Origin of the sequence: Flagellimonas pacifica (assembly GCF_900215465.1) — a bacterium.
Lineage (GTDB): Bacteria > Bacteroidota > Bacteroidia > Flavobacteriales > Flavobacteriaceae > Flagellimonas > Flagellimonas pacifica.
The window spans coordinates 1-106,619 of sequence record NZ_OBEH01000007.1 but is presented as its reverse complement, the minus strand read 5'-3'; the positions used below and the strand labels follow the sequence as shown (position 1 = coordinate 106,619).

The 106,619-nt window shown below is 38.6% G+C and carries 82 protein-coding genes; 51 read left to right on the top strand and 31 right to left on the bottom strand.

Annotation, left to right across the window (positions count from 1 at the left end; all coding sequences use genetic code 11):
* The 8 genes from CRO15_RS19820 to CRO15_RS17900 form a co-directional block, all read left to right on the top strand.
* The coding region (locus CRO15_RS19820; RefSeq protein WP_165770001.1) for a carbohydrate binding domain-containing protein at positions 1-626 on the top strand (626 nt) is incomplete at its 5' end.
* Between the two features lie 168 nt (positions 627-794).
* On the top strand, positions 795-2,309 hold the full coding sequence (locus CRO15_RS17930; protein WP_165770000.1) for a sugar porter family MFS transporter: 1,515 nt from the start codon (positions 795-797) through the stop codon (positions 2,307-2,309).
* A gap of 20 nt (positions 2,310-2,329) precedes the next feature.
* Complete coding sequence (locus CRO15_RS17925) at positions 2,330-5,788, top strand: hypothetical protein (protein WP_097047235.1); 3,459 nt, start codon at positions 2,330-2,332, stop codon at positions 5,786-5,788.
* Positions 5,789-5,806: 18 nt separating this feature from the next.
* On the top strand, positions 5,807-7,099 hold the full coding sequence (locus CRO15_RS17920) for a glycosyl hydrolase family 17 protein (RefSeq protein ID WP_097047234.1): 1,293 nt from the start codon (positions 5,807-5,809) through the stop codon (positions 7,097-7,099).
* A 74-nt stretch (positions 7,100-7,173) separates the two neighbouring features.
* Entirely contained in the window at positions 7,174-8,643 is a 1,470-nt protein-coding gene (locus CRO15_RS17915) for a glycoside hydrolase family 30 protein (RefSeq protein WP_243397021.1), read from the top strand.
* Between the two features lie 10 nt (positions 8,644-8,653).
* Positions 8,654-10,219 carry an MFS transporter gene (locus tag CRO15_RS17910; RefSeq protein WP_097047327.1) on the top strand — a complete coding sequence of 522 codons (1,566 nt, stop codon included), beginning with the start codon at positions 8,654-8,656 and terminating at the stop codon, positions 10,217-10,219.
* 40 nt (positions 10,220-10,259) lie between these two features.
* Positions 10,260-11,147 carry a glycoside hydrolase family 17 protein gene (locus CRO15_RS17905; protein WP_097047232.1) on the top strand — a complete coding sequence of 296 codons (888 nt, stop codon included), beginning with the start codon at positions 10,260-10,262 and terminating at the stop codon, positions 11,145-11,147.
* Between the two features lie 234 nt (positions 11,148-11,381).
* Positions 11,382-11,996 carry a hypothetical protein gene (locus CRO15_RS17900; RefSeq protein WP_097047231.1) on the top strand — a complete coding sequence of 205 codons (615 nt, stop codon included), beginning with the start codon at positions 11,382-11,384 and terminating at the stop codon, positions 11,994-11,996.
* 228 nt (positions 11,997-12,224) lie between these two features.
* Here the strand turns inward: CRO15_RS17900 and CRO15_RS17895 are convergent, their stop codons facing one another.
* The 4 genes from CRO15_RS17895 to CRO15_RS17880 all read right to left on the bottom strand — a co-directional run bounded on the left by CRO15_RS17895 (position 12,225) and on the right by CRO15_RS17880 (position 19,273).
* Positions 12,225-13,376 (bottom strand): cellulase family glycosylhydrolase, encoded by a 1,152-nt coding sequence (locus CRO15_RS17895; RefSeq protein ID WP_097047230.1) that lies wholly within the window; start codon positions 13,374-13,376, stop codon positions 12,225-12,227.
* 15 nt (positions 13,377-13,391) lie between these two features.
* Positions 13,392-14,258 carry a glycoside hydrolase family 16 protein gene (locus CRO15_RS17890; RefSeq protein ID WP_097047229.1) on the bottom strand — a complete coding sequence of 289 codons (867 nt, stop codon included), beginning with the start codon at positions 14,256-14,258 and terminating at the stop codon, positions 13,392-13,394.
* A complete protein-coding gene (locus CRO15_RS17885; RefSeq protein ID WP_097047326.1) occupies positions 14,227-16,323 on the bottom strand; it encodes a glycoside hydrolase family 20 zincin-like fold domain-containing protein in 2,097 nt (698 codons plus the stop codon). Before CRO15_RS17885 ends, CRO15_RS17890 begins: the two co-directional genes overlap by 32 nt.
* Positions 16,324-16,450: 127 nt before the next feature.
* Positions 16,451-19,273: a hypothetical protein gene (locus tag CRO15_RS17880; RefSeq protein ID WP_097047228.1), complete on the bottom strand. Its 2,823-nt coding sequence runs from the start codon at positions 19,271-19,273 to the stop codon at positions 16,451-16,453.
* Positions 19,274-19,915: 642 nt separating this feature from the next.
* Between CRO15_RS17880 and CRO15_RS17875 the strand changes: the two genes are divergently transcribed.
* The 6 genes from CRO15_RS17875 to CRO15_RS17850 all read left to right on the top strand — a co-directional run bounded on the left by CRO15_RS17875 (position 19,916) and on the right by CRO15_RS17850 (position 24,914).
* Positions 19,916-20,395, top strand: coding sequence for a hypothetical protein (locus tag CRO15_RS17875; protein WP_097047227.1), 480 nt, complete (start codon positions 19,916-19,918; stop codon positions 20,393-20,395).
* Positions 20,396-20,788, top strand: coding sequence for a hypothetical protein (locus CRO15_RS17870; protein ID WP_097047226.1), 393 nt, complete (start codon positions 20,396-20,398; stop codon positions 20,786-20,788). It abuts the gene before it with no gap.
* 333 nt (positions 20,789-21,121) lie between these two features.
* Positions 21,122-22,003 (top strand): helix-turn-helix domain-containing protein, encoded by an 882-nt coding sequence (locus tag CRO15_RS17865; protein WP_207763959.1) that lies wholly within the window; start codon positions 21,122-21,124, stop codon positions 22,001-22,003.
* A gap of 77 nt (positions 22,004-22,080) precedes the next feature.
* Positions 22,081-22,506: a hypothetical protein gene (locus CRO15_RS17860; protein ID WP_097047224.1), complete on the top strand. Its 426-nt coding sequence runs from the start codon at positions 22,081-22,083 to the stop codon at positions 22,504-22,506.
* 26 nt (positions 22,507-22,532) lie between these two features.
* Complete coding sequence (locus tag CRO15_RS17855; protein WP_097047223.1) at positions 22,533-24,068, top strand: serine hydrolase; 1,536 nt, start codon at positions 22,533-22,535, stop codon at positions 24,066-24,068.
* Between the two features lie 60 nt (positions 24,069-24,128).
* The gene (locus CRO15_RS17850) at positions 24,129-24,914 is read left to right on the top strand and encodes a glycerophosphodiester phosphodiesterase family protein (RefSeq protein ID WP_097047222.1); all 786 of its coding nucleotides are present in this window, start codon (positions 24,129-24,131) and stop codon (positions 24,912-24,914) included.
* A gap of 425 nt (positions 24,915-25,339) precedes the next feature.
* Here CRO15_RS17850 and CRO15_RS17845 read toward each other — a convergent pair whose 3' ends face one another.
* Entirely contained in the window at positions 25,340-26,002 is a 663-nt protein-coding gene (locus CRO15_RS17845) for a pyridoxamine 5'-phosphate oxidase family protein (RefSeq protein WP_097047221.1), read from the bottom strand.
* 2 nt (positions 26,003-26,004) lie between these two features.
* Complete coding sequence (locus CRO15_RS17840) at positions 26,005-26,295, bottom strand: DUF1272 domain-containing protein (RefSeq protein WP_097047220.1); 291 nt, start codon at positions 26,293-26,295, stop codon at positions 26,005-26,007.
* Positions 26,296-26,578: 283 nt separating this feature from the next.
* Between CRO15_RS17840 and pdxR the strand changes: the two genes are divergently transcribed.
* The 3 genes from pdxR to CRO15_RS20060 all read left to right on the top strand — a co-directional run bounded on the left by pdxR (position 26,579) and on the right by CRO15_RS20060 (position 28,471).
* Positions 26,579-28,054 (top strand): MocR-like pyridoxine biosynthesis transcription factor PdxR, encoded by a 1,476-nt coding sequence (gene pdxR / locus CRO15_RS17835; RefSeq protein WP_097047219.1) that lies wholly within the window; start codon positions 26,579-26,581, stop codon positions 28,052-28,054.
* Between the two features lie 129 nt (positions 28,055-28,183).
* Complete coding sequence (locus CRO15_RS20030; RefSeq protein WP_280950985.1) at positions 28,184-28,315, top strand: recombinase family protein; 132 nt, start codon at positions 28,184-28,186, stop codon at positions 28,313-28,315.
* Between the two features lie 15 nt (positions 28,316-28,330).
* Positions 28,331-28,471, top strand: coding sequence for a recombinase family protein (locus CRO15_RS20060; protein ID WP_097047218.1), 141 nt, complete (start codon positions 28,331-28,333; stop codon positions 28,469-28,471).
* On the opposite strand, the gene CRO15_RS17825 is transcribed toward CRO15_RS20060, so the two are convergent.
* The 3 genes from CRO15_RS17825 to CRO15_RS17815 form a co-directional block, all read right to left on the bottom strand.
* The gene (locus tag CRO15_RS17825) at positions 28,446-29,282 is read right to left on the bottom strand and encodes a LytTR family DNA-binding domain-containing protein (protein WP_097047217.1); all 837 of its coding nucleotides are present in this window, start codon (positions 29,280-29,282) and stop codon (positions 28,446-28,448) included. The two genes, CRO15_RS20060 and CRO15_RS17825, sit on opposite strands and share 26 nt — an antisense overlap.
* A 6-nt stretch (positions 29,283-29,288) precedes the next feature.
* Positions 29,289-31,031, bottom strand: a complete 1,743-nt coding sequence (locus CRO15_RS17820; protein WP_097047216.1) for a serine hydrolase domain-containing protein — start codon at positions 31,029-31,031, stop codon at positions 29,289-29,291.
* Between the two features lie 225 nt (positions 31,032-31,256).
* The gene (locus CRO15_RS17815) at positions 31,257-31,547 is read right to left on the bottom strand and encodes a hypothetical protein (protein WP_165769994.1); all 291 of its coding nucleotides are present in this window, start codon (positions 31,545-31,547) and stop codon (positions 31,257-31,259) included.
* Between CRO15_RS17815 and CRO15_RS20055 the strand changes: the two genes are divergently transcribed.
* The gene (locus CRO15_RS20055) at positions 31,483-31,860 is read left to right on the top strand and encodes a LytR/AlgR family response regulator transcription factor (RefSeq protein ID WP_097047214.1); all 378 of its coding nucleotides are present in this window, start codon (positions 31,483-31,485) and stop codon (positions 31,858-31,860) included. The two genes, CRO15_RS17815 and CRO15_RS20055, sit on opposite strands and share 65 nt — an antisense overlap.
* A gap of 1,026 nt (positions 31,861-32,886) precedes the next feature.
* On the top strand, positions 32,887-34,008 hold the full coding sequence (locus tag CRO15_RS17805) for a hypothetical protein (protein WP_133067287.1): 1,122 nt from the start codon (positions 32,887-32,889) through the stop codon (positions 34,006-34,008).
* A gap of 8 nt (positions 34,009-34,016) precedes the next feature.
* Here the strand turns inward: CRO15_RS17805 and CRO15_RS17800 are convergent, their stop codons facing one another.
* Positions 34,017-34,214, bottom strand: coding sequence for a hypothetical protein (locus CRO15_RS17800; protein ID WP_133067286.1), 198 nt, complete (start codon positions 34,212-34,214; stop codon positions 34,017-34,019).
* A 522-nt stretch (positions 34,215-34,736) separates the two neighbouring features.
* Between CRO15_RS17800 and CRO15_RS17795 the strand changes: the two genes are divergently transcribed.
* Entirely contained in the window at positions 34,737-37,901 is a 3,165-nt protein-coding gene (locus tag CRO15_RS17795; protein ID WP_133067285.1) for a histidine kinase, read from the top strand.
* Positions 37,902-37,927: 26 nt separating this feature from the next.
* Here CRO15_RS17795 and CRO15_RS17790 read toward each other — a convergent pair whose 3' ends face one another.
* The 5 genes from CRO15_RS17790 to CRO15_RS17770 form a co-directional block, all read right to left on the bottom strand.
* A complete protein-coding gene (locus CRO15_RS17790; protein WP_097047210.1) occupies positions 37,928-38,656 on the bottom strand; it encodes a LytR/AlgR family response regulator transcription factor in 729 nt (242 codons plus the stop codon).
* 63 nt (positions 38,657-38,719) lie between these two features.
* On the bottom strand, positions 38,720-39,091 hold the full coding sequence (locus CRO15_RS17785; protein ID WP_097047209.1) for a hypothetical protein: 372 nt from the start codon (positions 39,089-39,091) through the stop codon (positions 38,720-38,722).
* 218 nt (positions 39,092-39,309) lie between these two features.
* Positions 39,310-41,295 (bottom strand): OmpA family protein, encoded by a 1,986-nt coding sequence (locus CRO15_RS17780; RefSeq protein ID WP_097047208.1) that lies wholly within the window; start codon positions 41,293-41,295, stop codon positions 39,310-39,312.
* 11 nt (positions 41,296-41,306) lie between these two features.
* Positions 41,307-42,215 carry a PorP/SprF family type IX secretion system membrane protein gene (locus CRO15_RS17775; protein ID WP_097047325.1) on the bottom strand — a complete coding sequence of 303 codons (909 nt, stop codon included), beginning with the start codon at positions 42,213-42,215 and terminating at the stop codon, positions 41,307-41,309.
* Positions 42,216-42,299: 84 nt separating this feature from the next.
* Positions 42,300-46,124, bottom strand: coding sequence for a gliding motility-associated C-terminal domain-containing protein (locus tag CRO15_RS17770; RefSeq protein WP_097047207.1), 3,825 nt, complete (start codon positions 46,122-46,124; stop codon positions 42,300-42,302).
* A 483-nt stretch (positions 46,125-46,607) separates the two neighbouring features.
* Between CRO15_RS17770 and CRO15_RS17765 the strand changes: the two genes are divergently transcribed.
* The 4 genes from CRO15_RS17765 to CRO15_RS17750 all read left to right on the top strand — a co-directional run bounded on the left by CRO15_RS17765 (position 46,608) and on the right by CRO15_RS17750 (position 50,153).
* On the top strand, positions 46,608-48,752 hold the full coding sequence (locus CRO15_RS17765) for a T9SS type B sorting domain-containing protein (RefSeq protein WP_097047206.1): 2,145 nt from the start codon (positions 46,608-46,610) through the stop codon (positions 48,750-48,752).
* Between the two features lie 50 nt (positions 48,753-48,802).
* A complete protein-coding gene (locus CRO15_RS20050) occupies positions 48,803-49,129 on the top strand; it encodes a zinc-ribbon domain-containing protein (RefSeq protein WP_097047205.1) in 327 nt (108 codons plus the stop codon).
* A 461-nt stretch (positions 49,130-49,590) separates the two neighbouring features.
* Positions 49,591-49,788 (top strand): BfmA/BtgA family mobilization protein, encoded by a 198-nt coding sequence (locus tag CRO15_RS17755; RefSeq protein WP_097047204.1) that lies wholly within the window; start codon positions 49,591-49,593, stop codon positions 49,786-49,788.
* On the top strand, positions 49,785-50,153 hold the full coding sequence (locus CRO15_RS17750; protein WP_097047203.1) for a hypothetical protein: 369 nt from the start codon (positions 49,785-49,787) through the stop codon (positions 50,151-50,153). Before CRO15_RS17755 ends, CRO15_RS17750 begins: the two co-directional genes overlap by 4 nt.
* Positions 50,154-50,389: 236 nt before the next feature.
* Here the strand turns inward: CRO15_RS17750 and CRO15_RS19980 are convergent, their stop codons facing one another.
* From CRO15_RS19980 to CRO15_RS17735, 3 genes are all read right to left on the bottom strand, one after another.
* Positions 50,390-50,599, bottom strand: a complete 210-nt coding sequence (locus tag CRO15_RS19980; RefSeq protein WP_243397016.1) for a site-specific integrase — start codon at positions 50,597-50,599, stop codon at positions 50,390-50,392.
* Positions 50,600-50,656: 57 nt separating this feature from the next.
* The gene (locus CRO15_RS19975; RefSeq protein ID WP_243397020.1) at positions 50,657-51,427 is read right to left on the bottom strand and encodes a site-specific integrase; all 771 of its coding nucleotides are present in this window, start codon (positions 51,425-51,427) and stop codon (positions 50,657-50,659) included.
* A 1,930-nt stretch (positions 51,428-53,357) separates the two neighbouring features.
* Positions 53,358-54,887 carry a sulfatase gene (locus CRO15_RS17735; protein WP_097047324.1) on the bottom strand — a complete coding sequence of 510 codons (1,530 nt, stop codon included), beginning with the start codon at positions 54,885-54,887 and terminating at the stop codon, positions 53,358-53,360.
* Positions 54,888-55,530: 643 nt separating this feature from the next.
* Between CRO15_RS17735 and CRO15_RS17730 the strand changes: the two genes are divergently transcribed.
* The 11 genes from CRO15_RS17730 to CRO15_RS17675 all read left to right on the top strand — a co-directional run bounded on the left by CRO15_RS17730 (position 55,531) and on the right by CRO15_RS17675 (position 73,771).
* Entirely contained in the window at positions 55,531-57,849 is a 2,319-nt protein-coding gene (locus CRO15_RS17730) for a beta-galactosidase (protein ID WP_097047201.1), read from the top strand.
* A 75-nt stretch (positions 57,850-57,924) separates the two neighbouring features.
* Positions 57,925-59,196, top strand: coding sequence for a glycoside hydrolase family 27 protein (locus tag CRO15_RS17725; RefSeq protein ID WP_097047200.1), 1,272 nt, complete (start codon positions 57,925-57,927; stop codon positions 59,194-59,196).
* 14 nt (positions 59,197-59,210) lie between these two features.
* Complete coding sequence (locus tag CRO15_RS17720) at positions 59,211-60,914, top strand: sulfatase-like hydrolase/transferase (RefSeq protein ID WP_207763957.1); 1,704 nt, start codon at positions 59,211-59,213, stop codon at positions 60,912-60,914.
* A 6-nt stretch (positions 60,915-60,920) separates the two neighbouring features.
* Entirely contained in the window at positions 60,921-61,706 is a 786-nt protein-coding gene (locus CRO15_RS17715; protein ID WP_097047322.1) for an SDR family NAD(P)-dependent oxidoreductase, read from the top strand.
* A 12-nt stretch (positions 61,707-61,718) separates the two neighbouring features.
* Positions 61,719-62,573: a fumarylacetoacetate hydrolase family protein gene (locus tag CRO15_RS17710; RefSeq protein ID WP_097047199.1), complete on the top strand. Its 855-nt coding sequence runs from the start codon at positions 61,719-61,721 to the stop codon at positions 62,571-62,573.
* Complete coding sequence (locus CRO15_RS17705) at positions 62,574-63,992, top strand: sugar porter family MFS transporter (protein ID WP_097047198.1); 1,419 nt, start codon at positions 62,574-62,576, stop codon at positions 63,990-63,992.
* A gap of 1,119 nt (positions 63,993-65,111) precedes the next feature.
* Complete coding sequence (locus tag CRO15_RS17695) at positions 65,112-67,808, top strand: hypothetical protein (protein ID WP_097047196.1); 2,697 nt, start codon at positions 65,112-65,114, stop codon at positions 67,806-67,808.
* 195 nt (positions 67,809-68,003) lie between these two features.
* Positions 68,004-69,239, top strand: coding sequence for an MFS transporter (locus CRO15_RS17690; protein ID WP_097047195.1), 1,236 nt, complete (start codon positions 68,004-68,006; stop codon positions 69,237-69,239).
* A 16-nt stretch (positions 69,240-69,255) separates the two neighbouring features.
* The gene (locus tag CRO15_RS17685) at positions 69,256-70,419 is read left to right on the top strand and encodes a mandelate racemase/muconate lactonizing enzyme family protein (RefSeq protein WP_097047194.1); all 1,164 of its coding nucleotides are present in this window, start codon (positions 69,256-69,258) and stop codon (positions 70,417-70,419) included.
* 94 nt (positions 70,420-70,513) lie between these two features.
* A complete protein-coding gene (locus tag CRO15_RS17680; protein ID WP_097047193.1) occupies positions 70,514-71,263 on the top strand; it encodes an SDR family NAD(P)-dependent oxidoreductase in 750 nt (249 codons plus the stop codon).
* A gap of 147 nt (positions 71,264-71,410) precedes the next feature.
* Positions 71,411-73,771, top strand: coding sequence for a glycoside hydrolase (locus CRO15_RS17675; protein ID WP_097047192.1), 2,361 nt, complete (start codon positions 71,411-71,413; stop codon positions 73,769-73,771).
* A gap of 167 nt (positions 73,772-73,938) precedes the next feature.
* On the opposite strand, the gene CRO15_RS17670 is transcribed toward CRO15_RS17675, so the two are convergent.
* The 5 genes from CRO15_RS17670 to CRO15_RS17650 all read right to left on the bottom strand — a co-directional run bounded on the left by CRO15_RS17670 (position 73,939) and on the right by CRO15_RS17650 (position 84,806).
* Positions 73,939-77,259 (bottom strand): VCBS repeat-containing protein, encoded by a 3,321-nt coding sequence (locus CRO15_RS17670; RefSeq protein ID WP_097047191.1) that lies wholly within the window; start codon positions 77,257-77,259, stop codon positions 73,939-73,941.
* An 86-nt stretch (positions 77,260-77,345) separates the two neighbouring features.
* Positions 77,346-78,893: a RagB/SusD family nutrient uptake outer membrane protein gene (locus CRO15_RS17665; protein ID WP_097047190.1), complete on the bottom strand. Its 1,548-nt coding sequence runs from the start codon at positions 78,891-78,893 to the stop codon at positions 77,346-77,348.
* A 14-nt stretch (positions 78,894-78,907) separates the two neighbouring features.
* Positions 78,908-82,024, bottom strand: coding sequence for a SusC/RagA family TonB-linked outer membrane protein (locus CRO15_RS17660; protein ID WP_097047189.1), 3,117 nt, complete (start codon positions 82,022-82,024; stop codon positions 78,908-78,910).
* Between the two features lie 692 nt (positions 82,025-82,716).
* A complete protein-coding gene (locus CRO15_RS17655; protein ID WP_097047188.1) occupies positions 82,717-83,775 on the bottom strand; it encodes an aldose epimerase family protein in 1,059 nt (352 codons plus the stop codon).
* 164 nt (positions 83,776-83,939) lie between these two features.
* Complete coding sequence (locus CRO15_RS17650) at positions 83,940-84,806, bottom strand: AraC family transcriptional regulator (protein ID WP_097047187.1); 867 nt, start codon at positions 84,804-84,806, stop codon at positions 83,940-83,942.
* Positions 84,807-84,926: 120 nt separating this feature from the next.
* On the opposite strand from CRO15_RS17650, the gene CRO15_RS17645 reads away from it, so the two are divergent.
* The 13 genes from CRO15_RS17645 (at position 84,927) to CRO15_RS17585 (ending at position 97,623) form a co-directional block, all read left to right on the top strand.
* Positions 84,927-85,694, top strand: coding sequence for an SDR family NAD(P)-dependent oxidoreductase (locus CRO15_RS17645; protein WP_097047186.1), 768 nt, complete (start codon positions 84,927-84,929; stop codon positions 85,692-85,694).
* A gap of 5 nt (positions 85,695-85,699) precedes the next feature.
* Positions 85,700-86,590, top strand: coding sequence for an SMP-30/gluconolactonase/LRE family protein (locus CRO15_RS17640; protein ID WP_097047185.1), 891 nt, complete (start codon positions 85,700-85,702; stop codon positions 86,588-86,590).
* 16 nt (positions 86,591-86,606) lie between these two features.
* Positions 86,607-87,791 (top strand): mandelate racemase/muconate lactonizing enzyme family protein, encoded by a 1,185-nt coding sequence (locus CRO15_RS17635; RefSeq protein ID WP_097047184.1) that lies wholly within the window; start codon positions 86,607-86,609, stop codon positions 87,789-87,791.
* Positions 87,792-88,107: 316 nt separating this feature from the next.
* On the top strand, positions 88,108-89,256 hold the full coding sequence (gene galK, locus CRO15_RS17630) for a galactokinase (RefSeq protein ID WP_097047183.1): 1,149 nt from the start codon (positions 88,108-88,110) through the stop codon (positions 89,254-89,256).
* Positions 89,253-90,323, top strand: a complete 1,071-nt coding sequence (locus CRO15_RS17625; protein WP_097047182.1) for a UDP-glucose--hexose-1-phosphate uridylyltransferase — start codon at positions 89,253-89,255, stop codon at positions 90,321-90,323. The genes galK and CRO15_RS17625 overlap by 4 nt, the downstream gene beginning before the upstream one ends.
* A gap of 899 nt (positions 90,324-91,222) precedes the next feature.
* Positions 91,223-91,561: a single-stranded DNA-binding protein gene (locus tag CRO15_RS17615; protein ID WP_097047180.1), complete on the top strand. Its 339-nt coding sequence runs from the start codon at positions 91,223-91,225 to the stop codon at positions 91,559-91,561.
* Between the two features lie 68 nt (positions 91,562-91,629).
* On the top strand, positions 91,630-92,079 hold the full coding sequence (locus tag CRO15_RS17610) for a JAB domain-containing protein (RefSeq protein WP_097047179.1): 450 nt from the start codon (positions 91,630-91,632) through the stop codon (positions 92,077-92,079).
* A 57-nt stretch (positions 92,080-92,136) separates the two neighbouring features.
* Positions 92,137-92,304 carry a hypothetical protein gene (locus CRO15_RS19815; RefSeq protein ID WP_165769996.1) on the top strand — a complete coding sequence of 56 codons (168 nt, stop codon included), beginning with the start codon at positions 92,137-92,139 and terminating at the stop codon, positions 92,302-92,304.
* Positions 92,305-92,795: 491 nt separating this feature from the next.
* A complete protein-coding gene (locus CRO15_RS17605) occupies positions 92,796-93,380 on the top strand; it encodes a BfmA/BtgA family mobilization protein (RefSeq protein WP_097047178.1) in 585 nt (194 codons plus the stop codon).
* Positions 93,381-93,382: 2 nt separating this feature from the next.
* Positions 93,383-94,402, top strand: a complete 1,020-nt coding sequence (gene mobB / locus CRO15_RS17600) for a MobB family relaxase (RefSeq protein ID WP_097047177.1) — start codon at positions 93,383-93,385, stop codon at positions 94,400-94,402.
* Positions 94,403-94,408: 6 nt separating this feature from the next.
* Positions 94,409-96,013, top strand: a complete 1,605-nt coding sequence (locus tag CRO15_RS17595; RefSeq protein ID WP_097047176.1) for a type IV secretory system conjugative DNA transfer family protein — start codon at positions 94,409-94,411, stop codon at positions 96,011-96,013.
* 57 nt (positions 96,014-96,070) lie between these two features.
* On the top strand, positions 96,071-96,358 hold the full coding sequence (locus tag CRO15_RS17590) for a helix-turn-helix domain-containing protein (protein WP_097047175.1): 288 nt from the start codon (positions 96,071-96,073) through the stop codon (positions 96,356-96,358).
* A 5-nt stretch (positions 96,359-96,363) separates the two neighbouring features.
* Positions 96,364-97,623: a type II toxin-antitoxin system HipA family toxin gene (locus CRO15_RS17585; protein WP_097047174.1), complete on the top strand. Its 1,260-nt coding sequence runs from the start codon at positions 96,364-96,366 to the stop codon at positions 97,621-97,623.
* Positions 97,624-97,659: 36 nt separating this feature from the next.
* Here the strand turns inward: CRO15_RS17585 and CRO15_RS19810 are convergent, their stop codons facing one another.
* Positions 97,660-97,809, bottom strand: a complete 150-nt coding sequence (locus CRO15_RS19810) for a hypothetical protein (RefSeq protein WP_165769995.1) — start codon at positions 97,807-97,809, stop codon at positions 97,660-97,662.
* An 87-nt stretch (positions 97,810-97,896) separates the two neighbouring features.
* Between CRO15_RS19810 and CRO15_RS17580 the strand changes: the two genes are divergently transcribed.
* Positions 97,897-98,805 (top strand): hypothetical protein, encoded by a 909-nt coding sequence (locus CRO15_RS17580; protein WP_097047173.1) that lies wholly within the window; start codon positions 97,897-97,899, stop codon positions 98,803-98,805.
* A gap of 67 nt (positions 98,806-98,872) precedes the next feature.
* Here the strand turns inward: CRO15_RS17580 and CRO15_RS17575 are convergent, their stop codons facing one another.
* The 7 genes from CRO15_RS17575 to CRO15_RS17545 all read right to left on the bottom strand — a co-directional run bounded on the left by CRO15_RS17575 (position 98,873) and on the right by CRO15_RS17545 (position 102,543).
* Positions 98,873-99,331: a hypothetical protein gene (locus CRO15_RS17575; protein WP_097047172.1), complete on the bottom strand. Its 459-nt coding sequence runs from the start codon at positions 99,329-99,331 to the stop codon at positions 98,873-98,875.
* A gap of 115 nt (positions 99,332-99,446) precedes the next feature.
* Positions 99,447-99,905 (bottom strand): hypothetical protein, encoded by a 459-nt coding sequence (locus CRO15_RS17570; protein ID WP_097047171.1) that lies wholly within the window; start codon positions 99,903-99,905, stop codon positions 99,447-99,449.
* Between the two features lies 1 nt (position 99,906).
* Positions 99,907-100,212, bottom strand: a complete 306-nt coding sequence (locus tag CRO15_RS17565; RefSeq protein ID WP_097047170.1) for a hypothetical protein — start codon at positions 100,210-100,212, stop codon at positions 99,907-99,909.
* Positions 100,213-100,244: 32 nt separating this feature from the next.
* On the bottom strand, positions 100,245-100,643 hold the full coding sequence (locus CRO15_RS17560) for a hypothetical protein (protein WP_097047169.1): 399 nt from the start codon (positions 100,641-100,643) through the stop codon (positions 100,245-100,247).
* Positions 100,644-100,657: 14 nt separating this feature from the next.
* Positions 100,658-101,428 (bottom strand): hypothetical protein, encoded by a 771-nt coding sequence (locus CRO15_RS17555; protein ID WP_097047168.1) that lies wholly within the window; start codon positions 101,426-101,428, stop codon positions 100,658-100,660.
* A gap of 189 nt (positions 101,429-101,617) precedes the next feature.
* On the bottom strand, positions 101,618-101,857 hold the full coding sequence (locus CRO15_RS17550; RefSeq protein ID WP_207763955.1) for a helix-turn-helix domain-containing protein: 240 nt from the start codon (positions 101,855-101,857) through the stop codon (positions 101,618-101,620).
* Positions 101,858-102,300: 443 nt separating this feature from the next.
* Positions 102,301-102,543 (bottom strand): hypothetical protein, encoded by a 243-nt coding sequence (locus CRO15_RS17545; RefSeq protein ID WP_097047167.1) that lies wholly within the window; start codon positions 102,541-102,543, stop codon positions 102,301-102,303.
* Between the two features lie 106 nt (positions 102,544-102,649).
* On the opposite strand from CRO15_RS17545, the gene CRO15_RS17540 reads away from it, so the two are divergent.
* Both CRO15_RS17540 and CRO15_RS17535 read left to right on the top strand, forming a co-directional pair.
* Positions 102,650-105,706 carry a SusC/RagA family TonB-linked outer membrane protein gene (locus CRO15_RS17540; RefSeq protein ID WP_243397014.1) on the top strand — a complete coding sequence of 1,019 codons (3,057 nt, stop codon included), beginning with the start codon at positions 102,650-102,652 and terminating at the stop codon, positions 105,704-105,706.
* A gap of 16 nt (positions 105,707-105,722) precedes the next feature.
* Positions 105,723-106,619 (top strand): RagB/SusD family nutrient uptake outer membrane protein (locus tag CRO15_RS17535; protein WP_207763953.1); only part of this gene is annotated, 897 nt, incomplete at its 3' end.

Genomic DNA, 106,619 nt, shown 5'->3' with positions numbered 1-106,619 from the left:
TCGTACAGTTGAAGTTCGACGGTCAGTTCAATGGTGACGGCAGTGCGAACACCGACCCATATGACATCTATTTGGACAATATCTATTTCTATAAAACAGCCGGTGGAGGCGGAGGCGGTTGCCCAGCACCTCCAAGTGGCGAGTTAATGTCAAACGGCGGTTTTGAAGCAAATTCTGGAGATGGAGCATGCTGGCAATTTAACAACGGTGGTGGAACGGTAACAGTTATCGATACCGATGCCAATACTGGTACCTATTCGGCTAGGTTGACATCAGGTCCAGCTCAGGTACCAAACTTGAAGCAAGAACGGTTTGCCATGAGTATATCTGGTAACCAAGGTGTTGAAGTAACATTTAGATATAAAATAACTACCGCCTTTGTGGATGGTGCAATACTTCAGGTATTGGCATTCTCAGAATTTACTACTAACCCTGCAGTTGCACATGATTTGGGTAACGCTACCGACGTAAGTACGGTTGGTGTTTGGCAGACATATACAGGTACGTTTACAACCGATGCTAGTATTGAAGAAGGTATATCCCTTCTTATTCAAGCCACTTGTGGTGGAGCGGGTACTTGTGCAGGTGAGGTGATTATAGATGATGTTGTTGTAACAGAAATCTAAGACGGATTACATTGTTCTTGAATAATTAGGATAATGATGAATTAGAAAATTGGTTGTTGAAAAGGCTGGAAAACCGATTTCCAGCCTGCTCAACCACAAATTGGAAATTACAAACACCTATAACCCTTTAACAAATATATTTTGCAATCCAAACAGCAAACGGCTAAAATGAACAAGTCCTATACGGTGCTCATAAGTTTAATTGTGGCGCTTGGTGGTTTTTTGCTGGGTTTTGACAGTGCTGTAATATCAGGAGCGGTCAAAGGCATTACGGCGTATTTCAATATGACCGATGCTATGCTTGGTTTTTCTGTAGGCTGTGTCATTTTTGGTGCAATGGCAGGAAACCTCTTAGCAGGGCCTATGGCAGATAAGTTTGGAAGAAAGAATGTATTGATTGTGGTGGCTGCTCTTTTTGCTATTTCAGCATCTTGGTCAGCCTTGGCTACCAGTTATGTGGAATTTATAATTGCCCGTATCATTGGTGGTATTGGTATTGGAGGAGCTATTTTAATTGCTCCTATTTACATTGCTGAGATAGCACCCCCAAAACTAAGAGGGAGTCTAGTTTCATTTAACCAGTTAAACATAGTTATCGGTATTTCGGTGGCATACTTTTCAAATTACTTTTTGGTGAATTATGGTGATGAAAGTTGGAGATGGATGTTGGGCGTGGAAGCAATTCCAGCCATAGTTTATTTTGCCTCACTATTTACGGTACCACGAAGTCCAAGATGGTTGATTCTAAAATTGAACAAAGTAAAACTTGCACGAAAAATTCTTCAAAAAATAGGTGGGGAAGAATATGCCGAGTTGACCGTGGCAGAAATTCAAAGAGGACTCGAAAAGAAGGAGAAAAAAGGAAAATTATCCGATTTATTCAAAAGTAAATATGCCACTATAATGATTATAGCACTGGGCATTGCATTCTTTCAGCAAATAACAGGAATCAATGCGATTTTTTATTATGCGCCTACAATTTTTGAACAAGCGGGAGGTAGTACAGACTCCTCATTTTTACAGGCCATTGTAGTGGGTCTTACCAATTTGGTGTTTACATTGGTTGCCATTTGGTTAATAGACAGATTAGGACGTAAGCCTTTATTGCTTTTAGGCACTAGTTTTATGACCATAGCTTTGCTAATGGCAGCTTTGGCTTTCAACAATGCTACCTATAACTTCAATGGGGATGCTCTTAAACGAGTTGGCGACCCACAAATATACAAGGCTTTGCAGCCCATGGAAGGTGAATCCTTTGAAAGTCAATCTAGACTATTTGAAGCAGTAAACGAAAGACTTGCTGAGGAACAGTTTTTGAATTTCAAAAGAAATGAAATAACCAATTTCATCAATATAAATGCAAGCCTGGTTTTAATGGCAATTCTGCTTTATGTAGCGGCATTTGCAATTTCATTGGGACCAGTAATGTGGACTCTGATTTCAGAAATATTTCCAAGTAAAATAAAAGGAATAGCAATATCTGTAGTGGGCTTTTTCAATTCCCTTGTAAGTTTTTCCGTTACGCAGGTTTTTCCCTGGGAACTGTCAAATTTAGGTCCCACCTTGACTTTTGCACTCTATGCATTGTTATCGTTGCTTGCTTTCTTTTTTGTTTCCAGATATGTAATTGAAACTAAAGGGAAAACACTTGAAGAAGTTGAACAGTCTTTGATAAGGACTTAAAATTTGAACTACAACCAAAAATGACTGAAGAATTTATAATGCAGGATATTCAAATAAACAAGAATAAGAATATGGAATATGTGGAGATAGGAGATGAGCACTACTTCAAAATTTCCAACAGCGATACATTGCGTCCGTTTTTTATGAGCATTGTAAGTGATTCTGATCATTGGATGTTTATTTCCAGTAACGGAGGACTAACAGCAGGCAGAAAAAATGCTGATTACTCCCTTTTTCCTTATTACACTGATGATAAGATTACAGAATCTACGGAGATTACCGGTAGTAAAACCATATTTAGAGTTCAAAAAGGAGATGACGTTAAGTTGTGGGAGCCATTTTCTGATAGGATGGAGGGCATGTATAGGGTGACCAGAAATCTATTCAAGAATGTTTACGGCAACAAGATAATATTTGAAGAAATCAATCATGATCTAGAACTCACTTTTAAATACCAATGGTCTTCCAGCGATACCTATGGATTTGTTAGACAATGCTTTTTAAAAAATAATGGATATGGCAATGTGGTAATGTCCATGTTGGATGGTGTTCAAAATGTTTTGCCTTATGGAGTAGGGAGCGACCTTCAGAACAGACAGAGTAATCTGGTAGATGCCTATAAAAGAAGCGAACTAATCAAAGACTCTGGTCTTGGAATTTATGCTTTGAGTGCTATAATTGTGGACAAAGCGGAACCAAGCGAGGCCCTTAAGGCTAACATTGTATGGTCGCATGGGTTACAAAACCCAGAACACTTGGTATCATCACTTCAATTATCCAATTTCAGAAAAGGGAGTGAAGTTCTGCCCGAATATGATATAAAGGCTGAAAAGGGAGCATATTTCACCCAAGTTGTATTGGCCTTGGAACCAAAGGAAGAAAAAGAATGGATGCTGGTGGCCAATGTCAATAAAAACCACTCTGCCATAGCAAAAATCTCAGAAGAAATTCAAAATGACAAGAAACTACATGAGAAAGTAAAATTAGATATAGAAAAAGGAACCCAGCATCTGATTGAATTGGGGGCAGCGTCAGACGGGTTACAAATGTCACAAGATAAGCTTCGTGATACCAGACATTTTTCCAATACCCTCTTCAATATTATGCGGGGAGGAATCTTCGACAACAATTACAAAATTGAAAAATGGGACTTTTCCAATTACATCGCTAAAGCCAATAATGAGGTTTTCCGAGCGGAACAAGAAAAGATTCAAGAACTTCCAGATAGTTTTTCACTTTCCACCTTAAAAGATGTTGTGAATAAAAGTGGGGATATGAACTTTAAGAGGCTTTGTTTGGAATATATGCCACTTATGTTCAGCAGAAGGCATGGGGACCCCAGTAGACCGTGGAACCGATTTTCTATAAACACAAGAAATGAGAATGACGGTTCCAAGATTTTGGACTATGAAGGAAACTGGAGGGATATTTTTCAAAACTGGGAAGCTTTGGCTCATTCATATCCAGAGTTCATTGATAATATGATTCTTAAGTTTCTGAACACTAGCACTTTTGATGGATATAATCCTTATAGAGTTACCAAAGATGGCTTTGATTGGGAAATTATTGAACCTGATGACCCTTGGTCCTATATTGGTTATTGGGGAGATCACCAGATTATCTATTTATTGAAGTTTTTGGAGTTTCTTCAAAATCATGAACTAGGTAAACTTGAAAGTTATTTTGGACAAGATTTGTTTGTCTATGCCAATGTTCCCTATATCATAAAAAGTTATGATGCTATTCTAACAAATCCTAAGGATACCATTGAGTTCAATCATGAATTGGACACCGTAATCCGAAATAGGAGGGATGAACTTGGCGCTGACGGAGCGCTTCTGTTAGATAGAAATCAAAACATTTATAAGGTCAATTTTATAGAGAAGATTTTGGCGACCGTATTGGCAAAATTGTCAAATTTAATTCCAGAGGGAGGTATTTGGATGAATACCCAACGCCCAGAATGGAATGATGCCAATAACGCCTTGGTGGGCAACGGCGTCTCTATGGTTACACTATGCTACTTAAGACGATTCTTGAATTTTTTCCAGGAAGTATTGGAAGAAGCTACAACGAAAAGTGTTGAAGTTTCTATTGAGTTGGTTACATTTTTTGAAGAAATATTCAATACGTTCAGCGAGCATCAGTCATTGTTGTCAAATACAATTGATGACAAAAGTCGTAAACAAATCATGGATGGTTTGGGCCGATCAGGAAGCGATTATCGATCAAACATTTATGAAAATTCGTTTTCCGGCGCAAAAAAATCTATTTCGATCAGTGAGTTGAAACAATTGGTGGATATAAGCCTTCAGTATCTGGAACACTCTATCAAAGCCAACAAAAGGGATGATGGATTGTACCATGCATACAATTTAATGACACTAGAAAGCAAAGAAGAGGTTTCCATTTCCTATTTGAGCGAAATGCTAGAGGGGCAAGTCGCAGTGCTAAGTTCAGGGCATTTATCATCCAAAGAAGCACTTAATGTTTTGGATGGGTTAAAGAACAGCAGTCTTTTTAGAGCAGACCAATACAGTTATTTGCTTTACCCCAATAAATCATTGCCATTGTTTGTTGAAAAGAACAGCATTCCAGAAGAAGTCGTGTTTAAAAACAAGTTGCTTCAAAAACTGGTTAATGATCAGAACTCGCTAATTGTCGAAAAGGACATTAACGGAAACTATCATTTTAATGGAAATTTCAAAAATGCCAGTGATCTTAAAGAGGCATTAAATGGACTTGCCCATACCAAATATGCAGAGCAAGCCAATACAGATGGCGATGCCGTACTACAAATTTTTGAGGAAGTCTTTGATCATAAATCCTTCACTGGTAGATCAGGGACCTTTTATGGTTATGAAGGGTTGGGGTCAATTTATTGGCATATGGTGTCCAAATTATTGCTCGCCGTTGAAGAATGCTGCATAAAAGCAGTTGCTGAGAATGAAGATAACGAGGTTATTGGACGACTTCTAGAGCACTTCTATGAGATTAATGAAGGTATTGGTGTACACAAACCGCCTTCGCTATATGGAGCATTTCCTACAGATCCTTACTCACATACACCTGCAGGCAAAGGAGCCCAACAACCAGGTATGACAGGTCAGGTAAAGGAAGATATTCTAACCCGATTTGGAGAACTTGGAATTTCTGTTATAAAGGGAAAATTATGTTTTGGGCCATGCCTATTGCGAAGGGATGAGTTTTTAACTGAATCCCGAATTTTTGACTATGTGGATGTTGAATCCAATCGGCTACAACTTCAATTGGATAAGGATTCGCTTTGCTTTACCTATTGCCAAATACCGATAATTTATAAGCTATCGGACAAAGAAAGCTTAGAAGTAATCCATAACAACACCAATACCTTTTTTGAAGCATTGGAGTTGGATGAGATTACCAGTAAGAAAATTTTTGAGAGAACAGGGGAAATAAATCTGATCAGGGTCAATGTTAGCACTAAAAAACTAAGATGAAGTTAAAAGAAGAATACTATGAAATTAGTAGTAAGATTTACAATGGTTGCAGTGGTTTTCATTCTTTGCAGCTCGTGTAAACAAGAAAAGAAAAAACAAAAAGAGAACCAATCCCAAATACAACAAGAAGTGACAGCTAAGGACATTTTAGGTAATCCGGATTATTTGGCCATTTCCTATGGAGGTTATAGAGAGGTTACCCGTGAAATTCAGCCAACAATAGATGAACTCAAGGAAGATATGAAGATTCTATCGGCTATGGGCATCAAAATAGTTAGAACCTACAATGTACAGTTAAAACAGGCTTCCAATTTGCTCAAAGCAATTCGTGAACTCAAAAAGGAAGACCCCAATTTTGAAATGTACGTGATGTTGGGAGCATGGATTGATTGCAAAAATGCATGGACCGGAATGGAACCAGACCACAATTTTGAAAGTGAAAAAAATGAAGCAGAAATTGAAAGAGCCGCTGCTTTGGCTAACCAGTATCCGGAAATTGTAAAGATTCTGGCTGTTGGAAATGAAGCCATGGTAAGATGGGCAACGAGCTACTATGTACAACCATGGGTCATCCTTAAATGGGTGAATCACCTGCAAGATCTCAAGAGAAATGGAAAATTACCTAAAGACCTTTGGATTACCAGCTCTGATGACTTTTCCTCATGGGGAGGCGGGGACTCCAGTTACCATACAGAGGATTTAGAGAAATTGGTAAAGGCAGTGGACTATATCTCCATGCATACCTACGCTTATCACAATTCGCATTACAATCCTGAGTTTTGGGGAGTTCCTGATGATGAGGAAGAACTCTCCGGTCTTTCTAAGATAGAAGCAGCCATGTTCAGGGCAAAGGCATTTGCCATGTCGCAGTACGATTCGGTATCTAACTACATGAAAAGCCTAGGGGTCAATAAACCTATTCATATTGGAGAAACGGGCTGGGCTACAGTTTCTAATGGGCATTATGGACCAAAGGGTTCTAAGGCTACAGATGAGTACAAAGAAGCTTTATACCATGAACATATACGTGACTGGACAAATAAAGCCGGAATATCCTGTTTCTATTTTGAAGCTTTCAACGAAAAATGGAAAGATGCTCAAAATAAGAGTGGGTCTGAAAACCATTTTGGATTATTTACGTTGGACGGGCAGGCAAAATATGCTTTATGGGATTTGGTGGATCAGGGAATTTTCAAGGGTTTAACCCGAAACGGAAACCCGATAACCAAAACCTACAATGGAGATAAAGAAGCATTGATGAAAGATGTTTTGGTTCCACCGTTGAAGAGGGAGCAAGCCGTTCCACATTAGGATAACAATTGCAATGAAAAGGAAATAGTAAGATGTTCAATAAATATAATTTCATATTGGTATTGACTGTAATCATGGGTTCTTGTAATCAAAACAGACTAAACGTTGAAGTCTATGAAACTTCAGCTGGAGGAAACAAATTGACCCCTATTATGGAATTTGATGACTTTAAAACCTCCATACATATTAGATTACTTCCAGAAGAAAAATTTCAGACAATTACTGGATTTGGAGGGTCATTTACCGAAGCTTCGGCCTATTTATTGAGCAAATTGGGGAAGGAAAATCGTAAAAAGGTTATCGATGCCTACTTTGGTAATGATGGTGCACGATATTCGTTGACGAGGACACACATGAATTCCTGTGATTTTTCACTTGGCAATTATTCTTATGCTCCCGTTGAAGGAGATATAGAGCTCGAACATTTTTCTATTGAAGAAGATAAAGATGATATTATTCCATTTATTAAAGAGGCCATGGCAACTTCCCAAGAAGGATTCAAAATCTTGGCTTCACCGTGGACTGCTCCTCCTTGGATGAAGGATAACAAAGATTGGAGAGGGGGAAAGTTACTACCCGAGTATTATGATTCATGGGCCTTGTTCTTTTCAAAATATGTTGATGCCTACAAAGCTGAAGGGATAGATATTTGGGGTTTTACGGTTGAAAATGAACCGTTGGGCAATGACAACAACTGGGAAAGTATGCATTTTTCACCAAAAGAAATGACCCAGTTCGTTCAAAATCATTTAGGCCCTAAACTTGAAACAAGTGGCAAGGGTGACATCAAGATTTTGGGCTACGATCAAAACCGAGAGCACTTGAAAGATTGGGTTGATGAAATGTTCAAAGATGAGGCTACCTCAAAATATTTTGATGGAACAGCTATTCATTGGTATGCCAGTACTTATGAAGTTTTTCCTGATGAATTGCAATACGCCCATCAAAAAACACCAAATAAACACTTGATCCAATCAGAAGCCTGCGTTGATGCCCAAGTGCCCAAATGGAAAGATGATCAATGGTATTGGTCTAAAGAAGCCACGGATTGGGGATGGGATTGGGCTCCGGAGAATCAAAAGCATTTGCACCCCAAGTATGTACCAGTCTACCGATACGCTAGGGATATTATCGGCTGTTTAAACAATTGGGTAGATGGTTGGATTGATTGGAACATGGTATTGGATACACAGGGAGGGCCCAATTGGTTCAAAAATTGGTGCGTTGCCCCAGTTATTGTAGACCCAGATAAAGATGAAGTGTACGTTACTCCAATTTATTACACTCTGGCACATTTTAGTAAGTATGTTAGGCCAGGCGCGGTTAGGATTGGTTTTGAAAATACAGATGATTCCTTACAAGTAACCGCTGCCAGAAACCCTGATGGGTCTATTGTAGCTATTGTGTTGAACCAAGAGAATGAAACAAAATATATGACCCTTGCCATAGGTGAGCAATCAATGGGGATAACAATTGGTCCTCAGGCCATTCAAACCATTGTGGTACCTGGAAAGGAACAAAACAAACAAATACCAACTAACTAAAACAAGTATTATGTCAAATGTAAAAACCGCCCAAAAAGATAGAGTGCCCGTTGGGCAAAAAGCGGCCTTTGGTGCAGGTCATTTCATACTGAATATATTGCCGGGCACACTAGGTGTTTTTATTCAATTCTTTTTGTTGACCGCTTGGGGAGTTGATCCTTTATGGGCAGGTCTTTTGGGAGGTTTACCAAGAATATTTGACTCAATAACGGATCCCATAATGGGATTCATTTCCGATAATACAAAATCACGATGGGGGAGAAGAAGGCCTTATATTTTTGTGGGAGCCATCATAAGTGGAATACTTTTCTTTTTAATGTGGCAAATTGATGACAATGCATCCCAATCATACATCATTTGGCATGTTATGATTCTTCAACTGCTATTCCTTATTGGGAATACCATGTTTGCAACGCCCTTGGTAGGTCTCGGTTACGAAATGACTTCTGACTATAACGAACGAACACGTTTGATGGCATTTTCCAACACCATGGGTCAAATTGCTTGGATGATCGTCCCTTGGTTATATGTAATCATCCCAGATTCAAATACCTTCAATACGCAGACAGAAGGTGTCAGGACCATGGCGCTTATTGTTGGTGCAATGTGCATCGTTTTTGGAATTCTACCCGCAATGTTTTGTAAAGGTATTGATGCATCAAATATGGCGAATCGTAAAGAAATTAATTTTAGAACACTTGCGGCCAATATGAAGGAATTGTTGGCCGGTATTGTACAAGTTTCTAAAAACAAGCCTTTCATGAAATTATGTGGAGCTACATTTTTAGTCTTTAACGGGTTCCAGCTTGTTGCTGCTTTCGGTGTTTTCATAATTGTGTTTTATATGTATAATGGTAGTTACGAAATGGCCGGTACATGGCCGGCATGGTTCAATACCATTAATGCCATGATTACAGCATTTCTGGTAATTCCCATTATTTCTAGAATGGCCAATAAATGGGGAAAAAGAAAGGCTTTTCTAATTTCTACCTTCCTATCAGTTGTTGGGTATATATTAAAATGGTGGGGATTTGATAAGGAATTAAATAGTCAGTTTAGCCAAACCGGTTTGGGAAAAGGACTTAATTCTGCTGTGGGTTCACTTTTTGAATCTTTAAATCCTGTATTGGAAAATATAGGAATGTCTTGGTTCAGTATTGATCCAAATAGTGAAGTGCCATGGTTAATATTTTTACCAATACCTTTATTTGCCTTCGGAATGGGCGGATTGTTCACCCTTATGATGAGCATGACAGCTGATGTCTGTGATTTGGATGAGCTTGAAAACGGTATGCCAAGAAAAGAGGGTACTTTTGGAGCTATCTATTGGTTGATGGTTAAAATAGGCCAGTCCATTGCACTTGTTCTTGGAGGGTTGATATTAAGTATCGTAGGGTTTGATCCAAATGTTACGGAACAATCCGTGGAAACTATGAATAACCTTAGAATCGCTGATATAATAGTTCCATCACTTACAGCAGCATTAGCTATGTGGGTTATGTGGAAGTATAGCCTTAGTGAAAAAAGAGCAAAAGAAATTAAAGCTGAACTTGTAAAACGCAGAGGAGAGCTTTAATCCAATATTTTTTAGTACAAACAAACAATAGCATATTTCAATGTCTTCAGGAAGAAAAGAGAAATTTTTAGCATTGGCTGCCCTTGATTATAGTGGTAAGTCCGTAGGTGAACTAAAGAAATTATGCAGACAGGTTCTTGAGGATGGTATGCATGGATTGTGCTTTAGCCCTTATGTGGAAGGGCAAAAACCAGGTGACCAAATTAGCGAAGAGCAGATTAGGCAAAGAATGGAGATAATTAAACCCTACACCAAATGGGTGCGTTCGTTTTCTTGCACAGATGGAAACGAAATTATTCCTAGAATAGCCAAGGAATATGGAATTAAGACCATGGTAGGTGCATGGTTGGGAGATGATTCGGAAATAAACGAACGGGAAATAGCTGGACTGATTAAGTTAGCCAATGAAGGTTATGTAGATATTGCCGCAGTTGGTAATGAGGTAATGTACCGTGGAGACCTAACAGAGGATGAACTGTTGGACTTTATATATCTGGTCAAAGATGCTATTCCAAACACTACTGTGGGATACGTAGACGCTTATTATGAATTTGGTGAACGTCCGAGAATAACAGAAGCTTGCGATGTGGTTTTGGCCAATTGTTATCCTTTTTGGGAGGGATGTGATTTGGATTACTCTTTACTTTATATGAAAGATATGTATCAAAAAGCACTTAGGGCAGGCAATGGAAAGAAAGTCATTATTACAGAAACGGGATGGCCAAGTAAGGGAACTAATCTAGAAGGAGCATTTCCATCATATGAAAATGCGTTAAAGTATTTTATGAATACCCAAAAATGGTCTAAAGAAGAAGATATAGATATTTTCTATTTTTCTTCATTTGATGAATCGTGGAAAGTAGGTGATGAGGGAGATGTAGGAGCCTATTGGGGGCTTTGGGATAAAAATGAGGAAATCAAATTCTGACAGGGAGTATTCCAAAAAGTAAAAAAAGATTTTTAGGAATATTCAAAAACAACTAGATAACGTGCAAAAAGAATCCTTTGCGTTTTCATATCAACAAAATACAAGGAAGTGGAATCTCTTTTTCCAATAACTTAAAAATTCTTTTATCCAACAACTGTCGTTTCATACCTCATTTAAAGTAACTTTGTAAAGAAAGACCAATAAACCAAAACTTTATTTTTTCTTACCTGAGAAATGGGCGAATTTTTTAAAGCCGAATTAAAGGATCGTTTTTTACAATATGCATTGGAGCGCAAGGATTATTTTGAGATTCAAGTGCTGTATGATGAATTTCTGCGACCAAATTACAGTTTACATTTTGTGGAGAAATTAATTCGGGAGATTCGGGAATATGATTCTACCCTTTTAGATGTCATGGGGGGCAATGGTGCCGAAATTTTTATGTTGGCGTCTACACCTAAAACCTATCCTTTTATAGAACAGGGAGGGTTTAAGGACATGCATGTTAAGGAAGAAGAAAAATGGGATGTTTTTTTGAATCAACTTTCTGGGAACCGTAAGTTGTCAAAAGACGAAAAAGTACTTCTGAAAAAGAACTCAACTTCACACCAAAAGGAGAAAACACTGCTTGTCTTTCTTGTCTCTGCTATTGCAATAAGCTTTTTATTTACTCTTTTTAGCATTTTAAAGAATGCATTTTTAGAGCCTGAATATGTCCCTTTGGACGAGTTCGAACGAAAACTGGAACAAGTACGCTTGCAACATCTTCAGGAAAATGAGCGATTAAGTAAAGAACTGAAAGAGGCAAAAGTCATTATTGATTCTTTAAGAAGTGGAATCCAGCAATAATTAATCTTTATTTAACTAAATATTTTCAAATATTTTAATTAGGGCAAAAAAAGTATCAAAAATGGTATAATTATAACTTGAGATTAAGTTTAGGAGTATTTACTTTTGATAGAGATTAGTCTTAATAAGTTTAGTTTCAGTTTGAGTTAGTATAAAAAGGTTAGCTGTTTCAGCTAACCTTTTTGTTTATCCAGAACATTTTATTTGAAGTCCCCGAGAAATAACCTATTAATTGAGATTTTTTTGTCCGATGGAATTTTTTATGAACTGCACTTCCTCCTTGGAAAAAGGAGTTCCATCTTCCCTTAAAATATCATGGAACCATATTTCAGGTTCGTTGGGAAAAGGATGTTCCCAACTGTGCCAAGGATAAATGGTGTTGCTCTTGCCATTGACCAGTCCCCAATTGTAAGCGGCCACTTTATGTTCTTTAAAAATAGGGAGTATTGTTTCAAAAGTTGAACCAGCGGTACGCGCCATATATTCTGTGCACATTAACGGACGGCCCGAAGCTGATAGCAGCTCTACCATTTTTTCTGTGGTTTCAGGACCATAGTATGAATGGAAATTAATCACATCAGAATTCTCATAACAGAACTTATCAATGATATCTATTTTATCAAGATTCAAACTTCCTGCCCTCCATACATCTGAACATATGGGTTGACTCGGATTGATTTCCCGCGCCCATGCAAATGCCATTTTTAGCAGTTTTAATGAAAACTGTTCTTTGTTTTCGAGCTCAATGTCCCCATAACTAGCCTGGTTTGGATTTGCAGGTTCATTGTACAAATCCCAAATGAGTACCCTAGAATCTTGTGCATATCGTTCCATCGTTTGCTGTATATAGGCCTTCAAACTGGTTTCATGTGATTCTAAATCCTTCAATATAGCAGTACCCGGACTTTGAACCCAACCAGAGTTGTGTACACCTTTGGTAGGTTCAGGTTGTTTACCAGATACAGGATTGGGGTGCCAAACATCATCAAAAAAGATAAGCATGACCCTTATGTTATGCTTCTTACATATCTCTAAAAATTGGTCTACTCTTTCATAAAAACCTGCTTTGTCCTCTTTCCATGGCAGATAATGTAGAAATACACGAAGTGTATTAAAGCCCAAATCTTCGGCCCAACCCAATTCTTTGTCTATAAGTTCAGGTGAAAACGTGTCTTCTTGCCACATTTCGAGCTGATTGATGGCATTGGAGGGTACAAAATTACAGCCAACTAGCCAATCAAGCTCATTATACCACTTATTTGCACGCTCTACAGTCCATTGACCTTTCGGCAGTGAATTTTTTAGTGATTTTTTTTTCTGTTTTTCGTTACAGGAGAAAATCAAAAAAGAGATTATTATAACCCAGAAGTATCTGTACATATATTTAAGTTTGTTTTATTGACTTACTTTAACCCAATCGATGATCATATTGACGGGAAGTTGTTCAAGATCGACATCGCCAACCCATGAACCTCCAAGTTGTTGATCTATTAAAATATAAAAAGGTTGATCAAAAGGCCATTGAGATGAATCTACCCCATCAACTTTTGGGTAGGTAAATGTAGGTTTACCGTTTAAAGTGTAGACAAGTTTGTCAGGATACCATTCCAATCCAAAGGTGTTGAATTGATCAGTATTTATAGCCGTTGTGCCATAATATTGAGGATTATCCTTTTGTTTTAATTCTAAAGTATAATAAGAGTGAGTAGTTTGATAGATAATATTATCAAAGTTAAGGTGCTCCATAATATCAATTTCACCATTTCTGGGATAAGCACCATATCTGTTTTCTTCGGAAAGCATCCAAATGGCCGGCCAAGCTCCTTTTGCGGATTCAATTTTGGCCCGTATTTCAATTTTACCATATTGAAACGCAAATTTCCCTTTGGTGTAAATTCCTCCTGTAAGATAGGGCCTGGAATCTACCAATGTATCCGTGTTTTTAATCCCAATTAAATGGAGCTTTCCATCCTGCCAATCAAAACAGCGTTCGTCTTTATCAGTCATTTGGTTGTTCCAGTCCGCTTTTCCTTGGGGAATCTTTGTCCATTTGCTGGGGTCGAGCACAGAGGTGTTAAAATGGTCTTCCCATACTATTTTCCATGTCTTGTTGTAGTGCTCGGAAATGTCCTTGTTTGAGCTTGTTCGTTTATTGGGGCCGCAAGCAAGGTTTAATAGAAAAAGAGAAAACAGCACAATAAGAAACCCTCTTCTTGTTGGTAGCTCTGGTTTAATCTTTAAAATCGATAGAAATAGTTTCATGGTTAATGGTTTCTTCCAGTTTTTTCAAGAATAGGATTTCAGCATAAAACTGCCAGTCAAAAGATAGCGATTGGTTGGCCAAATGCACATGATGATCTTGATCTAGGATATAATTGTCAGGCTTGTTCAGGATTCTGGTCTTACCATAAACAGATTCAAATTCACTTCTAAGTTTTGAGAATTGTTCGTTCAGTTTTGTCAACTCTCCAAGTGCTTGTTTTCTTTCAATGTTATTGGAGGCAAGATCAAAATGATTTAATTGCAGAATGGCCTTATTGCTGAAGCTCACCAATTTATTTACTTGTTCGTAGACCTCTAGATTGTATGTATTCCGTTTGGCCAAGTTTTTCATTTGAGCAATTTTTGCTGCTATAGTATCTGATTTGGCAACCGTTTCTTTAGCAATTTTAACTCTATCTGCATATTTTTTAGACCATTTTCCTGGATTTTTTGAATCAGGTAATTCAATGACTGACTTTTCCTTTGCATTTGGATTACCCATCAAATAATTTCTGCTGTTTCCTTCCAATAAAAGATTTTTCCATTGTGCAACAGGGGCTTCCAACCCATCAATAAATGCATATTGGTCGTCAGACAATGAACTTGAATATTCCCTATGGCGATAAGCGGATTTCACTTCTTCTTTGCTTAGTTTATCTCCAGCCCAAGTATATTCGGCAAACGCCAATATACCTCGCATATAAAGTTCAAAATGAGGAGAATCGTCATCCCAAAGCGTTAATAAAAGCCCATTTAGGCCACTCTCAATGGATGATAAAGCAAAAGATTTGATATTATCGATATTACTTTCTCTTTGCGGCATTAGTACCCATCTAGTTTGCCCAGCAGTGGCACCCATTACTTCAAAACCATGACTTCTAAACCAATTCATGGCCTTACTGTTGCCATACGTTTCTGGAGAATGATAATTCCATCTCATGTAAATACAATTTTTGGGAAACTGATCTAAAAAATCGACCAATTTGTGTTCATTCTCTTCCCAAATTTTGTCTACCTCTTGTTTGCTGATTTCTGTATTGAACATAGGATCATAAACATCTGCCTGCTTCAAGGGCATGTCATCCCAAAATATAGGGATTCGGTCATGCTCTTCTGCAAATTTGCATACTTTGCTAAGCCATTGTAATTGGAGTTCAAGAGCAGATTGCCCACTACCACGACCAGTTGTGTGTACTTCATCTCCTCCAATATGCAGGTACTTTCCATTAGGTGTGGCCTCGATGGCTTCCTCGTAAAGGTCAAACTGTAATTTATAGGTTTCGGGATCTAAAGGATTGTAAGCCCAATCACTTCCCGGATCATCACGAAGATGCTTGTATTCTTCATGTTTGAGCACGAATGAAGAATGGCCCAAACCTTGCATGAGAGGACTGATCTCTATGTTTCGTTCTTTCGCATAATTAGAAAGTTTTTTCCATTCCTCCTTACTCAGAGCGTCAGAGGAGGCAATTTTTGGGTGGCGCTCAAACTGGATTTTATCCTCTACTTCAGCAATAATTGCGTTGACTTTATAGCTGGCCAGTTTGTCTATGAGTTTATAATAATAATCAGTTTTTTCTAAATGATGTTTTATATCTAAATGAACAGAACGGTATGAAAGCAAAGGAAAATCTTCAATTTTACATCTTGGAAGATAAACATCTTGTTCTTGAGCATCAATTGACAGTTGTTCCAGAGTTTTGAAGGCATAAAACAATCCAGCTTGATCTTTGCCAATAAGAGTTATCTGATTGTTTTGAATTTCTAAAAGGTAACCTTCAGCTGGCAGATCCAAATTTTCATCAATCTTGTAGATTATTTGCGCCTCAGATTCGGAATCTGTTTTTTGAAGATGTTTTAAAATGGCACCTAAGGGTGGGAAATCTTGTTCTTTGGCAGAGAAACCAAATTTTAGCTGAGATAATTTTAAATTACTTATCCCAGAGATTTCAAAAGTTTGCGGTGAGGGGAGGAGTTGATAATCTCCCATAATTTTTTCCTCTGAGGCACATGAGTTTAAAATAACAACCAAAAGAAGGGATAATGTTGTTTTTAGTGTTTTCATATAATTTGGTTTTTGTAATCGCATAGCATTTTTGACAAGATATAAAAAAGCAAGATATTTATGTGTACGATAACACATATTGTTTTGCCGCACACATTTTTTACTCAGTTTGTTTATCAAATAGATATTACTTAATAACCACCCAGGTATAACTGTTAGACTGTACTGTTACTTCTATTTTTATGGAGTAATCTCTGTTTAAGGTATAGTTTTTAATAGAACCATCCTCTATTTGAACCTTGGCTCCATCAGTAAGTCCTGTATAATATAGGGGTACTTTAATGTTCTTGGTTATTGTTTTATTGGTTGGGTTGTAAACCATCAACATTCCTTTCTCTTCACCTTTGGGGTTAACACTCAACCAGTAATCAATATCCCTTCCGTCAGCTCTACGTAGATGGATAATATCACCCTCCAATACTTCACGGTGTTTTTTATACCAATTGACCACTCTGGTGACCATGGATTTGGTTTTATTGGAATCAAAAAGTCGTGGGCCGCGGTAACAAGCTTGAACACCCCCGCCAAGATTACTGACCATCATCATCTCGTAATGGTGAAGATGATCTTTAAGGGGTTCAATAGTGGCAGCTTCACCACCTCCATGATATTCGGTAAGCGGAACAAACATCCACCCCATGGAAGGTGTTTTTTGCCATGCACCATCGTAAATATTCTGTCTTGTATGTATAAGTTGTTGTTTACGGGGTAGACTCCAGTTGACTTCTCTATATCCCATACCACATTTATTGCCTCCTGCCATATAATAATAATCTGGTATATTGAGGTAAATTCCATTTGCACGACACCATTGGTAGAATTGTGAAATGGTCTCATATTGTTCCCATTGCGAATCTTCTAGGCCTTTATGCCCAGGATGATTTTGTGACGTGCATACATCTCCGGGATAGGAGCCATCATGTTCAAGCAAGGTAAAGCCCGTTTTTTCATAGAAATTATACAATTTTTTAAAATAATTCTGTCCCCACTGGCTTTCAATACATGGTGAGTTTCCAAAAGTTGGACGTTGTCCAGGGGGCATAACTACATCATGTCCATCACCAATTCTACGAGAGGCCAATAGAGAGTACCCGCCTATTTCTATACCTTTACTTTTAGCGTAATCGGCATATTTTTTCATTTTAGCCAAATATTGTTTGCTATCATCTTCAATATTGAATCCACTTCCAAAGGTCAGTATCACCATTTCAAACCCTGCTTCTGCTGCTTGGTCAATAGCGCTTTTCACCCTTTCCCAATCTGCAAATCGAGCATGCATCATAAGGGGATTCTCAGTGGTCCATGGAGCAAGGGTACGGTACATTTTCCGTAAGGCCATTCCTTGTCGTTCCCTATCATAACTATCATAAGGCATTACAAAAGTGCGAAAGGTTTTAAAAGTTTTGCCTGGTCCTATGGTTTTGTTTGGACCAATTTCTGGACCTACATTAAGTAGGCATGGCGTAATTCTGAGATAGTTGACCTGTGTATGGTAGTCTGGGTCAGGTAGCCAATGCACTGTATGATGGTTGGCATCTTCTACATTGAAACTTGAAAAAGCATAATCGGTTTCTACATGAATGTTAGGTGGAGCAACATTGAATTCACGTGTTTCCACGGCCGAACCGTATTCAACAGCAGCAATAATTTCACTGGTAAATTTATTGACTGTTATGTTTCTTCCACTGTTGTTCATTAAAGTAATCCACTTGGCCATTACAGGAATGCCGTCATACAGTTCATAATGAACTGATAACGTAATATCTTCCTTAGTGAATCCCATTCCGACGTTTTTGTGGAGATTACCATAGGTAGTATAGTTCATAACCTGCATTCTAACCAGTTCGCCAAATTTTGTTTCACTGTCATTACCTTCTCCTTTACCATTGGTTTTACCAATACGTACATGGGAGGGCATGGTATCGAAAGGTTTTAGCTCTTCAATGGTACGCCAATCACCATCTTGTGGCTTGGCTTCGCAAAAAACACCTAGATCTGTAATACGATAACGAAGCGTCCAGGGTTTGGTCATATCCAATACTTGACGCCCACCTGCAGCTTTATTTTCCTTATGCCCATCCCAAAGACCGAACATGGGTACGCCATCATCATATGTATTTCCACCAGGTCGAAGATAGAATTTGATTGTTTTTTTAGGCCAGACCAAAGTAATTCCTGGCCCATAATTCTTGCTCTTGTCTGTTCCTATATTGAAAGTTGCTTCAATAATTTTGGCATTTGTATCCAACTTTTTCTCAATGTAAACAGCAGTGTTTATAGGGGTGTAGATTTCTCCTACCTTGCCTTCATTTTGAAATGATGAGCGCTCATGCACCTTGGAATATATAGTTTTCCAGGAATCATCAAGGGTGTTGAAATCTGTCTTGTAAAGAATCTTTCTACCATACGAACTTGGGAGCAAAGCCTTTCCACCCAATAAGTCTTGAGGTTCTGGCATAATATAATCCATGCGTAGATGAACCCCTTTGGGAGGCCATTGGGAGTCTTTGGCGTAATCCCTTACCCGCTTCCATTGAAAGGGAGCTTCTGGCTCACTAATTTCATGCCCAATATATTGCATGGAAGAAGCATCTCCCTTTAAAGAATTCAACCATTCTGGTTTAAGAAATGCATAGTTGGGCTGTCCTTTTAATCCACCTATTTCGTAATTGATACCATCTATTTTGATGATTGCCTCTGGTTTAATGCCACGAAGGAGGGATTCACCAGTAACTAAATTGTCTAAACTTACTGTGGCGGCATTAGGAGTTATGCGAAAAACACGTTTAATAATCCCATTGGTCATTTCAAGCTCATTGCCAACATGTTTTACTTCGGCGTTGTATGATGAATTGTTAATTAGCCAATCTGTTTGAGCTGATACAACCGGCATATTGCAATGAAGTAAAATAATAATAAGTGGAATGGAAAGGTGTTTGATGATGGTCATAAAAGTTTGGCGTAAAAAAATTGAACTAAACTAGAATTAAAAAGTTCTGAGTCTAAAATGAAATTTTAGATTAAACCAACCTAGTTTTGCTATTACGTTTGTACATAAGTATGAAGAGTCTTTCTGTCCGTACAATTTATATCTGAAAATGGATTTAAAGATCACTTCATGTTGTTGTTAACAAAAATGAAGTGATCTTATGGTCTAAAATCCACCTTTTGATTGGTTGGTTTGGTTGTTATTGGTTTTAAGTCCCTTAATCCTATTTTTAGAAAGAAGGGTTGGTTATTTAGAGGAAACTAATATACTTTAGTATATAATGGCTTTCTACAAGAAGTTAAACATATTCTGATACTTTTTTTGCATAATATGTTAAAATACACGTCTAATACCAAATTTTGAGGTGTTTACCTTAAACATTGTAGATGTTTTTCTTTTTTCGAATGACCGGGATATAGCCTAAAAATTATATTCATTTGAGATATTTAGTCCGCTTTTGAGCTTTTTTGTCTAATTATGGATATTGAAACAACAGTATTGATCTTACTCAGGTGATAGACATGTCTTTGTTTCAGAATATAGAATCTTTCTGCCACTGCATTGACCGGTTAAATGAGTAGAATAATAGTTAATAAAAAATAGATGAATATTAGTACGGATTGGAATGCTATCAGGCAGCATTTCAATAAAAGTTTTAAATCGAATTTTCATGTATCAATTGCATCGGTAGATGCAAATAATAATCCAACGGTAACACCAATAGGGTCCCTGTTTTTAAATGATGACCAGACTGGATTTTATTTTGAAAAATTCCCTTCAAAGCTTCCGATTCATGTAAAGAACAATAAAAACATATGTGTTTTAAGTGTGAATAGTAATCGTTGGTTTTGGATTAGAGCATTGTTTAAAGAAAGATTTTCAACAACACCTGCAATCAAATTATATGGAGAATTGGGACAAAAAAGGAAAGCCTCAAAAAAGGAACTCGCACGCCTTAACAGAAGAATGAAGATGACCAAAGGGTTAAAAGGGAACACCTATCTCTGGGGGAATATGGAGTTTGTAAGAGAAGTAAGTTTTAAAAGCGTTGAAAAAATCAATCTAGGTAAAATGACCAAATAAATGAATATCTATTTCCTTATTGCCGGTGTATTGTGTTTTTTGCTTGGGATTATCCATTCAATTCTTGGTGAATACATGATTTTTAATGACAAAAGAATTAAAGGTACTCTTGTGCCTTCAAAGAAAAGTGCAAGTCTAAAAGTGAGGCATTTGCGTATACTTTGGGCCACATGGCATTTGGCTTCAATTTTTGGTTGGTGTTTTGGTTTTTTTTTAGTGCGTATAGCTGTTGATTATCACATGGTAAATTCGGAGTTCATGAAATTTATCATCAGTTCTACTGCATACACCATGTTTATATCTTCAATAATAGTCTTAATTGGCACCAAAGGAAAACATCCGGGATGGATTGTTTTTTTGTTTATTGGAATATTATTGATGTTTGGTAGCTGATACAGAAGCGATAAAATTAGGTCACAAATCTGTTGCCCAACAGGATTATAGTAATTTTGGAATAAACCTTTAATGAAGTTATTGGTAGATTTTATATTGGTTGGTGGTATTGTTATAACACTTCTTATACTTTTTCTTTTATTTAAAAAGAAACAAAAAGAACTACCACATGTTATATTAACTGTTTTTTTTATTCTTCTGCTTTTTGTTTCGCTGCGTTTTTACGCTGAATATCATAAAATAACATGGTTATTTAGGGTTTCTTTTATTCCGGAGGATACTATAGTATGGTTCATTGGGCCTCTATTGATGTTGTATATTAAATCTTTGTTTTTGGCGACCAATAAGCTTATAAGAAAGAATTTAATTCATTTTGTTCCTTTCTTGCTTTATTTGGTTTTCATTTCAATTCCTGTTTTAGTATCAGCCATAAAAGGAAATTTCATATTTGAGTATTTAAGATGGTTGTCTAATCATACCTATTTAATGGTAATCTTTAGAGGCCTGCTGTTGGTAGGGTATATACTTTACTGTCTTCATTTGTTTAAACAGTATGTTGCTCTAATTAAGACCAATTATTCCTCTTTGACCAACTATGATTTTTTATGGATAAGAAGATTGCTCTTCGGGAGTTTAATAATTATTTCTCTGGATATTTTTTCGGAATTGTACGAAATGGTATTTGGATATTTAGGGTGGGATGCTGGTTATATTACTGTTATCTCCATGGTAATTCTAATAGCATATTTAGGCTATCATGGGGCAAATCAGTCCAAGATATTACTCCCCAGTTTTTTATTATTGGATAATGGGAACTTGAGTGGTGATGTAAAACGGCAAAAGGTAATTATGGCCAGTACTTTTTCAAATGAAGAAATCCAGCTTTTGGAAGAAAAACTTCAATACATCCTGAAAGAAGAAAAACCCTATCTTGATGAGGACCTTACATTGAACAAGCTGGCAAAGTTACTGGAGGTTACGGATAAAAAACTCTCCGCCTTTTTAAATCAATATCTACAGACCACTTTTTATGACCTTATAAATAAGGAGCGAGTTGCGGTTGTAAAAGAAAAACTTCAATCTAGTAATTTTAATAAATTCACCCTTTTGGGAATAGCTTATGAAAGTGGTTTCAAATCAAAAACCAGTTTTAACCGCATCTTCAAAAAAGAAACTGGCCTTTCACCTTCTGAGTATAGAAAGCAGTATATGTAGTATTAAAAGTTAGTGCCAACGGAAGCATTGGGGCGTTTCTTGTTTCTTGTTCCACTTCATTTGTTGAAAAAATCAAAATGAAGAAAATTGTTGCTGCGTTTAGTTTGTTGGGTTGTTTAGTATTGCCAACTGCTTGTACCCTTGAAGCCTCTTTTGAATCAGATGGGTATAGAAGTAGGCTGTCTGTTAATACAAATGGCAATAATCCAGATGGTTCTATTTCACTTGGAGGATATTTAACCATTAAAATTGTTGGTGAAGATCATGATGGTATTTCGCATATTGATGTGCGCATTCCCACTATCAATGTAGACCAAGAATTTGTAAATGTTTCCAACAATGAACGTTGGGAAATTAACCAAACATTTAATATTGATACCATAAATTATGATGCTCCGCATAAAATTTATGTTACGCTTACGGACAAGGATGGAGTTGAACATTCAAGAGCTTTTAACTTGAAAATTGAGGTGAATAGCTTAGTTGCAGCTAATAATCTCTAGAAAATAGTAATCCAACTAAATAAAACATGAAGAAAATAATATTGCGAATATTAGTACTGATTCTTGTGGGCAAGAATGGCTTAGCTCAGAACAATAAGGTAGAATTGGCGATTGGTGAAAAGGTGTCCAAACTTATTAAACTGGGTGACTCGGATAGTTATCAAATAGAATTAAAGAAAAACCAGTTTGCCTTATTGAACCTAAAACAGATAGGTATTGATTTAAAAATAACCACTTACGCCCCTAATGATAAGGAAATTGAAGAGTTTGATTCTCCCAATGGCAATAATGGAAACGAAATCATCCTTATTGATGCACTTTCAAATGGCAGGTATGAAATTAAAGTGACGACTTTGGGAGAGGATAAAAAGTATAAAAAAGGAAATTATGAAATAAAACTCATTGGGATTAATGATTCTGTAAAATCTCATTTGAACAATACTCTAAAAACCTTATATGATCGTAACCATATTCCAGGTTTTGGAGTAAGTATATTAAATGCGGAGAAAATACTGTATCAAAATGCTATGGGATATGCAAATATGAAAGATAAAGTTCCATATACTATTGAGACAGTTCAAAACATCGCCTCTATTTCAAAAACGTTTATTGGTCTTTCACTCATGAAATTGGTTGAACAAGAAAAGCTCACGTTAGATACACCGATAAATGAGTTGTTACCATTCAAAATTGTAAATCCCTATTTTCCCAATAACCTTATTACAATTCGCCATTTGGCAACCCATACATCAACAATCAATGAACAAGGATTTTATCATAAAGCTTATATTTTACAGGACAAGGAAGCACTTGGCAAATATGATTACCATAAACATTTTCTAAAGGAATTAAATAGTGCCAAGAAGAATAAAAGACTGCCAATGTCGGACTTTTTGAAAAGGCATTTATCTGTAGAGGGGAAAGACTTTAAGAAAAAGAGTTTTTTTAAAGCAAAGCCAGGTGAAGATTGGTATTATTCCAATACAGGAGCAGCTTTGGCAGCACTGATAGTAGAATATGTAAGTGGCGTGCCTTATGATGAGTTTGTGCAACAAAACATACTAAATCCACTTCAACTGGAAAGTGCTGCGTGGTCTGGTAAAGTAACTGACAAATATACACTTGCAACGCAATATGATTTTAGAAGGAACCCACTTCCCAAAAGAACAATAGTAACATACCCCGATGGAGAAATGTACATAAACATATCAGATTTAAGCAAATATGTAATGTCATATATTAATGGGAATATTGGTAAAAATGGAATTGTTGGCAATGTTTATTTAAAAGAAATGATGAAAGTTCAGCATGAACAAATGGAGGGTGACTTTAAAGGTAGGAGAGATGGACTTTTTTGGGAACATAGCAAGAGTGGTGTAATGGGGCACAGTGGTGGAGATTATGGTGTTAGTGCTTTTATGTATCTGGACCCAACCACTAATTTAGGGTTTACCTATGTCTGTAATATAATGCCCCTTGAGTCAGATTATAGTAACGCCGAATCCAGAAGTATTTGGGCCGTGTTAAAGAGATATGCCAACTTTATTCATAGGAGCAATTAAGACTATATTGTGAATGGAGTTTTTAATTTATAATTAATTTACCTCATAAATCAATCTAATATGGAGGTCATTTGTTATGCTTGCGGCAAAGGGGAGTTTCCCGAAAATACTCTTGAAGCCATTGCCCATTGTCAGTCGATTAGTTCTAGTTGGCGTATTGAAATGGATGTGCAACTGACAAAGGACGGGGAGGTAGTTTTATTTCACGATGCTAACACAAAACGTACTACCAATTTGGATAAAAGCGTGGCTGAAACAAATTATAGTGAATTAAAAACAATGAATGCTGGTTATAACTTTCAGCAAAAGGAGGTATTTCCGTACAGGAAAAATCCAGTTACAATACCATTGTTAAAAGATGTATTTTGGCATTTTCCAAAAGCCAAGTTCCTGTTGGATATTCACACCAAGGATGTTCAAATTGTTGATAAAACCATTGCTCTTATTGAAAAGGCATATTGCGATAAACAAGTGGTAATTGTCTCTAAATATCATTATATCCTTAAAGCATTTAGGCAAAAACGACCGTTTTGGGAATATGGTGCCTCTTCTAAAGAAGTGAAGCAGTACTTGGTTGCACATTATCTTGGATTTGGAAAATTTGTAAGACCCAGAGCTTCAATTATGATGATGCCTTTATCGTATAATGGAAAGAAGATTCTTGCTACCTCTTTGGTAAAATCAATAAATAATAAAGAGAAGAAGCTTTGGCTTTGGTTGCATGAGGGTAAGGAGGTGATAACCGTTGATTCAAAAAATCAGTTTGACAGTATTAAAAATTATAATGCCAACGCTTTCTTTACCTCAAATCCTAGAAAATTATATAATGAAGTATTCAATGCCTGATTTTAGGCCTTTTTGAATTCATTGGCGGGCCGCGATGGGATTATTTAAATAATCTTTTGAAAACAGACAGTCTAGCAAACACAATTGTTTTAATTCTGTTCCTAGCTTATAATGTCATGTCTCAAGTTTTGAATAAAACAAAAGGCCATCACTTTTTTGTGATGGCCTTTTACTCCCAATAACCACGGTAGGGTTGTATCGATTCTGTTATCCATCGGATATTCAAAAAGTTATAATTTTATTATTCTGGGTGAACACCGAAATGCTGGTCGGATAGCGCTTGGATTTTAAATGAACTTATCTGACCCTAAGTTTAACCAATTTTTTCCAGTTTGAAAGCAACAAGGCCAGTCCATCTAAAGAAAGAAAGTTTGTAATAGAATTAGTTTAGATAAAGGTGTGATTAAGTGCTATTGTAACTAATTTTATTGTTTGTTTTCCCAATAATAATCTAAAACGTGTTTCGGAATTTCCATTTTCTGAGGCAAACCTTCATCAGGGATGGGGTATTCAGCAATTTGCTTTAAGGGGACTAAACCCGCCCAGACATCCAAGTTGTAATCTTCCGGTTCGTCTTCAGCACCAACATCCCTAATTTTAGCTGAAGCGGTTTCAATTGTCATTTCTATTACAAGTGTTCTATCTAATTCTTCTTGGTGCATTGATCTGATTTCATCCCATCGGCCTTTCATCATATGTTCCATAAAACAAAAAAGAGCCAATTCTTTTTCCCTTGGGTCTTCAAGTTTCCGAATTGAACCAAATAAAGTTGCACAGCGATAATTTACCGAATGGTGCAGACCAGATCGGGCCAAAACCAAAGCATCTAAATGCATAACTGTCATGCTCATTTCTTTAGCATCCAATAATGCTAGCAACATTCTATTGGCTTGCGAACCGTGTAAATAGATCTTATTGTCTTTTCTTCCATAGGCCATGGGCAATGTAATCGATTTACCCTCATACACATAACCTAGGTAGCCAATAAAACCAGCATCTAAAATGCTGTTGATTTTTTCAACATCGTAAGTTGCTCTATTATGACCGCGTTTTACTCGGTTTAGTTTCGATTTTGAATATATTTTCATACTTATCTTTTTTCCGGAGGAATATTTTTATATCTATTAGAGTTTATTTTAGCTTTTTCTAGATCTTTTGGCTTGAATATTTGTTTTGTCGAAGCTTTATTTTTCTCAATTTCTTTTCGGGGTCTAATGGGTCGTCCAACAAAATTCCCTGAACAACTCGGACAGACATTTTCAAAGATTTCAAGGGCACATTCTCTGCAATATGTGCATTCAAAGGAACAAATCATTGCTTCGGTAGAAGTGTTTGGTAAATCTTTGTTGCAATGCTCGCAATTGGGTCTTATTTCTAGCATGTTATAATAGTTTAGTAGGGATAGTGGTCCATGCGTATGGTCTCAAAAAAGGTTGACTCATTGTTCCATTTAATTGAAGACTATCCATCTGATGTATAGACTAAATCTCATCATTTTGTGCGGATGATGGTATAACTGTCAAAAGGAGACACAGCAAATGGAATAGCAATTTTAAAGGGCTTGGATTTTTCATTGTTTATGAGTTTTTAGACTTATATATTTCAAAAGTATTATATTCATGGACTATTGTAACAATCCAGAATTTATATAATAGGTAGTCCAGATGTTTCCATATAAGACCAGCATTCAATTTGATAGAAAAAGTAGCCAAGCATTATATCTACAGTTGTCAAATCAAATTATTCAATATATTAAGAACCAAACCTTAGCGCCTAATACCAAACTCCCAGGTAGTAGAATTTTAGCCGAACAACTAAATGTTCATAGAAAAACAATTGTTGCCTGCTACGAAGAGTTGTTATTACAAGGGTGGGTGGAAAGTATTCCTAAAAAAGGAACTTTTGTATTGGGCAGCTTGCCTATATTACATCGACAGAAACTAAAGGATTCAGCGATTTTTGACTTAAAGGAGAATGCTGGTTTTTGCTTCTATAAAAATTCCATTTTACCTGAAAAATCCACAAAAAGGAATCCTGATTTCATGTGTTTCAATGATGGTATTTCAGATTCAAGGTTAACGCCAATTGATGAAATTGCCAGAACGTACAGAAGAATTTCCGCCAAGAAAATGATCGTTGAACATCTCTCCTATGTTTCTACATATGGTAATCAAACATTACGTGAGGTATTGACTGACTATTTAAATGCTACCAGAGGTCTACATACAACCAAGGAAAATGTACTGATTACGCGTGGTAGTCAAATGGGCATTTGGTTATCTTCACAGTTATTGCTTAAAAAAGATGATGTTATAGTAGTGGGAAATACCAATTATGAGTCTGCTGATTCCACTTTTCGATACCAAGAAGCAAAAATAGAGCGAGTACCGGTTGATGAAGATGGAATAGTCACTAGTGATATTGAAATGCTTTGCAAACGAAAAAAAATTAAGGCGGTATATGTAACATCACATCATCACCATCCTACCACGGTAACACTTTCTGCAAAACGGAGAATTCATCTTTTGAATCTTTCACGGAAATACAATTTTGCAATTATTGAAGATGATTACGATTATGATTTTAACTATAACCATGCTCCGATTTTGCCTTTGGCAAGTCATGATTTACATGGCAATGTTATTTATATTGGTTCGGTTTGCAAAACCGTTGCACCTGTTTATAGGATAGGATATTTAATCGCTTCAAAAGCATTTGTAGATGAAGCTTCAAAACTTAGGGGTTTTATGGATAGGCAAGGTGATGCGCTTTTAGAATTGACATTTGCTAGTTTTATAAAGTCCGGCGATTTAGATAGGCACATTCGTAAAGTGATGAAAATTTATAAACAACGACGTGATTTGTTTTGTAAACTTTTAAAGGATGAATTAGGTGGTTTTTTTCAGTTTGAAACACCAAAAGGTGGTATGGCGGTTTGGACAAAGTTGAATTCGAATTACTCTTGGGCAGCAATTTCTGAAGCGGCAAGAAAATATAGATTGGAAATTGGAGATTGGAGGCGGTATGATGCAGCCAAATTAGGGCACAATTCAATTAGAATTGGTTTTGCTTCGTATAACGAGGAAGAAATTTATGAACTAATAAATAGGTTAAAGAATGCAATTAATAGTATTCTTTAAAAAATGTGTTCAGATAAATGACCATTTTATTTAACCTTCCCAGAATCTCGGGTTTACTATTTGCATAAAGTCTATTTATCCGTATTAAACAATTACCCTACATTTTGACAACTATTTAATTTAACCCATATGATTTTTGGATATGCCAGGGTAATTGTCCAGGAGAAGAATTTGGACCTGCAATTGAATGCACTTCTTAAAGAGAGAATTCCCCAAAAGAACATTTATACCAATAATGTGTCAAGTACCAAAGAAGAGTGAAAGAATTTCAAAAAGCTGTTGAACTATGTCCGGGAAGGTGACACCATTGTAGTTTGGAAACTGGACAGACGTGCAAGGAGTTTGATACATTTAACCAAACGGATACCTAGACCTATCAATTCTCTCCACATCATCCCTCTTTCAGCCATGACCTAAAAGAAGAAGCCTTACTCCGGCTTACATAGATGCTTTCAGAAAAATCACTAATGTTATTTGCGTTTAAAATAATTTTCACCTTACCATACCCGGCACTTTTATAAGAGTCGATAATGGCCATAGTGAGCAAAAACTGCCTGTTGGCCCTAAAAAAGCGTTTAGAAACCAGTTCTTCGAATTCACTCAAAGTTTTTTCAGATACAAACCTATCATAGTTGTCATCCACTATATATGTGTTTCCCACAGCTGTATAAATACAAATAACATTGTTCAGGTCAATCAGTTTATAGGCCGTGCCTTGAAGCACTTTGATTTTTCGCGGTTCTTCTTTTAAAGGGGATTTTTTAACGGACAACAAATACAGGCCGAAATACAGACAATGAAAAAGTAGCGTGAAAAGCAGAGCCAATACTGTATCCTGTGTATAAAATTCAAAGGAAAGCGAAAGTCGCTCTCCTTTGAAAAAAATGTTATCCAGAAGTTCATTTAGCAGAATACTGAAAATTACCACACTCAATGTATGCACCGTAAACTGATAAGTGACCCTTTTCACAAAATCATCGGACAAGGGTGCCCTTTTGTTCAAGATGTAAATACCCAAGGCATAAAATTCTGTAATCAAATAGGTGGTCACCAAATCAATGATATAGAAATACAGGTAATGTACAGTTGCATTTCGAAGGTTATAGGTAATCAAAAAATTGAGAGTGGTAATAGAAATGGCTATCAACCCTATATAGGGCCACTTAAAAAGTAGTTCTTGCGACCCTAATTCATTGCTGTTTTTATATCTTAAAAATGAAAACCCCATTTGCTATTACTTCTCTAACTTTTGAAGTTTATAACCCGATAACTTCAATTCAAAAACATCTCCTTTAATCAATTCAACGGTTTCCCCGCCAAAAAATTCAAAGTTGTAGCCCGGTATAATTGCTAAACTGTTGGATATGGGAGAGAGCCCCAATTGAAATTCAGTTTCACCTGGATAGAGAAGATGTACCCTTAATTCCAATACCCCGTATTCATTAATCGATAACTTGACCTTGTCAATAGTTTGATAATCAATTGCATCATAGTTGACCACTTCATAGGTTCCTACTGCTCGTTGCCATGACTCGGGAATTGTTGTATTGCTGATTTTCGCCCCACCAATATTTCTTCTTCCGCTTTCGTATTGTTCCCCTACAATGAGCTCATCCCCAACCTTGTCCCAAAACATATCCATTGCATGCACCTTGATACCCATCATCTTTACCGATAATTTAAGCAAATTATCCTCATGAGGCGTTGCCGTTCCTTTTTGCTTATCAAGACCAAGCGTTGCATTGAATTTTTTGCCAGCAGGTTCCAAGTTCAAGATTCCAAGATTGGTGCTATAACTACCTCCTAATTCTTTCATTTGACTGGTAGTCAAGTTCACTTTGCCCGACTTTCTCTTTATTGGAGGCAAGTTCCCTTTTAAACCATACTTTTTGGATAAAAAATCAAATACCTTGGACCAAACATTCCAGTGCAATTGGCTTGAAGCATTGGAATTGCTGCATACAATTACTGAAGCATTATACTCTGGAACATAAAATATATAGGTATAGAATGGCTCATGGATTCCACCTTTTTTTACCCTTTTAAACCCATTGTATTGTTGTATCTCCCACATCAATCCAATTTGAGTATTATACGCCATTGGAGCATCCATAAATTGAAGGGTAACAGCTTGCTTTACGACATCAGGTTTGAGAAAAGGATTGTGAATATTTACATTCTTGTTAAAATACACTTGGCATAATTTGGCCAAATCAGAAGCCGTGGAATATACCCCGTCAGATCCGGACCAACTGTATCCATAGGTTGGAGTTTCCTTTCCATTTATGTACCCTTTGGTTTCTACAGGACCAAAGCCAGAATTACCCATCTGCAAAGGTTTAAACACATTGGAGACCACAAACTCCTCATAAGGCATTTTTGCCACTCGCTGCACCAATAAAGCCAATAAATCCGTGCCCCAGTCAGAATACTGATATGCCTTACCTGCAGGTGCAATGAGATATTCGTTACGGCTATTCCGTAAAAGGCTATCCAAAGGCAAGGGCCGTTTCTTTAAAAATCCTTTGGCCAGTAAACGAGGTAATCCCGCGTAATGTGACAATAAATGGCGCACTGTAAAATTGATTGGGCCCGAGAAATGTTTCTTCATTTCAAAATCAGATACGTAATCCGTATATGGCCTATCAATATCGATACGACCATCGGAATATAGTTTTAACACAGCTGTTGAGGTAACTACCTTGGATACCGACCCAATAGGGTATTTTGTGTCAACCGTTGATTTCCGTCCACTTTTTAAATCGGAAAAACCAAACCCTTTATCCAAGACTACTTCATTGTCAACAACAACCGCCACGTTGGCTCCGATCACATTGTGTTTTTTCATTTTTTTTGAAACGAAATCAGGAAATGATTTCTGAAAACTAATGAGTTCCTTGTTTTTGTTCTGTGCCCAAACAGCTGAACATATAAGGCAAAATACTAGGCATTGATAAAATTGAATTGTTTTCTTCATGATTGATGTTTTTCCCAAAACAACAAACAATTTGGACTCGAAAAGTTGAAATTGTATTAAAATGAAGTGAAGCGATATGTTTTTGAATATGAAATGTACAGGCTTCCAATAAGATTGAATGGTTTTGGCTATTGGAAATCTACTTCTTGCGGTTAAGCGATCCTATATTCATTAAAATTACTGATACTGCTAAAGCCAAAAAAAGAGGATTCTTCTTCACCATTACTATTCTCTAGGCAAACTATTTTTAAAGAAGTTATAGGTGTTTATTGCTCCATTTCTATTATTGGCCAAGACGATAAGCAAATAATCGGATTCGGGAAAGTAGCGTAACTCACTACAAGAACCAACATTAACACCTCCATGACCGATATTTAATTGAGAATCATAAGAAATGACAGTACCCAGACCATACCCATTTTTCGCTTTAACTCCATTTTGATCCACTGAAATGAAATCATTGTTCATCCATACATTCGTAGCAATGGATTCAAAGCCCTTGCTTAGTAGTAGCAAGGAATATATATTCATCAAAAACGGAACGAAAATAGACCGGGTAGATATCAATGACATTTTATACATTGAAGGGTCCGGGAATTATGTTATATACCAATTGGAAAGTAAAAAAGTGATGGCCCTTGGTAAAATGGGTGAGGTATTGGACCTATTACCCGAAAATAAATTTGTTAGGATTCACAAATCTCACATTGTGCAAGTAAATAAAATAAAGTCAATTGAGGATAATCGAGTTATCATAGGGTGTGTGAAACTTTCCATAAGCAATACCTATAGGGCCGGATTCTATAATAAAATCAATTCGATGTGTTGAGAAGAGATTACGTTAAAACACAGAAAAAATGGGTTTTTATAGCAATCAATCAATTATCACTTTCACCTATGTATTCAGCTTTGACTAATTCTGCAGTAACGAGTTTTTCCTTAAATTTCAAATCTTGGTAGCATTGAAAAAGATGGCTTTGAACTTTGTTTAAAGTACCCTTAGCTTTTTCTTTTTAGCATCCCAAATGAGCAAAGGCACCTTCTTTTTAAGGCTAATGTTGATTCGTTTGGAGTTTCGTTCCAGTGACCTCGACAGGATTGCCATTGTCTTTCCTGAAAAAGTTTCGCTTTGAAAAATACCACAAAAAAAACGCTCAAGTAAACTTGGCGTTTTTTCTTATTGAACTATTTATTCGTGACTTCGACAGGGTCGTAATGCCTATATTATCTATCTGACGTTCAAAAAGTTACAATTTTACTTGTTCTGTGTGCGCACCGAAATGCCAGCCGGATCGTACTTGGATTTTAAATGAACTTATTTGACCCTAAATTTAACCATTTTTTTCCAGTTCAAAAGCAACAAGACCAGTCCATCTGAAGAAAGAAAGCTTGCAACAGAATTAGTTTAGATAAAGGTGAGATTAGACCCTATTTACCTAAACGCTTGAAAGCTCCGGAAAAGGTTAATTCTATAAGACACTTGAAAAACAATTGCCAAAATTGAAGGACACATCAATTATTATCAATAATGTCAAAGTCTACCGGTCCAAATTCAATGTACTAAAACCATATTTTGTCATGCTTTCCTAGTAAACAACTATTTCGAAAAACACTTCTACCTACCAATGTTTTTCTGAAGAGATCTCTTTTCTGTTTTATAAACGAACCAGTGATCTCTTACCTACATCTCAGATTGTCTAATACCGATAAAGTCATGGAACTCACCGTTTACTGAATAACAAAAACAGACAACCATTTTTTCAATGAACTTTCTATCCGATGACATAGGTTTTCACTAACGATGCCCACAAGAATGAATTTTGATAGGCTGGGTGAAAGTCTAAATGGGCAACCAATGACTACAAAACATCAATTTTTAAATAAAAAGTGGATTGTTCCTCTACTTTTTCTTATTTCCAGTTGTACAGTTGGGTATGGACAGTGCTTGGCACCCTTCAATTTTGGTTTGGATACCGATGGAGATGGTATTTCAAATTGCCAAGATATGGATGATGACAACGACGGGATTCTTGATCAAGTGGAATGCCCTCCTGTAGAAGTTCTAAGTGCCCAAAATGCGGATGGCACTTTTGAATCCTTATCCGATGTTGTAAGCAACGATATACCTAATGGCTTAGTAGGTGTTTCACTATTTACTGGATTTACAACCCCAGGTGCTGGATGGGCCCAAGGAAATGGTTCTCCAGATTCATGGATTGCCCCCGTACCTTTAAATGGAAGTGGCGTTTTAGCTGCAAGTGCTAATGGGATGCCTCCTTCCCCTGATGGAGGGGTATTTATAGGTGCGAGTGTTCGGAACAATTTCGGTGAATCATTTTTTGTTCGATTGGATGATTTGGACGTGGGAAGAACCTATGTGCTAAAATTTTATCAGGCGAATGCAGGCATCGAAGGAATCACACCCATTGACCCGGCTCAGAAAGCGCGTTGGAGAATCGGAGATTTTTTAGGTACACCAACTTCTTTTAGTACTGCTATGGACTATAAAGGAGTGGGCAATCAAATTTGGATGCTACAAGAAATGACCTTTACCACCACTTCGCCTACAAAATGGTTGGAATTTCGGGCAGATAGTGATGGCACGGGGATGGTTTATGAGTATATGGCAATTGATGGTATAAGCTTATATGCCCAACGATTAGCTGGCGATGTTTCGGATTGTTCTTTGGACACTGATGGAGATGGGATAATAGATTATATGGACACGGATAGTGATGGTGACAATTGCCCGGATGCCCTTGAAGGTGATGGCACTTTTACCGGAAATAGCCTAGACGCGAACAACAGATTGGCTGGCGTTGTCGATACTGCACCCTCGAGCCCGACTTATGGTGTCCCCCTGATAGTGGTTACCGGACAAGGAGTGGGTTCATCAAAGGACAATACCCTGCGTCTTGGCTGCCCTACTACCATTATCACCAATAAAGGTATAACCTTTAGGGTAAAAAAGAATTGATCGATACATCAGATAACCCCTCTCCTTACAATCTTGCCTATTTTCTGGCAAAGGTTCAGATGGAGTTCTCCATAAGTGTCTTCATCAATTTCCACGGTTTCTTGCCATTCATTATAATCTGGTAGATTTCTAATATTACCATTAACCACTCTGTAAACCATAAAATCAGAACATTTGGATTTTACAAGTTCTTGCAGCGAATTCATAAATAAACTTTTGGCTTCATCATTCAAACAAAGCTTGTAATCTATTGTGTTCGATATTAGCGATTGCATAGCATATATGTTTTAATATATATCCAAGTTTGGTTTTAGATACTTTTCTTACATAAAATTATTTTTTTTCTTATCATCTTGAATTCACAAAACCTTAAACGGTAGACTCAATGCTTTAAGCGGTAATTGAATTTCAAAAAAATGAAAACCCTATTTAGGTTTTATAATAAGGGAAATTCCTGCTTAGTTTTATCCCATGGATTCATTGATCGATTGTAACCGAGATAGGAAAGTAGAATTTCTGTTAAAACCTTTGAACAGTTGTATCTTGAATTATTTCTCATTTTCTATAAATACTCCAATATGGGTAACTTAAAAATATAACTGCCTAATCCTAAAATGCTTAATTGACCGTATATTAGTAAGAAGGGATAATTCCATGCTGACCATGGAGTTTGTTGAGATTTGTTTCAATCCAAACTTTTCAAAGACCTTACCGACCATTTAAATAACTTGAAGACACCATACGGACATATTATTCTATTTATCTTTTTTTTGATTTTGGGTGTTGCCCAAGCACAGGACTATACGATAAGGGATATTAAAATTAATCCCAATGGAGAATCCCATAAGGATATCAACGTAATGCAGGTAGATCATAATGGGTTTCTATGGTATTCCACATATAACGGAGTTGTAAAGGACTTTGAGACCCACAGTGTACTGTCAACCTTTATGGATGAAAATGGAGATAACCCGCCTAAAATAGCTTTCACAGTTTTTATTGACAATCAACAACGAATGTGGGTTTCGACCCAGACGGGAGTTTTCGTGTCCGACAAAAGTTTGGACGATAGTTTTAATCGTATAAAATTCAAGCCATTTTCAAGGGGAGAAAATCTTTCGGGAAACTCATATATCGAAGATTGCGACGGAAATATATGGATTGTAGGGGCTGACAATGTTATTTTAAAAGTTGACTCCTCCTTCGCTGTAGAAAAATATCAAATAGAAGCTCTTAAACCCACCTATGCCGTATCCGACTATTACAAACGGGAGTTTTTGTTTTTTGAAAAAATAATTGACTGTGATAAAATTCTTTGCAGGCAAGGGCGCAAATTGTTTATTCTTGAAAAGGGGGAGATTAGTTTGATTGCCGATTATACTTCCACAAAAAAATATGAAACGATGGGCTATTTCCATCCAGAATGGACCTTCAATGGGGGGGATGGCATCCTTATTAGCCCTAATGGCGAACTCTTGCCCAAATCCAAAGAAATCCAGTATACCTATAAAGGAAAGGTCTTTGAAAGCTATTTTATCAAAGACTTGGATATTCAGGTACTCAATCTCCCCTTTCAAGAAATGATACCCATTACCGAAGACGGCAATCCGATACTAAAAGATTATGCCGATTTTATCGGTATTGATGGTCTTGGAAAAAATGTATCCCTATATAAAATGATGGAAACAAACGGGAACTACATGCTAAGAAAAACATATGAAATTCCATTTCCCTTTTGGGTGGAGGACCTTGTTGTTGATAAAAACGACATCATTTATGTAAGCAATTATGATCATATCAAAAAAATAAAGTTTAACAAGAATAATTTTGAAAGGATCCTTTACGGAAATGGCAAAAGCGTCATAAGTACGAGAGGATTGTTAGAGCTTCCTAATAATGAGATACTTGTGGCTACTTATTCGGGGGTATTTAAGATTACTCCTACCCAAAGTGATTTTATTCATGGCTCCTATGTTACCGAAAATGTTTTTCCTCAGTTGTCTTACCTCAGGTCTTTTGTAAAAGCCAGTGATTCCACTGCATGGTGCCTCGGAGAGAACAGAATGGTTTCGGAAATAAACTTTCTGGAAAATACAATTATTGGAATGTATAACTTTGACAAAGATTGGGAGTTGGGTCAATTGCGGTACTATGATGTCCTAAAAAAATCAGATTCTACCTTATTGCTTGCCAGCAATTTTGGTCTTCAAGAATTCAATATCTGGCAAAAAAAATTCCGGGAACTACCTATTCCCTTAGTTGAGAACACTAAGAAACTTTTCATCAGAGACCTTCATAAGACCGGGAATAAACTCTATATAGGCACAGACGCGAACGGTCTTTTTATACAAGATTTAAATTCAGATACCTTTTTGCATCTGAATAACGACTCGACCGATAACGGATTGACCCTTCCGACCAATAAGATTTATACCATTCTCAAGGATAAGCGGGAAATTTTATGGCTGGGAACCGATAAAGGATTAATTTATTTTGACAAGGACCTAAAAAAAGCAACCATACTAGACGAAGCGGACGGGCTTACCAATTTAAACGTTGTCGGAGTTTTGGAGGATGCGGAGAAAAATATTTGGTTCAGTACCTATGACGGTCTTTATAGGTATGAAAGAGATGTGAAAAAAATCACCTCGTTCTATGAGGAGGATGGGCTGACTTTTAATGATTTCAATCAAAATGCGTATTACAAAACCTCTTCCAACACCTTGTTTTTTGGAGGAATTAGGGGACTCATCGTCTTTGACCATATTGATAATCCCGCCCCGCTCAAAGAACTTCAGATATTCCCCACGAAATTCGAATATTATGATACCCATGAGGAAAAAGAAGTGGAGATTGACGTTCTGAACCAGGGGAATTACAGTTTTAGCCTGCCCTATAACAAAAATTCGTTTTCTGTAACCTATAGTATCAATGACTGCTACAATACGGAGAACAACAAATATGTGTATAGATTGGACGGTTTTACGGACGATTGGGTAAACCTAGGGAAACAGAACACTTTAAAGCTGTTGTCAATTCCTCCCGGGGATTATGTGTTACGGATCAAAGGATTTGATTCCGCTGGTGTTGAATCATCCAATGAACTGCACTATTATATTCATGTGGCACAAGTTTTTTACAGACAATCTTGGTTTCTAATTTTGAGTGGATTTCTCTCAGTGGCAGTATTACTTTTTTTAGTGCTGAGTTATACCAAAAAAGTAAAAAAGAAATATGCTCTAAATCTAGCATTGATAGAATTAGAGAGAAAAACATTGATATCTCAAATGAACCCACATTTCATATTCAATGCTTTGAACGAGATACGAAATAGATTAAGGAATGGCAAAACAAAGGGTTTGGAACATTACGTGACTCTTTTTTCCAAACTCGCTAGGCTTACCTTGGACGTTACCAGAAATGAGCGCATACAACTGGCCAAGGAAATTGACTTTATCAAAAGTTATGTTACGTTGAGCAACATTGACAATACTGATGATGTTGATTTAATAGTAAAATGTGGTAATAATATTGATACGGATGACCTTGTAATCCCCCCAATGATTTTACAACCTATTATCGAGAACTCCATAGTGCACGGTTTTACCAAAGATCAGACAGAAAAAAAGATTGTCCTAAAAATTGAAAAATCGACCCTTTCCCAGCAATTGATTTTTAGTATTAAAGATAATGGATTGGGCATTGCGACAACAAAAAAAACAAATAACAATCAGCATCAGTCGTATGCCTCACAAATACTGAAGGAACGGTTAAACCTTATGAACCAAATAAATCAAAGGAACGGGGAATACGAAATTAGGTTTCAAGATCTTAGCGATGAACAAAGGACCGGAACAAAGGTAATCGTTAAAGTACCATACACAAGAATATAAAACCCTTGTGTAATGAATAATGGCAACTAGAAAAGTTCTAAAAGTTCTGCTCTTCTTCTTCTGGCCACGGGAATTCTATCCCCTGTGTCCATGATCAATGTGCCATCGGGGAAAAATTTGTCCACCCTTTTTAAATTGACCAAATGTGATTTATGCACCCTGAAAAATAATGGGGCAGTTAAGGACTTCTCAAAATGTTTGATACCATAGGAACTTAAATGGATATTGCCATCGGACAAATGTATTTTGGCATAACTGTCTACGCTCTCTAAACGCACTATGTCCATAATCTTAGGAAAATATGTGCACCCCATGGTGGGTATGGCCACTTTCTTATTTTCCAATGCTTGGAACTCAATTTTCAAGTTGTCTTTCCCGATAGGAGTATTTTTTCCTCTTCCCAGTCTCTGCAAGGCTTTGGTGATGATACCAACAAATTCAGCCTCATTGATAGGCTTCAACAAAAATCCAAGTGCAAAGCTACGATAAGCATCAAGGGCAAAACCAGCATGTGATGTGTAGAACAACACCTCTGTGCTAGGTGATTTAAGTTGTTTTATGAGGTCTAGACCGCTTAAGTCCGGCATTTCCATATCCAAGATCAATACATCTGGTTTGTGCGTATTAACATATTCAAGTCCGGTTACAGGGTTTGAGAAACATTCCAAGACATCAAAATTATCAAAGTTTTTTGCCAAAAGTTCTTTGCAATATTCTATATCTGAAGTCGTATCATCAATAATTACAATCGTCATTTTTTAAGCTGTATTACATATTGATTATGCATGGATTTTATCAGGCAACCAGTATATGGTCAACTAATTACGTTGCAATATCTTTAAAAAATAAGTTATTTGTTGAATATATTCTTGTTTGTTTCGAGATACGTCCATGATCCAGATTCCCTCAATTTCACAGAGCCTTTCATGGCAACGCTTATTCGTAGGTGCAAAAACAATAGGAATGCCAAGCCTTTCCAACTCCAAATAATCTATAAATTCAAAGACTTCATTGAATACAAACATGATAAAAATAAAATCGGTAGATGCTTTTTTCTGAAGGGTATTTTTAATCGCATTGACTTTTTTAAGACGATGTATGCGGATCTCGGTATTTTTTAATACATGCTTAATTGCATTGCTCATTGGCCCTTGCCTGTCATATATCATAAAATCGATTGTTTCCTGCATTCCAAATGGTTTGGGTAAAAGTGTTTATTCGTTTCTTGAGAAGCATTAGAGGGCTTGGTCGGAGACCACCGATAAAATCCCTTTGTACTGTTAAAGGTATTTCTTAAATATAGTTTTTGATCTAAATATATCCCTCTGTTAGATTTTCTCAACTTATCATCTGATAAAAGGGCTTTTTGATCCATCTATCGTTTTGTTTTGTCCATTTTATGGAAGAACTACCTCTCTTTGGCCAGTGTGGTGTTAGGTTGTTTTTCACTTATTTGAATGATTGGGAATTCCGTTCTTCTGTTGAGCTCCAATTCTTCTGCGGAACAATTTCCTCGTCCTTTACAATCATTAATCGGTTTGCGCTTTCCATAACCTTTGTAGGATAAGATTTGGCTCTTGGGAACTCCATTGGCTATTAGATATTCATAGGTCGACTTGGCTCGGGCTTCCGATAAGTTATCATTGTATGTATGGCCTCCCACCGGATCGGTATGGGATTCCAAGCGGATGATCATTTCGGGATAGGCCTCTATCATCAATTTGACCACTTTGTCCAGTTCCCTGGCGGCATCAGGCCTAATGTCACTTTTGTCAAAATCAAAATATATTCTGTTAAGGTTGGCAAGGATCTTTAAGTTCAATACGGGTTTTAACTGGATATCCTTGTAAATACGCTTTGTAGACCTTGGCGTTGTCGAAGTGTTGAAATACAAATGTTTGTGGGGGTGTGTTTTTCTCACGGCCTCTATCATGTATGCCCTATGTCTATCAATTGACATTTCATATTTGCCATTTTTATCGGTTATGACCCTATTGACCAAATTGCCCGTTGTCTGATCGTACAATGATATTTGCACACTGTCCAATGGTTGAAGGTTTACCGCATCTATGACCGTACCTTGTAGGTCCAATGAGGGGGTAAACTTAAATTTGTATATGTCATCACTTCCTTTCCCCCCTTTTCTATTGGAGCTTACATAGCCATCAATTCCATTGTCCAGAGCATAGTATCCAAAATCATCCTTTTCACTGTTCAAAGGTTTTCCCAAGTTTACCACTTCCTTTATAATTCCATTTTCGTCGGCTACTGTGGCAAAGACATCCAATTGTCCATAGCCGACATGGCCATCAGAAGAGAAGAAAAGTTGCCCCTCATTGTTTACATAGGGAAACATTTCGTTACCGGGGGTGTTTACAATTGGTCCTGCATTTATAGGGTGTCCAATACCTCCCCTTGGATGTATTTTACAATAATAAATGTCCGTTCCCCCATACCCACCCGGTTGGTCCGAAGCAAAATATAACAGAGTTCTACTGGAGTTTACTGATGAGTGTCCATTGGAATAATGGTCAGCATTGGTTTTTAAGCCTCGGATGACCTTCCATTGGCCATCGATCTTATCTGCTCTGAAGATTTTCAGATTATTTCGTTTTTCTATGTTTCTATCCTCCGTTCTTCTTGTGGAAAAACTCTCCTTATCGTTGAAATAATTGCTTCGCGTGAAGTAAATAATGGTATCATTCTTATAATCTGTGGAAAAGACCATAGAACTTTCATGGAACTTGGAATTGATTTCTCCTTCAAACTTACGGGGTACTTCCGTTGTGCTACCTTCAGTGATTTGAAAAATATCCAGCCAGGGTTCATCGTTCCAACTATAGTTGTTTTCGAAAGACTTTTCCTTACGACTGGAGCTGAAATAAAGTTGTCCATCATGGACGAAAGCCCCAAACTCACTATACTCAGTATTGAAATGAACAGGTTCGAGGTCATATTGTTCTTTGCTATTGAAAACTACAGAAGCCAAATTACCATCCTTTAAAAATTGTTTGACCCTGGAGTCTTTCTTATGCAATTTCCCGTAGCGTTTCAACCATTTCAATGCTGCTTTTTCTTTCCCGGAACTTTTCAACGCCATGGCATACTCGAAATAATAATTGGTTGGCGTATCAGGTTCATTGATAAACTGCTCAAAATGGGGCAAGGCTTTTTCAAAGTCCCGTAAGAATAAATAACATTCCGCCAAACGTTGATGAGCATGCAGGGCATTTTTCCCATCAGTCATTTTTTCGTATTCAGGGATTGCCTTGGCATAGGCGAATTTGTAGAACAATTGATCTGCTCTTTTTTGGTTAATGGATTGTGCATTCAGCGTCAGTGCTCCAAAAAGAGCAAGTAACATAAAAACAGGGGTGGTGCTATAATGCTTCATGGGATATGGGTTTAAAAGTATCTGGGGGATCTATACAAACGGGTCTTTTTGGGCAATCTTGGTTCAAAAATTAGAATGGCCTCGTGTGTCCCTCCAGAATAAGGTCTGATAATGGAAGTGGGCAGGTCATAGGCGTAGCCCAATCGTATGGTATTGGAGATTTGAAAATCAACGAAAGCCCCAAAATTGGAAGCATCATTGAACCTATAGGAGGCACCGACCCATAGTTTTTCATTAAATAAAAAGCTGGATGTAATATCGTAGGTCGAAGGTACCCCGTTGGTGAACTTTGTAATAAAAGAGGGACGGAATTTAATGTCAGTGGAAAGATCAAGGACGAGCCCCCCAATCGCATAATAACTGTTCCTTTCCAAAGCTTGGAATTCTCCTTCGTTCAGATCGGTGTTCAATATTCTTGGCGAAGAGAAGCCAACATACCATCTATTACTGCTTAAGTAAGCGCCCGCACCAAAATTTGGTTTCCAGCTGTTGAAATTGGCACTAAAGAAAGGGTCGCTAAGATCAGGGTTTTCCAATTTATAATTGGTGAATCCTGCCTTCAGTCCAAATGATAGTTTCACTTCCTCTGTCACTGGAACGGTATAAGAAAAATCACCGTAGATATAGTTGGTATTCTCAAAACCCAACTGATCCGAAATATAGGAGAGGCCTAGACCAACACGTTCATTTTTCAAAGGGGTGTGGAACGAAAAGGTGCTGGTGGTCGGGTTTCCGTTAAGACCTGCCCACTGGTTACGGTGCAAGGCCGTTACATTGATTCCTTCCCTGCTTCCTGCATAGGCAGGGTTAACAGAAATCGTATTGAACATGTACTGCGTGAACTGTGGCAATTGTTGCCCACTTACCGCCAAGCCGCACAGTGTTATGACTGCAATTAGATATTTATTTATGGTTTTCATGCTTTCCATGGTTTAGTTTTACTATCTATAATGAATACCATATTAATTTGGGGTTCATGGTATTGTTATTTGTGGATGGTCATCTTAATCCGCACCTAGATAGATGAATCCATTGATGGGTTCGACCTCTTGGTTTTGGACTGATATGATGTAATAGTATGTGCCAGAGGGCAAAGTGCGAGAACTACCGAAGGTATTGTTTGGGGAAAACCCGCTCCAATCATTCCTATAATTGTCCGATTCGTATATGATCTGTCCCCATCGATTAAAAATCTGTAACCCAAAAACATAGTCGCAGTATTCGCCTCCCTGGATCTCAAAGAAGTCATTGATCCCATCTGAGTTGGCCGTTACCGTATTGGAAGCAAGGATTTCGGAGGTATTGCAAGGAACACAATTGGTATTGATGCGTATTGTGAAATCCATGAAGTATTTACAGGTACCTTCAGTAGAGCTGTAAGAAATTTGATGTTCCCCGATTCCAAAACTTGATGGATCCAACAAGCTCCCATCTAATCTTACATTTCCAGATATCACTTCAAATATGCCATTGGTATCAAAAGAAGATGGTAAATTGGTGATAAGGTCAATCCTTTCATCTTCAACACAGGCGTCAATTATCACCGTTTCCTTTTCAGGTTGTACCACCATTACAATCTGTTGAAACTGTTCAAGATTGCCACAGGAATCGGTTGCCTCCCATAGACGTTCTATGATAAAGTCATCGGAAATATTGGAAAATATGGCTTCTTCCGTGAAATTTACCTGCACATTTGAATCACAGTTATCAGTTGCGATTAGCATGTTTGCCACTGGAATCGCATCGCAGGACACTGAGATATCCCCCGGAAGGTTTTCCACAAAGGCAGGAGGTATGTTATCTTCAATAACAATGGTCTGTTGACAACCCATCGTGTTCAAGATTACATTTTCGCCGGTATCCCTAACGCCATTTGCATTGGTATCTTCATATTCGGTGATTGTGTATGTACGAGTAACAATCGTACTACAATTACCCATATCCTGACTGTTTGCAGCGGTTATTTCAATGATCCCGCAGGGAAAATCCCCGATGGAACCATCGGCATTACCCAAGGCCTCAAACTCTACTTCGGTAAGACTTGTAGCCGATGGCAGGTCATCGTAACATTCCAAGGTCACTGGAGGGAATGTGGGACAAGTGACCTGAAACACACAGCAGTTAGGGGCAACATCTGACACTGTCAATGTGGAACAGATATTTACATCCTCAAAGTTCACATTGTAATCGATACCTGCTGGAATAGGGTCCGAAGTCCAGACATTGCCATTAAACGTTCCTGGGGCACCAATGCCCATAACCATATAAGGTGAAGTGCCAGCAAGTTCTACCGTTAAAGTATAATTAGCTCCTGAAACGTCACAAGTGGTACTTTCGAGACCTATTTGGGCAAGTTCTTGGAGAAAATCTATCTGCATCTGTACCGAATTTGAATTTATCACAGACGATGTACAGAACTGGGGATTGAATTCATACGTAGCGGTAAATAGGGTTGGAGAAGTGACCAAAGCAGTGATTGCTGATCCAATACCGACGGTATTGCCCTGATCGTCCGTCCAAACAATATCAAAAAGAGTTTCAGGAAGGTCTATGGATAGGTCGACATCTCCTCCAGGGGCACATATTGCACCATTGTTGTTGGCAGAGATGGATGCCTGTATTGGCGCCGGTATAAGGTCGATATTGGAATCCAAGCCATCACATGGGGTGCTTATGCGAACTTGATAACTACCATCGGATACGTTTTGAAAAAGATGGTTGGTCACCGATATGTCAGTCTCTGTATGGGTCTGAATTGCAATCGAAGGATTGGAAACATCAAATAGCTCATAGGTCATTGGGTAAGTAGGGGTGCCGCCTGTTATTTCTGTGTATATAAAACCTGAAGAAGTATCATTTAAATCACAGAACGAACCGGAGGTACTCACCGTGATACTTTGAAAAGAGGCCACGGTCACAGATGTTCTATATTCCCTATCATTATTATTGAGTGTAACAACCGAAAAGTTTTCATTGAGATTGGTTGACCTAAAATTGATATTGACGAACCTTAAAATGTAATCTCCGGACATAACATTATCAAAAGATCCGGAAAGGAAGTCTGGAGGAATATCTCCTTGCACCAAGGTGCCCAATTCGCCATTTCCGTTATCGGTCCACAGCTCAACTTCTGCTCTTGGATTTAAAGTGCTGGCCACGTTTGCGGGATTCATGTCATAAATGATTCTCGAAGAATTGAAACATCCATTGACTACTTGAATCGAGGGATTATATTGGGCCAAGGTTGAAACCGTGTGCAATCTCTGTGCTTGATTATTGCAGACATCGGTTATATTGATTTCATAGTCGCCAGGGGGCAAATCTCCTATAAAGGAACGATTTATGCTAGTGGTATAGGTCAATGGAAAATTAATGGTGTAGGGGCCTGCAAGGCTAAAAGGATTACCTGGATTTATGGTCAAGCTAGGGACAAATGGTACTGGACTTATCTCATAGGTAGTCGCTGGAATGGGTGCAGAAGAACCCATTGTGGGTATCCTGTCAATTACCACGGCACCCGTTCCCTCCAAAATAGAACTTGAATCATTTATGGTCATTTGATCCAATGGGTCCGTTTCGTCAAGTGTATCAAATTCCCTTGTCACCGTATGGCAATCATCAGTACCGATAGCCCTATAATGTCCTGGACCAGGTAGGGTATAAAAAAGGTTATTTACATCTAAAGAATTGCCAGAAAAAATAGTAACCCAAGTACCAGGTGAGGTTTCTTGGTCTATTGTAATGGTATTTGCACTATTGGGAGCACAAAAGAAGGAAACATTATCATTACTACCTGGACTTATATTTATAAATCCACTACCCCTTACATTTATTACATGTAAAAAAGAACAGGTCGCTTCTTCATATATAATATCTGAGAAAACATTAAGAAAGTCGTTGTCCATTAGTGGGGCCGTTGCTGTCTCACCAAAAACGGCACATCCGTCATCGAACTCAAGCTCATAAGTGTCATTTTCACCCAATCCAGGGGGATAACTAAAGTTTATAGTATTTCCGTTGACATTTGTGACCGATAAATTTTCAGGTGTTCCCCCATTGACACTAATCGTGGCGTTACCAGGAAGCTGTACATTGTTTTGTCCATTTTGGGAATAGACAAGTATCCTAAAGCCCACATTGTATCTGTCGCATCCTGAAGGGCAGTCTCTAGAAAAATTAGCGCCAAAATAGTTAGAGACGATATCATCATTACTTGCAATAATGGGATCTTGCGTTTGGGAAACATTGCACCCCGTATCGGTCACGGTAAAGGATACTGATTCCCCTCCTTCCATATTTCCAAAAGTGTGGGAAGTATTGGACGTAGGACCAAAACTTTGAAGTCCAAATTGTGAAGTCACTTCATAAAGAAACGGTCCATTACCGCCATTGTCAATGGTGATATTCAATGTTCCATCTGGTGTATAATGGGTTGCGGTATTAGGACAAGATGGGGCTTGGCTGCTACCTGAAATCTGCATAGCCTGATATGTAGTGGTAACCTGTACCGGATTGTTTGCGTAGAATAATTCTGTTGTACCATTGACCAATCGTATCGTATAGTCTCCTACCGCCAAGGAATTAAAATCAATGGGGCCTCCATCGATGGGGATGTTTCTTATGGTCTCTACGCCGCCCGGGTTGGTAAGAATGGCCTGCCATCCTGTACAAGGTGGCCCGCCTGGGAGAAGTACCTCGATATTCCCATCTGCTGGGCAGCCGCCTGGGGAGACCGTTACAGTAAAATTGTTTGCATCACACTGCGCTCGCATTGTAATAACAGCGAAAATCCACAACAAAACATGCATAAGTAGGCGTTCTAATTTCATGATCAAAAAATTTTAGTTTGAAAATGACGGATTCATTTTTTTTAATCGTAATCCACACTTCATGAATTTTATAACTGATTCACAATCAAAGTTATACTGCAGATTGCTGATATTGATTTTGGATTCATCAAAAGGATGTTATCATTTATTTATAGGCGTATTTGTTTCTTTTTTCGGAAAAATCTAAGTATTGTGCTCCGTACAAGGCATCCGATTTATTATACCATTGATCCGTTTCGGAAAAGTCAGGAGAGCTACACCCAAATAGCTGATTTTTTCTTTGTAGGGATTCGTTTGATTTAATCAATAATTGTTTGGGAATTTATGCAAAGGGTTATGGACTGTAAGTAATTGGCCAAAGAATGAATGAAATATTCCGTTTAGAAAAAAGTAGAATTCCAAGACTTACGTTCCCATTAGTTTTACAGACTTACGATTATTCTTAAGACTAAATTTTGGTGAGAATTAAAATGCTTTTTTAGGTTGAAGAACTTTTATAAAATCCAAATAAAGTGGAGTGTTGCATTTCTTTTTTTCTCCTGGTCTGTTACATCTCAAGTTATTCTAGATAATAATATAGGGGATTTTGTTCCGGGGCCTTCCTTTTTCTTCAGTCCGGCAAATAACTGGGGGAGGTCTTTTGAGCTTAAAGACTTTGGCGTCTCACAAAATGAGGAGCTCACCATTAATTCTGTTGAAATAGCATTCACGCTTGGAATTTATAGTAGCAACCCCCTATTTTCTGTACGCTTTAACGTCTATGAAATTGATAATGAATTTCCAACTTCCTTCCCGGAGGCCAATTTACTTGGTTCCAGCCAAACTGTGGATTTAAATCACCTACTCAGTTTTGGTAATGGTAAGTTACATAACTTGACAATTGATTTGGATGTTCCAATAGTTGTATCAATGAATGTTAGAAGAATTTTAATAGAAGTAGAAGAAACTGTCACAAGACCAAGCACAATATTTCCTGCATATACACAAGAAGAAAAAGATTCATCCTGGTTTCTTCCCATCAATAATTCTATTTTTTTTGATTATGTATCCACCGATGATTATGGGTTTCCAGGTGCTCATTACTATTTAAAGGCCTATGGAGAAATCAGTACCGTTGTTGATCATGAGATATTGGAAAGTATTAATTGCGAAAATCTTTCGATTGATTTCCAGCTTACCAATACCGATAATCTTGTTGGGGTAGAATGGGATTTTGGAGACCCAAGTTCTGGAACCAATAATAGTTCTATCGATTTTTCACCCTTTCATAAATTTACAACAGCAGGAGTCTATAGGGTAAAAGCAATAATTACGGCTGTTACCGGGGAAAAAATAGAACTTTCAAAACCTATTGAAGTCTTTGAACCGTTAAGGGCGTATCCGATAACAACCATTTTTTCATGTGAGGATTCCCAGGGAACCGGGATTTCTTCAACGTTTGATACATCGAACATCGAGTCAACGGTTTTAGGTGAACAAACAGGTCTGGAAATTTCTTATTTTGATGCTGATGGAAACCCTTTGCCGTACCCACTTCCCAATCCATTTCAGAATACCGTATCCAACTCTCAAGTGATTACAGTCAGGGTTTTAAATCCTAACACAAATTGCTATGCTAAAACTCAACTTCAATTTAATGTAGTTCCAATACCTAAGGTGAGTATGACATCGGAATTATATGCTTGTGATGAAGGTGACGGCTTTGCTACCTTTGATACTTCTTCCATCGAATTTCAATTGACTGAAGGGCAAATAGGTCTGAACATTGAATATTTTGATGCAAATGGCATCAAACTTCCAAATCCTTTCCCATCATCTTATCAAAATACGATTCCCCACGAAGAGACCATTTTAGTAAGAATTTCAAATGAAAAAGATTTTGGATGCTTTTCAGAAAGCAGTTTCAAACTCATTGTTAATGAACCATTACATATAGATTTACTGGAAAACTACAATTTGTGTTATCCCGAAAAAAAATTAACACTATCAGTAGATGCAACATGGGATTTCTGGGAGTGGAGCAATGAGGAAGGCACAATACTGTCCAATTATTATACCGTGGATTTGTCCATAATGGGTAATTATTCCCTTTTGGTTGGGAAAATGCAGAACGGTATTCTTTGCAAAAAGATGTTTTCCTTTAGTGTTGGGCAATCCCAAACTCCCCAAATAGATAGGGTTCATGTCAACACCGCTGCACTAAATAATACGGTCAAAGTACTGACCACTGAAGAAGACACTTTAGAATATTCTATAGACGGACTGCATTACCAGCTGAGCAGTTTTTTCTTGGATGTTCCAAATGGTCATCATACCATTCATGCCAGATACGTTGATGGCTGCGGAACCACTACAAAGGACATTTTTGTTTTGGATTATCCAAGGTTTTTTACACCAAATAACGATGGGGCCAACGATTATTGGCGCATTGAAGGTTTAGAAACGTTTTCCAATGCCACCATTCAAATTTTTGATAGGTATGGTAAGTTATTAAAACAATTAGGCCCAAATGATCCCGGTTGGGATGGCACTTTGAATGGCCATAGATTGCCTTCAAATGATTATTGGTTCACTTTGAATTTCCAAAACGGACGGACAATAAAGAATCATTTTACACTGAAGCATTGATTCTCCAAATTAAAGAGGAAACAGGTGTTGGTTAAATAATATATTAAGCTATGAAAATTGTTGGATTGAAATTAGTTTATCTCGGAGCACTGAAGATTGAAAACTTTAAGTGCAGCTATTGCGAAAACAACAAGGCCCAAAACATAGTTGAATTTGGAAATTGCTTTCATATTTTTTGGATTCCCATGTTTCCATTGGGGAGGAAAACCTTTATGGAGTGCGACCACTGTAAAAGGACCATAATGAAAAGTGAATTTGACCACGAACTAAAAAAAAGCTATTACGAAAACGAATCTAAACTTCGAAGACCTTTGTGGCATTGGTCTGGGTTAGTTTTTGTGATTTTAATTGTAATTTATTTCATTTTTTTAAATTGAATTTAGAAGAATTAATTGGAAGTATTTTTGTAGTAGTATTGAAGACATTAAACCAGATATTTCACTTTTACTGGGACGAATGGGTTTACTTTTTTGACAAACAAAAAACCTAGATTAAAACCCAAACACTGATACTAAATCGTGGTTGATGAATTTTTATGAATCATAAATCTCACATATTTTATTCGCAAAACATCCCTGTTCAGTTCCTTAAATTTTTTTCATTATAGTCCATTTGTTCAAGATGCCTTTACCTTAAGGGAAAGTTTCTTCGAATTCGACTTTGTTGAATATTCGGAGAAGCAAGAGGGTAGCGCGCTGAAGCGACGCTACGAGTTTAATTAACTTTATAAATAATTAAATATCAATGGTTTGTAAAATTTTTCAAAATGAGAGTAAATCCAAAGTTTGTTGAAAAACACTCCAGAGACCCTGTGGACATTGAAAAAGTTTGTTGAAAAATGCATGTAAAAGGTAAATATGAGTACAAGTACCTTGCCCTGAATCTAAAGACTTCGGTGGTAAAACGGTTCCGTTCGTTTGCCAAGAAAATGGCGGGCTCCCAATCCGAGGCTTTGGAAAAAATGATTACGTTTTTTGAGTGGCATGGCTTTAAGCCCAATGACCGCTTTGTGGACAGTATTTTGGAAGAAATATGAAAGAACCGCAAACGGACAGAGGGAACATTGCCATTCTTCGTGATATTGAAATCAATCAGACCCGACCGAACAATGCCATGCTCCTTTCCCTTTTTGGTGAAAGCATAAAAGAGGAAAAGCCGACAAGGAGAGAGAAAAAACCTGTCAAGAAAGAACTAGAAAAGAATATAGGGAAAATAGAGATAACCGTTCTCAAGATCCACTATGAGCGGCTAATGGATAAAATGGAAATGCTCAAAAGGGAGAGCCAATATGTAATAGACCATGTCACCTTGGTAAAGCCTTCTTTTGGGAAACCTTATCTGAGGTTGGAAATCACGGAAGGGGAGTTGGAAAATTATAAACGGACAATCAAAAACCTATAGATGATTCCCGAACCGTCATTTAGCTTTCCACCAAGCTCAGCAGGTTTGTTTTGGTAAGATTGGGACTTGCAGCGCGAAACCCTGTTTCGCTCGCTTTTTTTTATAGAATATTCATCCACTGAATTTGAATTTGGCCCTTACAAGCTCCATGTCCTCCATAAGTTTTTTGTCCAGCACCTTGGCGTAGATCTGGATCGTCTTAAGGGATCGGTGCCCAAGCATCTTACTGACCGATTCTATGGGACCCCATTGGCAAGGGTGACCGTTGTGGCGAAGGTATGGCTTGATAAATGAAAGGTGAGCCTCTTTTCAATGTTGCTTAGAGCCGCAATTTCTTTTAGATAGAGGTTCAATTTCTCATTACTGACAACAGGGAGAAGCCTGCCCGTGTTGTCCGTTCCGTCGCATACACCGTATTTGTCCAATATTTGTTCGGCGACCTGCAACAAAGGGACACTGCTCTTGGTATCGGTCTTTGTGCGCTTTATCTTTATCCATTTCTTTCAGTCCATTGCCAACACGATATGATCCTTCGAAAGTTTTTGCACATCGATATAGGAAAGGCCGGTAAAACAGCAAAAGACAAAGATGTCCCTCACTTGGTCCAATCTTTTTGATGGGAGGTCCTTTTCCATAATGGATTTTAGTTCCCGCTCATTGAGGATGTCGTGTTCCACTTTTTTCCATTTGGCCTTCCAATGATAGAAGGGGTCTTTTGAGATCCAACCGTTGGCATAACATATCCGCATTATCTTCTTAAGATTGGTCACATATTTGGTCACGGTGTTCTGCCCACAGTTCTTCAAGGTTCTCCTCAGAAAGTGTTCAAAACGGTTGATGAACTTGAGGTCCACCTTTTTGACGCTGATGTCCCCATAGCCATATTCTTTCTTTATGAAAGTCTTTAAGTGCCTTGCCGTTCTCAGATGTCTTTGGTAAGCCCCGGAGGAGAACTCCCTGCCGACCAGTTCCAAGATCTCATCATTGTGGTCCCCATAGATCGACAGGAGAGTTTTGGATCTATCGCTCTTTCCCTGAAAAGTGTTCAGGACCATTTCTGAGGTATTGGGAATACCATCGGAGATAAGTTCCCCCTGTATTTGATAGACCCTCGATACTATCCTGTCAAGAAACCGGTTCAGTTCCAGGGTGGAAGGTATTGTGCCCCTGACCCTTCCTTTTTTAGGGTCCCATTTCTCGGGCCTTGCCTTTCTTTGCAGGCTCATCTCGGACCTCTTGCCATTGACGGTGACCCTCAAATAGATCAGGCTCATGCCATTTTTATCGAGCCTACTGCCCCTGATGTAAAACAATGTAGAAAAGGAATCTCTCATTTTTTCCAAACTTTAGGTTATTTAATTTCAAATAACTTTCCGTTCATAAACCGACTTTCCGGTCTTTTAACAATTATGGTACGCTCTTTTTGCGGATCGTGAAAAAGAGCGCACCGAATCGTCCACCGAATTGCATGGTTTTATATGATATCAGATAGATTGGATCAAAATGAAAAAGTCCGTAAATCAATGATTTACAGACTTTTCGAATTTGGATGATAATCCAGAGTGACCTCGACAGTATTCAAACTGCCTTTTCGTGACCGCGGCAGGATTCCAATATCCTAGCGGAAAGACTTATGTTTTAAAGGTTTTTAAGAACTTCTAAAATCACGAGGTAACCGATTAGCTACCATATTAATTGAACTGGTTTGTTAAGTATTGAATTCCAATCTTGGTAAAATTACATAAAATAATTCGTTTAAGAATCGGAAGTCCATCCCCTTGGTTTTCTTAATAGGATGAAGTGCAAATTTTACTTGGATCTTTGCCCAACCATCCATTAAATCCAAGGCGACTCCCCAACTATTTTAAGGAGTTTATAATAGATAAAGCACCTGTTTGTTTTTTGGAGGATCGAAAACAGGCAGTGCATATCGAATTCTGATGTAAAACTAATTTTCTGCACCCACTCAACTTCCTTTACGCTCTCCCTTGAAAATAGATTTAAAAGAAATGATAATGCCCTTATGGAACTTGTCAAGACTGTACAAAGTTCTAGAAAAAAATAAGGTTTCCACTACCTTGTTTTAAGTTCTTATATAAAGGCCTTGTAGCAGGTTCTCCTGACTGGGGCTCGAACCAATACTTGCCCCCCCCCCAGTAAAAATCATTATTCTGCTAATGTTCTCAGTTCTTGTTGACGATCTGTGAACTCTAAATTAAGATAATGCGTTAGATTTACTTTCACAGGTCGAAGTTAAGGATTCATTAAGAATTATAGGGTCATAAACATTCGTTTTACGACCCTATTGAAATATAGACGTATAAGGTCTAGAAAAACCTGTCAATAAAAAACTTCTTTATAAGTAACTTTTGGGAGTTGAGATATATGCATTAGCAATTTTCATGGGAAACCGGTACAGCTTATTACGAAAAGAATAAATAGGACCTTATCTAAACATGGGTTGAGCTGCCAATCGCTTATTAAACCTTGGAAACCTGACCAATAAACCCGGGTGGGTAAGATTGTCGTTACACCCTGTCTTGACTGACCAAGAACTGGTCTTTATCTGTAAAGTCATAGAGGATGTCGTTGAAAATATAAATGAATGGAGAAAAGATTATCGGTACAATCCCGGGAACAATGAATTTGAACAAGTTACAATAAATGATACAAGAGTTGTCAAACTTGTTAAGGGCTGGTTTGATTGAATTGAATTGAAAATCATGCACCAACACCATAACATGTCAAAATTTGGACACGTTTAGGTTTTAATCTTGGCCCTAAAAGATTATTGAAGAGCAATAAGACTGAGTAATTTCATGGTATGCAATAAGTTGTTTCGGGCATGGTACACCTTGTGGCTTGGAAAAATTGATTCTGTAGAATGGCCTATTTCTGAATCTTCCCTTGTTTGGATGTTTTACACTTTTCCCCTTTGATCAATCGCATGTACAACTTAAGTTTTATCCGAAACAATTCAAGTTTTTTTGTTCAAGCTTTTGAGGGTTAAGTTCTGTAACCACATCTTTTTTTGCATTTTGTGATTTTTTAGTGGTTTTATATCCTCAAAGGACGCCTTAAGGATACAAAAATCTCATACTTTATGTTGATAATTTACAACCTATTGTTGTGTTTCGTGCTTTTTAAGATTCCTAATTCTTGCTAAGTATATTTTTAGATTCTATATAGTGGAAACATCATCATTTATCTTGGCATAATCAATTTCAATGACTGTTTTTGTTTTTCAGGATAGAGGGCCTTTTTATTTTTCATTTCATCAGATAATACCTTCATCATTGTTTTAAGCCGTCGCGGTTTTTTCAGCGCAACATTGTTGGTTTCAAACGGGTCTTTTTTTAGGTTGAACAATTCATATCTTGGTTCTTTATCTATCTGATAATGGTAGATTATTTTCCAGTCGGATTGAACGAGACTGGTAAAATAATTGGAACGGTGATTTCCATGGGGGAAATGATTGAGGAAAAGCTCATTTCTGTCAGGATTTTGTCCACCATTAAGCTGTTGCTGAAGTTCAAAACCATCTATTGCAGGACCTTTGGGATAATTCAAATTTGCTACTTTACATAGCGTTGGCAAAATGTCCAGAATTGTCCCATGTTGCTGTTGAATTGCATTGGTTGCAATAAGTGTTTTTTCTTGACAAAATGCTTTGTCATTGGGCGAAACCCACGATGCAATAAATGGTACACGCATACCACCTTCCCAATGGTTGCCTTTTTTACCTTTTATCGGTGTGGAACTGCTGTAGTCATTTTCAATAGGTAAAGGAGCGTCAGAACCATTATCCCCTAGAAACAGTATGAGCGTATTCTCGCCCAATCCCAAATCTTTGGTGTGCTGCACAATATCCCCTAATGATTTATCAATGCCTTCAATTAATGTGGCATAGGCTTGGGCTTTTTTGGATTTACCAGAGTGTTTATAATGATCGGCAAAACGTGGATCCGACTGAAAAGGTGTATGTACGGCATAATGTGCCATGTAAAGGAAAAAAGGTTTATTCTCTTCTTTGGCCTCAGAAATGGTTCTAATAGCTTCAAGGGTCAACGCTTCGGTTAAAAATATGTCTTTACCATGATACTTCTCCAAACCAGGGACAGCTCTTGTTTTCCGTCCTTTGATATGCCCAAAACCATCCTTCCCGTAATAGCTGCCCGGCTGTCCGATAGAGCTTCCTGCAATGTTTATGTCGAAACCAATGTTGAGTGGGTCTTCACCATCACTACCAAAGGGCCCAAAATGGGCTTTTCCCACATGAATGGTTCTATAACCAGCCTGTTGCAGTATACGCGGGAGTGTCATCGATTCTTTGCTAAGCCCTCTCCAATTCCAATTTGATGGCCCAAATTCTGTACGATTATCACTCTCTGGTCTTATCCAATTGGTCGTTCCATGTCGAGCCGAGTTTTGTCCAGTTAGTATTGAGGCACGTGTAGGTGAACAAACCGAATGCGCATAAAAGTTTGTAAATCGAATTCCTTGTTCCGCCAACTTCTCCATATTGGGTGTTATATAATAGTCATTTAAATGGTACTTGACCAAATTACCATTTGTGTCTGTTAAAAATGGAACCGATGTATCCATTAACCCCATATCATCAACCAGAAAAACAACTATGTTTGGAGGGTCATTGCCCACTATTGAAGAGACACATGGGGAGGCACATAGCAATGAGAGCAGTGTAATAATTCGATCTGTAATTTTTAATCTCATCTTGTTTTTAATTATTTTCCAATATTGATTTTTAAGTTCAAAACTCCTGTTTTCCAACATGGAACCCTACGTCAGCCTGTCTCAAAACTACCTTTGGTTTATTCCAAAAGTAAGTAATTCTTAATTCGTATTGAGGAATTAAGCCATTTGGACGTTTTTTTTGTGGTGTTCCATGATTTAAAGATTGATTTTGGGCCATGAATGGCGGTCCCCATATACTATAAAGTACCACTGTTTTAATAGTTGTCCCACCACGGGCCCTTAATGCGAGAATAGTGATTTCTTTCCTATTGGCAACCGGTACTTTTTTTGATTTTCGTGTCTTTAATGCCTACAAATGTCTGGCCACTGTTACGGGGTTGTTCTAAATAAAAATGATGTTTTTTTAAGGCCAAGGATTATCTATAATGGTTTATATTGTTTAATACTTGTTTCTTTTATAAGATAAATGTGAATATAGTATAAGTATTGAGCAATATATTGATGTTTTAAATTTATGCTTAAGAATAACTTTGTCAAAAGTTTGGTCTATTGGATAAAAAAGTGATAGCATCAAGTTGGGTGATGTCAATGCCTTAAGTTTTAAACAAACAGAATCTATTTGTTCTCGAAAAGCAATCAATTTAAAATACAAGCATCTAGCATGAAAAATTTATATAAAATATCCCTATTGATTGGAACTGCAATTTTCACCTCTTGTATTTCAAACAACCAGGATAAAAGTCAAGATTCTAAAATTGTACGGAAGGCTGACTTGGATAAACTGAACAGCCAGTTCTACTTGGGGTCGCATTTAGCGCGTGAACCAATGCCTTCTATGGAAGAATTAAAAAAGGATATGGAAACCCTGAAGAAAAAAGGTTTTAACCTAATCAAGTTACAAGAATCTTGGGCAATAGATGAGCCTCTTGAAGGGCAATATAATTTTTCAAAATATGAAGAACTCATTGCGCATGCCAAAAGTCTGGATATGTATGTGTATTTAGGTTTGACCATGGAGCAGGCACCGGCATGGTTATTTGAAAAATATCCGGATTGTAGGATGGAAGGAAGAAGCGGGCGGACAATCATGCATGAGGCACAAGCTCCCATTCCTGCCGATGGGAAACCAGGGCCCTGTTTTGACCATCCCGGAGCCATGGAAGCACATCTAAAATTTATAGAAAAACTTATTGAAACCTTGGGGAAGTATGATAATGTGTTGGTTTGGAACACGTGGCAAGAGGTAGGGTATTGGTCTGAAAATATGGTAGGTGAACGTGTTTGTTATTGTGATAATACAATGCGTGCTTTTAGGGATTGGCTCAAGGAAAAATACGGTTCACTCGAACATTTAAATAACGAATGGAACACCAATTATTTAGATTGGAAATATGTGAAGCCCAACAGGGACCATAAGCGAAGAATGTCTTTGGTACAAGATGTTTATTGGACTTATTTTATGGATAATGTAAAAATTACCGATGTACTTCAAAAGAGAGCGGAGGTAATCAGAAAAACAGATGATTTAAATCGCCCGGTATTTTGTCATCTTGGCTCTTGGGAGTATGGTTCGGGAAAAGATTGGAATTGGGCCAGGGCCCAAGACTTTTTAGGATCGTCGTCATACCCTGCTTCCAACTGGGGTGAGTTCGACGATTGGGATGATATAAATAACGGCGTATACATTACAAGCAAAAAACATGAGCAATTGAAAAATGAAATATGGAGGATGCTAACGTTAAGATTTGATTATTTGCGTTCATGCAATACACCGGGAAGCCCGATTTGGAGTGCAGAGTTTCAAGGAGGGCCGGTATCTACAGGATTTCATAAAGGAAGGGTGCCCTCTAAAGAAGATATGAGACGTTGGATGTTGACATCAATAGGGACAGGGGTCAATGCGATTTCTTTTTGGGTAACAAGGGCCGAAATAATGATCCATGAAACAAATGGATTTAGTTTATTGGATAGTGATGGAGATACCACGCCAAGATTTGAAGAGGCCTCGAGGGTTGGAAAGGCATTGATAAAGCATCAAGATATTTTTGCAAAACCATCATGGGGAGGCAGTGATGTGGCCATATTCGTAAATGAGGGAAATTATCAAATAACCAATAATATGCTTAACGGGGGTAAAAACCTGGAGTTTTCAACCCGAGGTTGGCACCGATTGTTTTGGGAAGCAAATATTCCAGTGGATTTTATTGAAGCATCGGTATTGGATGAAACAGACTTACTAAAGTATAAGGCCATTGTAATGCCGTTCCCCATTTCAATATCCGATGAATTGGTTGAAAAACTGAGTACGTATGTGGAATTAGGGGGACATCTTATAAGTGAAGCTGCAATTGCCAATTATAGTGAAAATTCATATAGCAACCGAGGGGAAATCTCGGAAGCGGCAAAAAAATTATTTGGTTCAAAGCCATCAAGTTTCACAATGGTCAAGGAACCAAATGGGGGACACCGGTGGTCGCCATGGGAGCGGACATGGGGTGAATTTCTGGAACCGACATCTTTAATGGGAAAAAACAGTTTGGAAGGTGTGGAAACCATGGCCAATGTTTACATACAGACATTTGAAAATATAGATAGCAGGCCATGTTTGTATTATGAGGATGAAATTGCAGGTACCGTACGGTCCCATGGAAAAGGAAAAGCGTGGTTATTGGGAACTTTTATTGGTCATAATGGTACAGCTTACCGGAATGATGATACCCCTGAATTTGTTAAAAAATTAATGGGAAATTGCGATGTGCTTCCAGTCCATAGTGGTGAATTTCTGGTTAGAAAAAGAAAAATAGAAGGAAAGGAAGCTTTAATTATTACAAATCCTACAGAACATAAAATAACAGAAAGCTTGCAAGTTGGTGATTGGAATACAGCCACCGACCTGTTTGATGTACCTATTGCCATTCAAAACAGGAATATCGATTTAACTCTAGATAGTTTAGAAGTTGCAATAGTCATTCTTCAATAAGAGCTAGGGTGCCTAAATCCATCAGTCAAATGTAACGTGAGAATGCTATAAAGTTAAATAGCGCAATAATTTATTATGAAAAAATTGATTTGTCCAATATGTATTATCGCACTGATTTCTTGCAATAATAGTCCAAAAGAAAAGAAATCAGAACCAGCGGAAATGCCGGTTAATAAAGAAAAGTTGCTAGCTCCAACGCCCCCAATGGGATGGAACAGCTGGAACTGGTTTGGTAAAAAAGATATCAATGAAAAAATCATGTATGAAGTCATAGATGCCATCGACCAGAGTGGGCTAAAAACAGCGGGTTACGAATATGTCGTTATTGATGGCGGTTGGCGGGACACGAAGCTGGGTGAAAATGGAGCGTTATTGGCACATCCGGTAAAATTCCCAAACGGAATAAAACCTTTGGCCGATTACGCCCATTCCAAGGGCTTAAAGTTCGGACTGCATACAGTGCCGGGAACTGCAGATTGCATTAATGACCCGGTAGGAGGTTATGGGAATGAGGAAGTACAAATCCAGCAATTTGTAGATTGGGGAATAGATTTCGTAAAAATAGATAGATGTCGTTTTGAAGGAGGCTGGGATTTGGACATACTTCATAAAACCTATGCCAAATGGAAACGCTTATTGGAAGAGAAATCAGATAGAGACGTTCTAATAAGTATTAGCGCTTATGAATGGTTTGATTGGAATGCTGAAATTGGTCAAATGGCTCGTACAACAGAAGACATTAGCGCAAAGGTATCAGGGATGTCTGGAAACGATGCCCAATTTGATGGTCAAATTCCAGAAGAGAATAACGCCTGGGGATTACTTACGGTGATGGAAATAGCCGAAGAAAACAATAAATGGGCAACATATGCTGGAAACGGTTATTGGAACGATCCCGATATGTTGGTCACAGGCGAGCATGGATTAACTTTTGCTGAACAGAAAAGTCATTTTGCGTTGTGGTGCATTATGTCCTCTCCATTGATGTTGGGCAATGACCCCAGGAACATGTCCGAAGAAGAAAAAAGTATCATATTAAACAAAGATGCTATTTCCATTAATCAAGACCCAACGGAACAGGGAAAGAGAATTATAAAAAATACTGACACCGAAGTTTGGGCCAAAAATTTAAAAGACAATCAAGTTGCTGTTTTATTGTTGAATAGAAATCAGGAAAATAAAAAGAATATAGCATTAAACTTGGAGGATGTTGGCATTTTCCAAAAGATCAATATTAAAGATGTCTATGCTGGGAAAGATATTGGCACGGCTAGTGGTTTGATCAGTCATGATACGCCTCCGAAATCAAGCTTATTTCTATTATTATCAAAAACAGTCGATCAATAGCAATTGCTTTATTTATGGCAACAAAAAAAATAGATTATAGTTTCTTATTGTTTTTAGGCGCATTACTGTTTATGACGGAAGGCTTTTGTCAGACACAGGCAGAGAATTATACCAAGAAATTTTTGAACGGTCGAGAACGGACCGGGGAGTTTGAAGTTCGTTCCAATATAGAAAATAGACCAAATATCTTCATGATTACCGTAGATATGATTTCTCCAGATGTATATTCTCCATCAAGGGAACTCAAAAAACATATAAACACGCCAAATTTAGATAAGCTTGCTCAAGCTGGGACCACTTTCAATAAAGCGTTTTGTACTGCTCCGGTATGTGGCCCATCAAGAGCCACCATTTTAACTGGTAGACATCAGCCCTATCTTACTAATGGGGAGCGAGCTCCTATGGGCATGATAAGAAATCTTAAAGAAGGTGATATTATCTTTCCTCAATATCTTAAAAAGTCGGGCTATAATATAAAGCATGTGGGTAAATGGCATGTGGGTGCAGAAAAGTTTATTCAAACTTTTGGTGAAAATCAACATGGATGGGATCGATGGGCACCCCCTTTGTTAGATGACGAATTATATATAGCTTACCTTGATAAATTAAATGTAAAGCCACAAAAGTACAGTAAGGAAATTTATGGGAAACAACATGACAGACATACAAAAGGGAATTCCCTAGGTGGCTGGATCGTACAAGAGGATAATAAACCTTTTCCGCTACAAGCACATTATTCGGTTTTTTTAGCAGAACTGGCAAAACAAAAATTAGATGCTGCCAAGCGCAATCACCCAAATAAGCCGGTTTTTCTACAATTGGAGTTTTTCGATCCGCACCAACCATATTCTATACCAGCTGGATTTGAAGATAGGTATGAGGCCCTAAAAAAAGTGGTAAAACTACCGGTAAGCTATCAGAAATTAATAGAGACTGATTTTGCCAAAATTGAAGGTGAAGACAATATCTATGAGGTATATCGTCAATATTGGGGATTGTACAACGAAGAAATGCTTAAGGATTATATCATTGGCCATTTGTTGCAAATGGAAGTCGTGGACAAAGCTTTAGGTGTTTTTTTTAATTATTTAGAAGAGCAAAATTTGTGGGATGATGCTGTAATAATGCTTTCCGCAGACCATGGAGATATGAATGGTCGGATGGGAATGGCCGATAAAGGAGTTTATTTTCAACCGGATATTTTTAGGGTGCCATTGTATATAAAAGAGCCGGGGGATAACAGCAAAAAGACACCAGGCGTTCATGACCCGGTTTCTAGTTTGGACATAGGGCCAACCCTATTGGGCTATGCAGGTATTAAAACACCAAAATTTATGGAAGGTGAAAGTTTATCGTCAGTAATCAATGGCGGTGAACGTTCTAAGTTACACCATGTCTTTCAAACGGGGTGGCACGTTGGGGTAAATTATGGTTTCGGATATCAATTTCAAATCAATGGGACACATTGGTTTTATGGTTATAATATTTCTACCGGTACGCAAGAATTATATGATATTGATGCCGATGACCAAATCAATCATTTCCATGACAAGGATAAGGATGAATTGGTAAAGCTGATTGTAAATAAAGTCGCGGAAGTCATGCAAGCGGATAATAGATGGCTGGGTTACTGGGCCACGTTTAGGCTGCATAACGCGGCATATTTGCCTAAAACAAATGATGATATGCAAATGTTTAAGCCAAAGGATAAGCACTAAATGAATATGCGTGAAGAAAGACTAAAAAACAAAGTTGCTGTTGTAACTGGAGGCAGTAGTGGGATAGGTAGAGCCATTTCAATACTTTTTGCTATTTCCGGTGCAAAAGTGCACATATTGGATTTTAATGAAGAGGAAGGTGATAAGGTCGTAGAAGAGATAAACATTTTAGGAGGCAAAGCTATTTTACACGTTTGCGATGTTTCAAATGCTTTGCAAGTAAATTTAGCGGTAGAAAACATTGTAAATCAGGATAATATAATTGATATTTTGGTTAACAATGCCGGTGTATCCCATATTGGTACCTTAACCTCAACTACGGAAGAGGATTTACAAAGAATTTACGACATCAATATAAAAGGTGTTTTTTTATGTTCAAAGGCAGTAATTCAAAATATGTATGATAATGGCGGTGGCGTAATCTTAAATATGGCATCCATAGGTGCCACTGTAGCACTAGCGGATCGGTTTGCATACTCGATGAGTAAAGGCGCTGTTTTGAATATGACCATAACCATTGCAAAAGATTATCTTGATAAAAATATTAGGTGCAACTCAATTTCACCGGGCAGGGTGCACACACCTTTTGTGGATGATTACCTCAAAAAGAATTACCCCGATCAAACAGAAGAAATGTTTGAAAAATTATCAAAAACACAGCCTATTGGCCGCATGGGTAAACCAGAAGAAATTGCTGAATTGGCCTTGTTTTTATGCGATGATAGAGGCGCTGGATTTATAACAGGAACCGATTATCCAATTGATGGAGGTTTCATAAAATTAAATACCTAGACTTAAATCATTATGAAATTAATACGATTTGGAAATATTGGCAATGAAAGACCGGGAGTTTTGTTGGAAGATGGAAGAAGAATTGATGTCAGTCATTTATTTGAAGATTATAATGAATCTTTTTTTAATAATGATGGGTTAAATAAGCTGGAAATTTATATTGATTCAACATTAGAATATACGGAAGTCGGAAACGATGTTCGCCTTGGCTCTCCTGTTTCAATGCCATCAAAAATAATCTGTATTGGATTAAATTATGTAGCTCATGCTAAAGAAAGCGGAATGGCAATACCAACAGAACCTGTTGTGTTTTTTAAAGCAACATCATCCATTTGTGGTCCATTTGATGGATTAACAATGCCAAAAGGAGGCGAGAAAGTGGATTGGGAAGTAGAGTTGTCAGTAGTGATAGGAAAAGAAGCTTCTTATATTGAAGAATCCGAGGCTTACGATTATGTTGCTGGCTATTTGCTTCATAATGATTATAGTGAACGTGCTTTTCAATTGGAACGGGATGGGCAATGGGTTAAAGGAAAAAGCTGCGATACATTTGCACCCTTAGGGCCTTTCTTAGCAACCAAAGATGAAATTGAGGATGTACATAATCTTAACTTATGGTTAGACGTCAATGGTAAGCGAACCCAAAACGGTAATACTTCAGATTTCATTTTCAACATTCATCATATCGTCAGTTATTTGTCCAATTTTATGACGCTATTGCCTGGGGATGTTATTTCTACAGGAACGCCCCCTGGTGTAGGATTAGGTTTTGATCCACCTGTATTTTTAAAGGAAGGGGATATCGTGGAATATGGGATTGACGGATTGGGAACCGGGAAACAAATTGTAACAGCTTATAAAAAGTAGATGAATTTGAGTAGCAATGGAACCCATGATAGGGGTAATTTGATTTTTTTTATTATCATTTGTATTATAACGGCATTTGGAGGGTTTTTGTTTGGTTTTGACACCGCGGTTATTTCAGGGGCCATTAGCCCTTTAACAGACTATTTTGAGCTTGGAGATCAGCCTGTGCTTTTGGGTTGGACGGTAAGTTCTGTTCTTTTGGGAAGTGTTTTGGGAGCTGCTGTTTCAGGAATGGCCGATAACATAGGCAGAAAAAATACACTGATAATCGCAGCTATATTGTTTACAATATCGGCATTGGGATCCGCGATTGTAGAGTCATTAACATTTTTTATTGTTGCCCGATTAATTGGTGGGTTCGGTGTAGGAATGGCCGCTATGGTTGTTCCTTTGTACATATCCGAAGTTTCTCCTCCTAAAATCCGGGGAAGGATGGTAAGCATGTACCAACTATCGATCACCGTAGGAGTCCTAATGGCATATTTTACTAATGAATATTTTAGGGGATTATCACAATCAAGAGCTTTTCAAGGGTCGTCCGAGCGATTTATAGACTGGATAATGGGCGACGTTTGGAGGGTCATGCTGGGGTCTGAATTGATACCGTCTTTCTTGTTTCTAATTTTGTTGTTTATGGTTCCTAGAAGCCCAAGATTCGCCATGTCAAGGGGTAAGAAAGGAGAAGCGTTAAAGATTCTGGCCAAAATCAATGGAAAAGCTATTGCCCAAAAGGAAATTGTAGAGATAGAGCAGGCAATTGATCAAGAAAAGGCATCATTCGCACAGTTATTTAAACCAGGGCTTAAAAAGGCCACATTTATAGCATTGTTTTTAGCAATTATTTCCCAGTTAAGTGGAATTGATATCATACTGCATTACGGACCATTGATTATGGAAAGAGCTGGTCTGTCTTTTGGGCAATCCTTATATGGTCAGATTGTTTTTGGTGTGGTTTTAGTACTCTTTACCCTATTGGCGATGTGGAAAGTTGATCAAATGGGAAGAAAAAAGTTACTGTTCATTGGCAATATTGGTGTCTTTTTATCTTTGGCATTCATTGGTTACCTATTTAGTCTTGGCGAAGGTCATGAGTCAGCTCTTATTATAACCATTTCCATTTTTATCGCTAGCTTTTCATTTTCGCTGGGACCAATTCCCTGGATAATAATGTCTGAGATTTTTCCAACTAAGGTAAGAGGTAGGGCAATGGCCTTGGGAACCTTGGTTTTATTCGGCTCCAATTGGTTAGTGGCCCAACTATTTCCTTGGTTATCTGCTGTGCTTGGGGAACATGGTGTATTCTGGCTATTGGCAGCAATCTCAGTTTTAACATTTCCATTTATTTTTAAGGTGTTGCCAGAAACCAAAGGAAAGTCTTTGGAGGAAATTGAGAACTATTGGGAAGATACCAAACGATGATTGCGAAAGAATCTTCTCCATTTGTATAAGCTAATCATAGTATCAATAAGTCAGTTTCCATTATTTTATTTGTTTTTATGGGTCAACAACTAACTCTGAACTTTTTGGAAAAAATTAGATTGCAGATCACATAGCAGTTAGTTGATTTTCTTTGAGGTCGCTATTGCTGGCTTCTTTGGTTGGGATTCAATATACATGACTAAATTCTCCGATGGCCCATGATAGCCAATGATAAATGGTATGCCCAAACTTTTCCAATTCTACTTCCAGTTGACACGGATTAAGGTAATTATGTTGCTTGTCCACGTTTTTCAAAGAACAGTGGCATTTACGGATCTTGTGTGAGAAATAATCAACTTCTTACCAGTCTCTTGTGAATCTCTTTTAACTCTTTTGAGCTATGCAAAGAAACCATTGTTGAACAGTAGATTTGGAGTTCCGCCACCAGGCACCTGACTTAAAGAAGTGCTTGCCCCCAGAGTGTTTAACGTTATGTCTACAGGAGGGACAAAGCTACAAACCCAATAAAAAATGACCTTAACCATCCAAAGTGGTTGAGAAGTCCCACCATTCCCATGCATAGATTTTAAAATGGGTAAACTCCATTTACCATATCGGACGAACATACATTGTACCACCGTGAAAACTGTCTGCGATGCTTTGTTTTGGAAGAGGGCATAGGGTTAAGACCGTTTCTTTTTTATTGGGGTCCCAACAATTTCTCATAGGGTATTTTGTTTAAATTTTAACATGAATGGGATTTATTGGAGCTAAAAAGGTCAATATACCATATGAAGTTGGTTATAATATGGTAGTGTTGCCCAAGACAGGAATCTAAATTTGTTAAAAAGGCTGTAGCTGATATGGGCTATGATTCAGTCGTTCGATAATGGCAAATAGTTGGAAGTGGGCTGTTTTTAAGTGATGATCATACTTAAACACTGTTAAGTTGGCACCATATTTTACCGGACTTTACTATCCAAGCATAGAATGGTCGATAAATAAAAATACCCATATGTACATCTGCGAAATATTGTTACTAATAGCCCTGCGGAACTAATATCAAGAATATTGATCACAGGTAAGCAACTTATTTGAAAACAAAATAAATACTAGTAAATGAAACCAATAAAGAGAAGAGCATTTTTGGAATACATGAGTGCAATTGCCGCCACTTCAATGACGAGCAATTTATTTGGGTTTTCCCATTTCGATAACGAATCTTTCGATAAAAATATAGATGAGTTACTTTTAGAATTCATAGGAGAGGATGCTACCCGTCCAGAGTATGTTTGGTTCAATCGTGAAGATATTCTCTACCACGATTATTTATTACCGGATGAAGTAGAATCTCACCCTGATTTTTGGCTGGTAGGGCGACGACGTGTAAAGATTTTTAATAAAGCAATGGAATGGTATCGCAATGCGAAACACGGAACCATAATTAGTTATTGCCCCACAAAGGGGTTAATGTTAAGCGGAGAAAATCAGGTTTCTGCTTGGCACTCTTCACCTCCCAATGAATTGAAGCAAGATGGAGAGTTTACTTCTTTTACTAAAAAATCCAGATGGCAGCGTGATTGTGCAGTACTACCAGCATTTCAATTCCATTTAGGGCAACATCCTGTACTAGAACTGGAAGTAACAGAAGCCGAAGTTGATTGGCAGTTTTGTATTACCATTAAAGGACGGGGTGGTGCACCGTTTATAGCTAGTGCTTGGCAAAATGGTCCTGGGAAATTGACCTTTGATATAAAAAAGGAACTTCAGTCCCGGGGATATGATTTACAATTTGCAGAATTACATTTTGCAATTGGAGTATGGACAGAGAATCCGAAAGAATCAGCACAGATAAAATATCGAATTAGCATGCCCTCACATAGTGCTATTATTGCAAATCTTCCAATGGTAAGAACAGCAGAACGGGCGAAATCTGAAGGCGTTCCAATTGAGGCAGTTGTCATTAATAAAAAAGGACAACTATTAAGTGATAACCATATAAAATTAGTAGCAAAGGTTTTGGGGAAAACGTTCCCAATGACTGAAAAAGATGGCGTATGGACAAGCATCCTTCAAGATTTGCCGGAGGGAAATCATTCGATTCAAATTGAATCGAATAAAAGTGCTTTCTCAAAAATTCAAACACCTGTAAGAGTTACAAATGGGGAGTTTTTTCAATACGACAAGACTTCCAAATGGATAACAAAAAACGAAAAGATTCTTGGTCCGCTTACAGGGTCGTTTCAAGGAACCTTCTTTTTTAAGAACGTAGGCTTGCCCAATGAGCAGATAGTTCAAAGTCAACAAGAATGGGATACATGGGATCGTACACAGAAACCAGGTGAACATATGCATTTTTGGGAGGCTTTGACACCACTGGAGCTTGATGCAAGGTTTTCGTATTTAAGCAACCAAGGATTTGATTTGCTACATTTGCATTCACATTGGGGTACATGGGAACGATTGGATGCAGGTGGACGCATTTCGCCGCATGCTGCCGAACAGTTGGCTTTATATATGAGAACTGCCGATAAGTATGGGCTAGCTCATATTCAAGCACTTTCCTCTGGCCCATATGGGGTACCAGAGGACAGATCCGGATATGGAGATACCGTTGTGTTTAGCCGCTATCTTGATGAAGGCTTTAAACCAGAAGAGTGGTTTGAACCAACAAAAGGACGCTTTAATGATTTGTTTCATCAATATCTCGATGACTTCACAACCTTATTTAAAGATGAAACTGCACTTTTTGGAATGACCGCATCCGGAGAAGGAGATAATGTGGCTCCGAAAAGAGCAGAAGACACCTATTGGCAGATACGGAAAAACGACCAAAATCACATTATGCTATCCGAGCCTATTGATGTGATAGATAAACTTCCCGAAAATCATTGTATTGGATTCCCTCAGGATATGTGCGGAGGCCGAACCTATAGAATATCTGAAAATGAAACATTTCCCGAATTTGATCTTGGTGTCGAATTTAAGTTGTATAAAACCGTAGATAATGTCTATATGGCCGAAGGAAGTTGGGCCACAATGCCCAGTTATGATTTATTTCATGGGATTGTTGTAAAGGATTTTAAAGGTAATCTAAACCCTTGGACCGGGACAAACAGATATCGTATTCGTTTACGTGATACTTTGTATCTTGGTTTGGTTCATCGTTTGGCAATAATGAATACTTGGGATGAAACCATAACCGAAGATGAGCATAAACTGGTAAAAGAAATAAGAAATAAAATAGACTGGACTCAAAAATTCATGGATCCGGCTATTGCCATTTTTGTAAATGATGACTGTGCGGGAGCTCACGATGAGGGGCGCGTTAATGTAGCAAAATATGAAAGAGCCTTTGCCGGAATTCCTCTTGATTATAGATTGTATACAACGTCAACACCGCCTTCCAGTGCTCGTGTGGTCATTGATGGTCGAGAACCGTTTATGAAGCCAAAGTTTAAATCTGAAGGAGGGATCATTTTAGATGAAATCAAGAATCAGATGCCACTGGAAGTTTCCGAAAATTATTCTGCAAATTATTCTCAATCGGAAGATGGCCGAACATTACTGGCGTATTTTTATAATACGATGGATCATGTTACCGAAAAGCGATGGTTGGCGGGGAATCATTTTCGTGTTCCCAAACCAACAAAGTTTAGTATAAAGATCAAAAACCTCCCAAAGGCAAACCTTCGTTATACACTTTATGATCTTAATGAAAAGAAAGTGTTTAGGGAGTATATCGGTTATAAATGCCCGGATTGGTATCTCGAAAATACGGACCATGATTTTTTCCTTTTAGTAACCCCGGTATAAATATGGTATAGAAGTTTGCGTGGTATCGTTAATAAAGAATGATTAGAGCGGATTATATCAATTAAAAAGCTATTGATTGCATATAAGGTAAGTTATGTGGGTTAAAGTATGGGGTTTTGAATTACTCTTTTTTAGCTCTATTAATTAGTTCGTAATAATAACAAAAGACACTCCGCGAAAAATGAGGAGAAAAATATGAAATCGAGAATTATTGTCCTTATTGTTCTGGTTAACCTCATATACTTCCAAATAGGATTGCTTTATTCTATTTTGAGCGCGCTGATTCCTGAAATTATTTCAGGATATAATTTAAGTTATGGTGTCGCAGCAACACTACCTTTTGCTTTTTATATTGCCTTTGCATTTTTCTGTATACCAGCTGGTTTGGCAAACGAAAAATTCACCTATAAAAGTGTTTTGCTTTTCTCGTTCACACTGGCGTTAATAGGGGCATTACTTTTTGGCATTTTTCCAACCTATGGCGCTTCGATTACCTCCCTTTTTATAATTGGGGGAGCTCTGGCTATTGTTCAGGTTACCATTGTTCCACTATTAAGAGACATTTGTGGTGCTGAGAATTTGGCATTTCATGCATCACTCACGCAACTTTTTTATGGAATCGGAGCGTTTTCAAGCCCTCATATTTATTCATACTTAACAACATATTTGCAAGACAAGACCAATACCAAGTCCTTTGTTTTTAGTCATTTACTGGAATTAATACCAGCTAATTTTGAATGGGTTTCAGCGTATTGGTTATTTTCATTAATCCTTCTTACCATTATTATTGTGATAGTGGTCGTGAAATTCCCCAAGAAAGACAAAATAAAAAACGAAGAAATCGCAAACAGAAGCGTGTATTTAAAGTTGTTAAGAAATAAGTATGTCATTCTCTATTTTATCGCTTTGGCCGCATACGCAAGTTGTGAACAGGGAATAGCCGTTTGGATGTCAAAGTTTTTTCAAGATATACATGGGTTTGATCCTTTGATTACTGGTGCATCCATATTATCATGGTATTGGATTTTGATTTCAGGGGGGTGTATTGTTGGCATGTTATTGTTAAAGGTTTTTGATAGCCGCAAAGTTTTGGGTTCCCTGGCAGTTCTTGCTATGGTGAGTGCCTCATTGGGTATTTATAAAAGTGCAGGGATTTCAAAAATAGCATTTCCCGCTGTTGGTGTTTTTTTATCTGTAATGTGGCCCATCATTATTTCTTTGGCACTTAATTCATTTAAGAAGCATCATGAAGCACTTACGGGCTTTCTATATATGGCTACGGTAGGTGGCGCTTTTGGTCCATTAATTATGGGAAGTTTGAGTGATGCCATAGGCATACGTTTATCAATGAATTATATTTTCTTGCCATTAATTTTTATTCTTGGTGTTTCTTTCTGGGCTAAACCACTGGTTCAAAATAAAACTATTTAAATGAAATTGTATGGCGATGAAAATTACAGACATCAAAGTTCATATAGTTGGTGATGTCGACCATGTAGACCCAAAGAGAGAACCCATAGAATCTTTGGCTATTGTACGTGTGGAAACAGATGTAGGAATTTGTGGTTTCGCTGAATCCTTTAGAGTCCCTCCGGGTGTCGCCATTGCAACGATGAATGGAGATCAATCTTTTTTTGGAAAAGTTATTATTGGTCAGGAAATAGTCCATCCTGAATTTATTTGGCAAAAAATGTACGATAGCATGATGCATTTCAATCGGCGAGGTTGGGCAATCATGTGCTTAGGGGCTATTGATATTGCCATTTGGGATATTTATGGAAAATACTTGAATCAACCCGTTTATAAACTTTTAGGCGGTGCCCATCGTTGTTATTACCAAACTCCGGAATCTTCTCCCAGTATTGAAGTAACGCCTTATTGCACAGTTATCTCAAGCGAATGGGATAATAAAAGAATGATTGAAACACAAATTGAAAATTGCCTTGTATTAAAAGAACTCGGATATCGGGCGATCAAAGTGGAACCACTAATGTCAACCTCAGCTCGTATTATAGAATTGGTTACTAAAGTGCGAGAAGCTATTGGTGCGGATATGATGTTGTCTGTTGATGTAGGTTATAGATTTAACGATGTAGCTTCCGCTTTTAAAGCTTGTCAGGCACTTGAAGAACTCAATATTTATTTTTTTGAAACACCTTTTCCAGTTGATTCATATCTACCATATGCTGAACTTGCTAAAAAAACTACCATACCAATAGCGATGGGAGAGCATGCTGTTACACGATTTGAATGTCTGCACATGATCGAATATGGCGGTGTTTCTGTTGTGCAACCATATATCAATACCGTAGGAGGCATAACTGAAGCTAAAAGGATAGTGGATAATGCAAAAGATAAAGGTGCTTCTGTTATTCCGGGAAACTGGTCCACTCAAATTAATGGATGTGCCGCTGTACATCTGGCCGCCTATTCTCAAATTTCTCCTTATATCGAATATGCTCCTGCAGAAATTTATAATGCCCCATTACGAAGTGAAATCCAGAAACTAGGATTTCCTGTGGTTGATGGTGTGATCAAATTGCCAGAAATACCTGGAATTGGATTTGATGTGCCAGATGAATTAATAAAAGAGTTTAAACTGGAACTGTGATAAACCTGATAAGCGGGATAAGGCGGGCAATCATGAAACAGTTCTGCAAAGTATAAGCCACCTTATGGAGAGTCAAGAAAAGTGAAAAGAATAAATGAATTCATTTAAAAAGAAAGTAGTATTGGTCACAGGTGCCGCATCCGGTATCGGTCGTGCCACGGCCGTTTATTTTATTCAACAGGGAGCCACTGTGTTTGGATTTGACCGGGATGCTGAAGGGTTGTCCACAATAGAAAACATCTTTTCTTGCGTGGTGGACTTGACCGATCATATGACCTTGGCAAATCATGTAGAAGATATTTTTGACGTTCAAGGAGGGATTGATATTCTTGTAAATAATGTTGGGTTCAGTTATTATACCAGACACTTGGATAGTACGATTGAAGAATGGCGTAAAACGATGGCGGTAAACCTTGAAAGTTATTATATGATGGCAAAATTGGTCACACCATGTATGATCGAAAATGGAGGAGGACGCATTGTTAATATATCATCGATTCAGGCGATTGCCAGCCAACCTACGGTTGGTGCCTATGTCGCTAGTAAAGGTGGTGTGGGTGCTTGGACACGTACACTGGCCGTAGATTTGGCCGAACATAATATTTTGGTGAATGCTATAGCTCCTGGGTGCATACAAACACCTATGGCTATAATAGATGGTGTTGATGAATTTGAAACAAATGATTTTCAGGAATGGTACATTAGGCAACGAAAAATTCCGCTTGCAAGAGTTGGGCAACCAGAAGAAATAGCAAAAGCTGTTCTTTTTTTATGCGGAGAAGATAATACATATATTACTGGTCATACTTTGGTGGTAGATGGTGGTTTGACAATAACTTTTTAACGAAAATTAGTATTACTATATTGACTTAATATTGATTTATGGAGTGAAAATAGATAATAAAGTATCAAATAATGAAAATATTGTGGTGGCAAGTTGCTTCTGGATTAGCATAGATTTGCTCGAAAAATAACCTTAAATCTATATAATATGCTATTTCATTTAAAATCGTTCTTCTTAATTCCATGGCTGTGCTCAATTTTGATAATTTCTTGCGGTCAACCAAACAAAAATACACAATCCAATAACGACCTTTCTTTATTCAATGAGAACTTCCGGATACAGGTTGATCCTGAAACATTTACGGTGAAGATTGAAAAGGGGGATACTTTCGAGCGCTATCTTTCATATAGTGAGGAAAAGATGGAGGTGGAAAATTTAGAAGCCAATGAGAAATCTATCAATTGGGAAGTTCCTTCCAAAAGCTTATCTATTAACCTCGCAATATATGATGATTATCTGGATGTACATATTGCTTCATCCGAGACGGGTAACTTTGAATGGCCTGTGATAGACAGGGGAGAGCATGAAGCATTTACAATTCCAATCGAACAGGGAAAATATATACCGGCCGATGATCCCCAGTGGATTTCATTTATGACAGGGCATGGAAACTTAATAGGTACTCGAGACTTGTCTATGCAAATGTTTGGGGTTAATCAGGGTAAATACGCAACGGTGTATATTATTAAAAATATTTTCAACAATGAGCTCGTCTTTAACGAAACCAAAGGAAGTCTGTCATTAAAATTCAATCATCATTTTCCCAGTACGGTATCGGACAAGAATTATGGATATAGAATTTATCTAGCGGATAATAATCCTACGGCAATTGCTAAAACGTATCAGGCATATGTAGAAGAAACGGGCAGTATAGTAACTTTGGAGGAAAAGGCTGAAAAGAATTCGGATATCAGGAAATTGTATGGCGCTCCACATATTTATGTTTGGGGTGATGAATTTCTTATTCAACAAAATGTAAAAAACTGGAGAAAGCTTAAAGCATTTTTTCTTAAGGAGCTTGCCAGTCCAAAGATGAATCCAACCAAACATATTTTCGAGCTATTTGGTGCTTCCGAAGCTGAGACAGGGAAAGAATTTCGGGACGTACTGGACGAATTAAAGAATGATGAATATGTTTATAAATATCACAAGTTACTTTGGATCAATGCATGGAATGAAGTGCTATTGAGGCATGATTTTTATGATGAAAATAATTGGGGCAATGTTCCCTTGAGTGCAAAAGGCCAGTCTTTGATCAAGAAAGGGGTGGGTAACCTGGACGATTCCGAAATCTTTCAATTGAACAAGGCAGCTTTGAGTGCAGCTTATTCCAATTTTTTAGATCCGGTTTCCCAATGGGGTAACGGTGTATCTGAATATTTATTAAATGAATTTCAAAATACTGGTATCAATAAGGCTTGGATTGGTTTGGATAGCTGGTTGCCTGGGGAAATCCATCCAGATTTTGTGGCAAAATCCAATGCACTTGGATACCTTATTGCACCTTACGATTCTTATCACAGTATACACGAACCAGGTAAAGAAAGATGGATTACCGCCAAATTTGTAGACACCACTTTATATGAAAATGCCACAATAACGGAGGTGGATGGATCAAAAATAGCCGGATTCCTCCAAAGGGGGAGATTGCTTAATCCAACCTTGTCTATGCCGACAGTAAAAAATCGCGTAAACAGAATTATGGGACAAGATGTTAATTTTAATTCATGGTTTATAGATTGTGATGCGACCGGATATTTCTATGATGATTATACTCCTGGACGAATGTCCAATCAAAGTCAGGATATGAATGCACGCTTGGAGCGAATGGCTTGGATAAGAGATAATCATGACTTGGTCATTGGTTCCGAAGATGGTAATGACTACAGCGCCCCAGTTATTGCTTATGCCCATGGGATGACTACACCACCGGTGGCTTGGGAAGATCCCGATTTAAGGCAGAACAAAGAATCAGAGTATTTCGTTGGAAATTATTTTTCCAGAACAGGTGGTGTGCCAGAGCGTTATGCAAAGCAAGTCCCAATGAAGGATAAGCACACCTATGTTTATTTTGATAACAGGTTCAATATACCTTTATTCCAGTTGGTGTATAATAATTCGGTTATAACATCCCATCATTGGGAATGGGGAACTTTAAAAGTTATTCCGGAAATCCAAAATCAGGAACTTAAGGAGGTCTTATATAATGTGCCGCCGCTCTATCAATTGGATATTCCTAATTGGAAGCAGCATAAGAAAGTGATCACCGATCATGTGAAAGTGTTTTCTAAATTACATGAGCAAGCAGTTAAAATGGAAATGACAAGTTTCGATTGGTTGACTGAGGACCGCCTCATACAGAAAACAGTGTTTGGGGACAATAAAATTCAGATAATTGCTAATTTTGGACCAACTACTTTTGATTATGAAGGTAAAGAGATTTCGGCTAAATCATTGCTGGTCGTATATCCGGAAAAGGATACTTTCGAATTCTACAAACCGCTTTAGTTTGGTTTGTATTGTTTGTCATCAGTTTAAGCTATAGGTTGCTTGTAAATTAATCATGTTGATAATCAATATTCCTTTTCCTACAGCCTAAAGATTCACAAATTTTTAGGCTGTAGGAAAAAATAAGACCATACGGCTTCAATGACTAGAAACGCGTCGGTGCCATATTAATGCTGCGCAACCTGGAAGGCTTTCAATTTGCTATTGTTCTCAGCTGCTAAGATAATTTTCCCGTTTTTTGATTGAAGTAGCTTTATTTGTTTTGTGTCAGATCTGGTCAAAAAGCCACTTTCCGTAAAGGGAATCTCCTCAAAATGACCATTTCCATCGCCTTTTAGGAACAACCCTGTTCCGGCATCATTTCGTGGAGTTTCAACTTCTGAAGCATATAGGTTACCTGCAACAAGGGCATCAAGGTGACCATCTTTATCCATATCATCAATAATAATGCTGTTTATTGACGAGAATTGAGCTAAGTTGGGAAGTTTATGAAATTTAAATCGTCCTCCGCTTATATTTTCAATGTAACCACTGGCAAATGTTGTTGCTTTGTAATGTAGAGCGGCTTGTAAATTTTCCACCCCATAGACATCTATTAGGGATGCTGAAGCAAAAGATTTATAATTTGGAAATTGAAATTCCAATCGGGGTATTTGCTGTGTAGAACATTGCTTTCCTCTAACTGGATATTGCATTCCTTCATTGTAATAGCCTAAAACAATATCTATTGAACCGTTACTGTCAAAATCTTTGGCATATACTTCAAATGGCCCTTGTTCACTGGCTTGGTATTTATAATTTAAACCAAGGTTTCCAACTAAATAATCATCATCACCATCATTATCAAAATCTCCAGCTGCAACGCTGTACCACCACCCTGTTAGTTTTTCCAGACCCGAATGTGTTGTGTGATTCAAAAATTGACTTCCTTCATTTTTAAAAATAGTAATAGGCATCCATTCACCCGCAACCACTAAATCCAATTTCTTATCATTATCAAAATCATTCCAAATGGCAGAAGTAACAAGACCCAGGGAGTCTAGTTGTGGACATATGTGTTTTGTGACATCTTCAAATAAGGTGGCGTTTAAAGTGCTTTTGTTTTCCAAAATTGTGCTTTTTGCAGGGTAGGGGTATTTTCCAGAGATTATGCGACCACCAACAAACAGATCTAAATCACCATCATTATCATAATCTCCTGAAGCAATACAGGAACTATTTATCCGTATGTCCGGTATGGCCATTTTTAATCTGGAAAAGTTTCCGTTACCATCATTTTTATATAGTCTATCCTGTAATTGTTCGGTTCCATCCTTAAATTCATAACCACCACTTGCGATATATAAATCCTTATCCCCGTCACCATCGGCATCAAAAAATAAGGCCGCTACATCTTCAAATCTTCCATCTTTTTCCCATACAAGCGAGGTGCTTCTTTTGAAACTTCCATCTTCCTGTTGGATATGCAATTCTCCGGCTTGTTCAGCCGCACCTCCTACATAATAATCATCTAATCGGTCACCATTAACATCTCCAACAGCCAAGGCGGGTCCAAAATTAGAGTACTTGTGGGGTAGAAGAAGTTGCCTATCAAAATCATCATACTCGTTCTCTCGATGTGTAAAATTTATGTGCAAACTGTCTGTAACATCTTTAAACAGTTTATGTGTTGAAGTGTTTTCTATCGTTTTCTTTAGGGATGCTTTTTTATGGTCTATAGTAATTACTTGATTCGTTTCAATATTTTTAAGGGTTTGCGTAGCACCATCCGGCCAGGTAATTGTGGCATTTTCAATGAATTCAAGCTGATTGGTTCCAAAATGTAGTATGGGCTCGACAGAAGACTGAAAACCGCGCGTTAGGGTTAATTCCTGATATTGTTTTTGGGTTTTATGAGCTATTAAAACCTTAGCTCCTAAGCCCAGCGGGTTTTTTTTTGCCCCCTTGAACTTAAACCTTAAATAGGTTCCAGAAGCAAGTTCTGTAGCGTTGTTTTTATAGATTACAGCAGTAGAGTCAATATTATTAATGACAAGCTCTAAATCACCGTCATTATCTAAATCAGCATAAGAAGCGCCGTTGGAAAAACCTTTAAACCCAATGCCCCAATCTTCGTTACTCTTGTTGAAGGTATGATCTGTATTGTTTTTATAAATATAATTTTCAAGTTTTTCTGAAGGCATGTCCCAACTTTGTTCAAAATAATTTTTGTCCTTTTTGAACATGGTACGTGCTTTTAACTTATTAAAGAAGTCTTTGTTATTGATATCTTTCCTAGAACCGTTTGTAATATATAGATCTTTCCAGCCGTCATTATCAAAATCTGCAAATAGCGAAGACCAACTCCAGTCGGTAGAGGAAACACCTGCTATTCTAGAAATATTACTAAAAAAAGGTGAGCCACTGTCCAAATTACCTTGGTTAAGTTGCAACGTATTGTGCATATATTGGTAATGAAATCCTAAATCCGTAATTCTTTGAAACCTTTTAGGGTTCATACTTGCCATGTTTTCTTTGGACCTTTTGTTGTCCTCGGGATTCATATCCAATTGAATAAAATCCAATAAGCCATCATTATTAAAGTCAGACGCATCAACGCCCATGCCGTAGAATGATGTATGCCCGGTAGATTTTTTTATGATATTGCTAAATGTACCATTGCCATTATTGATATATAAAATGTCGGGAGTTGCAAAATCATTGGATATATATAAATCTTGAAAGCCATCATTGTTGAAATCAGCTGAAATTACCCCTAACGACAAGCCAAAATTTATAACACCTGATTTTTCAGTGATATCGACAAATGTTCCATTTCCGGTATTTTCATAAAATCTGTCCGAATCTTCCAAAGTAGGGTTATGTATTTTTTCATCATAATACTCTAAACTACTGCTAAACGGAGTAAACGGGTAATTGATAACATATAGATCCAAGTCATTATCATTATCATAATCGAAGAATACGGATTGAATGGACGAACCATTATCGGCAATTCCATAAAAAGCAGCTTTTTCGGTGAATGTTAAATCCTTATTATTAATGTATAGTTCATTTTTTTTCTCAGCGTTTTTTCCTGAAACACAAGCATAAATGTCTAGATAACCATCATTGTTCACATCACAAAAGGTGACCCCTGTGTACCATTGATTGCCACCTTGGGTATTGGATCGCAAAGAAATATCCTGGAAAACAAGATTCCCCATATTAAGATATAAAGCATTTTTTGTCTGATTTCCTGTAAAAAATACATCTTGTAATCCATCATTATTAATATCACCGATGGCAACTCCTCCACCCATATAGAAGTAGGGGTACTCAAAATAGTTGAAAGACTTGGTTTCATTTAAAGCATTATTAAATAAAATATTGGAATGGGAGTTTTCAATGTTGCTAAATAATGTAGTGGGTGTTGATTTTCTTTTGCTATCTGTGCAAGAAAATAAGATTAGCAAAAACAATAAAATTGGTAAGCCGTATTTTTCCATAAAATATTAAATTAGAAAAAGCCTTTACTCTAATTCAAGTAAAGGCCGAAAAACTAACTAAACAAAATTTGGATGATTATGTATTGTTAGTACCCAGGATTTTGGTCAGCTGGAGTCAAGCCCGCATTACCACTAATTTCAACATCGGGTATTGGGAATAATTCATGTTTGCCAACTTGAAATAATTGAATTTCATTCCCTTCATCATCTTCCCTAACAAGGGCATCTTCTGCATCACCCCATCTAATAAGATCTTTCAATCTTTTAAATTCATACATAAATTCTATTCTGCGTTGATGTTTGATAACGTTTCTAATACCTTCCTGATCTGTTCCTGTTAGATAAAGAGGCCAACCAGAGTGGTCTCCTTGGGTTAATTGTTCTACAGTTTTTAGTTCGGTAATATCTGTCCAATCCGATGGATTGGCTAATCCTGACTCCTGCCGAACCCGATCTATCACAATATCAACTTGAGTAATGGCTTCTGGTGTTTGTCCATTTTCGTTTAATGCTTCTGCATACATTAACAATACATCGGAATATCTCATGTCTCTTAAGTTAACATCGGATTTTCTAAAATCATTAGTGTTAAATTCAACAAATTTGATGATTCTGTTGTAATTCCCATCATCCCACCTAGAGCCAAATGTAGCCGCCCGTCTAGGTCCTCTACCAGCCCAAGGAGGACCAAATAATGCATTTCTTAAAAAATTGAACATTGGTCCAGTCTCTGCCCAACGAAAATATTGAACGGGTATAAAGTTATGTTCTGCACTTTCTGTGGCATCGTCGCTCCATAAAGCAGTACCATCACCTGAAAACTGGACTTCAAAAAGAGATTCACTATTGTTTTCTGTAGCGGCCGAAAAATTATCCGCATAATTATCTGTTAATTGGTATTCTCCTGAAGCTATCACTTTTTCAAATTGCATGATTGCCTCTCCCCATTTTTTTTGATACAGGTAAGATCTTCCTAAATAAGCACTTGCTGCACCCGAGGTAGCGCGACCGACATCGCTGCCACCGTAAGCTGACTTCAAAGGTAAATTGGTTTCGGCAAATTTAAAATCTGCTTCTACTTGGTCATAAACTTGTTGACGGGTCGATTTAGGGAAGTTATATTCATTGCTTACCTGTATTTCATCCAATATGATTGGTACACCACCCCAAGAATCTGCTAATTCTAAATAATACCAACCTCTTAAAAAATGGGCTTCTCCCAAAATTCGCTGTTTTAAGTCGAAATCTTCCATTTTCTCAACATTGTTGATAACCAAATTAGCTCGGAAAATACCTTTATACAATGCGTCCCATATAGAATTGCTTCTTGCCAAAATAGGCGAGTGACTGAAGTTAAACATTACATTAGATAGTTCTCCATCCCAACCTGCCCATCCAACATCATCGGTCATACCATTGTATATAAACCAATATCCTTGCTTAAATAAATCGTAGTGTTGTAATACGGCATAAACAGAGTTAACCGCTAATATGGCATCTTCTTCAGTTTGATAAAACGTATCCGTAGTAATTTCGTTTGGATTAATTTTCTCCAAAAAGTCATCGTTACAGGCAACAACTATCATAGATAGAATGGCCAGCACTGGAATAATTTTGATTTTTATAGTTTTCATAATTCGAATTTTTTTTAAAATTTGATTTGGATTCCGGTTAAAAAGGTCTTTGGTTGTGGGACGATTCCATAATCTACACCTTGATTTGCAACTCCAGGGCCCTGATTAAATCCAGTGCCAATTTCTGGATCATAACCTGTGTAATTAGTAAAAGTTAGAATGTTCTGGGCAGAAGCATATATTCGTAAGCTTTTTATAAATCCATCCGCAAATTTTGACAATGTGTTTTTTTGGAACGAATAGCCTAAAATTATATTTTTTAATCTTAAATATGAGCCGTCTTCTAAAAACCTATCAGATGGCCTTCTATTAAAATTAGGATCACCAAGTATGGCTCTTGGAACGCTGTTGGATGTGCCTTCTCCGGTCCACCTATTAAGTACAGCTGTACTATGGTTTTTCATTTCCGCCATACCTTCATTCCAAAATCGTAATCCATTATAAATATCAACACCTTCAACACCTTGAAAGAAAAGAGAGAAATCCACACCTTTATAATCAAAACTGGCATTTAAGCCATAAGTAATATCAGGATTGGGATCTCCTAGAATGACTCTGTCGTCAGCGTTGATCACATTATCGTTATTTATATCTTTAAAACGTATGTCTCCAGGAGCTGCACCAGATTGGCTTGCATGCGCATCCACTTCAGCCTGATTCTGAAATATACCATCTGTCACATGACCAAAGAAACTATTTATAGCTTCACCTTCACGTATTACTGCTAATACAGGGCCACTATCATCAGGAAATCTTCCCTCCAATGGCAAACCAATCCCCAAAGACTTCACCTCGTTTTTTAGGAAAGAAGCATTAGCTGATAGTTCATAATTTAAATCTCCTGCTGATCCTTTGTAACTGGCTAAAATTTCCAATCCGCGGTTTTGAATATTCCCAGCATTGATTAATGGCAATTCTGTAATACCAATCGAGCCAGGTAATGGAGCCCTTAATATGATATCTTCCGTATCTTTTATAAAGTATTCTAAAGTCATATTTAGACGGTAATCAAAAAGCGTAAGATCTAGTCCTATGTTTTTTTGAACTGTGGTTTCCCATTTTAGATTTTCGTTGGCTAAAGTATTTTGTGTAATACCCGATTGTAAATTACCACCAAACACATAATTAGCCGAAGTAAATAAAGATGATTGGAAGCCATAGGGTGGAATTTCCTGATTTCCTAATTCTCCCCAGCCAAATCTCAGCTTTAAATTATTAATGAACTTATGGTCGTTTAAGAATTTTTCTTCACTTAACACCCAACCTACAGAAAATGATGGGAAAACACCATATCTGTTAGCCTCAGAAAACCTAGAAGACCCATCTCTTCTTATATTTCCGGTAAATAAGTACTTTTCTTTGTAATTATAGTTGACTCTTCCTAGCAATGACCGAATGGCCCATTCATCATCAAATCCAGCGATGGAAATTTGAGCACTTGCGCTTGAGGTGTTTAATGTTTGTAAATTATTACTTTGAAGCATATTACTAAAGGCTGAAAATCTTGAAAATTTATACTCTTGTTGCGTAAAACCTACTAGTAGGTCTAAATTATGATTTCCAAAATCTTTTTGAAAGTTCAAAGTGTTTTCAATTAGTGGGCTTAGTTCTTCCGCACTATATTCTCTCAAACTAGGATCTTCTTGTGATTGTCCCTCTGAAAAAACATATCTTGGGATAAATGTGCTCCCATTTGTGAAGACAGCATCTAAACCAACATTTAATCTGTATTTAAGACCTTTCACAATTTCGTATTCTCCGTATAAATTTCCAACAAACCTATTTCTCCTCACTACATTATCGGTTAGTTCTGCCAAACCTATTGGATTCCAACGGTTGTAACCATCACCTTCTCCCGGACCATTAAATCCACCTTCATTTGCTGGGTTATAAACTGCTACCGTTGGAGCGTGCCTATTTATAATTCTGATTTGAGAGCGCGCCGCCTGAAAAGTACTTCGTCTGTTAACAGTTCTGCTAAAGAATACAGCCTCTCCAAACTTGAATTTTCCTAGCTTGAAATTAGAATTTAGTCTAGTGCTGTATCTTTTAAATCCAGCACCTGGGGTTGTTGCATTATCTTTATGATAACCTCCAGACAAGCTATAATCAGCAAATTCATTACCACCAGAAATGTTAATATTATAATTATGAGTAATACCGGTCTTAAAAAATTCTTTTTGCCAATCCGCTCTATCAACTACGAAGCTATCATCTAATAAATTTGTTGGTTCGGTTACATCATCAATGGCTTCACCAGCATTATCAAACATTTCAATAATTAAATCAGCATAATCCCTTGCTTTTAATAAATCGATTGTTTTAACGTTTTGTATAGCTAAATAGTTATCGAATGTAAATTGAGGCGCACCTTTTTTACCTTTTTTTGTTGTAATAATTATAACGCCATTTGCTCCTCTTACCCCATAGATTGCAGCAGAAGAGGCATCTTTTAAGATGTCAATGGACTCAATATCATTAGGGTTTAAATTTGCCAATGGATTTGAAACTTTTCCAGAACCTCCAGCTACTGGTATTTCCGAGTTTACGTTATTAACAATGGGTACACCGTCAATGACATATAAAGGATCAGAGTTACCGATAGTTCCTTCACCACGAATACGTACACTAACTCCGCCACCAGGTTCACCACTATTATTGATAATGGTTACACCAGATAATTTACCCTGTAGAGCTTGGTCAATACCTGGTAATGGATTTGAAGTTAACTCATCGCCTGAAATAGAAACCACAGCACCTGTGACATCTTTTTTTCGCTGTGAACCATATCCTACTACCACAACATCATCCAGTGCTGTGATGTCTGCTTCCAAAACAATATTTAAAGTAGAGCCACTCGCTTTGATAGTTTGAGTTTTATAACCTAAATAGCTTACGACTAATTGGGCGTTACTTTCTACTGTAATGGTGTAGTTGCCATCAAAATCGGTTACAGTACCATTGTTGGTTCCATTTTCAAGAATGTTGACACCGGCAATGGGCAGACCATCCTCTGAAGCGGTCACTTGACCCGATATGGATATTTTTTTTGATACTTGTCCCATTGCATTGTTGCAAAAACAAAAAGCCATAATGGAAAAAAGGGCCATTTGTAATAATTTTTTTTTCATAATCGTTTAAGTTTAAGTTTTGAAGGTGAAAACTTCTAATTAGTTATAGTGTTGGTTGGAAATTAGATTACAATGTTATTTTTTTTGATCATCGAAAACAATCAGTATATTTCCTATAACATATACTATATTGACATTTTTATGTAAAAAAGACATAAATAAGTTAATTTGTAGTTTTTGTTATGCGTTTAAAAGAGGTATGGAAACGATTCTTAATAATAAATACCAAATCACAATTTCTATAAATAGCTACCATTTAGCCAATTATGATAGTCTTTAAAAAGAGTGGGTTTTTTAAGAGTTAAAATACAAGAGTTGGATTTAATATATTTAGAAACTCTTAAAAGCGAAGAAATCTCAAAACTGGCAGAATATGGGTTCAATGATCAATCGGCTTAAGTGAAAGACGAGAAGAAAGTTTTACACGGAAGAGCAAATCAGAATGATAATTGACGGGATATATATGGAGAAACCTTACGAGAGTTGAAATAGCGTTGGAAAGGCGTAAATTATCATCTAGGGAATTGGTATAGGAGCACATACATATAACAATTAGTGAAGTGTTTATCGGAATTTAAAAGCTAATGGCTTATCGTTACGCCTTTCTTTGGGATGACGGGTGCAGTCTACCCTTTTTGTGATAAAACAATTTATGTTGCAGCTTCCCTTTTTTTGCTCGGAAACCCCAGACTTTAAATTGGCCTATCTATCGCGAGGAGGTCATTTGTTGAAAACCTATATACGGTGGTTTGTCGATATTCTTGTTTTGGACTTAGTTCAATCTTAGGGAAATGTGGGTTGTTCGGGCTATCCGGAAAAGCTTGGGTCTCCAAGCAAAAACCAGCCTTTGGAAAATAAGGTCTATTTTGTTTTCCTATAATATTTTCATTTAAACAATTTCCCGTATATAATTGCAACCCAGGAGATGTTGTAAAAACTTCCATTCTTCTGCCAGATACTGGCTCTTCCACTGTTGCAGCTATTTCCAGGCTATTTTCTGAACGTTTTTTTAAGCAAAAGTTTTGATCATAGCCATTCCCATATATGAGTTGATCATGTGCCGAATGGATATCACTGCCTATAGTCTTTGGTTTTCTGAAATCCAATGGGGTATTTTGCACTTTTTTTAAAAGCCCAGTTGGAACAAGATCTTTGTTATTTTCTGTGTAGGTATCGGAGTTGATATATAGTATGTGATCTAAAATGTTGCCATTTCCTTCCCCTTTTAAATTAAAGTAGGTATGATTGGTTAAGTTTACGACAGTCTTCTTATCAGTTTTGGCCAAATAATCAATTATTAACTCGTTTTCATCGGTAAGTTCGTATGTTGCCATAACTTCCAAATTACCAGGAAATCCCTCTTCCATATCCTTACTTAAATAGGATAGTTTTAATACAGGGTTGTTTTCTCTAAGAACCATTTCTGATGTCCAAAATACCTTATCAAAACCAATGGAACCTCCATGCAGGTTATGTTCAATATAATTCTTGTCAAGGATATATGCTTTCCCTTCCAAAACAAACGTTCCGTCTTTTATGATGTTGGAACATCTTCCAATGATTCCTCCGAAATACGGGTTTTCTTTGGTATAAACTTCGGACAGATAATCATTGTAGGAGTTTAATCCCAAAACGATGTCCACAGAACTTCCATCCCTGTTGGGTATCTTGATGGAATGTATGATGCCCCCAAAGTTTAATGCCGTTACTTCAATACCATTTTTGTTGTGTAATTTATATACTTTGATCAAGGTCTAAATTTAAAATTGCAAAGACCAAAATTATGTGCTGAAAAATCCCATAACAAGGACTATATTTTCTTTTTTTAATACTGTATTGCCGTTCAAATTAGTTATTGTCGTACTCCATTGGAAATTGCAAAATTTTGCTTGGTGTAGTTTTAAGATGATATGGATCAAAGACTTACATTGCTGCGTAACAACTTCCGTTTATACTCTTTTGGAACCATGTTTACCGTATCCTTAAATTGTCTGTTAAAATTGGAAATGTTTCCGTAACCACATTCGTAGGCAATCTGGGTGATGCTTAAATTGTTTTCTAAAATTAACTTGCAGGCATATCCAATTCGTACTTCCCTTAAAAAATCGAAGTAAGTTTTTCCAGTACTCTTTTTAAAAAATCTACAAAATGAGGATTTGCTCATAGAGACAGAACTGGCAATCTCATCTAAATTGATTTTCTCTTTAAAGTTGTTCATTGCATATTCAATGGTACTATTTATTTTTTGGGAGTTTTTTTTGTTGAAGAGATCAACAAACCCTTCGCTTGAAAGGGTTTTATAATTTCTTTTTTTTGAAAGTAAATCAAGAATGGTCAACAGGGTCAAAATTCGCTTAAAGTTTTTGGATTCTATTAAATGCCGAATTTTATTGACAATTTTCGAGTTTTTATTTTCTGTAAACGATATACCGAAACGAGCATTGTTCAATAATTTTTTGATTCTCATTCCTTCAGGTAGGTCAAAAATGGTATTTCCGAGGAAATCTTCTGAAAAATGTATTACGTAGGCTATGGCATCTTTTTCAATCGGCCCTTCTTTCTTCCAAAAGTGGGGTAAGTTAGGCCCAATTAAAACAAGCTCAACATTGTCAAAATTGGAAATGTTATCTCCCATAAACCTGGTTCCCTTGCTGTTTAATATCAAAATCAATTCAAATTCAGGGTGATAGTGCCAAGGTGTATGGAACTCTGGAGGTGCTTCTATGGACGAAGAGTATGATAAAAACGATGGGTGGGTAATCTTTCTATATATGGGTATCATATATACTTAATAAGATGGCTAATATATAAAAAAAGGCAATAAAGTATTGAAAATCGAAAATATCCACTTACTAATTATGTTAGATAATGTATAATATTGCAGTCAATTAAACTTGGTTTGATGAATATATCTTTTAAGAATAAAACAATAATAGTAACTGGAGGCACCTCTGGCATTGGCAAGGTTTCAGCCATGCAGTTTTTGGAATCTGGAGGACAGGTGATAGTTCTTGGCAGAACCCAATCAAAAATCAAACAAGAGTTGAAGACTTTTTCACCCCGATTGAGCTTTTACAAATGTGATATATCCAGGCATGAAGAAATTAAAAATGTATTTAAATTAATAAAAGCCAAGCATAGTGTAATTGATGTGTTGGTGAACAATGCTGGAATACAGACATATGGTAATGTGGTGGATACAAATGAGGCATTATGGGATAGAACAATGGATACGAACTTAAAAAGTATCTATTTGTGCACAAAGCATACCATCCCTTTAATGGAAAACTCCGTTCATCCTGTAATAATTAATGTTGGAAGTGCACAAGGTTTTGTTTCCCAAAAAAATGTAGCTGCTTATGCTACCAGTAAGGAAGCATTGCATGGTCTGACAAGGTCAATAGCAATTAATTTTGCACCGAAAATACGTTGCTTGGCCATATGTCCAGGGGCAGTTTATACCCCAATGTTGGAGGAAGACCTAAAAGGTTTTGATGATAAAGAATCTATAATTGAAGAAACAAAGAACATCCATTTACTTCAGCGAATAGCAGCTCCTGAAGAGGTCGCTAACTTCATAACGTTTTTTGCAAGCGAAAAGGCAAGTTTTGCAACAGGTCATGCTTACAGGGTTGATGGAGGAATTGGATTGAAGATCCAGGGGACCTAACCGTTATGAGCAATATTGATACTTTATGTACAGAACGTTTTTCTTGCGGTGAAGGACCTTTGTGGGTTCCAAAAACAAGGGAATTGTATTGGACGGATAGTGATGGGAAAAGTATTCGTTGCTATTCTGACAAATTAGGGACATGGAAAGAAATTTCGAATGGTATTCATGCAAGCTCATTGGTTCTGCATTCCGATGGAGGGCTTGTTTACGGAAGTAAAACAGGGTTTTACCATTTGGATGAAAGCATGAATATAAGAAGTATAGCGGAACAATTTGAAAATAGACCTATTACAAATATCAATGATATAATAGCTGATCCTGTTGGAAGAGTATATGGGGGGCAAGAATGTTTTGATCCAGACGGTGATTATGAAACAGGGAATTTATACAGGATAGATTTGGACGGGAAGGTTTCCGTGATTGAGGACGGACTCCATTTATCAAATGGAATGGGATTTAGCCCTGATCTTGCTTTCTTTTATTTGGTAGACACAATCGCAAGAAACATTTATGTATATGATTTTGATGAAAAAAAAGGATCTATATCAAATAAGAAAGTTTTAGCTACACTTAAAAGAAGTGAAGGCCTTCCGGATGGGTTAACGGTTGATAGCGATGGGTTTGTTTGGGTTGCGATGTTTTTGGGAAGCGGACTTATTAGATTTGACCCCGACGGGAAAATTGAACGAAAAATCGATTTGGAATGTGCTCAGCCCACATCCTTGACTTTTGGGGGAAAAGATTTAAATGAAATATTTGTTACATCTGCATCGATGTATTGGGAAACAAGTTTAGCCCCAGAAAATCACGATTATAATAAGCCGCGAGGCGGTGAATTATATAGAATTAAGCAAGAAGTCATTGGGAAAGTTGAATATTTAGCGAAAATATAAGATCAAAATAAGTAGGATGAAAATCACGAATATAGAGTGCCACGTATTGGTTGTGCCAGATTTAAAAGAGGATGCTACATCGTCATCCCAAGATAATCTAGTGGTTGTGGTACATACGGATGAAGGTATAACTGGAATTGGGGAAACGGATACTGGGCCATGGTTGGCCAAAGCGGCAATTGAATCGCCAGGTAGTCATTCCATGGCCATGGGGATGAAGGATTTATTGATTGGCCAAGATCCTTTTGATACAACTGCTATATGGGAAAAACTATATACCTACACTTGCATGAGTGGAAGAAGAGGAGTGGTGATCTGTGCTATGGGAGCTATTGATATGGCACTTTGGGATATAAAAGGAAAAGCCTTGGGGTTACCGGTTTATAAACTATTGGGAGGAACCAACAAAGAATTTATTGAACCTTATGCGTCTTTACAACCCCATGGAGCAACCGTTCAGGAATATGGAGATTCTTTGGTTGCATGGGCAAAAAAAGCCAAAGAATTTGGTTTTACGGCCGGCAAGATGGAATGCACTTTGGGAGGTCCCTATAATCATACAGGGCTAAAAGGCGATGATAAGGATATGACGGGCATTATAGAGGCCTGTAGAGATGCGGTGGGGGCAGATTTTAAAATGATGGTTGATGTTCAATACCTATGGTATGATGCTAAGGCGGCTTTAAGAACCATTAGGGACTGGGAGAAATTTGATTTGTTCTTTCTGGAAACCCCACTGCAAATTGATAATTTGGAAGGATATGCCACTTTGGCCAAAGAAGCACCGATGAGAATTGCGGCCGGTGAATGGCAAAATACAAGATATGAGTTTATTGACTTATTGGATAAAGGCAAAGTAGATGTTGCTCAACCAGATATTGGTAGAGTGGGAGGGATAACCGAAGCCATTAGGGTCTGTAACCTGGCTCAAGATAGAGGTCGCTTAATTGTTCCCCACTGTTGGAAAACAGGAATTGGGATTGCAGCTACGGCACATGTTGCGGCTGTAACTCCAAACTGTCCATTAATTGAGTTCTTGCCCAAAGAATTGTGTGATTCTTTGTTGCGTGTCGAGTTGGTGGATGACCCGTTTGTAATGAAAAACGGGAAAATAGCTTTGCCAAAAGAGCCAGGTTTAGGTATTAATTTAAACATGGATGCCGTTGAAAAGTATAAAGTGGATTCCCAAATTATTATTTAATGTTACTTATAGTTTATAAAAGGTTCCTTTTAAAGGGCCCTGTAAACACTTGATTCAGAATCGTTTGCTGAGGATATTTTAGCAAAGAATCATTGTGATACTAGGAGATACCTATATAATAAGGGTTCGTCAACTTTTATCAAATTCAATGTCTGACTGAATTTGGCAGTGATTTTTAATTTCAAAAAAGGTGATCTGGGAAGGATTGCCTTCATGATGCTTTGTGTTAGGCTAAAAGCTTTTGTAGAAAAATGTAAATCATGTCTACAATTATATCCAAACATTCCAAGATTCAGTGAGAATATAATGAAATCAAATGAAAATTGAAACAAAGAAACATATTGAGCCAAAACCGAGAGTGCAAATTGTTTCACCTGGACGAATCAACCTGATAGGGGAACATACGGACTACAACAATGGATATGTGCTCCCGGCAGCAATTGATAAATGTATCTTTTTTAAAATCGAAAAAAACGGGTCAAAGTTTAATTGCACAATTACAAGTGATCATTATCCCGATGCATTGAGCGTTGATCTTAGAGCAATCAAAAAAAGTGAAATTACCTGGGAGAATTATATTCTTGGGGTTTTGGATGAACTGCTAAAGGGAGGTAAGGGAATTGAGGGGTTCGATTGTATGATTAAAAGTGAATTGCCCATAGGCTCGGGGCTAAGTTCTTCAGCTGCTTTGGAATGTGGTTTGACCTCTGGGCTCAATGAGCTTTTTCAACTTGGTATGACCAAGGAGGAAATTGCACTATTGTCCCAAGCGGCGGAACATAATTTTGTTGGGACGAAATGCGGCATAATGGACCAGTTTGCTTCAGTTTTTGGAAAACAAGATCATGTAATCCGATTGGATTGTAAATCCCGGAAATATAAATACATTTCCGCTGAGCTAGACCCTTACGCGATCATTTTATTGAATTCCAATGTTGCACATCAGTTGGCATCCAGTGAATACAATACTAGAAGATTGGAATGTGAAAAAGGTGTTGCCATTATTAGAGAAAATTTCCCGAACGTGGAATCCTTAAGGGATGTTGATCTTGATATGTTGGAGTATTGCAGTTGGTTTCTGGATGATGTAGTTTTTAATCGATGTTCATTTGTTCTTGCCGAGAACAAAAGGGTTTTGGCAGCTGCTAATGCACTTAAGAAGTGTGATTTAGTGAAATTAGGTTCCCTTTTGTACCAATCCCATGAAGGATTGAGAGACCTCTATGATGTCAGTTGTGCGGAGCTTGATTTTTTGGTTGAATACTCGAAAAGATATAAAGAAGTTCTTGGGGCAAGGCTTATGGGGGGAGGATTTGGGGGTTGTACTTTGAACTTGGTCCATAAAGATGCGGTAACGAATTATTTAATAGATATTTCACAAGCGTACTTCGACAGATTCAATATCGAATTGACACCCATTGAGATCGCTTTGGAAAATGGCACCAAAATAAAGACTAGTCAATGAAGGTTCATGAAATTCATAAAGTGCCGCATAGGCGTTATAATATTCTTACAGGGGAATGGGTCTTGGTTTCACCACAACGGGCAAGTAGGCCATGGCAGGGAAAAACGGAAAATATAGCTGAGGACGAAAGGCCTAAGTTCGATCCATCGTGTTATCTCTGCCCTGGAAATATAAGGGCAAGTGGGAAAGTGAACCCTTTTTACAATCAGCCATATTCTTTTCATAATGATTTTGCAGCACTGTCTGAAGAAAATGATGGGCTTTGGTTAAAGGACGGACTGCTATTGTCAGAGTCTGAATCCGGTATTTGTAAGGTGGTATGTTTTTCTTCGGACCATTCTTTGACCCTGCCTTTAATGTCTGTCAAGGACATTTGTGCGGTGGTTACCCTTTGGCAGAAAGAATATTTTGAGCTAGGCCGCATTGATGGGGTTAATCATGTGTTGATATTTGAAAATAAGGGTGAAACTATGGGTTGCAGCAACCCTCATCCTCATGGTCAGATCTGGGCCCAATGTTCAATTCCACAAGAGATACAAAAGAAAACATCCCATTTGAAAGCATATTGGAAGCAGCACAACAAAAGTTTACTGGAACATTACTTAGCACGGGAATTGGTGTTGGACGAACGTGTTGTTATTGAAAATAATCACTTTGCCGTTGTGGTACCATACTGGGCAATTTGGCCGTATGAGACCATGATTGTTCCTAAACGAAAAATGGCCCATATCGGAGAGTTGGAAAATGACGAAAAATATGCTTTTGCGGAGATAATAAAAAGGCTGACCACCAGGTATGATAATTTGTTCCAAACTTCCTTCCCATACTCTGCGGGAATCCACCAAGCGCCAACTGATGGTAAGGAACACCCGGAATGGCATTTTCATATGTCCTTTTACCCACCATTGTTACGTTCGGCGACCGTTAAAAAATTTATGGTCGGGTATGAGTTGTTTGCATGTCCCCAGCGTGATATCACCGCAGAACAAGCTGCAATGCGTTTGAAGAACTTGAGCGAAACACATTATGGCCTCGAGCCGGATTTCTTTTCAAATGGACAGAATTAATTAAAAAGATGTGTTGGGAATTCTGAAAAATAGAACAGCCCTAAAAGAATGAACACAGATTTAAAATGTTTCAATTTCGCAGTGTCAAGGGCAATGAGTAATGGTAATTTTTTTAACTCCATGTTTTTTGGAGCTGTTTTCCAGTATTCCTATCTTTTGAGCATTCTTGAGCCTACCAATATCATTATACCAGTGGGTGGTTTCCAAATTAGGGGACTAAAGACCTTTCAATACCCCGTTTCCAGACACCAGCAATGATGTAAGAAAACCACTGGTTTTGTCAAAACTTGTAACTGGTCTCTTGATGGTCACATTGATGTGTCCATTCGTTTCGCCCACCCCTACATCGGCAATGGAACTCCAATTTTTGTTGCTCGCAATCTTGAAATGGGGCAGCTCAAATTGTTCCCATAATGTCTCATGACCCGAGCTTGCCCAGAAAGATTAAAGCTCAATGTAATATGATATTTGGCCTCCGGTCTCATTTTTGATTTTTCATTAAATTTTAAGGGGTCTTAATAAAAGAAGCCCTTGCTTGTTTTTCGGGGCATCGAAAAACAGGGCAGGCCCCAAGGACTTCCAATCAGGACACCATCCGCTGCGCTCACTTTACTTCCCGTACGTTCCCTTGCAAATGGGGTCCGGAGGAATTCCTAAGGCCCTTGTCGAACCTGTCAAGGCCAAGCCTCGTTTTGCTCAGAAATAGGGTTTCCACTTCCTTGAAGATCTATAGATCTCTCTACGTTGCGGAGCCTCCCGATTTCATCCCAAAAGCCTTGACAGAACCCCCTTCTTTTATTGTGCTGTGCACGTAGGAAGACAAACAAACGCCCCTTAAAATTTGGGTTCAACAGCGCAAAAAAATAAAGGGAAATCTTAATCATTTAAATCTTTTTATCATGAGTACACTAAGAAACAAAGTACAGTTGATCGGGAACGTGGGGCAAGAGCCAGTGATCACCGATCTGGAAAACGGAAAGCGGGTGGCACGATTGACCATGGCTACCAATGAACACTACAAGAACAAAGAGGGGGAACGCATGGCCAATACCCAATGGCATACCGTTATCGGATGGGGAAAGCTAGCGGATATCATCGAAGGGTTCGTTACCAAGGGCAAGGAGATTGCCATTGAGGGTAAATTGACCTCCCGCTCCTATGAGGACAAAGAGGGCAACAAACGTTATGTCACCGAAGTGGTGGCCAGTGAGATCTTATTGTTGGGCAGTAATGACTGATGTAGGGATGGGTGTCCCAAAACCTATGGGCTCCCTTCTTTTTTCTTCCGTCTTTCAAAACAGATATTATGGAACATAGCGTCAATGAAATACAGATCAGTTACCGGGAGAAGCTCAGCACCTTGCAATCGCTTTCCCTATCCAATTCCCAAGAAGTTGCCCAACTACTTTTTAAGAGTTGGAACAACAATACCATTGGAGTGCAAGAAACCTTCAAGATATTGTTGCTCAACCAGTCCAATAAGGTCAAAGGGATATATCCACTTTCCATAGGGGGCATATCCGCCACTTTGGTGGATATGCGCATCCTCTTTGCCATTGTGCTGAAAACATTGTCAGTTGGGATCATCCTTGCCCATAACCATCCCTCTGGACAAATGAAGGCCAGCGAGGCAGATCGTCAGCTAACGCGCAAGATCCAACAAGGGGCGCAGCTCTTCGATGTCAAAGTCCTGGATCATATCATTCTGGCACCCGATGGCCGCTATTACAGTTTTGCGGACAATGGGATCTTATAAACTGTCCATTTTGGATGGAACCATAAATGGAAACCGGAAAACCAAAAATCAGAAATCATGCAAACACGTATAAGAAAATCATTGGAAATCCCGGCCAGAAAACGTCAAGGGCACCAGACCGAAAAGGAAAGCAATGCAGAGAAAACCTTCTTGTTGGTTATCAACCTTTGGGTCTTCCGATTTGAATACGCCAAAGAACAAACAATGCCCAAAGACCCCCAATAGGAATGGTCGTAAAAAAGGCCCTCAAAAGAGGGTCCTTTTTTTGGTCATTCGGACAACAGCTGACGTTTTGGATCTCCCAAAATGATATTCCCATACCATTTGATACAAAACCCGACCAAATGTGCTTAATATGAGTTTTTGTCTTAATGGGTCAATCGCTACATTTATGTAGTAGTATCAGAACATACTGTACGGCACCTAATTTTAATCCGCCATGGCGGACCGATTTGACTTTCCCAAAGTCCGTACAAGCAAAAGTTTTTTAGTACCGGTGCAACTGGTCTTCAGACCAGGTTGTGCGATGCTTTTTGCCCTGCGGGGCGAAAAGGAGAAGCAAGAGGGTAGCGTGCTCGCGCAGCGCTGCCGATCATAATGGGCCTACAAGGCCTTTGTTTATAGGGGTTTTGGGAATCATGAAAAATGGGGTCTGGGGCGTTTTTAGCATAAAAATGCGCTGAGACCAATAAAGTCAAGGAATTTTTAAGCTAAAAATGGATAAGGGATACGAAAGGGAACGGTTTCGGACCGTGAGCATCAAAATATCGGTACTCACAAAATTCAAGGGCTTTTCCAAACGTCAAGGGAAATCACATTCCATGACCCTGTTGGCCATGATGGAGTTTTTTGAGGACAACGGGATTTCCCCGGACGAGCGGATGCACGAGACCATCGCCAGTCTAAAATTTTTGATCAAACGGCGTTTCAATGCCATGGTGGCCATTATGCGCAGTATTGAAAAGGAACAGACCCTTCCGACTGTCAGTATGATCCAGGCCCTGTTCGAACAGGAACTGGAGTCCGACAACGAGGAATGGGATGGGGACTTTGATTTTATCGAACAACAGTTGACGGAGACCGAACAACCCACGGAACCCGAACTTTTGGACACGGAAATTACCATCCCCAAGATTCGGTATGATTGGTTGCAAGAGCAAATGGACGAACTGAAAAAGGATTTTATTTATGTCCTGGATCAGGTGTCCACAGTGGGGAACCGCTTTGGGAAGGACCACCTCAAGTTGGATCTGCCCCTTGGGGCCATTGAAAAATACCGAAGGAAATTAAAAAATCTATAAGGATGTACATCGCCATAACACGACAGCAATTAGGGGACAATTTTAGGGGCAGTGTCCGTGACTTTGTCAACTACCTTGAAAAGGAGAATGAAGGCAAATCCATGGAACAGCAAGAGCTCTATTTCAACCAAGGGGAAAACAACATCGAAACCGAAAGGGTCATTGCTGAGATCGATGCCAACACCACCAAACTTAAGAAAAGGGATCCAAAGTTCTACTCCTTGGTCATTAGCCCGTCCCAAAGGGAACTCAAACATATCGGCAACAGTCCCGAGAAATTGAAACACTATACCCGGGAACTCATGAAGGCCTATGCCGCTTCCTTTTACCGGGACAGGGAAGTGACCGTAAAGGATATCCTGTATTTCGCGAAGTTGGAACGGGAACGCAGCTTTTCCGAACGGGACCGTGAGGTGAGGGAGAACCAGCCCTATGCCAGCCAGATCTTGGAACTCAAACACCGGATCAGGGATATCGAACAGGGTGAAGGGCAGGGGACCATTGAACACCTTCAGGAAAAGATACAGACACTGGAAAGGGGGGCACCCCACCAACAAAACGGAAAACGGATCGTGCCCGGAATGGCCAAGGATGGCCACCAGAGCCATATCCATATCATTGTCAGCCGTAAGGATATGACCAATACCCATAGCCTCTCCCCGGGATCCAAGTTCCGAACTTCGGAGACCACCCTCAATGGGAAAAGGGAAAAACAGGGGTTTGATCGGGACAGCTTCTATCGTGCGGCCGAAAAGACCTTTGACAGTAAGTTTGGATACCGTAGGAACTTTGTGGAGACCTACCATGCCCGTAACCTTTTGGACAAGGACCCTAAACGTTTCTTTGCCCTGCTCTTGGGCCTGCCGACCCATGAAAAACAAGCGGCTCGGCAATTACTGTTCAAGGCTGGGATAAAGGTGCCCACCATCCCTGTCAATAAAGTACAATTGGCCTATAAGGCCCTGATGCAATTACGGAAAGGTATCGGAAAGGCCATGGAATCAGGATCTATTGGAATTTAATCGTATATGGAAGATTTTGGAGGTATACAACTGGTGATGGCCCTTTTGATCGGGGGAGGGATTTCCTATGGAGCAAATCGGTATATGAAGTACGGTTTTGTTTGGGGATTCCTTGGACTTGTGTTATTGGCATTGGGAACACTGATGGTCTTGGAAAGGGCATTGTTCCTGCAAACTTCATTGAAGTTGTGGCTGCCCCTGCTGTTCCTGCATACGGTCATCTATGGTCTGATGGAGGATACAAATGAATCATCAGGGACATCCAAGGTCTTTAGGGTAAAACTAAAGGTCAGGGGCCGGCCCTTGGTGCTGGGGAACATCCGTCGCGGGGTCTCGGTAATGGCCTCTGCGGGGAGCGGAAAAACCGAAAGTGTGATTTATGGTTTTTTAAAACACTTTAAGGAGCAGGGGTTTTCCGGAATCATCCATGATTACAAGGATTTTGAGATCACGGAAATGGCCTGTCCGTTGTGGGAGGATACAAAAGTGCCCTTCCATATCGTGTCCTTCGGGCCCATTTACAATAGGGTGAATCCCATAGCTCCCAGATACCTACCCGATGAGGAAAGCGTGCACGAGGTGTCCCGGGTGCTTTTGGAAAATTTGTTGGAACACCGGGATTCTGATGAGAACAGTACCTCACGTTTCTTTAAGGATGCGGCCGAAGGGCTGATCAGTGGGCTGATATGGCGGTTGAAAATGGACTATCCCGATTATTGTACCCTGCCCCATCTGATGGCCCTTTTCCAACAGTTGGGCACCAAGAGCCTGGTCAAGTTCCTGCGGGGCAACATCACCTCACGGGCCATGGCCGATGCCTTTATCAGTGGGATGGGATCGGAGCGGCAAACGGCAGGGGTGCTGAGCACCCTGGCCAATGCCATCAAAAAGATCAGTACCCGGAAGATATTCACGGTCTTATCCGCAGATGAGATCCCCTTGGATATCAATAATCCCGAAAACCCTGCGGTGATTGCCCTAGTGAACAATCCGCAAAAGGACGCCTCGCTATCCCCGGTGATCGCCACCATTATCCATACCATTTCCAAACAGATGTCCCAAAGACACCGGAAGCCCTCATTTATGTTGTTGGAAGAGGCCTCGACACTTCGACTTTTGAACATGCACCGCATACCGGCCACTTTGCGTAGCTATGACATTGTTAGTGTCTATGTGCTACAGGATAAGATCCAGAACGATATGATGTACGGGGAGAAGGCCAGCAAGGCCATACTTTCCAACCTGTCTTACCAATTCTTTGGCAAGGTGAACGACCCCGATACGGCAAAATACTATGAACGCTTCTTTGAACTGGTAAAAATGCCCACCCGGTCCGTGAGCAAGAGCTCTGGGCTGAGTCTTGAACGTAGGATAACCCAAGGGGAGAAGGAAGTCTCCAAACGAAGGGCGGATGTGTTCTTCCGGTTGGGACAGGGGGAGTTCGTGGTCTTTGCGGATGGCAAGGACCGGAAGGTCCGGTTCCCACGACCTGAGATTTCAAGGAAGTTGCCTCAACCTCTTGAAGTTTCGGAAAGGGATATGGAGCAACATTATTTGAGGGTGCATCGGGAGGTGAGATCGATATTCCGGGGATCTGATGATGATAATTGAATTAAATGTCGCTTATTTACCACAAAAAAGCTATATTTGTCGTAAATAAGCGACAAAATGAATTCTAAAAAAGCTATAATCCTTCCAAGGTACCAAAAGATCTTTGAGCAGATCGGTGAGAATATCAAGCTCGCCAGAAAGCGAAGGAAGTTGACCACCGAACAGGTTTCTGAGCGGGCGGGTGTCCATAGGGCCACCCTTCATCGCATGGAAAAGGGAGATCCGGCAGTGGCCATAGGATTGTACTTCAATGTATTTAAGGTACTCAATCTTCAGGATGATTTCCTAAAGCTTGGGCTGGATGATGCGTTCGGCAGAAAGCTTCAAGACCTTGACCTATTGTAAATGTCATGGCGGGAGGAAAATTTGACATATATGTTTTTGCGGACTGGATCGGGTTGGGTGGCCCAAGTTTGGTGGGAACGCTATCGGCCCATTTTGGCAAGGGCAAAAAAGCGTTCAGTTTTGAATATGACAAGGATTGGCTAAAGACCGATGCACAACGTTTATTGGATCCGGACATCGCTTTTTATTCCGGCCCGCAATACCCTGTGGGCAAGGAGAATTTCGGGATTTTTTTGGACAGTATGCCGGATACCTGGGGCAGGACCCTGATGCGGCGAAGGGCTGCCCAAGAAGCCAGGGCAAAAGATGAAAGGCCGAGAACGCTCTATGAGATTGATTTTTTGCTCGGGGTACATGATGAGAGTAGAATGGGTGCGCTCCGGTTCAAAACGGATTTGGACGGTCCCTTCATGGACAACGATGATCATAACCCCACACCGCCCTGGTCGTCCCTTGGTGAGCTACAGGAAGCCGTAAAACAATTGGAGGATGATGGCCAAAGTGATACTATCCGAAAATGGTTGGCCGTATTGATCGCACCCGGTTCGTCCTTGGGCGGTGCCAGGCCAAAAGCTAATATTTTTGACACCAAGAAAAACCTGTGGATTGCCAAGTTCCCGTCCAAAACGGACACGATGGATAAGGCCGCCTGGGAGTTTTTGGCATATCGGTTGGCCTTGGCGGCGGGCGTAGGAATGGCGGAATCCAAATTGGAAAGGATAGGCAAAGGACACCATACATTTTTGACCCAACGCTTTGACAGAAAACAGCTGGGGCGTATCCATTTTGCCTCAGCCATGACCATGACCGGAAATACGGAAGAGACCATCAGGGACAATGCCCCCAGTTATTTGGAGATCGTTGATTTTATCGAAAACCAAGGTGTACATGTGGAGGAGAACCTGCACCAACTATGGCGTAGGATCGTGTTCAACATCGCCATCTCCAATACGGACGACCATTTAAGGAACCACGGTTTTCTGTTGACCGAAAAAGGATGGGTGCTTTCCCCGGCCTATGATATCAATCCGTCGGTGGAAAAGGATGGTCTTTCACTCAATATCGATATGGATGACAATGCACTGGACTTTGGATTGGCAAAAAGTGTCGGTCCCTATTTCAGGTTGAGCGCCGATGAAATGGAGGTGATCTTGGAAGAGGTATTGTCGGCGGTCAAGGAATGGAGGGGCATTGCCGACCAAATAGGAATTCCCAAAAAGGAGCAGGCCTTGATGGAAAAGGCATTTAATTTGGGAAGCTCATAGCAATTAGAGGATGTTTGGGATTGAAATCCGCTTACCTTAACTTTTGATCTCCATCAAATATTCCGCAATACTATTGACTTCCGATGCATCAAATAAGGGTTCAAAATAATCTATATAGCCATTGAGTTCCCTAAGGGTTTTGATGGCAACATAGTTGAACTGTTCCTTGGGCCTATGGTTGACCATGGCCACAATATTTCGAATGTGTGGTTTTTTGTGGATTGTTTCCGAAAAATCTTACATTTAAGACGCTTCAAAAATTTACATTAATAGATGACTCCTAAAAAGGTATCTAAAATTAGGGTTAATAGAATTTTACAAAATTTTAACCTGTATTATAACCAAGACGGACAATTGGTTAGAAGATTACTCTACGGACGAAAAAAGAAAACAAATATGTGGAAACCAACAAACCCGACTGAGCTTTATACTTTGGGGTTATTAATTTTTACCGTTGTATTGGCAATAATTTCTGCCATTCAGATCTTTTTGTTCATCCAATCCAATAGGCAAGCAACTAGAGCTTCAGAGGCTGCCCTGAGCGCCGCTGAAGCTGCTGTTGAAAGCAATGATATTAGTAGGCAGATTATGATAGCGGAGCAACGTCCGTGGATCAAGCACGAGGTAAATATTGGAGGTCCACTAAGTTATACTGCAGAAAAGGGATGGCATTTTCCACTGGAATATAGTTTGACTAATATTGGAAAAAGTCCCGGGACCATGGTGTCATTTTATGCACAGATGATACCATTTAATATTTCGGTTTATCCTAAGGGAAGCATTGTGAACAATGTTCCTCAGGGTAGTCCATTGCCTGGAACTGATATTGCAGAGGAACTGCAGAAAATTTCCCAAATTCCAGAAGACAAGGAGTGGCTAAAAATGAGTTTTGGTCAGATTTTGTTTCCTAATGAGTTGGCAAAGGGTTTGTTGAATATCAATGCCAACATGGAATTATTCGAAAAGGCAAAGGAACATGAAGGTTTTTCAGGTCAGTTCCTTGTTCTTGTTTGTGTGAAATATGGATCAACCTTAAATGATGAAATGTATCGGACTGCCAAATCCTATCAATTATGGAAAACTGTTTCTGGACAGAGCATCACTCTTGAAGGAGAGACCATTTCTGCTTCGGAACTTGCACTTACGGAAAGTCCTCAACTTTTCACTAAAATTATTGAATAGTAAAGTTTCAATTCAACAAAAAAACAACTTTGGAACGGACCCATTAAATTTTACTATTTCTGAGATTTCAATCAGGAAACTTTATTACATTAAAAAAGATTAATATATCTTTTAAGTTAGTTGCAATGACCCCAACAATAAATCCAATTATAGAGTACAATACCGCTCTCTTCATTTGTCTGTTTTGTAAACGAAGATTTTTAGCCGTTAGGTCTCTTATTTCCTCATCTTTTGCTTTTGTAGTATCTTGTTTTTCCCGGTCAGCAGCAATTTTGGAAAGCCCACCGTTTTTTAAGAAGGTGGAAATACCGTCTTCAGGAACAGCAATTACAAAAGGGTCATTGTATGTGGGGCCACTTAAAGAGATAATTCCTTTTTGTTCTAGAGTTTTGCAAACAACAATTGCCAAATCCCTATCATTGAAAAATTCGTAAACCGTATTCCTTTCCAAAGTTCCATCAGAAAGCAGTTTTCTAAGAAAATCATCACCCATCTGGGATTGTTCTTTGGTCAATTTAATATTCATTTTTCAATATTTATGGTAACTGAATCATGTAGATAATCAATTACAGGGCTTAAGTTGAAGTCTTCAGTTTGGAAACTGCGCCAAGGGTTTTAATTAGTGCTATTGTTTGCAACAGTTATTTTATTTCAAGGGTGTCTTTTCTATTTGGTTTCACAAATTTATAGGTTGATTCTTTTATGATTTTTATTTCTTCCGATTCAGTTTCTTTTTTTTCTCCAAAAATTGATTGTCCACCATAAACTCCCAAAAACAGAAGCCCCAACAGAAAAAAAAGAATTTGTAAACCAGAAGGCCTTTTAACATTTGCTCCATAAATGCTTAAATCAACTTTTTTTTCACCTTCTTCAGTACATTTTTCTAAAGTACCTGTCAATGCCATTAAAGTCATTATTCCAAAAAGAACAGATATAAAAAAACATATCCAGCAGATAAGTAAAAGAATTTCATTGCCAGCTTGTTCAAAATTACCTCGAAAGGTTATTGACAGAGCAATCAAAGCTGTTGATAGCGTTATTAATTGCTTAACTGTAGCGGAAGCAAAATCAAATGCTTTTTTTCTTAAATCTTCACTCATATTAACAAATTGGCCATAGAGGGCAAAGACTGCTTTTTGATTCGGTCAAAGATTGGTAACGTACAATATCTTTTTGCCCAATTCTTTTTTCTCGGTGAGAATACATCTGATTAATAAAAGTGGTATATGCACTTTTAGCTGTTTCGATATCGGAACTTGAAGTTCTTCTTTCACGTTCCATCCGATTAACAGAATCTTCCAATAACTCGTTGAAGTTTCTTTTTAAAACTTCTGACAATTCAATGTTTAAGCGATTAAAAACCGAATTCGAGTGATTTCTTAATTCCCGCAGTATTTGTTCGTTCATTTTATTTTTTGATTTAATTATGAATCCTAATTTTATTTTCGTTTTCTGCCGATTACCGAAAAACTTGGTTTTAAAAGTTGTCGATATGCTTGTCGAACATCATCTAATCTAATTCCCATATTAACAATATTTTCATCCGAATAGTTGTCTGGATTTGTCCAGTATTCAGATTTTATATCGCAAATTGTTGATAGGTTTTGGTCAAAATGTCTGATAGGTATAGCAGCTGCTGACCAATATTTTACCAGCAAAAATTCTCGGTCAGGATTTCTTGCACTTCCTTTCTCTAAATCTCTGTAATAAAGATAGGTTTCGTCCAACGCATTAGAAATTGCTCTTAATGCAGAATCTTTTAATTCACGCCTGTCTTTAGACAGTGTAGCAATTGGTCCTAAAATTTTAGTTAATCCAGTTAGTATTTCATTTAGCATATGGTTTGGTTTAATTATTTGAGGTCCATTTCGATTATTTCAGTTTCTCTGAAATAATTGGCAAAGTCAATAGTATTGTTGAGTTTGGCCAAAACCCTTTCAGGCAGCTTTTCATATTCCATTTTTGAAGCATGGGTAAATAATCTCTTTATACCATTTGCAGTATTTCTAAATGACACATCATTATGGTTTCCTTTTATTGGTCGAAATACATGTTCGTAGTTTTGCCCATTTTTAAAAGGAACTTTGTACATACATATTTTTTGGTCATAAATCAAGTCGTTTATAAGTTTGTCGTCCACTTTTTTTATAGCCTTGCTGTCAAGAAGACAACCGGCATATTCGATTGATTCAGCTTTTAAATAGGCATCAACAATTCCTTTTCCAATTATTGAGTATGAATGAAAATTACCTGTCCCACTTTTTATTGTAATTGGTCTCAATTCTATCTCACCAAAAGTTAAACAACCTCGTAAGGGAAAAGTCGTTTGTAGAGAACGCCAATAGAATGAGTAACAGACATTCACTAATTCTTTAAAATCATCTTTGGTTGAGTTGTTAGTCCAGAATATTACACTGTCTGAAACGTGAAGACAATTTACTTTTTGATTTGTTAAATCCGGAACAATTCCACCAGTATTCATCTGAACAAAGTTTTCTCCGCTCACGGCAGTTTGAGAATCCCTAAGCAAATGATCGAATAACCGACTTAACTCGATAAAGTCATTGTTATAAACTATCTGTTTAAAACCTAAAATGTCAAAAAAAGCTATGTATGTTTCCATTTTTTTTCAAATAACTGTCAACTAGTTGTACGCTGAAAGCACTTCCTTTTATACTCATGGTAAAAAAGGCTATACATAATTTTGATATTATGTCCTAATCATAGCGGTCGCTCATTAAAATCTTGAGGGGAACAAGCGTTAAATGTAAGAATTTTCAAAAAAATATAGTAAGACAAATTAATTTTGTTCTTAATTCAAATCAAAATCAAGGTCGAGTAATTCTTTAGGCTGAACCTCAAGGGCTTTGGCTAAAGCTAAAAGTGTGGTAAAAGAGAAATTTCTGCCCCCATTTTCTATTACACTAAGGCTTCCTTTGGTCACGCGACACCTTGCGGCAACTTCATCCTGAGATAGGCCTTTTTCATTCCTTATGCGCAGCAAATTTTTGCCGAATAGAATTTGTCTTTTGGAATCTAATTTCTTCAACAACAAAGGGCATTTATACAAAATCAATCATATTTTTTTGATTTTATGTTACAAGAACTTGTAACAAACTCATGATTTTGCTATTTTCGCTATGAACTATTCTAATGTCATACCATGTAGGTTTGATGATAGGTTGTTTATTTTTGCGATTCTTCGTTTAAACAATATTTGAAGCTATCGCTTGGAATCTCGCTTTTGAAAACTGGTAATTTTTAAGTACACGAGAGGATAAGCAGATTGGCTCACGACCCGGGCGTGGGCTCTCTTATTCGTGTACGGGTATACCAGTACCTCAAAGGCGATAAGTTGAGTTCCATGCCCAACTTTTTCTTAGCGTTTGTTTCTTTTTGTCTTTTTCGGGGCATCGCCCAACCAACAGGGTTATGGGAAACTTTGGGTTTTATTTTCTAATAGTGGTATCACGGGTCTGTTCCATTTTTGGAGCATCATTCACGGTGTTCGATATCCTCTTTAAGAAAAAGCCCAAGAACCCCATTTAATTTACCCTTGGCTATAGTTATGGGATACACGTTACACTTTTCCGGTTTACGATATCCTTTTGTCCCATAACTGACGAACTCCATTTTTGGGCAACCGGCCCTTGCACAAAACCATAGCCACAAACTTTTTAGGAATCCTATTTCCAAGGGGTAAAAACCTTGGACAGGATGGCCTTTGTCCAGACCCATGCCCTAGGCCATTTGGCTTAGGGAACACACAAAACCCTCCAAACACTTGCAGGTACATGGAGGGCAGTCCGATCAATTACAAAGAATAATCAAACCTTTTAAAGTTATGAAGAAATTACCGATTTGTACATACAGGATATCCCTGTACTTAGTTTTTTATCTATTGTTTTCACCTTGGCTCACCAAAATGGTTTTGGCAAGTCCTCCAACTAAGGATGCCGTCATGCTCCGCCATGGAACGTTTCAATACGCGATTATGGGTGTTGTTACTGATACGGGGGGAGAACCTCTAATGGGGGTGACCGTTCAAGTGGCATCATCGAAGCGGGGGGCCATTACCGATTTCGATGGTTCTTTCCGTATTCAGGCCAGTACCGATGACAACCTTATTTTTTCAGCCTTGGGCTATAAGACCCAAACCGTTCCCATTTCTGGCCGAAAACAAATAAACGTTCAACTGGAAGAGGATGTGACCCAATTAGATGAAGTGGTGCTCAATGCAGGCTATTATACCGTTTCGGAAAAGGAACGTACAGGGAACATTGCCACCATCAAGGCCAAGACCATGGAAAAACAGCCCGTGGGCAATCCCTTGGCGGCCATGCAGGGGCATTTGTCCGGAGTGAACATTGTGCAGACCACGGGTGTTCCCGGAGGCGGTTTCGAGATTGAGATCCGTGGAAGGAACTTTATCAATGGGGTTTCGGATCCCTTGTTCATTGTGGACGGGGTTCCCTTTGGTTCCCAGTCCTTGGCAGCTTCGAGGGTGTCCAGTGAGATCATCGGGGCGGGTATCAGTCCGCTAAACGCAATCAATCCCAACGATATAGCAAGTATTGAGGTGTTGAAGGATGCCGATGCCACGGCCATCTATGGCTCCCGGGCGGCCAATGGGGTGGTGCTGATCACCACCAAAAAGGGCAGGTCGGGCAAGACACGCTTCGATGCCCATTTGAGCACTTCCTTGGGCAAGGTGTCCCACTTTTTGGACCTGATGAATACCCAGCAATATTTGGAGATCCGTAGGGAGGGGATTGCCAATGACGGACTTGCAGACCTGTTGGAGAATCCCGCGCTTGATTTTTTCTGGCCCGATATCAAGTCTTGGGACAATGATCATTATACCGATTGGCAGGAAGAGCTTATCGGCGGGACTGCCTATCGGAACAATGCCCAACTCTCGGTTTCAGGTGGAAGCGGGCAGACCCGGTTTTTGGTCAGTGGGTCCTATCAAAAGGAGACCACGGTGTTTCCCGGGGATGCCAAGTATGGGAAGGCCAACATCCATAGCAATATTGGCCACCGGTCCACTAACGGTAGGTTCAAGGTCAACTTTTCCACCAGTTATGCCCATGAGGACAATAAGTTGCCGGGAGCGGACTTTACCGGCAAGGCCTATTCCCTGGAACCCAATGCCCCGGCACCCTATGACGAAGAAGGCAATCTGAACTGGGAAAACAATTCGTGGGACAACCCCTATGCCGCATTGGAGGAGAAATTTGGAGCTGTGTCCAATACCCTGATATCAAATGCCCTTGTCTCGTACAAGGTCAGGCCGAACTTGGAACTGAGATCCAGTATGGGCTTTACCAATTACCGATTGGATACCCATCGTGCCATGCCAAGCTCGGCCAGAAATCCCAGTTTTGGCCTTACGCCCCAGAACTATTCCAACCTGACCACCAATGCCTCCCAAAGGAATTCGTGGATCGTTGAGCCACAATTGAACTGGAAGAAGAGATGGAACAAGTTTTCCCTAGATGTGCTGTTGGGAACTTCTTTCCAGCAGGAAACCACGCAACAAACAGTGGTCAGGGGAAGGGGGTTTCCAAATAACGGATTGATCCATAACCTTGCCGCTGCCGAAACTTTGGAGATCATTTCCGATGTGGATGGGGAGTATAGGTACAGTGCCGTCTTTGGGCGTATCAATCTGAACCTGTCGGGCAGGTACATCCTGAACCTGACAGGTCGTAGGGACGGATCTTCACGCTTTGGTCCCGGGAAACAGTTCGGGAATTTCGGGGCCGTTGGGCTGGCATGGCTCTTTTCAGAAGAGCCCATTTTTGGGGAAGGTTCCTTTTTGAGCTTTGGGAAACTACGGGCCAGTTACGGTACCACGGGCAGTGACAACATTGGGGACTATCGGTTTCTGGATACGTACACGGTTTCCGGTGACGAATATGATGGCACCACGATCTTGGAACCCACGGGCATTTTTAACCCCCAGTTTGGTTGGGAGTCCAACCGAAAGCTGGAAGCTGCCCTGGAATTGGGGTTTTTCAACGACCGATTGCTGATCAATACCTCATGGTACAGGAACCGATCTTCCAACCAACTTGTGGGCATTCCCTTGGCGGCCACCACAGGGTTCTCGGAACTGACCGGAAATTTTGATGCCGTTGTGGAGAACTCCGGTCTGGAGGTGGACCTGCGTTCGGACAATGTGCGGTCAAAGGGATTCCAGTGGGCCACAAACTTTAACCTTACCGTGCCCAAGAACAAACTGGTGGCCTTTGATGGACTGGAATCCTCCACCTTTTCCAACCGTTACATCATTGGGCAACCCCTGACCATCGTCAAGCTGTACCACACCTTGGGCGTGGATCCGGAGACTGGCATCTATCAGTTCGAGGACTATGATGGGAACGGGGATATCAGTAGTTCTGGAGATCTGGAATGGGTAGAGGACCTTGCGCCCAAATTTTATGGAGGTCTGGGCAATTCCGTGAGCTTGGGGAATCTGACCTTGGATGTCTTTTTCCAGTTCAAAAAACAAAAGGCCTACAACACCCTGCGGTTTGCCGCAACCCCGGGGTTCAAGGGCAATGTCCCGGTGGAACTGTTCGACCGATGGCGGGAGCCCGGAGACGAGAACCCCATCCAAAGGGCTTCCAGTGGGTTTACCCCGGTCGAGGACCAAGGTACGTACCAACAAAGGAGCAATGCGGCCGTTTCGGATGCCTCCTTTATCCGGCTCAGGAACGTTTCCCTCAATTATAAGGTCCCCACGTTTGATAATGGACCGGATGTCAATGTATACCTGCAGGGGCAGAACCTTTGGACCTTGACAGATTATACCGGGCCGGATCCCGAACGGCCCAACAATACCCGTTTGCCCCCTTTGAGACAGCTCACTTTGGGCCTCCAGATCAGTTTTTAATCCAAATAAAAAAATGATGAAAAAAGTAAAGAACAGTACAAATCGAAAACCGGCCTTTTTGGCCCCAATTTTAAGATGTGGTCCATTGGGCAATCATCCCATGCTTTTAGTGGTGGTGCTTCTATTGATGGGGTGCTCGGATTTTGTTGAGGTGGAACCCCCCAAGAACATACTGATATCCAAAACGGTGTTCGATGATCCCGCCACCGTGGAGTCCGCCTTGGCGAACCTGTATTATGATATGCGGGAAGGGGGCATGGTCTCCGGTACGTATGGCCTGACCCCTGTGTTGGGGATGTATGGTGATGAGCTGGATTATTATGGGTTCAATGCGGATTATGCCCAATTGTTCCAGCATAGTGTGCTATCGGCCAACACGGTCATCTTGGATTGGTGGAGGCAGGCCTACCACCTTATTTATGGGGCCAATGACATTGTGAAGGGAGTGGAAACTTCAGATGGATTGACCCCTGATGAAAAGAAGGTGTTCAAGGGGCAGGCCCTGTTTGTCAGGGCGTATGTCCATAGTTTGTTGGTGTCCCTTTATGGGGATGTTCCCTATATCAAAACAACGGATTACCGAGAGAACAATACGGTATCCCGAATGCCCCAGTCAGAGGTATATGAAAATATCATAGCAGACGTTAAGGAGTCCGTTGTGCTGTTGGAAGGGATTGATGTTGCTTCCCCTGCTCGGACATTGCCCGATGCATTCGTGGCCAAGGCCCTTTTGGCCAGGATGTACCTGTATGTGGAAAACTGGGAAATGGCGGCATCCTTGGCCACCGAACTTATCGATGCTTTCCAGTTGGAGCTGGATCTGGACCAAGTGTTCCTCAAGGGTTCCCAAGAGACGATATGGCAGCTCAGGGCGGATGCTGATTTTCCGAAGAACACAAGGGAGGCCGTGCAA

Coding starts and splice junctions, on each gene's coding strand:
- CRO15_RS17930 (WP_165770000.1), top strand. CDS start 795: ATGAACAAGTCCTATACGGTGCTCATAAGTTTAATTGTGGCGCTTGGT.
- CRO15_RS17925 (WP_097047235.1), top strand. CDS start 2,330: ATGACTGAAGAATTTATAATGCAGGATATTCAAATAAACAAGAATAAG.
- CRO15_RS17920 (WP_097047234.1), top strand. CDS start 5,807: ATGAAATTAGTAGTAAGATTTACAATGGTTGCAGTGGTTTTCATTCTT.
- CRO15_RS17915 (WP_243397021.1), top strand. CDS start 7,174: ATGGGTTCTTGTAATCAAAACAGACTAAACGTTGAAGTCTATGAAACT.
- CRO15_RS17910 (WP_097047327.1), top strand. CDS start 8,654: ATGTCAAATGTAAAAACCGCCCAAAAAGATAGAGTGCCCGTTGGGCAA.
- CRO15_RS17905 (WP_097047232.1), top strand. CDS start 10,260: ATGTCTTCAGGAAGAAAAGAGAAATTTTTAGCATTGGCTGCCCTTGAT.
- CRO15_RS17900 (WP_097047231.1), top strand. CDS start 11,382: ATGGGCGAATTTTTTAAAGCCGAATTAAAGGATCGTTTTTTACAATAT.
- CRO15_RS17895 (WP_097047230.1), bottom strand. CDS start 13,376: ATGTACAGATACTTCTGGGTTATAATAATCTCTTTTTTGATTTTCTCC.
- CRO15_RS17890 (WP_097047229.1), bottom strand. CDS start 14,258: ATGAAACTATTTCTATCGATTTTAAAGATTAAACCAGAGCTACCAACA.
- CRO15_RS17885 (WP_097047326.1), bottom strand. CDS start 16,323: ATGAAAACACTAAAAACAACATTATCCCTTCTTTTGGTTGTTATTTTA.
- CRO15_RS17880 (WP_097047228.1), bottom strand. CDS start 19,273: ATGACCATCATCAAACACCTTTCCATTCCACTTATTATTATTTTACTT.
- CRO15_RS17875 (WP_097047227.1), top strand. CDS start 19,916: ATGAATATTAGTACGGATTGGAATGCTATCAGGCAGCATTTCAATAAA.
- CRO15_RS17870 (WP_097047226.1), top strand. CDS start 20,396: ATGAATATCTATTTCCTTATTGCCGGTGTATTGTGTTTTTTGCTTGGG.
- CRO15_RS17860 (WP_097047224.1), top strand. CDS start 22,081: ATGAAGAAAATTGTTGCTGCGTTTAGTTTGTTGGGTTGTTTAGTATTG.
- CRO15_RS17855 (WP_097047223.1), top strand. CDS start 22,533: ATGAAGAAAATAATATTGCGAATATTAGTACTGATTCTTGTGGGCAAG.
- CRO15_RS17850 (WP_097047222.1), top strand. CDS start 24,129: ATGGAGGTCATTTGTTATGCTTGCGGCAAAGGGGAGTTTCCCGAAAAT.
- CRO15_RS17845 (WP_097047221.1), bottom strand. CDS start 26,002: ATGAAAATATATTCAAAATCGAAACTAAACCGAGTAAAACGCGGTCAT.
- CRO15_RS17840 (WP_097047220.1), bottom strand. CDS start 26,295: ATGCTAGAAATAAGACCCAATTGCGAGCATTGCAACAAAGATTTACCA.
- pdxR (WP_097047219.1), top strand. CDS start 26,579: ATGTTTCCATATAAGACCAGCATTCAATTTGATAGAAAAAGTAGCCAA.
- CRO15_RS20030 (WP_280950985.1), top strand. CDS start 28,184: ATGATTTTTGGATATGCCAGGGTAATTGTCCAGGAGAAGAATTTGGAC.
- CRO15_RS17825 (WP_097047217.1), bottom strand. CDS start 29,282: ATGGGGTTTTCATTTTTAAGATATAAAAACAGCAATGAATTAGGGTCG.
- CRO15_RS17820 (WP_097047216.1), bottom strand. CDS start 31,031: ATGAAGAAAACAATTCAATTTTATCAATGCCTAGTATTTTGCCTTATA.
- CRO15_RS20055 (WP_097047214.1), top strand. CDS start 31,483: ATGAAATCATTGTTCATCCATACATTCGTAGCAATGGATTCAAAGCCC.
- CRO15_RS17805 (WP_133067287.1), top strand. CDS start 32,887: ATGACTACAAAACATCAATTTTTAAATAAAAAGTGGATTGTTCCTCTA.
- CRO15_RS17800 (WP_133067286.1), bottom strand. CDS start 34,214: ATGAATTCGCTGCAAGAACTTGTAAAATCCAAATGTTCTGATTTTATG.
- CRO15_RS17790 (WP_097047210.1), bottom strand. CDS start 38,656: ATGACGATTGTAATTATTGATGATACGACTTCAGATATAGAATATTGC.
- CRO15_RS17785 (WP_097047209.1), bottom strand. CDS start 39,091: ATGCAGGAAACAATCGATTTTATGATATATGACAGGCAAGGGCCAATG.
- CRO15_RS17780 (WP_097047208.1), bottom strand. CDS start 41,295: ATGAAGCATTATAGCACCACCCCTGTTTTTATGTTACTTGCTCTTTTT.
- CRO15_RS17775 (WP_097047325.1), bottom strand. CDS start 42,215: ATGAAAACCATAAATAAATATCTAATTGCAGTCATAACACTGTGCGGC.
- CRO15_RS17770 (WP_097047207.1), bottom strand. CDS start 46,124: ATGAAATTAGAACGCCTACTTATGCATGTTTTGTTGTGGATTTTCGCT.
- CRO15_RS20050 (WP_097047205.1), top strand. CDS start 48,803: ATGAAAATTGTTGGATTGAAATTAGTTTATCTCGGAGCACTGAAGATT.
- CRO15_RS17755 (WP_097047204.1), top strand. CDS start 49,591: ATGCATGTAAAAGGTAAATATGAGTACAAGTACCTTGCCCTGAATCTA.
- CRO15_RS17750 (WP_097047203.1), top strand. CDS start 49,785: ATGAAAGAACCGCAAACGGACAGAGGGAACATTGCCATTCTTCGTGAT.
- CRO15_RS19975 (WP_243397020.1), bottom strand. CDS start 51,427: ATGAGCCTGATCTATTTGAGGGTCACCGTCAATGGCAAGAGGTCCGAG.
- CRO15_RS17735 (WP_097047324.1), bottom strand. CDS start 54,887: ATGAGATTAAAAATTACAGATCGAATTATTACACTGCTCTCATTGCTA.
- CRO15_RS17730 (WP_097047201.1), top strand. CDS start 55,531: ATGAAAAATTTATATAAAATATCCCTATTGATTGGAACTGCAATTTTC.
- CRO15_RS17725 (WP_097047200.1), top strand. CDS start 57,925: ATGAAAAAATTGATTTGTCCAATATGTATTATCGCACTGATTTCTTGC.
- CRO15_RS17720 (WP_207763957.1), top strand. CDS start 59,211: ATGGCAACAAAAAAAATAGATTATAGTTTCTTATTGTTTTTAGGCGCA.
- CRO15_RS17715 (WP_097047322.1), top strand. CDS start 60,921: ATGCGTGAAGAAAGACTAAAAAACAAAGTTGCTGTTGTAACTGGAGGC.
- CRO15_RS17710 (WP_097047199.1), top strand. CDS start 61,719: ATGAAATTAATACGATTTGGAAATATTGGCAATGAAAGACCGGGAGTT.
- CRO15_RS17705 (WP_097047198.1), top strand. CDS start 62,574: ATGAATTTGAGTAGCAATGGAACCCATGATAGGGGTAATTTGATTTTT.
- CRO15_RS17695 (WP_097047196.1), top strand. CDS start 65,112: ATGAAACCAATAAAGAGAAGAGCATTTTTGGAATACATGAGTGCAATT.
- CRO15_RS17690 (WP_097047195.1), top strand. CDS start 68,004: ATGAAATCGAGAATTATTGTCCTTATTGTTCTGGTTAACCTCATATAC.
- CRO15_RS17685 (WP_097047194.1), top strand. CDS start 69,256: ATGAAAATTACAGACATCAAAGTTCATATAGTTGGTGATGTCGACCAT.
- CRO15_RS17680 (WP_097047193.1), top strand. CDS start 70,514: ATGAATTCATTTAAAAAGAAAGTAGTATTGGTCACAGGTGCCGCATCC.
- CRO15_RS17675 (WP_097047192.1), top strand. CDS start 71,411: ATGCTATTTCATTTAAAATCGTTCTTCTTAATTCCATGGCTGTGCTCA.
- CRO15_RS17670 (WP_097047191.1), bottom strand. CDS start 77,259: ATGGAAAAATACGGCTTACCAATTTTATTGTTTTTGCTAATCTTATTT.
- CRO15_RS17665 (WP_097047190.1), bottom strand. CDS start 78,893: ATGAAAACTATAAAAATCAAAATTATTCCAGTGCTGGCCATTCTATCT.
- CRO15_RS17660 (WP_097047189.1), bottom strand. CDS start 82,024: ATGAAAAAAAAATTATTACAAATGGCCCTTTTTTCCATTATGGCTTTT.
- CRO15_RS17650 (WP_097047187.1), bottom strand. CDS start 84,806: ATGATACCCATATATAGAAAGATTACCCACCCATCGTTTTTATCATAC.
- CRO15_RS17645 (WP_097047186.1), top strand. CDS start 84,927: ATGAATATATCTTTTAAGAATAAAACAATAATAGTAACTGGAGGCACC.
- CRO15_RS17640 (WP_097047185.1), top strand. CDS start 85,700: ATGAGCAATATTGATACTTTATGTACAGAACGTTTTTCTTGCGGTGAA.
- CRO15_RS17635 (WP_097047184.1), top strand. CDS start 86,607: ATGAAAATCACGAATATAGAGTGCCACGTATTGGTTGTGCCAGATTTA.
- galK (WP_097047183.1), top strand. CDS start 88,108: ATGAAAATTGAAACAAAGAAACATATTGAGCCAAAACCGAGAGTGCAA.
- CRO15_RS17625 (WP_097047182.1), top strand. CDS start 89,253: ATGAAGGTTCATGAAATTCATAAAGTGCCGCATAGGCGTTATAATATT.
- CRO15_RS17615 (WP_097047180.1), top strand. CDS start 91,223: ATGAGTACACTAAGAAACAAAGTACAGTTGATCGGGAACGTGGGGCAA.
- CRO15_RS17610 (WP_097047179.1), top strand. CDS start 91,630: ATGGAACATAGCGTCAATGAAATACAGATCAGTTACCGGGAGAAGCTC.
- CRO15_RS19815 (WP_165769996.1), top strand. CDS start 92,137: ATGCAAACACGTATAAGAAAATCATTGGAAATCCCGGCCAGAAAACGT.
- CRO15_RS17605 (WP_097047178.1), top strand. CDS start 92,796: ATGGATAAGGGATACGAAAGGGAACGGTTTCGGACCGTGAGCATCAAA.
- mobB (WP_097047177.1), top strand. CDS start 93,383: ATGTACATCGCCATAACACGACAGCAATTAGGGGACAATTTTAGGGGC.
- CRO15_RS17595 (WP_097047176.1), top strand. CDS start 94,409: ATGGAAGATTTTGGAGGTATACAACTGGTGATGGCCCTTTTGATCGGG.
- CRO15_RS17590 (WP_097047175.1), top strand. CDS start 96,071: ATGAATTCTAAAAAAGCTATAATCCTTCCAAGGTACCAAAAGATCTTT.
- CRO15_RS17585 (WP_097047174.1), top strand. CDS start 96,364: ATGGCGGGAGGAAAATTTGACATATATGTTTTTGCGGACTGGATCGGG.
- CRO15_RS19810 (WP_165769995.1), bottom strand. CDS start 97,809: ATGGTCAACCATAGGCCCAAGGAACAGTTCAACTATGTTGCCATCAAA.
- CRO15_RS17580 (WP_097047173.1), top strand. CDS start 97,897: ATGACTCCTAAAAAGGTATCTAAAATTAGGGTTAATAGAATTTTACAA.
- CRO15_RS17575 (WP_097047172.1), bottom strand. CDS start 99,331: ATGAATATTAAATTGACCAAAGAACAATCCCAGATGGGTGATGATTTT.
- CRO15_RS17570 (WP_097047171.1), bottom strand. CDS start 99,905: ATGAGTGAAGATTTAAGAAAAAAAGCATTTGATTTTGCTTCCGCTACA.
- CRO15_RS17565 (WP_097047170.1), bottom strand. CDS start 100,212: ATGAACGAACAAATACTGCGGGAATTAAGAAATCACTCGAATTCGGTT.
- CRO15_RS17560 (WP_097047169.1), bottom strand. CDS start 100,643: ATGCTAAATGAAATACTAACTGGATTAACTAAAATTTTAGGACCAATT.
- CRO15_RS17555 (WP_097047168.1), bottom strand. CDS start 101,428: ATGGAAACATACATAGCTTTTTTTGACATTTTAGGTTTTAAACAGATA.
- CRO15_RS17545 (WP_097047167.1), bottom strand. CDS start 102,543: ATGGGTCTGGACAAAGGCCATCCTGTCCAAGGTTTTTACCCCTTGGAA.
- CRO15_RS17540 (WP_243397014.1), top strand. CDS start 102,650: ATGAAGAAATTACCGATTTGTACATACAGGATATCCCTGTACTTAGTT.